Below are 115,343 nucleotides of genomic sequence, written 5' to 3' on the forward strand. Positions count from 1 at the left end.
GACGTTGTAGTTAACAAATCACCGACGAGTAAGCCAATGGTTTTGCCTTCTGCTTCGCCTTCAGAATCAGAAAAGGTTTGAGTAAACAAAGCGATCATCTCGCTGCTCATGCCTCTCTCATACTGAGAAAGTGTGTAGTTAGATTTTTGAGTATTTTGATTTGTTGTTTCGTCCATTTTTCTATCATTCTTTTTGTAAGATATACATCTGATACGCCACTTCATTTCCACAGCGTTTAACGATATCTAATTCAACTTGTATGTCTTTTAATGCTTGTGATGCTGGCATCTCAGCTTTCAAACTTTGCACACGCTCATCTAAAGGAACGTAGTAGTTATCCCATGCCTTTTGGCTAATTGGGAACGTCTCTAACACTCGGTAGCCTGCTGCTTTCGCCTGCGCAATACGCTTCTCGACACTGCCCACATCTGGGTATTCTTTTTGCCAGAACGCCACCGTATCTTCGCTTGGTGTATCCGTGTTCCAAACCAAATCGCTCACCACTAAGATACCGCCGTCTTTAAGCAATGGGCGCCATACTTTGAATGCGTTCTCCACACCCATGATGTAAGCACTGCCTTCTGCCCAAATGACATCGGCCGAGCCTTCTACAAATGGCAGTTCTGTCATGCTCGCACACACCGTGGTGATATTGTCACTTAAGCCAAGAGCCTCAGCTTTGCCTTGTAGGCGTTGCAAAGACGGCTCGTCGTTATCGACCGCAGTGACGTGTGCATGTTTTGCCAAAGTACGAGTCGCAATGCCCTGCCCGCACCCGATTTCCAATATTTCATCAGGTTGAGTTGGCAATAGGCTCAATGCTTTCAACGTATCTTGTTCTGAACCTGGGCCCCAAAACTCCAAGGCTTCATACACGCGGAAGAAGTCCGCCATGTAGTCGTCGTGAGTATTCATATCTTTTGATAACCAACGTAAGTGAAGGGCTTCTTTCTCGCTAAAACCTTGCGTCATCAGCCATTTCAAGTGCGCATCCGGCGCGACTTCATCCAACGATTCATGCCAATCGGTTAACGGTGTTTCACCAAGCAATGCAGCCAACAGCTGGCGCGATTTCTGCTTTTGCTCAATCTCTTCATCGAGCTGTTTGAGCCTTTCCAGCATCAACTGGCGATCGACTTTGGCTTCCAAGCAGGCTTTACACTCCTTGAGCGTCAGTCCGCCACTCTGCAATTGCTGGATCAAACGCAAGCGTTGTAGATCCGCATCGCTATACGCGCGGTAGCCGTTGCTTAACCGTTGCCCTTTGATGAGTTCAATCTTCTCGTAATAGAGCAATGTGGTGCGAGACAAACCCAGCATTTCTGCCAGTTCCGATATCCGATACATGTAATTTTCCTCAGCGCTGATGAAAGCATCTTAAACTGTAGAGTTATAGACAGGTCAACATGAATTGTAGAAAAAGATTCAAGAAGTAAAACGCCCACAATACATTCGCATTGTGGGCGTTTTTATTCTGGCCGAGATTTAGCGTTATTTTACTCGTCCTTGCTCAACCAAGCGCGGGAAGACCTCATGGCGGAAAATCGTGCTTATCGCGATGTCATCCACGTTTGAAGAATCTACCCATTGGTACTCTTCGATTTCGTTACTGGCAACCACCTCGCCCGAATAATCATTTACGAAGAACACATCCATGACCAAAGTAATGCCGTCTTTATCGTGTGCAGGCGCTTCAAAGCGACCAAACAGCGTCAAAGCATCTTCCGCCACGACAATGCTTACTTCTTCTTGCAGTTCGCGACATAACGCTTGCTCTGACGTTTCGCCACTATCCAGTTTTCCGCCCGGTGCATAGAAGGTGTCTTTCCCTTTTGAGCGCAGCACTAACAGTGCGCCGTTTTTAATGATGATACCTGCTGACTTGTGCATCTTGCTTTCCTTCTAAGCGCTAGAGAAACTTCTCGATCATGACTTCATTGATGTACTGGCCGTTAACCTTGGCGTGCTTCTTAGCGGTACCAACCACTTCAAAGCCATGTTTTAAATACGTAGCGAGCGCGTTGGGGTTGTCCTCTCGAACATAAGCAAACAACTTTTCATAACCCTTGGATTTAGCATCGGCAAAGGTGGCGGTAAACAGCGCTGAAGCGACACCTTGCCGGCGACATTTGGCATCAACGAACGTACCGATAATGCCGACATGCGCGAATGCCTTGGTATAACTGGCGAAAGGCTCTACGTTTTGAAAACCCAGCACGGCGCTCTCATCCTCATCCGCTTCTTTTACATTCAATGCCACATTGAACACACCCGTTTCAGGAAAGCTATCAATGAAACCTTCTTCCTCTTCTGGGGTGAAGGTGGTATCGAGGATTGTGTATAAGCCCTCTTCTATGATGGGATTGAGAACTTCAGTAATGCCTTGAGCGTGCTGTTTTTGTGCCTTTGTGACGACAACTTTCATAGTATTTTTCGTTCTTTTTATAGGGATGAAATAGGAGCTCGATTATCTTCTATCTTGATCGTAAAACCAATGACCTAACGATCGTTCGATCAGTAAATATCCACTGGAGCATCCCATAGCTAACGCCCTATAAATAAGCCACCGCTTCGATGTTGTTACCATCGGGATCATAAAAAAACGCCGCGTAGTAATTTGGCGCATACTGTTCACGCAAACCCGGCTCACCATGACAAGTAAACCCAGCCTCAATACCTGCTTTATGAAAGGCCTCGACGGACGCTTTGTCATTCGCTTTAAACGCAATGTGGCAAGGGGCACTTTGGTCACTCTTTTCTATCAGGAAACGCGTATTGGACTCACCAACTAATCCAAAGCCTGCCGCTGCTTCGTCCGACCATTTTAGTTCGATGCCCAAAGTGATAAGCACCTTGGAGTAAAAAGCGACACAGGCGTCAAAATCCACAACTTTAATTTCAAAATGATCAATCATATCTATCCCTACTTGATTGAATTTGTTCCATAAAAAAGACCACCTTAATCAAAGGTGGTCTCGATTGCGAAGTCTATCGTTTTATCGGTAACAAACTTGTTGGTTATGCCCTAGCTTAACTTAAAGGACGGCCTTCGTAATCGCCCGTCAGTGTTTTTAAGAACGCTTTGATGGCATCAACTTCTTCATCCGACATTTCCACTCCGACTTGGTACTTACCCATGTCGTAGATGGCTTTTTCTAGCGTATCAGCATGACCATCGTGGAAGTATGGTGGTGTCAGTTCAATGTTGCGCAAGGTTGGCACTTTGAACTTGTGCTTGTCTTCTTTGTTGCCTGTAAAGTTGTAGCGACCAAGGTCTGCGTCCGTCATGTCAGTTCCACGCTCAGCGAAGTAGTCCGCTTTCATGCCCATGGTTTCAAACGTTTCACCGCCCATCGCTTCACCTGCGTGACAAGTTTGACAATCGTACTTCTTGAACAGCATTAGACCGTATTTCTCGTGCGAGTCCAGCGCTTGAGTATCACCCATCATGTATTGGTCGAAGCGGCTGTTCGGTGTGGTTAGGGTTTTCTCAAACTCGGCAATCGCATCCGTAATGTTGTTACCATTAATCTCACCTGAGTAAACCTTTTTGAACATCGCAACCATTTCTGGGTCTTGGCTTAACTTGTCGACGATTTCATCCCAATCCACAGAACCCATTTCAATCGGGTTAAACGGAGGACCACCCGCTTGGTCTTGCAGATCCGCAGCACGGCCATCCCAGAATTGCAGTTTGTTGTACACAGCATTAAACACGGTTGGCGCGTTGATGCCACCCACTTGGCCATGAATACCAACAGATGTTACGAGTCGGTCCACGCCGCCTGTATCAAGGCTATGGCATGACGCACATGAGACACTATTGTCTCCTGATAGTCGCGTGTCGTGATAAAGCACCTTACCCAGCTCAGCCTTGTCTGCATCGGTTTCGAACGTGGTGTAAATTGGTTGTAGAACTTTGGTTTTACGCTCTTCAGATACCGGAGACTGAGCATGACGCTCTGCACGCTTCTCACGAATCCACTTCAACAAGGTGTGCTTTTCGTCTTTGGACATGCTCGCTGACCAATGCATCGTGAGGTAAATCGCTGGCGGCATTGAGTCGTCGTAGAGTACCTTCTCAAGGCGAGCAAGTGCCACTTCAGAAACAGGAGCATTCTGCTTCACGTCGCCGAACAGATTGGTCATATCAAAGTGACGCATGGCCACCTTCACATCCGCTTCCATGATCTGTTTCGCCACTGGCATTTCTGAGTAGAAAGGCATTTCGCTGTTTGGCGTATGACAATAACCACAGCCTTTGTCTGAGAGCACCTTCATTGCTTGATAATCTAGCGTCGATTTATCCAGAGAACTGAACTGCACTAACTGTTGTTGAGCCACTTTTTGATCGTCTTGCTTCACCATGTAGACAGTACCTAAGTAAGCCACTAAGCCTGCTCCAACGATCCCTAGCGTAATTTTCTTTTTATTCATAACTTTCCCCTAATCCGTTGCGGCGAAAGTTATTGAAATACCGATATTTTTAAAAATGGGAAAAAGGAATAGATATTAATCGAATATTTAGATGAGAAGCGGATTTAACATCTAATAGTTTTTAAAACAGACACTTGCCGACGAACGTAAAAAATACAACATAAAAACAACAACTTAAAACTAGAACTTTTATTGATATGAGTCAAAAATGACGGGAGCTCCAATATATTAACCAAACATATTAAATTCGATTAAAAATAATTCAGAACGAAATAAAGTAAGAATGGTGGAAGGGGTAAAGGAAAATAATATGGGCACAAAAAAAGGCAGCTCGTAAGCTACCTCTTTTGCAAGTCAGCAAATTAAATTATGCTTTCTTAACGTCTTTAGCTGGGTAAGTTAGCGTTGCTTCGCCAGCTTTAACGCGTACGTAAAAACCGCCGCTGCTTAGACCTGTAACAACCATTTCACCAAGATCGATACCTTTAGTAGCTACTACTACGTCACCGATTGAAAACATATTTAATACCCTGTTTATGTAGATTATGACCTTAAGTCGTTGGCGGTATTTAAGCTGAAATCGCCCCCTTAGCCTAATCAGGTTTTTTGTCGTTATGATTAACATTTATTATTGTTATAAGCCTTGTTTTTCAAGGCTTTGTTAAGGTTTGATAGAGATCGCTTTTACGCATTCAGCTTCGCATAAGTAAAGGGGAGATTTCCCCCTATTACGCTATGATGAGGTTAACCAAACCAAGTCATTCTCGCTAAAACTTAGTTTCTTGAGGCAACTTGGATATCGAATCCTATTGGGAGAAAGACAATGAAAAATGGACTCACAATTCGCGCTTTAGAACGTTCTGATTTGCGTTTTATTCACGATCTCAACAATAACCGCAACATCATGACGTATTGGTTTGAGGAACCGTATGAGTCGCATGATGAATTAGAAGAATTGTACAGAAAGCACATTCATGATGATGCAGAACGTCGCTTTGTAGTAGAGGATGCGCAAGGCGTACTTATTGGCCTAGTAGAGCTAATTGAAATTAACTATATTCACCGTAGTGCCGAGTTCCAAATTATTATCGCCCCTGATCATCAAGGTAGAGGTTACGCGGAAGAGGTCATTAATCGTGCACTTGATTATTCGTTTTCAATCTTAAACTTGCACAAAATTTATCTATTGGTGGCACTCGACAACGAAAAGGCGATTCATCTCTATGAGAAATGTGGCTTTATTGAGGAAGGTCATTTAGTGCAAGAGTTCTTCATTAATGGCAGCTATAGAGATGTGAAACGTATGTACATTTTGCAAAATCAATTTCGTACAAAATTTGAAATTGACCAATAAGCGCAAATCCCTTTCACACGGTTGGGTGAACGAGATTGGACATACCACTCGTGAAGTAGCGAGTGGTATGACACATGCTCGATTATTCAAACTGATATTGGTATGAGAAGATGACACGCTTGTCAGGGTCATCGAGATAAGTGTTGTTGTCCATGGCAAACGTCATCACATTAAAGGAGTGACGTTTCTGCACCAGATAGCTCATGCCTACTCCACCAAAAACGCCTTGGTAATTATCCCCTTCACTGTTTTCCGAACCGTAAGATCCACCAGCAAACCCCATCAACGTTAGTTGCTCTGTTAGGGGTTTCAATGTGAATGCTCCCAAATAACCGCTACTGCCTGAAGAGTTCATCATGTTGAACCCATTCTCTGGGCTAGGTGTGCCAGTAAAACCAGGGGCTGAACATGCACTGCCCTCTGCGCCATCACAAACTGGCACATCGCCATCGTTATAGGTGTAGCCTGCCATTGGGAAGATCTGGAAGCCTGCTGGCTCGATGCCAAAATAGCTCAAAGGTACAAAGGTTCCAACACTGTAATTGGTTTGGTCTGCGCCATTGGTGTATTCATTCTTACCAAAGTTGAAGTTCACAATACCAACGGGGAACAACCACGAACCGCCCACACGCCATTCACTGGCATCATCATTGATGCGAACGTTAATTTTACGCGCTTCATCTAATGCCAACGAGCCAGAGAATGAGATGTTCTGGTCATCAAAATCATAGTTGTTGGAATAAGATGCCCCAAACTTAGTGATAACCTTAGTAGGGTCATCGGCTAATTTGTTTTTGTTCTCTTTGGGAACGCGTTCGCTAGCCAGAGCCGACGAGCTTAAAACTAACGCTGCACATGCCAGCCAAAACGTGTTGTTCATTTCAAATTTCCTCGACGAATTCGTTTTCGTCTTTTTACTTTGTGCTTTTTGTTCAGTTTAATTGATACCGTCCCGCTACAAACAAAACGGCGGTAAGCCTAGGACGTGCTTACCGCTGCTTTTCGTCGTATCGCTAATCTAGTGATTGCGTTAACGCCGGATTATTGATTTTTCCAGCTGTAGCCGATGCTCAGGAAGTACAACGCTGGGTCATCAAAGCTTGCAATCGTGTTACCCGCTCGACCTTTCACTTCTGACGATTCAATCAAGGTCGCTTCAAAAGCAACTGACACCGTGCTTGCTTCATCAATCTTGTAATCAATGCCCGTACCTAGACGGTAAGCGTTGCCAGTTGGGATAGTCAGATCACCGTTGGATTGGTCTGTGTACATGCTTGAGTCAAATGCGAAACCTGCATTCCACATCACTTTGCTATTAACCTTGTACTGTGTACCCAAAGCAATCTGGTAGGTGTCTTGTGTTTCTACATCCATCAGTGTTTGGTAAGCACTCCAATCTTGCCAGTTCAAGTTACCCATCACCGCCAGTTTGTCATTGAGCTCATGGTAAGCACTGAATACCAACTGCTGAGGCGCAACGGCACTGGTCGAGAAGTCTTTATCATCGAATTCGAACTCAGTTTCATTCGAGTAAGACAGACCTAAGCGAGTACCTGAATTCAACTCATACAGCACACCAACGCGGCCATTGACTTGAGTGTCTGTATCTTCAATGCCACCAGCGAGAGTCGTACCATCAACTTTGACATCCATATCTAAGATGCCGTAATGGATGCCCAATGCAGCACCTACAGACCATTGATCGTTAATACGGTATGAAGCAGAAGGTTGAACCGTCACGGCCTGAGTAATTGCATTAGGAATATCAATACGGCTGAACAGCTTATCGTATTCCAGACCCAAGCCGTAGTTGCCGTACATACCAATACCAAGCGTCCACTTATCGTTCACTTGTTGGCTATAAAACGCAGAACCAAGTGGCACGTAACCAATGATGTTACCTGCGTCACCGCCACCAAATGTGTCCAGTGTTGTGTCGCCATACAAGCTGATCAAGTGACCCGAAAATGACTGACCCGCCACGTTAGACAGACCTGCCGGGTTCGCCGCCATGACCGAGGCATCCTGCGCTCTTGCCGCCATACCCGCAGACGCTAAACCAATGTCTGTGGTGGAAGTCTCATACAAATATAGACCTCCTGCTTGCGCTGCTGCACACGAGATGAGGGACCCCACAGCAACGATTTTGGTAAGATTTTTCATACTAAAACCTATAAGTATGTTAGGAGAAAACCCGTACTGCGGCGTTGGTTGTATATCAGTGAAAGGACTGACCATCACACACAGCACAGGCAATTTGTGGATTTAATGAGAAATAAAACCGACTAAGCGATTAGTCTTTCTTCTATTTTTGTTTTCATCTTGTCGCCTGAAATAAAACCAACGACGAACGCGCTTAAAATTTGATGCGCCTTGTTATTTCCACTTAATGTGTGACCAAACATCACACAGCAAAAATGCGTAAATTATTTTTATCTTATGAGTCGTATTAGAATTGGTAGTTGTATTCGATACGGTGGTCACCATCGCCAAAGTCGACTTGCTCATTCCAGTTAGCGAAGTAACGAATATTTGAACGCGGTGTTATTTGGTAAGAAATCGCAAATTCATGCGTTAAGATATTACCCTCACCCGCATAATACGTGTCTTTATAATCACTTGAGCCCGACAAGGTGTGCATATACATCGGGTTGTAGTTGATCCAAATTTTGTCGGTAATATCGATTTTCGAGTACATACCAACCACAGTAAATGTACCTGGAATCTCGTAGCCGTTGTCTTCACCACTGAAGTCATTGGCAATCGTCACACCTGCACCAGCTAATGGGTAAAGCTGGACAACACCAAGCTTCGGTAAGGCCTTGATGAAGCTGTACGACGCATCCAACTTGTCAGCATCCACGTCGTAGTTCACATCAAGCTGACGTCCCAATCCTTTCGCAACTTCAACTTGGAAATTACGCAGGCGGAAGGAATCAATACTGTCATCCACTTTACTGTACAACGGGTCATCTTCATCTCGAATGCCAAACAGTTCGCCACCAATACCTTTCACTTCGATAACGTTCATTGCCATCGTGCCCGGTTGAGACGCTTTATAGGTTTGGCCTATCTTAATGTTTGCCCCTTTGTCCGTAATGCCAAAGCCAGCTTGGGTATAAACCGCAAGAGGATCGGACATATCTTGTAGTTCTTTATCTGTATCTGTCTCAGCAAAAACGGGGGACGCAAACTGGATTGCTGCTGCCATCACGACAACAGACGGTTTCACGATATTCATAGGATTTTATCCATCTTTTATTCAATTAAACGCATGCGTCAACAAACCTGCATAAATCGCGGACGAACTGAATCGAGCCTCGGAAAGTTCGATTTCCAACGCGAATTTACGAATAACAGGTTGTTTAACGCTGCATTTAAATTAAATAGAGGATAACGGTAAGTTCAATCACCTATGGTTATATGAGTTATAACCTAAATTTTGGTTTAGATTTTAAATGAAATTTAGATTAACAATTATCTAAATAGTAGATATTACAACAAACAATGAATAATTAGTTAATATAGATTGAACATGTGAAATCAAATCAAAGAGAAAATAAACGACCAATTGGGAAATGAAACAACCTAGGCGTTTAGCTATATACTTTCACAGCAATTTCACCAATAAATAAATCATGTTGGATTAAACATATATTCTACAACTGTAAAGTATTTTCATTAATAAAATGTTATGTCACCTTGGCGTTCGATACTTCCACTTCTTGGTAATTCTTCAATATCATTTATGTGAACTACGTTGGCATCGCATATTTTTCTGTTCTACCTAAAACAAAAAACGCAGCCCGAAGACTGCGTTTTGATTCCAATGTAAATGAGCTTAAGTTCTTCGGTTAATCCGCCCTCTCGCTTACAACTTTTCAACGCCCATATTGAACAAAGTAAAGCTGTAAACATCGGCGGTTTTCTCAATAACCTTGCTGGTCGGTGTACCTGCACCGTGACCTGCGTTGGTTTCGATTCGAATCAAAGTTGGGTTTGTACCTGCTTGCTTAGACTGTAGCTCAGCCGCAAATTTGTAAGAGTGCGCTGGCACCACGCGGTCATCATGATCACCGGTTGTGACCATAGTTGCTGGATACTTAACGCCGGCTTTGACGTTGTGTACTGGCGAGTAATCTTTGAGGTAATTGAACATCTCTTTACTTTGTTCTGCTGTGCCGTAGTCATAAGCCCAGCCCGCCCCTGCCGTGAAGGTGTGGTAGCGAAGCATATCCAATACACCCACTGCTGGCAGTGCCACTTTGAACAGCTCTGGGCGCTGCGTCATCACTGCACCAACAAGCAAGCCGCCGTTCGAGCCACCGTGAATCGCGAGCTTGTCTGACGAGGTGTAGTCTTTATCGATAAGGAGCTCAGCCCCAGCAATAAAGTCATCAAACGAGTTTTGCTTCTCTAATTTGGTGCCAGCATTGTGCCACTCTTTGCCGTACTCACCACCGCCACGGATGTTCGCGACAGCATAGATACCGCCCATCTCCAACCATGCCGCTCGGCTTGGGCTAAAGTAAGGCGTCAGGCTGATATTGAAACCACCATAACCATACAAGATCGTTGGCGCACTGCCGTCCATCGGCGTGCCTTTTTTGTAGGTAATGATCATTGGAATCTTGGTGCCATCTTTCGACTTGTAGAACACCTGACGAGATTCAAATTGTGACGGATCGAATGGTGCGTTCGATTTGTGGTAAACCTCGCTGTCACCGTCTTTGATGTCTAAGCGATAGGTCGTGCTTGGCGTCTTGTAGTTGGTGAAAGAGTAGTAGACTTCAGCGTCTTCTTTCTTACCCCAAAAGCCGTAAGCACTGCCGATGTCTGGTAGCTTGACTTCACGAATGAACTTACCGTCCATGTCGTATTGTTTGACCATAGAAAGGGCATCAACAATGTAGCTGGCGAATAGGTAACCGCCCGCGGTTGATGGGCCAAGCACGTTGTCAGTTTCAGGTATTAAATCTTTCCAATTCTTCGGCTCAGGGGTGCTCGCATCCACCGTCACCACGCGTTTGTTTGGTGCATCTAAGTTAGTGACCAAATACAGCTTGGTGCCTTTGCTATCAATCACCCAAGTATCAGAATTGGTATCATCCAAAATGGTTTGCAGTGGACTGTCTGGCTTGGTCAAATCTTTGAAGAACAGCTTATTGCCAGACGTTGAAGTGCTTGCCGAAATAAACAGGTAACGTTGGTCGTCGGAAGTGTAACCACGAACGTATCGGTGCTTCTCTGCCTCTGTGCCACCGAAGATCAGCTTGTCTTCACTCTGCTTAGTGCCTAGCTCGTGATAGTAAAGCTTGTGTTGGTCGGTTTTTGCCGAAAGCTCGCTGCCTTCTGGCTTGTCGTAACTTGAGTAGTAGAAACCTTTGTTCCCCAGCCAATTCACGCCGCTGAACTTAATATCCACTAGCGTCTCACCGACAGGCTTTTTGGTTTCTGCATCAAGCACAATCACTTTGCGCCAATCGCTACCGCCTTCTGAAATGCTGTAAGCGACTAAAGAACCATCTTTAGTGAAGCTTACATTCGCCAACGAGGTCGTGCCATCTTCGCTAAAGGTATTTGGATCGAGGAAGACTTCAGGCTTGCCACCGTCAAGTTGGCGGTAAAGAACATCTTGGTTTTGCAAACCGTCGTTCTTATAGAAATAGGTGTATTTACCTTCTTTGAATGGTCGCCCTAACTTCTCGTAATCCATCAACTGAGTTAAGCGTTCTTCAATCTGGTGACGATAAGGAATTTGCGCCAAGTAATCGAACGTCACTTGGTTCTGCGCTTTGACCCAGTCAGCGGTTTCTTTACTGCGGTCGTCTTCTAACCAGCGGTATGGGTCACTGACTTTGGTACCAAAATACTCATCCACCACATCGACTTTCTTTGTCGTTGGGTACTTCACCGCCATTTTGTGTACGTGTTCAACCAATTCCTTTGCTGAGTCTTCGGCATAAGCTCCCGGTAATACGCCCGTCATCGCAAACGCGGTCACCAGTGCTAAGGTTTTCTTTTTCATAGACTTCCTTTTCTGTTTTTGTTTTGTGTAATGCATCAAGCATCTTACCCATATCGAAGTAAGGATTCTAATGGCTTTGAGAAAATTGCTTGGTAAAGGTTTTAAAGTCACCAAAGCCAAACTAGCTGCTTAGCTTCGGTGAGCTTCCTTAATGTGGAGTTATAGACAAGAGCTTGTTAGCTCAGTTCAATACTTCGAGACACACCCGATTCTGCGGCAAAATCTTGGTCGTGACTGATAAGAATAAAGCCGCCGCGGTAAGCATTTAATGCCTGAGCAAGCATGATTTTCGAATCCAAGTCGAGGTGATTATCTGGCTCATCCAAGAGCAACAAAGGCTGTGTTGGCTGATGGCTAACAATCAGCATCGCGAGCTTCATTTTCTCGCCGCCACTCAATACGCGACCCAAACGAAATACACTGTCTCGGCGAAAACCAATGCCTGCGAGTAATGTTCTGGCATCGCTCTCTTTCATCCCCTCACAATGTTGCATCAGGTTTTCCAACATGGAGAGTTCAGGCTGTATCGCACCAAAGTGTTGGTCGAGATAATAAAGCGGCGTATTGATTTGAAGCTCACCACTTTGCAGTGAGAACTCCCCCAAGAGTGTTTTCAGTAAAGTCGATTTACCGCACCCGTTTTTGCCCAGCAAATGCAATTTATCATCCGCATGAACTTGCGCAGTGATGGGCTGAGCCGACCCAAATGGCAACACACCTTCTAAGAGCGACACGACTTTTCGTGAGCGACTTTGACTGTCTGCCAAATACAACTTTTGCCCTTTGATTTGCTCTTTGCGCACTCGCAAGCTTTGCTCTTTCTCTTGCAGGTGCGCTTGACGAAGTTGCTCGTTTTTATTACGGCTGGCGGCTCGGGCTGTCGCTTTGTCTTTCATACCATCCAGTAAGATCTTCGGCTGGCTGCCATCCTTTCTCAGCTTGTTACCTTGAGCCGCTCTTTGTTCTGCTTTCTCTCGATTGCGCTGAGCTTGCTCTTCCAATTGCTTTTTTTGTTTATCGACAGCAGCTAATTGGCGTTCCACCGCTTGTAGTTCGGTGCGCTTTTGCTCGGCATACACGTCGTAATTACCGCCAAACACTTGCAAGCCTAGTCCGGACAGTTCCCAGACTTCCTCCATCTCGCGAAGTAACTCCCTGTCATGACTGATGAGCAGAATCGCGCCTGAGAAACTGCGCATCGAATGAATCAACCACTGCTTGGCATGTGTATCAAGATGGTTCGACGGTTCATCAAGGATCAGCAATTCCACTTCACTTTCGAACAGCTGCCACAGTTGCAAACGCGCTAACTGTCCGCCACTCAATTGCGAGCAAGGAAAGTCTGGCTGTGGCGGCAAACCCATGGTTTCTAACTGCTTAGCAAGTTGGATGGGCAAATCCCATTGTTCACCCACCACCTCAAACAGATACTCCGAGCAATCGCCCATCTCGATCTGTTTGAGCGCGCTTAACACGTTGTCCTTTGCTAAAAACTGGGCAATCGACAGCTCTCCCCCCAACAAGTGAGATGGTTGCTGGCGATACACCGCAAAGGACCTTGGTAAGGTTACTTTACCGCTGGTTGAGGTTTGCTCACCGCTGAGTATCGATGCAAACACCGATTTTCCGACACCGTTACGTCCGACTAACCCAACACGGCGTTTGGTCATTGAACATGAGATTTGCTGAAAAAGCGTTTCGCCGTTACCAAATTGATGACTGATATTGTAAGCCTGTAAAACTGGCATAATTTGCCTCCTGTATAACAGGGACAACAGCCGTAGCTTGAGATAAATCTAGAGATGAGATCGATGCAAATACACGCGTGCATAGAAGCGCTTCAAACAGAAAAATGGTAATTGCAAAGAAATATCGGAAAGTGAGCTACGCCTACTAACCCTGTAAATCCAAAAAAATAAAATGAGAGTTGGATGACAGGTTTAGTTGTTCATGTTGGCGTAATCTCCTAGAGAAGTGATGAGCAAAGTCTAAAGGTTTTGTTGTATAAAAAGCAAGCGACTTCTGTCACAAGCCGCTTTCAGACCGAGAGCTCGTTTGGGTGCCCTAGCTTACAAGGGCACAAACCTAGGACTATGCTTCAAAGTAAATTGCAGGTTTGATATCAACCAAAGGCGTGCCATCTAAGCAGTCCAACCCACGCACTTTAATCACTCCCTTGTCGATAGATTCAATCGGTATTACCGCCGCGCCAATAGGGTTTGGTCTGTGCGGAGAACGTAACGCAAATGTGCCCTTCTTCCCTTGCAGCATTTCAGGTTGGCGGTTCGCACCAGCAAGCCAATACAGAACCAGTATTTTCTGCCCGACTTCAAGCCCTACGAGCCCTTGGTAATACCGAGATTTAAGTTGAATTTCACACACAGGTCCATCTTGTGGCTGAATGTTATTTGGGCACTGAGAAACATCAGTATATGGCGTGCGAATTTGCCCAATAAACTCAAGTTGTGGGGTTTGAATTGTGTTCATATCAACCTCTATTTTTGTTCTGACTTCATCGCTGAAAAAGCGTAAATGGAAATGGTAACCAAGATGATTGAACCGCCAAGAATGCTTGCCATTGCAGGGATTTCATCAAAGAAGAGTAATGCCCAAAGTGGTGCTAGCACGGTTTCAATCATCAGAATCATGCCAACTTCAGGTGCAGTGATGTAACGAGTCGCAACTTGTGAAAGCACACGCCCAAACGGAGCAGTAAACAGCCCCATCAAGCCCATAATCAACCAAGTGTTCGCGCTGTAAGTTGAAGGCGTTGCCCAAAACAGCATTGCCAGCGCTAAGAACAGTCCACCAAAACCAACACTAGCCATGCGGCTTACGTGTTGATGCTTACGCAGTTGCACCTGGTTGAGCGACAAACACACCACGGCAAACACTGCTAAGCCATCGCCAATCCAGTTACCCGATTTAAAAGAACCAGAGACCACAATCGCAATACCCACCATCACAGCAACAATCGCAATCCACGTCGAACGCTGGGTCACTTCACCCAAAAACCACCAGCTAAACAATGCAGCCAAAGCTGGTGCTGCGCTCAGAATCACAAAGGTATTCGCAACCGTGGTGAGCTTAATGCTCATCACTAAACCAGCAGCACTGCCGAGCATCAATAAACCAGACAACAAGACATGCCAGCCGCTCTCTTTCATCGCTCGAACCAAACCGCGCTCATCGCGAAGTTGGATAAATATTGGCATCGAAATCGCGGTAAACAAGCCAAATAGAAATGCGGTATCCACACCACTCACGCCAGAAAAGCGAATAAAAATTGGGTCTAGGCTCATCAGCAATGCACCAACCAAGGTGATCATCACCCCGGCAAAACGTGCGCCTTTGGCGTTTAGGTTATTCATTAATGCCGTCGTCATCGTCTTTCTCCTCAAAAAATAAATCATACTCGAAAGTATGATTTTATAATTTCGGAGTTGTGTCAACAAAAGTCATACCGTATAGTATGATTATCAAATCAAGAGAATCTGAGCATGAGCAAGATCGAGCAAAACCGAGAGAAGAAACGCCGAGCTATTTTGGAAGCCGCGAAAGAGAACTTTTTGTCCGAGGGGTATGTGTTAGCAAACATGGATAAAATCTCCGCCCAAGCAGGCATGACAAAGCAAACCGTGTATCGCTACTTCCCATCTAAAGCAGCGCTATTTGAAGCAACATTGCGCCAGATAGGTGAAAATATGGATGGTGGCTTCATTACTCATCTACAAAAGGATGATCTGCGAGAAGCGTTGAACTCATTTGGTGAACACTTCGTTTCTTTCCACCTTTCTGATGAACACTTGGCGACCTTCCGCTTGTTGATTGCAGAAAGTGCCAAAGCGCCTGAGATCACGACGATCTTCCGCGAAGTCGGTCCGGACGATACCGATGCCAAGCTCACTCAGTTCTTCCAAGATCGTTTCGATATCAAGGAACCGGAAACACAGATTCGCCTTTGGACAGGCATGCTGCTGTCGATTCGCTCTGGCGTTTTAATGGGAATGGAAAAGCCAACGCAAGCCGAAATAAAGGAGCACGTGCAAGAAGTGACTGAGTTTTTGTTGGCAGCAATCGAGCATCAGAAGTGAACTAAAATCCATCGCTCGCCGTAATAGCCAAAGAGTGAAAACACCAATGGGAAACGGCTATGAATCTTTTGATTGAATCGGTCGAGGGTGGTATCTACCTCGCTTATAACGTAGAAAACCAAACAAGATCATTGATCTTGAACGAGCACAAAAGCCCGCTCAAATTTGCCAGCCTCTGCGAGGCAAGAGATCACTTTCAAGGAGAAGGATACTCCTCTGCAAAACTGGTTCACCTCAACGCATCCGATGAAATGTGTGGAGAAACAATACGCTGTGACATGCCACTAGAGATTGAATTGAGCTGGTATTAGTATCGGCTCTTTTTTCGCCCTCCCCTCAATTTCCTCTCGCTCGTAGGCTGGTGATAATTTGCCAAAACTTTGAGCGATTTCGGGATCTTATCAACACATTTTTTGTTAAAGGCGTACTATGCTATTGGTAGTGTATTCCACAAGAGGGCGTGGTTATGAAATACAAACATATCCTAGTCGCACTGGAACTGTCTGATGAGAGTACTGTGTTGATTGACCGAGCGGTATCTATGGCGAGTTATCTCGGTGCCGAGATTTCTTTTATTCATATCGATGGTACTCATGGCGAAATTTATCGTGAGCTTGTCGATATTAAAGCAACCCCAGACCAAAGACCGTTGAATGAACATTCAATGGAGTGCTTGAAGTCCTTTAGCGATTACATGGAGCAGCCATTGAAGCACTTCTTCGTTGGCACGGGTGACTTGGCGGACAAACTGGAAGTAACCATCAAAGAACAAGAGGTTGATCTGCTTATTTGTGGCCACCATCAAGACTTCTGGAGCAAGATCATTTCTTACTCAAGACATCTGATCAACAAGTCTCCGGTAGATATTCTGGTTGTGCCGATTCACGACTAGTTTGAATGAAGGATCTAAAAAGCCGCCAACGATGGGCGGCTTTTTTGTTGTTCTTGTTGGCTCAATTAAGGCTCTATTTCACCAATCGAATACAGCACCAACTCTTCTGGGTTGTTCCCTTCCCCTAACGAGTGAATGTCTTCCCCCTCTTGCTTCAGCTCATTAATCAGCTTGAGCGCTTTATCTTGCTTCACCCCAATAATGGTTGGCATTTCAGAGGCAGAGGCAGAGGCACCAAAACGTGTCGCAACAAGCAAGTTTCTTACTTTGGTTTTATCCGATTCAAACATGGCATGACCTCTTTATTTTCAATCATCTAAGCATAGCGAATCGCGATGAAAAAGCATCACGCAGGTCGAATCAATAACGGATTTTCCTACGAGTTAGACAAGTATGGCGAGCAAAAGATCAGTTACTGAAAACGCGGTCGAAATAATTGAGTAGCGCCACCTTAGTGTTGGCTCTTCGCTGCCATTTACTTTTGTTCGCCACCAGCCACTTTTGTTCGGAGTTGGCTAAAATTGCTTGGCTCACCTTGGCTTCTCGCAACTCATGCTCCATCGCAAACAACCGAGTATCAACTTCAGTGCGACTAAAATTGACCATCTCTGAATGAGGCTGCGCGATTTCGGTGATACCTGCACAGCCAATAATTCCGATGTCTGCGGAAAACTGGCCGTAAAACTGCTCTGCCGAACCATCCACCACATCGCGATCGTTCGTACGAATACGACCACCCGGAATCCAAGTTTCGATGTTCTCATAGTGAGAAAGAATATGCGCCGCTTCGAAGTTATTGGTCACCACACGTAACTCACTGTGATTGGCTAGACGTTCAGCAACCAAAGCAATCGTAGTACCAATACCTAGAAACAATGTCGTGCCGTTTGGGATAGCTTTGACCACCTCATCGGCGATGATCTGCTTTTCCTGTTGATTGGTGACTTGGCGAGAGGCATAACTGCGATTGCTCAAAGTGGCGGGCAGCCCGACACCACCATGATGGCGTCGGGTGAGTCCGAGTCGACAAAGTTCATTGATGTCGCGACGAATGGTTTGCGTTGTGACTTCAAAACGTTGGGCAAGTTCTTCTATCGAGCAATATTCTTGCTGATGAACCAGTTCAATGATGCTTTGTTGACGGACGTTTAAATTATTCATTCAGTGCGAGTTCTCGTATGGCTGAAGGCACTTTTACTTTATAACGTTGAGGCGTATCTGTAATCATCATATCCACGCCCCAACGCCAATGTGCTTCAAGTAATTGAGGAAAGTTTGGTGTATAGCAGAAGAGTTGATAACCATACTGCTTGATTTTATGAGCTTGCAATTCGGTCAGGAAGCGGTAATCACAATGCACACTGTATGCATCGATGTGTTGTAGCACGACAGCGGAATCATCTGGAATCTCTTGCCATAGCTGCCCTCTTCTTACTTCTGGCAGGTAGTTTTTCATCGCCATTAAAGCTTCTGTGTTAAAACTAGAGAACAGAATCGCGTCTGCTTCTACACCCAAGTGCTCGATCACCTGCGCAACCTTTTCGCACAACAGGTCGATTTCGTCACCGGAGTAGACCTTCAATTCAATATTGAGCTTCACACCCGCTCTTGAAGTCAGCTCAAGCGTCTCTTTTAAACTAGGGATAGGCTCGCCTGCGAAGTCATCACCGAACCATAAGCCTGCGTCGAGTGATCTCAGCTCCTGCCAAGTCAGGTCTTTGACTTTGCCTCGACCATTCGTGCAGCGGTTGACCGTTTTGTCATGGATCACGACAGGAATGTTGTCCGCACTAAGCTGTACGTCGATTTCAATCCATTCGCAACCAAACTCAATGGCGCGTTGTATTGCCGATAACGTGTTTTCTGGAGCCAAACTGGATAAGCCGCGGTGTGCTGTTATTTTCATTTTTTATTCCGTCTTTTTCATTTGTTTTCAAATGAACTATCTCAACCCTCAGTGACGCTTTGATTACAAAATGGTGACGAAAACAATGTTCAAATAAGTTCATTTTTTTGTAACTAGAACGTCATTTGGCTCATTTAATGTTCATTTGAATTTTTTGGAGCGGATTCATAATCAAAATGAACATTCGCAAGGAAACACCTGTTCAAATCATCCAATGAAAAGGAATCATTATGGCTATTAAACACCTCGCCGGACTTGCAGTTGCAGCGGCATTCATTAGCACGCAAGCACAAGCAAAAACAGAGGTTGAGTGGTGGCACGCGATGGGCGGCGCACTAGGTAACAAGGTTAATGAAATTGCGGCAGACTTTAACGCAAGCCAATCAGAATACGAGATCAAACCGGTTTACAAAGGCAGCTACGCAGAAACCATGACCAGTGCTATCGCGGCGTTCCGAGCAAAAGAACAGCCAGCGATTGTACAAGTATTCGAAGTGGGTACGGCGACCATGATGGGCGCAGACAAAGCGATTTATCCTGTTTATCAATTGATGGAAGACACCAAAGAGTCGTTCAACTCTGATGATTACCTTGCAGCCGTAACGGGTTACTACACCACAAACGAAGGCAACATGCTTTCCCTGCCATTTAATAGCTCTACGCCAGTGCTTTACTACAACAAAGACATGTTCGCAAAAGCAGGCGTAGCAAACCCACCAAAGACATGGAAAGAGATGGAAGAAGTTTCTCGTAAGCTGCTGGCATCTGGTGCGAAGTGTGGTTTCAGCACAACGTGGCAATCATGGACGCAAATCGAAAACTTTGGTGCGCGTAACAATGTTCCTGTTGCCAATAACAACAACGGCTTTGCTGGCTTAGACACTGAGTTTAAATTCAATGATTCAGCATTTGTTCGTCACATTGACCAAATGGGTAAATGGTCGAAAGAAGGCATCTTTAAGTACGGCGGTCGCCAATCTGATGGTATGCCACTGTTCTACACCCAAGAGTGTGCCATGACTATGGGTTCGTCAGCAGGTCTGGCTGGCATTAAAGAGAACATGAAAGACGTTGATATCGGCGTAGCGCAACTGCCTTATGATTCAGAGATCGTCGTGAAGCCACAAAACACCATCATCGGCGGTGCATCACTTTGGGTACTTCGTGGTCATTCAAGCGAGGAATACAAAGGCGTGGCGAAGTTCTTCTCTTACCTTTCTAGTGCAGAAGTCCAAGCAGATTGGCACCAGTTCACAGGTTACCTACCAATCACTAAAGCGGCTTACGAGCTAACGAAAGAACAAGGCTTCTACGCTAAGAACCCTGGCACTGATACAGCGGTTCTACAAATGACGTCAACCGAGCCGACAGAAAACTCGAAAGGCATTCGCTTTGGTAACTTCCTGCAAACACGCGACATCATCAATGAAGAGCTAGAAGCAGTGTGGGCAGGCAAAGCAACGGCACAAGCTGCGCTAAACAATGCAGTTCGTCGTGGTGACGAGCAGCTACGTCGCTTTGAGCGCACACAGAAGTAACGAACATTTATAACGAACAATGATGCGCTGAGTCTTATTCGAATAACCGCTCAGATACGCACTCTCCCCGCCCATCTTGGGTGGGGAATTCGTTCACACACCTTGCCTGTTTTACTTTGGTATTTGTATGTCCTCACCTGTTGTTTTTAAACACAAATGGCTTCCGGTTGCGCTGATCGCACCTCAGTTGGTGATCACCTTGGTGTTCTTCATCTGGCCGGCAGGACAAGCCATTTTCCAATCTTCTCAACTTGAAGATGCTTTCGGCATGAGCCGTGAGTTTGTGGGCTTGGAGAACTTTGAAAAGCTCATCCATGATCCCCTTTATCTAGATTCATTAATGACCACGCTGCAATTTAGCATCAGCGTTGCGGTGCTCGCGTTGGTCAGCGCACTTGTTCTTTCCGCTTTCGCCGAACAAATCATCCGTGGCGCGACCATGTATCGCACCTTCTTGATTTGGCCTTATGCGGTCGCTCCGGTTGTCGCAGGTTCGTTATGGCTATTTTTATTCGATCCAACCATCGGTGTGATGACCGAATTGTTGAACCTGTTTGGCGTAGACTGGAACCCAACGCTCAACGGGACCCATGCGATGTGGATGGTGATCATCACCTCGACGTGGAAGCAAATCAGCTACAACTTTCTGTTCTTCTTAGCGGCACTTCAATCCGTGCCGAAATCTTTGCACGAAGCCGCAGCCATTGATGGTAGCGGCCCGATCAAACGCTTTATCACCATTAGCTTCCCGCTGATTTCACCAACCAGCTTTTTCTTGTTGGTCGTGAACTTTGTTTATGCGTTCTTTGATACGTTCGCCATCATCCACGCGATGACACAAGGCGGTCCGAGTAACAGCACCTCGACCTTGGTTTACAAAGTCTACAACGATGGCTTTATCGGGCTAGATTTAGGCTCGTCAGCCGCGCAGTCGGTGATCCTGATGATCTTGGTTGCTTCCCTGACTGTGATTAAATTTAAGTATGTTGAGAAGAAGGTGGCGTACTGATGGTAGAAAGAAGACCGTTTTTTAATCTGTTTTGCCATGTCATTTTGATTCTTGGCATCATTTCGATTGCGCTTCCGGTTTGGATTGCGATCGTAGCAACCACACATGAGAACAGCGCATTCGCTACTGGTACTCCACTTTGGTTTGGAGATTTGGGTTTTAGTGTATTTACTGACTTGTTGAGTAACGACACTCAATACAACAACAATACTTTGCCGATTGGCAGTATGCTGCTTAACTCTTTCATTATGGCGATGTGCATTACTATCGGTAAGTTGAGCATTTCCATCATGTCAGCGTATGCCGTGGTGTTCTTCCGTTTTCCGGGACGAATGCTGGCGTTCTGGATGATCTTCTTCACGCTGATGTTACCCGTTGAAGTGCGTATCATGCCGACGTTTGAGGTGATTACGAACCTCAACATGCTCAACTCATTTTACGGCTTAACCATTCCACTGATTGCCAGTGCGACCGCCACTTTCTTGTTCCGTCAGTTCTTTTTAACGGTACCGAATGAGTTGGTGGAAGCAGCACGAATTGATGGTGCAGGACCAATCAAGTTCTTCTTCGATATCTTGTTGCCTCTGTCGCGTACCAACATCGCTGCACTGTTCGTCATCACTTTCATCTACGGCTGGAACCAATATCTATGGCCACTGCTGATCACCACTGATGTGCAGTACTACACCATCGTGATGGGCATTAAACAAATGCTTGGAGTAGTTGATGGTGTTGTGGAATGGAACAAAATTATGGCCACCACCATTATCGCCATGTTGCCACCCGTGATTGTGGTAATTGCAATGCAAAAAGCCTTTGTTAAAGGTCTGGTAGATTCGGAGAAATAAATGTCCACGTTAACTCTTTCAAATATCGCTAAATGTTATCCGAACGGCTATCAGGCGATCCAAAAACTCAATCTTGATATCTGCGACGGTGAAATGGTCGTGCTGGTTGGCCCAAGTGGCTGTGGTAAATCCACCCTACTTCGCATGATTGCGGGCCTAGAAGAGATCAGCTCTGGCGAGCTCAAGATCGACACCACAATCGTCAACGACCTCGAACCTGGCGAGCGCGACATTGCCATGGTATTCCAGAATTACGCCTTGTACCCACACATGGCGGTGTACAACAATATGGCTTATGGGCTGCGCAACCGTAAAACACCAAAAGCGGAAATCGAGCGATTGGTTCACGAAGCAGCAAAGATGCTGGAGTTGGATCATCTACTCGACCGAAAACCGGGGCAATTATCTGGCGGGCAACGTCAGCGTGTCGCGATGGGGCGTGCAATTGTACGTGAACCAAAGGTGTTCTTGTTTGATGAGCCTCTATCTAACTTAGACGCCAAATTGCGTGTTCAAATGCGTTTGGAAATTAAGAAGCTGCAACGTCGCCTCGGAACTACATCGGTCTACGTTACCCACGACCAAGTAGAAGCCATGACACTCGCGGACAAACTCGTGGTGCTCAACAAAGGCAATGTAGAACAAGTGGGGACACCGCTAGAGATATACGACAACCCTGCTTCTCTGTTTGTCGCGACCTTTATTGGTTCACCATCCATGAACATCTTGGATGCCAATGTTACCGTCGACGGCATTACTATTGGTGACGCACTGCTTCCTACATCCACAACAAACTTGGATTTGGGGGTAGTAAAACTAGGTCTTCGTCCGGAGCATTTACAAATCAACCAAGATAAACCATGGTTGCAAGTAGAAGTGGAATTGATTGAATCGCTCGGTGCTGATTTGTTGCTTTACTGCCGCACAGAAGGCGGTGATTCACAAAAGCTGGTTGTTCGAGTTGAGGGACATACGCCGATTCAAATCGGGGACAAACTCGGTTTAGATATCAAACCCAAGCACCTTCACTTATTTAATGCCAATACCGAAAAGCGCATTGATTGCTCACTCAAAGCGGCATTATCAACGCCAGTTAAAAGTACGATAGATGACAAACAGACACAACGAGGAGTGGTGAATGCCTAGTCCACTATCAGAGCTCAATACAGAGTATCTGAGAAACATTGAATGGTTGTTGACCGACGTAGACGACACATTAACTTGGCAAGGAAAGCTGCCGCCAGACACTTTAATTGCGCTCGCAGAGCTAGAGCGCGTGGGTGTAAAAGTGGTCGCTGTAACAGGCGCATGTGCTGGTTGGTGTGACCAAATGGCAAAGATGTGGCCGCTGCATGGGATCATAGGTGAAAACGGCGCTTTTTGGATGAGAAAAGACGCCGCAGGATTCAGAACTACCTTTGCGCGCCCAGCGGAAGTGATGCGAAAAGAACAACGCACATTGCAAGAAACTATAAAGGGCATTTTGACGGAGTATTCTGAAGTTGAGTTAAGCCAAGATCAGAGCTTTCGGTTCTGCGATGTAGCGGTCAACATTGCCCAAGATCGTTCCCCTGTCGCGGCTTCAATTACGATGGAGATCCTCAACCGTATTTTGCATCTTAACGTAGAATCTAACCCAGTCAACGCGACCCTAAGCTCCATTCATATCAATGCTTGGATAGGAAGCCACAGCAAACGAAGCAGCAGCGAAGCCTACATTAAGCAATTTAATCAGGGGACGTTACCCAATTTGAATCGAGTGACGTACGTAGGAGATTCATTAAATGATGAAGGGATGTTTGAATGGTTACCCGTGACTTTCGGCGTAAAGAATATTCGCCCGTTATTAGATAGCTTAACGCATCAGCCGAAATACCTTACTTCTGAATACGGTGGGTTTGGTTTTGCACAACTCGCGAGTCTGATTGTACAAGCAAAAAATGGCAGCAACACTAACGAATAAACCGCTTGTGGTGTCGTACTATGAATAAGAAGGCGTTGATGTCTCTTTGGTAAACAAACCATGGATAAATTGGCGCTCTTCTTCGCTAAGTTCTACCGCTCCTTCCTGTCTATTTGCATTTTTAATCAGCCTATCAATTTCATTTAATTGCGATAACGTTAAGTTATTTAGGTGGCGCTTCAAGGTTCTAAACTGCTGTTGTTCCATAACTCTTTTCTTATCGTTTTCCAAAAAAGACACTCAATCCGGATATCATCCATGGAGGGGGGAAATACCACGGATTGAGTGAAAGAAGGAGTAAAGACTGCGGCGGATTGCATGAGAAAATCAAAATTCCCAATCTTATATAACTACTCCAACGAGAAAAATAATATCGCTTTTTGATGTATTTATAATTAGCAGTTATGAACTTTATTCACCACAAGTGCTTAAAAAACTCCCACGAAGAAACGCATCTCAAGCCCTTGGTAGACTTAGCATTTATCCATATTAAATGCTCCGCGATGCTCAGAATGGAAAAGTCCGCAACAAAAATTGCTTGTGGTTCTCACTAATTATTTTTGTTTGTCGCATCCAAGAGCAGCCCATATTATCCGCAACACAAGGGATGACATTCCTTTCGCTCTTTAACAATCAGATGCTGCATACCGATTAATCCCAATCTTTATATGTGAAAGTACACCTTTAATTTCCCATTTTTTGCTTTTACAACCACTGAGCAGAACATCTCAAGCTGTGTTCTGCATAACAGTCTATTCATGTAGGAATTTATCGTGGATAAATATCAAGCTGCATACGCTAAGCGTCTAGAAAAACTAAAGGGCAATCGCTCACCAAAAGCTATTGCTCGCATTTCGGCGTGGGATGCATTTTTTAACAAAGAATATGAGATGCAAGATCTTGAATCTCAAATGGCAGACTCTGCGCGTCAACGCTACGAGCAATCTGATGTAAAAAATGAAATCAGCTTTAGTTCATTCAAACGCGCATTCTATAAAGAGTCGATCGTGATTTACGATTTGACCGATGGTGCATCAATTCAAAAAGTATTCACACCACTACTTGTGCTGGCAACAGCGTGGGTTCTGTTCGTGTGCTTTAACCAATAATTGAGCATCCAAGATCAATAAACGATAGAAACGCAATGGGCAGAGTGGTTGTCACTTTGCCTCCAACAGTTGAGAGTTTAGGGATGAAAGGAAGAAATATTGCAGCATTTGCCATTGTTATGGCAGCACTAGCATTCGGTTATGGTTTTAAAACTTATCAAGAAGCAAATGGGGTGATGTACCCTACCTTCAAAAAGGAGTTTAGCCTCTAATGCCTAAAATTACGCTTCTCTTACTCGCAACAACTGTTGGAATCGGTATTACCGGTTCTGCATTCTGTGTTGGCGTGACGTACGCATTTACACAACTGCCAATCGAACAAATTCTATCGAGCTTATAAAAAAGTAGAGCACTTCGGTGCTCTACTTTTTGTAATTTGGTGTTCAGGGTTTGTGTTAGGAAACGAAAAGCCTAATCAAAACTCTCTGTTCATTTTCTGCAAGCACGCAAACAGAATGGCTTGATGCTCGGGGTCGATATTACGCGTTAAGTCCTGAACCAAATCTAGATGCAGCTGATTGTGGTGGTGGTGAATTTCTTCGCCACTCGGTGTTAACTTCACGACAATAGCACGGCGGTCTTCTGGATGAGGACAACGTTCAATCAACTCCGCCTTCACTAGTTTTTCAATTTGAACCGTCAATGTACCGGTCGTAATCCCCAGCTTCTCCGCCAGTTCTTTCATACGCAGTGCACCATGCCCACCCAACACTTCAATCGTGTGGATTTGAGCCAGTGAATAACCAGTGCCTTTCACTACAGATTGCTCCCAAGAAGACATTTTGTCATAAAACTCGGTAAGCGTTTGATTCAGCTTTTCTAATTCGCGCATCACTCAGTCGTTTGAACTTCCAAAGTAAGATGATGAATCTTATCAAACTTAGCCAGTATTTGCTTAAATTCATCCAGTGTTTTATCACTCTTGTTCTTCAATGCAATCGCCGCAGAATAATGATGGCCACTGACTTTCCAGATATGTAAGTCGACAACCTCCGCATACGGATCTAAAGACTTTCTTATCTCTTTGCGATAGTTCTTATCGATACTCTCATCCAAAAGTACTGGCGCGGTTTGCTTCATCAAGCCCAACGTCCATTTACCAATCACAACAGCACCAACAATGCCCATCATGGCATCTAACCACACCCAGCCGTAAAACTTACCGACAATCAGCGCCACAATCGCCAACAAAGACGTCAATGTATCCGCTAGCACGTGGAAATACGCAGCGGTTAAGTTGTGGTCGTGATGATGTTCGTGATCGTGTCCGAGGTGATCGTGATGGTCATGCCCATGATGATGGTGATCTTGCAGAAGTAGCATGCTTGCGAGGTTAACCACTAAACCAATCACCGCGACCATGATCGCCTCGTTAAATTGGATACTCTCTGGATTAAAGAGACGATGAATCGATTCGACCATCATCATCAATGCCACAATCCCCAAAGCAATCGCACTGGTAAAACCGCCAAGTACACTGACTTTACCCGTACCAAATGAGAAGCGGTCATTGTGCGCATTTTGTTTCGCGTAGCGGTAAGCAAAGAGAGTAATACAAAATGCCGCTGCGTGTGTGCCCATGTGCCAACCATCTGCCAGCAATGCCATTGAACCAAACATGGTTCCGGCGGCAATCTCCACCACCATAGTGGTCACGGTTAGAATCAATACGTAGAGCGTGCGTTTTTCACCCTTTTGGTTGTGAGAAACGAAATCATGTGAATGTTGCGATACAGCCATTGCGACACTTACCTTCCAATTTTAGTTTGATTATCAAATTATTTGACTTAATTTAGTTTGACAGTCAAACAATGTCAATACGGAAAATAAATGATGTTGAAAGCACATTGCCCGATGAGCCACATGAATTGCAGAGAAAGGCATTTTTGAAAAGTCAGGATAGGTCGTCAGAAAAAGAGAAAAAGGAAGAAGAGAGGAAAAACAAAGAGGAGCGTTGAACCCTATCAGGTTTAACGCCCAAGTTATGTGATTCTATCGCGTTTCGCAGGCGAGAAGCTTGTCTTCAAATTGCTCATCTATCCTATCGGCAATCAATTCGATTCGGCTTTCTGCACAGTCATCCAGTTCTACTTCCGTTAAACCATCAGGAGTAAGGTTGTAACCAAAAATGCCGCTATTGGTGATGAAGACCGCTTTCATACGTTCTACTTGTAGATCAACCAATAATACGATGAGCTGCTGGCGATCAAACACTTTCTCAGGAGAGAATCGCCAACCAACGCTTTGAAAGCCTTCACCTTCATTCATCGCTTTCAGCAAGCCACTCTCTGGCATGGGCATCTCAGAAACCAATGGCTTTTCATTCGCATGATGATGGTGATGATGAGGAGGATTCTCATGAATAGTGGTATTCCCTTCGAACTCGGCAAATGGAATCACACCATGCTGCGCAAAAATCACCTTCGTGTTCGGACGACCAACATTTTCAACATACGCCTTTAGTTTTTCCGAATCGCCCTCTTGATACAGATCGAGTTTGTTACCCACCACGGTATCGGCAATGGCAATTTGTTGGTTAAAGGTCTCATGGTCGGTGTAACGAGCATCAGAAAGCTTACGCGCATCCACCAACGTAATGTTCTTTTGCAATGATAATATGGTTCGGTAATGCTGCGTCGACAGTACTTGCAATACTTCTTTTGGATGACCAAGCCCAGTTGGCTCAATCAGCAGGCGGTCTGGCTTCGCTTCATTAAGCAGTTGGTTTAGCGCGATTTGCATTGGCAAACCGGCAGCGCAGCACATGCAACCACCTGGGACTTCACGGATGAAAACTTGTTGCTGCCCACTGTGCTGGCCTTGAACCAAGCTGCCATCCACACCAATTTCACCAAACTCATTGACCAATACCGCCCAGCGTTCATTCGCTGGCTTATTCGCCATTAAATTCAGAATCGCCGAAGTTTTTCCCACTCCGAGAAAACCAGTAATAATGTTGGTTGGAACCCCTAAAATAGGTTGATTATCAGAGCTCATTGGCGATTCTCCTATAACCTTGAACCAACTCATGGTTGGCAGATACAACAGACTCCGAAAACGCCGAATATTCTGGTGGCACTTTCGAGATGCTATTCAAGTCAAAATCAGCGCCGATATTGGTCATCGGTGGTACATGGAAATGCTCTGGCAAGTCTAGACCATCCACCACACAGTTATGACGAATCACGCAACCTGCGCCAATCACGGCGTTAAAGACGACCGAGTTGAAGCCGATAAAAACATCGTCACTCACTTCACAAGGCCCATGAATAATGGAACGGTGCGCAATAGAAGAACGCTCGCCAATGGTCACGGCAGCGCCCGCTTTCGAGTGAATAACCACACCGTCTTGAATATTGGTATCACGCTTAATCACGATGGCTTCCATATCGCCTTGTTCATTGACTTCATCAGCCCTAATCACCGCATAAGGACCAATAAAAACGTTATCTTCAATGATCACTTTGCCACAGATAATAGCAGTCGGATCGATGAATGCATTTTCCGACACTTCCGGCATGTGACCTGTTGGATTTCTTCTTAACATATTGATTTCTCTTTATTCGGCGTCTTATTAAACACTCAAACTACAACGTCTAACTTCAAGCATTACAGCTTCTACAAATCAGGTTTAAAAAACAGGGAGTACAAATAAGCTTTCAAAAATGAAGGTCAAAAATAAGCCCAGAGATAAACCTAGCACCGAGGTTCAAATGACAGTCGCATGCCATATTCCTTTGGTTCAATCACTCGTTGGTTGGCATAAACCACACCGCCGTTTACCCACGTTGTTTTGATTTGTGATGAGAACGTATGCCCTGCAAACGGCGACCAACCGCAGTGGTACAAGCTGTTCTCGTTCGTCACCGGCGTTGGTACTGCTGCATCAACAAGAACCAAATCAGCAAAGTAGCCTTCGCGAATAAAACCGCGCTCTTGAACACCATAACGAATCGCAGGGTTGTGAGCGGTTTTCTCTACGACTTGCTCCATCGTCATGTGACCACGACTCACTTGATCAAACAGCGTCAGTAGTGCGTGCTGTACCAAAGGTAAGCCAGCAGGTGCTTGGTCGTAAGGGACTTGCTTTTCTTCCCAAGTGTGTGGAGCATGGTCCGTCGCGATAATATCAATCTGGCCTGTGCTTAATGCCTTTAGAAGCGCTTCACGATCGCTTGGGTATTTCACTGCTGGGTTACATTTAATTTGGTTCCCACGCTCCGCATAATCCTCATTGCTAAACCAGAGATGGTGAACACAAGCTTCTGCTGTGATGTTCTTATTTTGAATGGAGCCAGCCTCAAACAAGGCAAGTTCTTTTGCGGTGGTAATGTGTAAAACATGCAGTTGGCTATGGTGTTTTCTCGCTAACTCAACCGCGTAAGAAGAGGAGGCATAGCAAGCTTCGTCATCACGTAACACTGGGTGATCTTCTATTGTGAGTTCCGACTTTTTTTGCAGCAACCTTTGCTTGTTTTGAGCAATGTTAGGGCCGCTTTCACAATGGGTGACAATTAACACAGGCGAATCACGGAAAATCGCGTCCAAAGCTTGCGGCGCTTCAACTAATAAATCCCCTGTTGAAGCACCCATAAAGACTTTTACGCCACAATGCTTACTTGGGTCGAGCAACTTAATTTGGTCCAGATTGTCTTCTGTCGCACCGAGGTAAAACGAGTAATTTGCAAGTGAGTTGTTCTCGGCAATTGCAAACTTCCGTTCTAATGCATCAATTGTGGTTGTCGCTGGGTTTACGTTCGGCATTTCCATGTAACTGGTAATACCGCCCGCGACCGCTGCACGAGATTCTGTCGCTATCGAGCCTTTATGGGTTAAGCCTGGCTCACGAAAATGCACTTGGTCATCAAACATTCCTGGGATCAAATAACAGCCTTTCGCATCAATAACTGCATCATCTGGGCGAGCCATAATATCCTTTTCTATGGTTTCAATTCGCTGATCGACAATCCGCAAATCTGTTTCTGTAATTGTTCCTTCATTTACCACACGGGCATTCTTAATCAGCGTTGCAGGCATGACGTTTCGCCGGTTCCTTTTTGTTAGGGATGAAAAAATGAATGACGCACAAAGTGAGTTTTGTGCGCTCATGGTAGGTAGAGTGAGCTCACACCTCTATTTGACACAATCGTCGCAGACACAACTGATTTCCAATTGAGGGCTGATAACCGTAAAACCTTCTTGTCGCGCATTCGATTGAATGCCAGTAATCATGGCAGGATCGATGGTTTGCTCGCTGATTTTGTCGCATTTAGAGCAAATCAGAAATTGAGGGATACCATGTTCGTGGTCGCACAGGATATGAGAACAGACAATGTACTTATTAGAGACCTTTAGCTTGTGCGCCAAATGTTCACTTTCAAGGAAATCCAAAATACGATAAACCGACATGGCCTGAATATTTTGATCAAAATGCGTTTTGCAATAGTCCATCAACTCATACGCTGACAACGCTTTGTTAGAATGAACCAGTGCTTTTAAGACGAGCTTCCTTTTTGATGTCAGTTGCTTGCCTCGAGCTTTACAGATTTTCTCTACATGCTTAATAACCGCGTCGATATCGCCCATTACCCACCTCACAAAACATTTATGCCACCCAATATATTTTATAATAATTGTTATGTTATAACATAAATTAAAAGTTCATCAAGCTAACACAGAAGTATCCAAGATAAGGCAGAGGTCCACGAACCAACAACGCTTGGCCTAAGGGCGATTTGGGTATATGAATTAGATCCGTTACTCTAGAAGCCTGATATCCCAAATCATAACAATCAAAACGGATGGCAAGGATGGAACAAGTTGGCTCTCGCGCTCTCATCGTAGAAGGCGGCGCAATGCGCGGCGTATTTTCCTGCGGCATACTCGATCACTTCATGGCTAATAACTTCTCACCCTTTGATAGCTTTTGGGGGGTATCTGCGGGAGCAAGCAATCTAGCGGCTTACCTTGCAAATATGCCGGGGCGAAACCTTAAAATTTATCTCGATTACAGCCTACGTAATGAATTTATCTCTCCAACGCAGCTTGTGCGTGGCGGAGACATGATGGATTTAGATTGGATGTGGGACATCACGCTCAAAGAACTCGATATAGATAGAGCGGTACTGTCTGCTGATGCTCGCCCTTTCTTTTTAGGTGTCACTCGCCAAGACAACGGACAAGCAGAGTACTTAACCCCAACAATTGATATGCTCGCGGAAACAATGAAGGCAAGCAGCGCATTACCTATTTTGTATCGCAACGGTGTCGCGTTGAAAGGAATAAAATATGTCGATGGTGGGGTCGCCGACGCTATTCCTGTCGCAGAAGCCATCAAGCGCGGGGCAACCAAAATCATGGTCTTACGGAGCAGACCTGTAAGTTATCGAAAATCCAAACCAAAGTTTGAAAAACTCACCGCGCGTCTATTGAAAGATCACCCTGCGTTGGTCAAGCCAATGCTCACTCGCCACGTTCGTTATAACCAGTCTTTGGAATTAATAGAGAATCCACCAGCAGGTGTTGAGATCATCCAGATTTGCCCTCCGGAAGGTTTTCAACTTAAGCGCTTAAGTCGCTCTCCAGAGCCACTACGTAAAGCTTATGAGCTTGGCATTGAATTTGGTCAACACGCCATTGAACGCTGGAACAAAATTAGGAACTAGGTAGCACGAATCAAAAACTAAACAGATAAAAAAAGCCACACCGACTAGGCATGGCTGTTGCAAATTCGATGGCAGTGGATATCGTCTTTGCTTGCAGTTGAACTCAATAAGGGAGTTCCAAATCATTGTGCGCTTTTTCCATCTTGCTGAGCGGCCAAACAGCATGTTTTCCTTACGGTTTAATAAGTCTCAAATAAACCTGCGTTGTAATCTTGAATCGCTTGTTCGATTTCTTCGATGCTGTTCATTACAAAAGGACCATAGTGTACAACTGATTCATCAATCGGCTCACCGATGAAGATAAGCGCACCGCTAGCCTCATTCGCGTTTAACTCAGCCGTATCACCTTGAGACAGCAAGGCCATTTCCCCCTGCTTAACAACACGGTCACCAAGACTTACATTGCCTTTGTAGGCATACACCATCATGTTGTGATGCGAGGGTGTTATAAGATTTAAACAGTCCCCGGAGGCAGAACGCCAATCAGCAACCGTAACGGGCACACCCGTTTTATCCAGTGGACCTCGAATCACTTCACCATTTATATTCAGATCGCCGGACAACACTCTCACCAAACCTTGTGTTTCTTGGTGATACTCAGTGATCGTTTCAGGTTGAAAGTCATGGTATTGCGCTGGCGTCATTTTGTTGCGCGCTGGCTGGTTAATCCAAATCTGAAATCCATGCAAAGCGCCATCTTGCATGATTGGCATTTCACTATGAATAACGCCACGCCCTGCGGCCATCCATTGGGCTCCACCGGAACGAAGTTCACCAACATTGTCCATATGGTCGCGATGCTGGAAATGGCCCTTCATCATGTACGTTAGCGTTTCTATGCCACGGTGAGGATGTGGAGGAAAGCCACCAATATAATCCGCTTGCTGATCAGACTTCAGTTCATCCACCATCAAGAAAGGAGAAAAGCTGGCGTTGTTGAATCCGGCAACTCGACGAATCTTTACACCATCACCATCCGCGGTTGCGTGTGAACGGATAACCTGACGAATCTCTCTCAATGTACTCATAATCTTGCCTCCCTTATTGGTATGGTTCCATTGTAGAAAGGGCGGGAGAAAATCATGAGTGGATGAAGTTGTTCTACTCCATCGATTTTTTCGAACAAAAATAAATTCAAAATAATGGTAGCTATTTTTCAAACACGCTGTATAGTGATGGCTGGCTCTTAGAAGAGAGCTGTTAATGCTACATTTAGTTTAAGTTCCCTCTCAGTAAATTCTTGAATCCCTCAATTCAGACACCTGCGTAAAACTTCCTCTTGATTGCACATTCAATAGCTTAAAAAAGATCCACTAAAACTCGTATATTATTGTTTAAATTCAGAGGTTTTTATGTCTAAAGTAACTGGTTCAGTAAAATGGTTTAACGAAACTAAAGGTTTTGGTTTCCTATCTCAAGACAACGGCGGCCAAGATGTATTCGTACACTTCAACGCTATCGTTGCTGACGGTTTCAAAACTTTGACTGAAGGTCAGAAAGTAAGCTTCAATGTAGAAGATGGTAAAAAAGGTCCTCAAGCGACTGAAGTTACTCCTCTATAAGATAGCTTTTCTTGGTGCAGCATCTCCTTGCTGCACCAAACTCTCCTCCCCCTTCAAAAATTCCTCACACTTAACACTCAGCAATATTCAATAAAATTTGCTCGGTTTTCTGCTGCCTAAAATAAATGGGTTGCGGACATGATATCCATCACTAGCACACTGTATCTATCGTTAGAACACTATTGTAATCGTTGGTATATCACTTACTTAAAATTAGGAAAAATTATGTCTAGAAGAACTGGTCGTCAACGACACTGGTATCAATTATCAAATAAAGAAAAAATCACAAAGAAACAGGAGAATAGATGTTAGAAATTGAATTCCGTTTAAAACAACCCGACATTTCTTGGAACGCCAAAATACATCAACTTAACGGTGACATTTTAAGGCGCCATATACTGCCAAAGCTTCAATCAACTTGTTATCTCATTGATTTTAAATACTGTGAGAAGAGCTACTCAGGTGAAATACTGTGTGACTCAGGTTCAAAGTTAGGAAGTTTTAGTATCAAATAAGTCTATTTTGATGCATTAATTAGTAATGCGAATAACTAGGAAGGTATTCAAATGGCCAGAAAAAGTAAAAAACAAATAGAACAAGAAAAGAAAGAGTCTGAACAAAACGCCGCTGCAGTAAAACAACAAACACGCCGACGTATTGAGGACATTATGGAGCAAAGAGAATTTGATAAATTGTTTGATCTTTAATGTTTAAACGAATAAATGAAATCCCTCCATACTCTTTTCATTACTCTTACCTATTAAAAATATCGATGTGCAAGGTATCGCCACCCCTTCTCAGTTCACAATGAGCAACGCACAGAAACCCGATATTAAACACCAAATTTCTCGCAAGGTGTCATTCAGAATTAGCCTCTGAATACTCGATTCACAGCTCGGTGTGTGCTGGAACCGAAACACCCCGCGATGAAATAACCCCTACTACGCCCGAAAGACTAACCTTCTTCTCCATTTCACTATCACCCATCTGCTTTCTAACAACGCTAGCCAACCCCGATTTTTTGCGTATAATCGCAACCGTTTGCTTCGTATAACCCCAATGATATGGTTTGGGGGTCTCTACCAGCTCCCTTAAAGTGCTGATTACGAAGAGTTGAGATCACTGTGGATCTTACTCTTTGTAATAGCGTTCGATTTTTTCCAATCTATACCTATTCTTAGAGTAACTGCATCCACAACAACCATAAGAAAAAGTGGGAGTTTATTATGAACGCATTTATTCAAGGTCTTCCAAAGGTAGAGTTACATTTACATATAGAAGGTTCGCTAGAGCCAGAATTGTTGTTTGAGCTAGCAAAGCGCAACCAAATCGACATCCCATTCGAATCACCTCAAGCACTGCGTAAAGCCTACGAGTTCGAAGATTTACAATCTTTTCTCGATATCTATTACCAAGGGGCAAATGCGCTGCGTACAGAGCAAGACTTTTACGATTTGACTTGGGCATATCTAGAACGCTGCAAAGCCGACAATGTTATCCATACTGAGATCTTTTTCGACCCGCAAACGCACACCGACCGCGGTATTGCATTTGATATTGTCATTCATGGTATTTTTCGCGCCATGCAAGACGGACAAGAGAAGCTCGGTATCACCTCACAAATCATTGCTTGCTTCTTACGTCACTTATCTGAAGAAAGCGCGATCGAAACGCTGCAATCGATCTTAAAGCATAAAGATAAAATCATTGGTGTTGGCTTGGATTCTTCCGAACTTGGTCATCCGCCAGAGAAGTTTAAGCGTGCATTTCAACAGGCAAAAGAAGCGGGCTTGCTGACGGTTGCTCATGCTGGCGAAGAAGGTCCAGCGCAGAATATTGTTGACGCACTAGAGATGCTAAGTGTCAGTCGAGTAGACCATGGTGTTCGCTGCGTTGAAGATGCATCGTTGGTCGAAGCGCTTATCGAAAGCAAAATGCCTCTCACGGTGTGCCCGTTGTCGAACATCAAGCTCTGCGTGTTTGATGAAATGGAACAGCACAACATTGTCGACTTGTTGCGTAAAGGTGTCGCGGTAACCATTAACTCGGATGATCCGGCTTACTTTGGCGGTTACATGACGGATAACTTTTTGGCGGTCAGCAATGCACACCCGATGACGAAGCCAGAGCTAGCTCAGTTCACCATCAATGCGATTAATGCGAGCTTCATCAGCGAAGCGCTGAAAGCCAAATACCGTGCTCAAGTCGCTGATTATTTAGCGAATCACTGACTATAAATACAAACCAATCAGGGCTAGCTATCTAGCCCTGATTTTGTTGTTTGAAATACACCTTTACTAGGTACCTCACGATGTATCTCGTTCGGTTTTAATACAGTTTCTCCCCGCATTTTTTGCAACATAGAGCGCCTTGTCTGCTCTGGCGACCAGTTCATCAAAACTGTCTTCTAACCCTAATGTGGCAATGCCCGCACTGAACGTCACTTTCGAAACAGGGCTGAAATCTTCATCCTTAAGCGCCTCTAAACGGTTTTGTGCCCATTGCAGTGCCTTTTCTAAAGATACCTCGGAAGCGACGATGACAAACTCCTCCCCGCCCCATCGTGCCAACATACCTTCCTCTAAAGGGGTTTGGGCCAGAAAATCAGCAATATGCTTTAGTACGTCATCCCCAACATCATGCCCAAATGTGTCATTAACCTCTTTAAAGTGGTCAAGGTCGAGCAAAATCAATGAGACAGGCCAACTGTGCGCTCGTGCCTTTTGAAGCTGCTCGTTAACTTTGGTGATCAGTGCACGACGGTTAAATAAGTTGGTGAGCGGATCATGCATGGCCAACCAAGTGAGCTTGTGGTTGTTTGCATTGAGCAAATTGACCGAGTACGCCAACTCTTGGTTCGCAGTATTGAGCTCTTGTGTTCTGAGTGCGACCACTTCCTCTAGCTTTCTATTGTGCTGATGGATTTCATCAAAGGTGTTTTTAAACGCATTGGAAAGCTGACCTATTTCATCTTTCGAATCGTAGCCAGAAAACGCGGTGTAATGATTGTTCACTGCGTTTTCGACATCGTACGTTAGATCCAAAATCGGCCTTGTGATGGAATTGGTGAGATAAAACACGATAGGCATGAAAACAACAATCACCACCGATGAAGTAATCGCTACATCTTCCAGTAACTCATTGATATCGAGGAAAATATCAGACTCTTCCGTGGTCACAAAGAGCGTCCAGTTGGGCAAAGTATCGATTTTAGCGAAAGTCACGATCTTGGCTTCATTGACCTTTCTGTCGTAGTAGTGGCCGTGTCCAACATTCTCCCAATTGGTTTGCACCGCAATGTCAGCAAACCCTTCAAAACCAACTCGTTCACCTTCAAAAATATTGGCGTGCAAAATCAGAGAGCTGTCGGGATGAGAAACCACGGTCCCGGTGCTATCAGAGATCCAAGCATAGCTGCTGTTGCCTAACTTCACTTTCGACAAACGCTGCGCAAGGTAGTCTACGGAAATAGACACACCAACAATCCCTTTCCAGTTATCCGCTTCGTCATACACGGGTACACCAAGGGCAACAACGGGCGTTTCGACCAGTAAGCCAACGTGCGGCGCTGTGATGTGATAATCTCCGTGCTTCCATCGAGCATCTCCAACAAATTCCGGCCACTCGATTTTTATGGCTCTACCCTTGTAATCAATCAGATTCCAATACTCATCGACGAAAAGCGTATTGATCACTGACTTCTTAGACATGCTTTTGAGCCACTTGAGCTCTTCGACAATAAAGTCGATATCCCCTTCTTGAACACGTTGGTGACCACTAATGGTTTGCAATGACGCCACATGTCGTTGCAACTCTTGGCTGATGACGTCCGAATGGAGGTTAGAAAGTTGAATGGAGTTTTCTAAGGCGACACTAAAGATCCGTTGCCGCTCTTTAAAGTACAACACAGCGAAAAGAATCAGGACGAAACAAATCGTCATTACGGAATACGTCACGACAAACTTGGTTCTTACACTTCGGAAAGCAAACCCCGCGATATACACAAATGTCCTTATTAAATGTGAGGATATGCATATAGTCTAGTTTGTTAGTAAAGAGTCTGCTATGTGGTTTAGTATGAAAAACGGTCGAAATTTAATAGTTTATTGAAAACTTCTTCGCTGCCAATGCACATTGTTCTCTCAACCATTTATGACTTGGATCGTTGGTACGAGATGAATGCCAATACATAGCAACATCGATAGGCTCTTTTAGAAAGTCGATCTCTAACGCTTTCAATTGATACAACTCTTTGTACTGTTCTAACAATATTTGAGGCATAAGGGCGATATAATCGCAACGTTGTATCACCGGCAATATTTCTATAATACTGCTGCTCTGCCAAGCAACGTCACGCTGAGCTAATATCTTTTCGTCTTTAATCCCACGTCCAGTCAAATACCCTCCTTGTTGATCAAGTTGAGATAAAGTGACGTGCTTTTCTGCTAAATATTCATCCACGCTAATGGTATTGCCTAGTAAGCGTGGATGGTCAGCCCGGCACGTTACCGTCAACTTATCAGACATCAACACTTGAGAACGTAAATGAGGATGCAAGTTAGTGTGTGCCTCAATCACAAGATCACATTGCTGAGTTCGCAAAAGGTTGGTTAAGTCCATGCTATAGAGTGGCTCAATCCGTGTCATCGCTTTTGGCGCAGTATGACTAATCATTGCAGACAACTCTGGTAACAAGGTAAAACCGAACACACTCAAAGACGAGATCACAAAACGCTTATCACATTGGGCAGGGTCAAATCGAGAATGTTCAGGCAACATATACGCAATACTTTCAACTGCACTGGCGAGCGTTGGGTAAATATCCAGGGCATACGCCGTCGGTGACACACCGTGGCTTTCACGTATAAACAGTGCGTCATTAAACATCTCACGAAGCCTGACTACCGCTTGGCTGACCGCTGATTGGCTAATGCCCAATCGTTGCGCCGCCTTGGTGTAACTTTTCTCTTCGACAATCGCCACGAAGGTCGGCATAAGGCTGTAATCTGAGTGCTTCATAATTTATGTATTCTCGTCAATTTACCTAGTGATATAGCCATAACTTATATCACATATAACTCAACTTATGGCGTTTTTTCATACAATTGCGCGCACGTGATGAAACAAATAAAACAACCATCACTCGCTCAACGTTCTACCCTCCAAACATCGACAAAAGGTATAACTATGAACGTCATAAAAGCCATAGGTCGCGTGATATTTGCGATTTTTATGGTGCTATTAAAGTTCTCGATCTTCATGGCTCTGATGCTTTGCGGTGCTTATTTGCTTGCACCTATAGGTACGATCAATTCAAAAGACATTGATATGAGTTTATTTACCAACACGCCCAACGACACCATGATGGTGATCTTTAACTCTGAATACTTCAGCGGGTATCTGTTCTCTGTCACCATAGCCCTTGTCCTTTTTGTTATCTATTTGCTATGGCAGATCCATGAAGTTGCAGTGCACCGAGCGGAAGAAAAGAAAAGTTCTCACATTCAATTGGTTTTTGCTTTGTCTTTATGTGGTTTATTCATCCATAAAGCATGGTGGGTATTGGCACTTATCATTGCGTTCGCTAACTGGGAACACATTGGTCAATCACTTAGCAACATTATTCGCAATAGCCGACTGTCAACACAACCCCAAACGCCAGCAAAAGCAACGGAGGAATAACCGATGAAAGAGGTAATGATTCCGTACATTTTGATCATGTGGATTTTGGTCTCGACTGGCGCGATCAAATGGACACTTAAAAGCGCGTTTTGGATTATTTCTGGCGGCGCGTTCATTCTTGTGGTGCTGGGGATTCTATCCCGTTTGTGGGCTCCGGTTGATCTCACTTACTCATCCACAGTCAAAGCACCACACTCCGTGTTGTCTCCCCTATTTCGTGAGCAAATCGACCACATCAACGTGCAGCACAACCAACGAGTCAAGAAAGGCGATGTGATTTACACCTTAGTGGATACCACTTCGCAAGCCGACGTCGAGAAGATTAAGGCTGGGATTGTGCAGCAAGAAGAGACCATCGCTCAGCTGAAGCGTGACATCGTGCGTGGTGAAACTTCACCAGAAATCTTCAAAGGCCGCGATCTGGAATACTACGAATCACAATTACGCGTCGCCAAAGCGTCATTAAAATCACTCCATGCTGACCTTGAGAAGACTGTCTTTGAGCAAGAGCGTAAAACGGTACGAGCGCCTTATGATGGTCAAGTAGCCGTTGTTAATGTCGCTGACGGCAGCCGTGTGGGTAACATGCACATATACGACACCTCACGTAAGTTTTTAGAAATGCGCATCCCTGACCAAACTTATCGTTACGTTGAAGCGGGACAGTTTGCTGAGTTTTACGTCGACGCATACCCTGGTGAAGTGTTCCGTGCGCGCGTGCACAGTATTACTGCGGGTACCGGAGAATCTTCTGTCTCTCCTCTGCAAGGGCCGCAAAGTGTTCGTCAGCACGTGGGAGCAAACACCAGTAGCCATGGTCGTACTGTGATTTTGGAAATCTTCGAACCAGAAGGCAAATCCATCCCAATCGGTGCAACTGGCTCAGCGTGGATTGCCGCAAATAAACCACACAGCCTGTTTGGCTTCATTGATGTAATTGGCGCAGCAACGGTTCGCCTTCACTCTTATAAGTCTTACTTGAACGCGATGTAGAGAATAAACAAACCGCCCACAGAGGCGGTTTGTTTTTAGGAAGCCCATGATGCCCCTACAATTCGTCTGTGGTTAGCAAACACTTTTGGCGCTAGACTGAGTGAGCTATATAAAGCTACCCAAATAAGGAAGAAAATGATGATTCAACAAGGCCAAGTACTACCTGCCGCAACGCTTAGCGAACTGACTGCGGATGGCATGGTAAATCACGAAGTAACCGAACTGTTTGCCAACAAGAAAGTCGTGTTGTTTGCGGTACCAGGTGCATTTACGCCAACATGCTCTGAAGCTCACTTACCTGGCTACGTTGTATTAGCAGACCAACTGAAAGCGAAAGGTGTTGATCTTATTGCTTGTGTATCGGTAAACGATGCCTTTGTCATGCAAGCTTGGGGCGAAGCGCAAAATGCTTCTGAGCTACTCATGTTGGGTGACGGTGATGCAAGCTTCACTAAAGCAATTGGTCTAGAAATGGACACGGGCGGCTTTGGCGGTGTTCGTTCACAGCGTTACGCAATGATCATTGAAAATGGCGTAGTAACCGCGCTGAATATTGAAGAGCCAAAAACATTCGAAGCGAGCAAAGCAGAAACCATTCTCGCTGCACTTTAAGCTCAACGCAAAAATCACAAAACGGAAGCCTCTGCGCTTCCGTTTTTTCTATCTGAACTCACTGATTTTACTAGCTCAGCGCCACACATTTAATGAAGATGAAGTTCGGGAACGTCGCCAAACGTTGGTAATGCTCCTGAGAGATTTCACGAATCTTTTCATTCACCTTACCTTCTGAAATCGCCAGCATCGCCATGTTACTGCCCGTAATCGCATCGGTAATGTCTTGTAATGAACGGCGGTAGAATGCCACAGGAACCGGTTCTCCTACCGTATTCCACATATCTTCAACCAGCTCTTTATCGTAGTAATTACCAGAAGCCGAACATTCGAAATCCGCAAATGGATGATGGGTTGAGAAGACAAACTGACCACCGGCTTTTAATACTCGTTGAATATCGTTAAACAAGGGACGAAGATCTTCAATGTAATGAACCATCAGCGGGCAAATGACTAAATCGTACTGCCTGTCCGCCTCTTCAGGTAAACCGAGCGCCAAGTTTTGCGCGTAAGCGGTGACCGAGCTACCTAGCTTTTCTTTTACGATATCTATCATCTCTTGTGCAGCATCGATGCAGGTTACTGAGCTTGCGCCCAGCTCAAGAAGAAGCTGCGCGTAAATACCAGAACCACAACCTAAATCCAGCACCTTTTTGCCTGCCACATCACCGACTAGTTCAAGGGTGTTTGGACGCTCAAAATGCGCGTTGTACAGGTTATCTTGCGCGGCTAAATCGTATTGCTTTGCGTAGGTGGTGTACATTTCTTGCTTCATGGTGACTCCAACGAAAAAGTGGGATGCGAAGACTAGAAAATACTCGATCTGAAGTAAAGTGAAAAGCACGTCAGATCAGTGATCTTGCGCGTACATTGAAGAAGTGGCGTTCTGAAAAATAGAAAGAGCCTTACCGATGTATCGAAAGACTCTGAATTGTATGCAACCCCCTAATCGAATCAAAGCCTAGGTATTAACGCATTCGCACCACACTGGTCTCTTGCTTGCGTTGCATTTCACCAAACGTCAGCACAAACGGGGAAGATTGCTTAACGCGGCTTGGCAACGAAGACAGTGCGTTATAAGCGTCTTGCTTGGTTTTGAAATCCCCAACCGTCACGGTATACCATCGTGTACCACGGCTATTTTTCCAGTTCACCCAAACCGGATGTTTCGGATCGATATAGCGAATGTACTCTTTGACATCCTTTTCTTTTTTGAGTGCCAGTACCTGCATCGTGTAGTGATTTGGGTTGAGGTAACCATAAGCATCTTGCGATGACATAACACCAACACATTGCCCAGAATCGACTGGTTGATGCTGCGGCAGCACACAGCCAGTAAGGGAAAAAGCCAAGGCCAAAGATAAAATCTTGCGCACACGTAACTCCGTTTTTTTGTTCTGAATGTTTCTCTTAATGAGTGCTCAAAACAAAAAGGCGACCATTTCGGCCGCCTTAGTAAATCAATTTGCGTGTAATCGAGATTTAGAACCAGCTCACGACCAAGCGCTTAAACCAATCCATTAGACGTTTGAAGATACTGCCTTCATCAACGGGCTCTAACGCCACTAGCTCAGTTTCTTTCACGACGTCACCGTCGACCTTATACAAAACCTTGCCAACCACTTGATCTTTTTGAATCGGGGCAATTAAATCGCCGTTGTATTCAACTTCCGCTTGCAGCTTATTTACATCGCCTTTTGGTAGCGTTAGATAGATATCGCGATCGACGCCGACTTTCAATTCATCTTGATTGCCCATCCAAACGCGCGCTGTTGATACTTCTTTACCAGCTTCAGTTGGTACAACCGTATCAAAGAAACGGAAGCCGTAACTCAGCAGTTGTTTGCTTTCTGACTCACGTACACTTGGGCTTTTTGCGCCCATTACAACTGCGACCAAACGCATGTCACCATTAGTTGCCGACGTCGCAAGGCTGTAACCTGCGCCACTGGTGTAACCGGTTTTCATGCCATCCACACTCATGCTGCGATCGCGTAGCAAGCCATTCCGGTTGTATTGGGTAATGCCGTTGTAAGTAAACGAAGTCTCGCTGTACAACGGGTAGATATCTGGTAAATCACGAATGATGGCACGGCCGAGAGTCGCAATATCACGAGGTGTCGAATACAAACCATCACTGTCCAATCCGTGTGGGTTGGTAAATGCAGAGTTTGATAAACCAAGCTGATTCGCCCAACTGTTCATCAATCCAACAAACCCAGCTTCACTGCCTGCAACGTGTTCTGCGATAGCCACACTGGCATCGTTACCCGATTGAACAATCAAACCACGATATAGATCAGACAAAGAAACAGAGGTACCCACTTCAATGAACATTTTTGAAGAGTCTGGGAAGTTTTTTGCCCATGCATTTCGGCTGATCACCACGTCGTCATCCAGACTGATGTTGCCTGATTTAACCTCCTGACCAGCAACATAGGCGGTCATCAGTTTGGTCAAACTTGCGGGGTTAAGACGCTTATCTGCGTCTCTTTCTACCAATACAGTTCCGGTGTGGTAATCCATTAAAACGTAACCGCGTGAGCTAAGCTCCGGAGCATTAGGAACAACGGTAGGTGCAGCAAAACTAAAAGTAGATACTGCAGTCAGAGCAGTCGCTAACGTAGCATTGATTAAAGTGTTTTTTCTCATAGCAGCTTTCTGTGGCTTACAAACTAAGTGGAGTATATTGAAACGCTGTTCAGTTACAGCAGCTCTGTTACGATTCGTTACGTTTACTCGATGTTTGTCGAAAAGAATGCGATGTCCGTAGAATATTGCACACAAAACCAGCATATGAATACGCTAGTCAAGCATATGAGACAGCTAATATTTATCACCATTCAAAATACCAAAGCGCTAATAGCAAAGAGCTGAACTTTCCATCTTAGCCCCGTCCTTTTAGCCCTTACTCTCTGTGCTAAAGACCCAAAAAGATTACACATCAAAACATTACACCTCATAACTTTTCAACCCTAAACGCACGGTCAAAACTCGCATAAAAGGACAAAAAAAGCGTAAATTTGCATATTTTTACATAAAACATTATTATCTCGTCGCATTTTTTAATTTGAACTCAAAATAAATGGAGGGCGGTTTTGGTGTTTTTCTTGAAAAAGGACAGCACTTTTAAAAAGCGTACATGTTGTATTTATGGATAATGCACTAAAAAAATATAGTATCGACACCACCGACTATCAGGTTGGCCAAGACAACGTTCAAAAGTGGGGATTCGATATCCACAACCCAGTATTCGGAATTAGTGCTGGTCTTGTTCTTCTTTGTCTTGCTTCTCTTCTCATTGTTGACCCTGCGACTGCTCGTGATGCCCTAAACGGCCTAAAGAACGGCATCATTTCAGATTTCGACTCGTTCTTTATGTGGTCAGCAAACTTCTTCATCTTATTCGCTATCGCGATTCTTTTTTCTCCCCTCGGAAAAATTAGAATCGGCGGTAAAGACGCCATTGCAGAACACTCAACCATTTCTTGGTTATCTATGCTTTTTGCTGCCGGTATGGGTATTGGACTGTTGTTCTGGAGTGTTTCAGAACCAACCGCTTACTTTACCAATTGGTTCGGTACTCCTCTCAACGTAGAGCCTTATACCGAAGAAGCAAAATCACTTGCGATGGCCGCAACCATGTTCCACTGGGGCATCCACGGTTGGGCGATCTACGCCATTGTTGCACTCTCACTGGCCTTCTTCGCTTTTAATAAAGGTTTACCACTTTCTTTGCGCTCAGCGTTTTATCCAATCTTTGGGGACCGCGCTTGGGGTTGGTTAGGTCACGTTATCGATATTCTAGCGGTACTCTCCACTCTATTTGGTCTAGCGACGTCTCTCGGTTTAGGTGCACAACAAGCAACCAGTGGCATTAACCATGTATTTGGTTTAGAAGGTGGCATTGGTACGCAAATGATTGTTATCGCATTCGTTACTTTTATCGCAGTACTTTCTGTGATCCGAGGTATCGATGGAGGTGTCAAACTACTGAGTAACATCAACATGGCGGTGGCTTTTGCACTGCTGGCGTTCGTGATGTTCATTAGCTTCGATATCGCGACAACATCCATTTGGGATACCACTGTCGCTTACGCACAGAATATCTTTGCACTCAGCAACCCTGTAGGTCGTGAAGACACTGAATGGATGCACGGTTGGACTGTTTTCTATTGGGCGTGGTGGGTATCTTGGTCACCATTTGTGGGCATGTTTATCGCACGTGTATCGAAAGGACGTACCGTTCGGGAGTTTATCTTCGCGGTTATCGTGATTCCAACCACAGTAACCTTAGTTTGGATGGCCGTATTCGGTGGTATCGCACTCGACCAAGTCGTCAATAAAGTCGGTGAATTAGGTGCAAATGGCTTAACCGATATCTCACTGACGTTGTTCCATGTGTATGACGCCATGCCATTTAGTTCAGTCATTTCAATCCTGTCTATCGTTCTGATTTTGGTGTTCTTTATTACGTCATCAGACTCTGGCTCGCTGGTTATCGATAGCATCACCGCTGGCGGCAAAATTGATGCACCAGTACCACAGCGTATTTTCTGGGCATGTATTGAAGGCTCTATCGCTGCCGTCATGCTTTGGATTGGTGGTAAAGAGGCACTGCAAGCACTGCAATCTGGCGTTGTCGCAACGGGTTTACCATTCACCTTAGTCTTATTGGTCATGTGTGTGAGCTTGATTAAAGGCTTAAGATCAGAATTACCGGCGTATCAAAACGCAATGCAGAAACCTTCTGTTGCTTAGCAAAAGCTTTATATCATCAATATGAGAAACGAGCGTCCATTTGGCGCTCGTTTTTATGCTCGTCACCATATTGTATTGCGAATCAATAAGTTCCGTTCTTACACATAAAAAAGCCCCAAACGCAAAGGTGTTGGGGCGAATAAAGCAATGAGTTATTGGTCAAGGGATTCTAACTCACCACTGGAACGGACTTAGTCCTATGACATCCTTTGTTACGCAGCTTTATTTCAAGGCGATCACTTATTACTTTGCGTACGCCTCTCGACGAAACAAAAAAAGGAATGCCGAAGCATTCCTTTTTACTCATTCAGAAAGGGCAATTATTCAGGCTTTTTCGCCAGAGCCGCATCAATGTCTGATGCGCTGTGACGCTCTGCCACTTGCTCCCACTCTTCACCCCATGCGCGGTTAACAATGCGACCACGTTTAACACCTTCACGCTCATCAATCGCTTTCGCCCAACGCACAACGTTTTTGTAGCTTGCTACGTCTAGGAATTCAGCCGCATCGTAAGCACGACCCAATACAAGGTTGCCGTACCAAGGCCAAGTTGCGATATCAGCAATGCTGTACTCATCGCCACCTAGGAATTCATTGTTCGCAAGACGCTTATCCAGTACGTCTAGCTGACGTTTTGTTTCCATCGTGAAACGGTTAATTGGGTACTCGAACTTCTCTGGTGCGTATGCGTAAAAGTGACCAAAACCACCGCCCAGGTATGGCGCAGAACCTTGTAGCCAGAACAACCAGTTCATGACTTCAGCGCGCTTTGCACCTTCTTGTGGTAGGAAGTGACCAAACTTCTCCGCGAGATAGAACAAGATGTTACCAGATTCGAATACGTTCACTGGCTCATCACCGGAATGATCCGCTAGTGCAGGGATCTTCGAGTTTGGGTTCACCGACACAAAGCCAGAGCCAAACTGATCACCATCACCAATCTTGATCAAATACGCGTCGTATTCTGCTTCCGTTACACCTGCTGCTAACAGTTCTTCAAACATGATCGTGACTTTCTGACCATTTGGCGTACCCATTGAGTAAAGCTGGAATGGGTGCTCGCCAACTGGAAGCGCCTGCTCATGTCGTGCACCAGAATCTGGACGGTTAATACTTGCCCATTGGCCGCCGTTTTCGTTGTCGTTTGTCCAAACTTTTGGTGGAGTATATTCGTTAGTCATTGTTATCCCTTATTGTGTTTGAATGCATCTTCGAACTGACGTCCTAATCACGCCAGCAAGCATAATCAAATGTCCCCATCGCCAAATACGATAAAGCCTATTCAAGATATTAGGTCGAATTCGCCAAATAAAAGTCCTTCAATCTCTTTTAGTTAGAACCTTTGGTTATGGGAATTTCTTTCACGCTATAAGTAAAAAAGTACACGTTAATGTGAGCTAGGTTCGAGATACCAACAACGAGGAACAAATCAGCTTCAGCGGTCCATCCATCATCTCAGTCTTAATCAAGCTTGCATCGTGACAACAACTGATTGAGAACGCGAACCCATGTAGGTAATCCGCCAGCAAGTCCAAACTGTCTTTCTCCACTTGCGGGGATAAACCCAAAGGCTGAACAATGATTCGATAACGCTCGGTAAACACTTGAGCTGGGCCATGGGATGTCATGCTCAACATGGTTTGCAACAACCCGTTGTACTCACGCAGCAGTGCAATGTAGCTAACAGACAAGCTTTTGAGTTCACCTTGCCAATCTTCATTCATTTGAGGTTGATAAATTTCCTCCACCAGCGATGTGGTTAACGCTTCAAGCAAGGCATTCTTATTTTTGAAGTAGTGATAGATCGCCATAGGATCGACATTTAATTGCGTCGCTAACGAGCGAATGCTTGGTACCTTTCCATCCTTTTTCATCAATAGCTTGGCCGATTCTAAGATGCCTTCTGCGCTTAGCTGCGACTGCTTGGCGGCCGGTCTTCCGCGTTTCTTTTCGTTGACAGACATTTGATCTTCCCGATAAACTCAGCATTATTCTACACTGTAGAATTAATTTTAACCTAACCTTTAACTTGGCTCAAGCACCAACATTTTAATGAGGTACTCATGGCAAATATCGTATTTATTGCAACCAGTCTAGACGGTTACATCGCAGATAAACAGGGCAAACTCGACTGGCTACATTCAGTACCAAACCCAGATAATATTGATACTGGCTTCTTCTCACTGATGGAACGCATTGATGGCTTGGTAATGGGACGCAATACCTTGGATGCAGTGCTGAGCTTTGATTGCGATTGGCCATACAGCAAACCGGTGTTCGTACTCAGCAACACCATGACAGAAGTGCCACAAGGCTACGAAGACAAAGTCTTTTTAGTAAAAGGCGAGCTAAAAGATGTGCTTGCTGACCTAAATGCAAAAGGTTTTAACGAGCTTTACATCGACGGCGGTGTGACGATTCAGAACTTCCTAAAAGAAGATCTTATTGATGAAATGGTGATCACGCGCTTCCCTATCCTACTTGGCGGCGGCGCACCTTTGTTTGGTGATTTGGAACGACCACTCAACTTCAAAGTGACGAAAAGCGAGGTTATTTTAGATACGTTAGTGAAAACGACTTACGTGCGTCAAAGGTAGTTTGGGGGTGAGTGAATCAAGCTCTTGACGATAACGTTAAGGGCGATTTTTGTCTTCAATAGCGATGTTCGACGGAACTCATTTTAGGACATTTTTGAGTTAGAACTGCTACAAATTAGAGCAAGTATAGTAAGTACTCGACCACAAAAATGTCCTCTGTAAACCTACCAGTCTGGATTTTATTTTTGAGCATTTTCCTAATAGAAACACGGCTCAAATCAATTCAGTGGCATTGGTAAGTCATAAAGGTGTTTTTTTGTTTTTTTGATAATCACTGTATTTTTTTGCGATCCATTGATGCAAATGCAACCCGCTATTACGCTTTAGCTGCACATCGATCACAGCCAAAATCAGTAACCCAATTATCGTTCCCATAATCATCTCCAAGCTTATCTATTCTAATCAGTACTAGTTTAAGACTTTTCATTAATCCATTGATTTCATTAGCTTATCCATATTTAGACCACCAAGCTCCTCTAAGTTATCCTTAATCTCTTCATCTATTGATAGATAGCGCTCAACTTTCTTTATTTCCTTCTCAAGAAACTTTTCAACTTCTTGAGATACGTTGAACATCAACCCCTGTTCACGTGCTGCTTTTCTCGCTCGTTTAAGACGATAATCTAAGTCTGATGAAATTTTAATGTTTAGCGATACTTTGGATTTTTTTTTCTGTAATTGCATGATGATACTCAATTTCAACTTAACAATACTATAAACTTTTCTACCTTTTTAGCAAGAAAAGTTAGTATTGCCGATGACGGAACTGGAGTCAGAGCTGAATAAGATAGTTGTGTACGAATAAGATGTGTAAAACACCGAATGGATAACCTCTGAGCTTAGAAACGCCACAAGCACAAGATAGCTCATAGAAAGACGATGCTTTTCAACAGATAAGCTTTGGGGATAACAACCACGACATGTCTGGGACACACGTAATATTATGGCAAATGGAACGTTAAGTTGCTTAAACAGAGGGAAGCGATGAAACATACTCGTCGTGCGCAGGCTTGTGGGGCGAGGTAATAACCATTGTGTGATGGGTATTTTCCGTCCATACTCCTTGATAATCAGTTGTTTGCCTAGTCAGCTTTTGGCAAGAAACCAAGTCAGTTCGAACGTTTAAGCGTGAAACAATGCTATATTGAAAGCGTCACATCACCACGTCCCCACAAAAGGAATAGTACCATGCCGACCTATCAGGTCACTTACTTCAACGCGAAACACGCCGTGATGGATAGCGAAGCTATCTTCATGAAAAGTCTAACGAACGCCAAGCGCTCAGCTGAGCATCATGCGCCAGAGGGCGCAATGCGAATTGAGATTAAAGATTTAATGGATCAGATGCTAAGTCGAATGACGCTTGATGATGGCTGGGTAGATAGCAGTGAAGACTGACGTTTGCTAGCAATCATGATTCGTTTGGAACGTCATGAATAAATACACAGGTTTGATTCGTTTTTCGTAGTAGCCTTTGACACAGTTTAACTTGTTTGTCTGACAAAGCTTGCTCACGATTAAGTTGATCTCGTAAACCTGTAAGCATGTCTCGGTCCAAGTTACTCAGCTTTTCGGAGTGTAAGAGGAGTGTCGTATTGATAAGTTCAGAGAGGTTTCTTGAGCTCATAGTCCCCACTCCTTATCCCATTCTTTTTGTTCCTCAATCTCTTCTATGCGTTTGCGAACACCCATTGTTTTCAACTCTTCCGGTATCCGCTTAACCCCTTTCCCTTTCGGATTAATACTAAATTGCTTCTGCTTTTGTGTCGGTTTAGGTAGCTTGCTCATATATCATCCTATTTTTAGTGGTTTACTGAATTTCGCACCGCGTTCATATTGGCTATGAAAACAACAATGATACTACACAAGTCAGAACATAAGTGGGCAACAGTAATTCAATGATTTTTCTAAATGAGATCAACACAGATTGAACCAACGATTGCAGAAAACTGAGGCTCAGGCTTTTAAAAATGTAGTGATTCTAAGCAAAGTAATTTTAGTTAATTTTATTCAGGTTAGAATAAAGCCATTTCAATTCATTATTTTTTATTGATGTATCGTTCAGCGTTTGCAAAAAGTTTATCGCATGCTTTTTTCTGTGCTAAATATTCTGATGAACCTTCAGTCATAGAATCGAGAATTTCTTTCGCTTCTTGGTATTCTTTTACCATCGCAGCGAATCGTTCTTCGAAGTTGTTTTTCTGTGTTTTCTTGCTTGATTTTCTTACTGGTTTTCTCATGTTACTTCTTACCTTATCGATCCCAACGTTTATTTTTATTCGTATTTCGAACCTTCGGGATCTTTATTAAACGTAAAGTAAAAAAGTCTCCTCGACAGAAGAGACTTTTTAGAAATGTCTTACACTAACGTAACGTTACCCGCTTGAGGGCCTTTGTTACCTTGCTCAACAACAAAAGAAACCTTTTGGCCTTCAGATAATGTTTTGAAGCCTTCACTAACAATTGATTTGAAGTGAACAAACAGGTCAGAACCGCCGTTATCAGGAGTGATAAATCCAAAACCTTTAGATTCGTCAAACCATTTTACTGAGCCAGTTGTTTTATTTGACATAATATATCTCGATACATTGATTAAGTTAAAAAGAAAGCTACTAAATAAGGAATAAAGAATAAGGTATCGCAGGATAGATATGACGAACTTAATCGAAAAAACTGAGAAGATCTTGAACTAAATATATTATCAATAACTCACCGTTTGAGCTGCCGACACTATACACCAAGTAAAAATAATAGATATGCATTTCTTCATTAAATTTTATTCCCTATAAATTCAATAACTTGAAAGGTAAAATTTAATCTCTTGCTCTAAATGTGCGAGAATCATTCGCACAATCGTAACAACGCTAATATTCGATATCGGAAAAGTGAATGTTTCTAGCTTCTGATGGAGAAATCGCATACCCACAACCCAATATTGTTGTCCCACAAAAATGTATGGTCCGCCCCTTTATTACAACTACAATTAAGTCATAACGGAGTTGGTTTGCGCTAATGTATTCGGAGTCCTTGTTGGGAGTACTAGCTTCCCAGCTCCACGATGATATCTGCGCCAGATTATCCTGAAAAAGCCTAAAGCGTTTAACACTGTTTTTTGTGTCAGGTTCTTAATCTGGTCGATTGACCGTTTTTGTCATCACGTTCATTGGCGTTGCAAACTTGGTTATAGCTGTACAGCCTTAAAAGCTTGGCGGTGGTACAGCACCGCCCAAGCTATTTTTGCTAGCTTGTTGGCGAAGGTAGTTTGCCGCGATAACTAGAACAAAAGAAAGGCGCCCTTCCTGATATATCAATGAAGGGCTTTTGATCTTTGAATCCACGTTTGATAGCCGCTAATTGACCAACTGCCGCATTACTTTAAGAACAGGAAGTTGTTCCAACTCTTTTAAGTGAATCAGATAGGACTTGGACATAGTCTCAAGATCAGAGATTTGCACCATAGTAATGTTTGGGTGCGGTTGAAACTCATGCAAACCGACATAGCTAATACCGAGCCCGTAAATACTCGCCTCTCGAACACCTTCGCGACTGTCAATTTCAAGCTCGCTATGGGTGAGAATGCTTTTTCGCACCAATTCATCTTCAATGATTTTTCGGGTGGTAGAGCCGGATTCTCGATGGATAAGTTTTACCCCCTCTAGCTCTGCCAAAGTTATCGATTTACGTTCAGCCAGCTTGTGAGTATTTGGCACCGCTAGCACCACGGGTTGCTCCGCTATTTTGGTTGAAACCAATTTAGGATTGGGATCACGATACGCTAGCATACCGATTTCGAGTTCTCCGCTTAACACACCGTTCCGAATTTGATCAGATCCTCCAGTACGAATCTTCACATCAATATTTGGGTAGTACCGTTTAAATCGTTCAATCAATGTTAACACCGCGGCAGGGCTGACGGCTCCCATCGTTAATTTTCCGACTTTTAACGAACCGCTTCCCTCAAGCAGCTTCTTGGCGCGCTCTTGTAATGAAAAAATCAGCCGAGTCTGCTCATACAATTCTTTGCCGGTGTTGGTAAGGCGATTGTTATTGCGTTGCCTATGCAGCAACACCACATTGTATTGCTCTTCCAGTTCACGAACCTGAGCGGTAATCGTGGGTTGAGAAATATTCAGTGCTTCTGCGGCTTTGGCAAAACTACCTAGCTTCGCCACAGTGTGAAATGAGCGTAATTGCGTTTGTTTCATCGTCTTCCCTAACCGGCATTACTCTTAATAATTCCGTTTTTAGCCTGCTGTAGCTCAGTCTTATAACCACAAAAACGAGCTTCGATTTTTTCTATGTTAAGAGTGATTAAATAGTATTTTCATTAAACATTAGTGTCATTTTCATAAATTAAAGTTTGCACATCGAAACGGACAAGACACGAGAAACACAACGATGTGGCAATTTCACAACCCAGTCAGTATTAGCTTTGGAAAAGATGCGCTACCTGTTTTAGAAACGGCGCTAAATGGGCGTAAGTACGCAATCGTCACTTACGACCATCCTTATTTCGATGCGCTAGCAGACGAAATTCTAAGCTCTATCGGTGGCGGCCAAGCTACCCTCAATCAGGTCTCTGAAAACCCAGATATCGCCGATTTACCTATCATATGTGACGCATTTTCACCGCACCAAGCAGACGTCGAAGTGCTAGTTGCAATTGGCGGTGGCTCAGTAATTGATACAACTAAAGCATTGGCTGCCGCTAGGTCTAAAGCAAGTGTCATTCATCGCGTTCTAACAGAGGGAGAATCTGTCAAAGACCCACTACCGATGATTGTATTACCAACGACCACAGGAACGGGCAGTGAAGTGACTTGCTGGGCAACCATTTGGGATAAGGCATCAAATAAAAAGTTCTCACTGAGTGACCCAAGTTTGTACCCAGAAATGGCGATTTGCGATCCCAAGTTAACCCTAGAGTTGCCTATCTCGCTGACGGTCCAAACTGGATTGGATGCACTTTCTCATGCGATGGAGAGTATCTGGAATCATAACGTGAGTCCTGTGTCATTGATGTTTGCTCAGCAAGCGATCACCACGATTCGTTCAACACTACCAGCGCTAGTTGACGCCCCCCAAAACCTGCAGCTTCGCAACTTAATGATGCAAGGCTCACTCAATGCGGGTTTAGCATTTTCGAACACCAAAACATCCATTTCTCACAACCTTTCTTATGCGGTCACGCTGCGCAAAGGCTTACCTCACGGTATTGCTTGCTCATTTACTTTGCCTGCAGTCCTCGCTTCGTTTGCACATTCGGATTGTAAAACATCGGTGCACTTACGCACGATCTTTGGCACCGATCTACAAGTGGCTGCACAAGAGCTAGAAGCATGGATTCACGCATTAAACGTAAAAACTCAACCAGAAGATTATGGCTTTACACGCTCTGAATGGAAGCAAGTGGTGGAAGATGCCCTGCAAGGTGAGCGTGGCAAAAACTTTTCTGGCTGTTCCAACCAACTGATGAATATTTTCTTTTAAAGGTAACGGATTATGAACATGAAAAAATCGCTGCTGAAATGGTCGATTGCGGGCAGTACTGCACTTCTGTCTATGTCGGTAAATGCGTTAGATGATCTCAAAATGGCGCTCATCCCTTCGGAAGATTCACGTGCCATGATCAAACAAAGTAAAGCCCTGATAAATGGTTTGAGTGAGCAACTGGGCGTTAAAGTAGAGGGCTTTGTCGCAACAGACTACAACGGGGTGATTGAGGCACTGCGAGCTGGTCACATCGACATCGCTTATCTTGGTCCATTCTCCTACGTGAAAGCGGCAGAAGTGGCTGATGTAGAAGCGTTTGTCGTGGCAGAAACAGCGAAAGCGGGCGATGTGTCGTATCACAGCCAAATCATCGCGCCAGCGAATGCCGACGACATCAATCAGCTGTCTGATCTAAAAGGCAAAAACTTCGCCTTTGTCTCGCCAACGTCAACATCTGGCTACGTATTCCCTTACGTTGGCCTGAGAAATGAAGGGATTAAGCCTCGCGAATTCTTTGCCAACGTGGTGTACACCGGTGCTCACGATGCCAACATTCTAGCCGTAAAACATGGCCGAGTGGATGCAGCCACAGTTGCAGATCGCATTCTTAACTCAGCAGTCGAGAAAGGCATTATTGGCAAAGACGAGTACAAAGTGATTTGGCGTTCCGAATCTATTCCTGAGTCACCAATGGTGTGGCGCAACGATATTCCAGACGCTGATAAAGCACGTATTAAGCAGGCGTTTTTATCGATGAAAGCGGTGCAGTTTGGAGACCAAGGCATTGTTAATCGCTATATCGAAACCAATGATGCAGCGTACAACCCCGTGCGTGAAGCAGCCAAATTCAAACAGCTGAAACGCTAAGGAACCATCATGTTAAAGATAAACAACTTACACAAATCCTACGGCGATAATCAGGTACTAAGAGGCATTGACCTTGCGATCAACGAAGGGGAATTTGTGGTGATTCTGGGACCATCAGGCGCTGGCAAATCGACACTCTTGCGTTGCATCAACCGTCTAACTGAAGCGACAGATGGAGAGATAGAACTGAACGGCCGCAATATCGCCCACGTGAAAGGCAAAGAGCTGCTCAAAATCCGCCAATCAGTAGGAATGATATTCCAGCACCATAACCTCACAAAGCGCCTGTCGGTACTAAAAAATGTCTTAGTTGGCCGCATGTCTAACCTACCATTTTGGAGCTGTGCAATGCAGCTGTTTCCGACACAAGACATCGATATTGCCAAAGAGTGCTTAGACCAAGTCGGCCTTGATGACAAACAAAATGCCCGTGCCGACAGCTTAAGTGGTGGTCAGCAGCAGCGTGTTGGCATTGCAAGAGCGCTGGCGCAAAACCCAGAGCTGATGCTCGCCGACGAACCCGTGGCAAGCCTAGACCCGAAATCGTCACGCAAGGTACTGACTTACATCCAAAACAGTTGTAAACAGCGCAACATAGCCGTGCTGTGTAACTTGCACCAAATCGATTATGCGATGGAGTTTGGCGAGCGCATTGTTGGCTTATCAGAAGGAAAAGTCATTTTTGATGGCCTGCCAGAAGACCTGACCCCAGATATCGTTAGCCAAATATATTCCGGTTTAGAAGACGACAGCATTAGCCAACTTGTACTTCGCATGGCTGAAAAGCGCCGTCAGCAACGTATCCAAGCAGAAAAGGTGGCTTGAAATGAAATCTAGCAACTTACAGTTTATTGCCTCGCCGCCAAAGAAAGGTTGGTGGATTCTGATCCCTATCGTTGCGGCCACTTACGCGCTGCTGCATTGGTCGGCCATTGGTGCCCGCATGGATGTATCTTCATTGATGCAGGGGTTACCGTGGATTTGGGACTTCCTATCTCGCATGTTACCGCCAAACTTAAGCTACATCAGCGACAGTCTAATTGATCCAGCGATTCAAACTGTGCAAATCGCATTATGGGGAACCGTGCTCGCGGTAGCACTGGCGCTGCCCGCTAGCTTTCTTGCGGCCAAAAACGTCACACCTAACCTAGCGGTATACCATTTCTCGCGCCAAGTACTGAATGTATTACGTGGCATTAACGAGTTGATTCTTGCACTTATCTTTGTGGCAGCGGTAGGTCTGGGGCCTTTTGCCGGAGTACTGGCGCTTTCACTACACGGCGCAGGTATGGTGGGTAAGTTTTTTGCCGAAGCGATTGAAGAGATGGACCAAGGCCCAATCGAAGCGATGAAAGCATCGGGCTGTTCTAAGCTGCAAATCATCTTATTCGCTGTGTTGCCACAAGTCTTTCCGAACTGGATCAGTGTCATCTTGTATCGCCTCGAAGCCAATATTCGTATCTCAGCGGTACTGGGCATGATTGGCGCAGGCGGCATTGGCTTCGAGTTGATGACCTCAATGAAGATGTTCGAATACGGCGATACAGCGGCCTGTGTACTTGTGATTCTTGGCTTAGTGTTCTCGACTGACATTATGTCAGTAAAACTGCGTCAAATGATTCGATAAGCCCCCAACAACTAATACAAAGAAGACATTAAGAGAAAAGACAATGAACAAACAGATTGAAGCGGTTATCTTTGATTGGGCAGGAACCGTGGTGGACTTTGGTTCGTTCGCGCCAACGCAAATCTTCGTGGATGCATTCCAACTGGCCTACGATTTTAACATCTCGCTGGCAGAGGCTCGCGGCCCTATGGGGATGGGGAAAATCGACCATATTCGCACGCTCCTAAACGATGAAACAATCAGCGATCGTTGGTTAGCTCAGTTTGGTGAACGCCCAACCGAACAGCATGCACAAGAGATTTACCATACCTTTATGCCATTACAGATCAAGCAAGTAGTGAAATTTGCTGAGCCGATTGACGGTGCACTTGAATCAGTGGCGTTCTTACGTGAAAAGTCGATCAAAATCGGCTCATGTTCTGGCTACCCAAAACCGGTGATGGATGCGTTAGTTCCAGCAGCTCGCGAGCAAGGCTACGCGCCAGATTGTGTGGTTGCGAGCGATGAAATTGCAGCAGGCTCTCGCCCAGGCCCATGGATGGCACTAAAGAACGTTATTGATTTGGGCGTAACACGCGTCAGCAATTGCGTGAAGGTTGATGATGCCGTCGCTGGTATTCACGAAGGACTAAACGCAGGCATGTGGACAGTTGGTCTATCTGTATCAGGTAACGAGTTCGGAGCGACGCCAGAAGAGTTCCAAGCAATGACAGCAACAGAAATCGAACAACGAAAACAAGCCGCAGAAAAAGTGCTTTACGCCGCTGGTGCGCACTACGTTATTGAGACCATTGCAGAATTGCCAAAAGTGATAAATCAAATAGAGGCGAGAATGAAAAACGGAGAGTATCCAACTTATATCAATTGATTCACTAGCCCTTCAAAAAAGCCAACAGCTATGACTGTTGGCTTTTAAGCTGTGTGTACCATCCCCTGCCCGTTCTTCCGTCTTGAATTAGCGTTCAAACATTCCCCCGCAGGCGTATTATCAACGAAAAGAGCTGGATGCTTTACGGTCGCGCTACTCACTAGCCATAGAGAAGATGAATTGAAAGATGCAGACCTTATCGTGCTAGGCTTTGAGCACCTAACGGTGATCAAAAACCACAATGGTTCTTATTGTCTAGCGGCTTCATAAAACGATTCCGATAGCTGATACACAGACAGATTCAACAGTTAATAACGCCACAAATTCCTTATTTACCAATTTATAAACTATGAAATATCAAGCTAGCACTCAATGGGTTTTATAAAATTTAATCAAATTGAGATCTTGTGCTGCACACTGAAACAAAAAGTCCAAGCGAAATTTTCCACACATTCATGAAATTGATAGGTTGATCCTTGTAGGGTAAATACTCTATTAGTGATAAAAATTAAAATAAGGACTTTTTATGAGACCATCATTCTCGATCAGTATGGCACTTGCTACCACGGTGGTTGGCTTCCATTCCTATGCAAACAGCATCAACACAACTACCTCGTCATTAACCTCAACCAACGTTGCTGAGCAAAAACAATCGTTAGCTTTGCAGATCAGTGCCAGCTACGCCGATCTTGAGTCTTCTTTGAAAGCTCAGATCACCGAAAAAAGTTTATCGATTCCGATAGACAAGCTGAATTCAGCTCAGCCCTACTCGACCTTCTCAAGCGAGATGCAAAAAGCCGATCTTAGCTATCGCAAGATGAAAGGTATCAATAACTTCAGTAATTCCGTTCTTGAAATCCGCATGGCTGATGAAACCATGATTGACGCTTGGAAGGATGGTAAGAGCCCGCTGTTCGCATTCGAACCATCTGGTGACGATGCCGATTGGCAATACATTGAAGCGTATGACGTGTACGGGCAAGTTCATGAGTTAGACGTCTACCAAATGCCGGATGTCCCTGTCTTCGTGATTGACAGTGATGGCGCAAAAGAGCTCAAAGCTGGCCTGATGGCAATGCAAGCAGAGCTGAACCAGCTTGGCATGACTACCCAAATTAATGCCGACGGTAAAGACAATGCCGGAAACCCTCAAAAACAGCCTCTAATCGGCAAGGCTCGTCACTCTATATCCGAATCAGAACCGGAAGAACTGAACACGACTCAGCTTACGAAGATTCGTTTAGCGGTGGATAGAGAACCTTGGATCTCAGGTAAAGCCGAAATCTACGCGATCGTAACGGGCGTTGATGCCAGCCGTTTAGAACCGCAGATTGATCTGGTTGAAATGCCTTATCTGGATTACGACAAGCAAACCTATTACCCAAATCAAACCATCATTTTTTGGCCTCGTTACCGCTGGGGCGCAGCAGACATTATTCTGATGGAGCACGATGACGGCACTAACTATAAAGATCTTGCAAAACTGCTGGTCAAAGCCGCAGAAGAAGTACTGAAGATGATCCCTGATCCAGAGGTACAGGGTTATGTGATCATCCCTCAGATCACCAGCAAAATCATTGAGTTGATTCCAAACAATATCTTGGTTAACGATGATGACTTTGTAGACGTGTATTACACGCTACTGCAGAAAACACCTTATGTTGACCGCCCTGGCGCAGGTGGTAATGCGGTGGCATCTTTCACCCCAGTCACCATACTGCCTACTGAGTAACTTTAGGTTCATCACTTTGGCCAGTCCTGTGTTTAATGGCAGCCTAGGTAGATAGGTAGAACGAAAGAAAAAAGCCCTTTCTAGAAGTAGGAAGGGCTTTTTATCATCGATTTCAGTGTTTGGTGATCACAACAGGTATAAATTCAGTCTATGAAGGTTTTGGACAATTCCGTGTTACTAATGGCGTCAGTCGTGACCCTGCTCGCATAACCAAAAGTATGGAAAAACTCTATATACGTAGCCAGTTTGAGTGAATCACTACAAGATGTCTAGAATAGCTTGACCAGAATAGAGGCCCCTCACTGGCTTAAGGTTTTAGCTTGGTGGGGTCATAGGGGGCGGTGTGTGTCTTGATTCTAAAAGCCGACCAGATTTCAACGTGGTTTGATAGGTATCTACTGAAGAAAGACAAGGAGTAGACGTGATTGTGAAGCTCTAATATCGGTCTTTAACATGATAAAAGCGAGTAACCAAATGAAATAGTTCTCGCTTTTTTAATCAATTACCACGTTCGATTCGAGATAAAAATTACCCAGTAAACTCTTCAGAATCGGGACGATTGGTAAACTGCACACCATTTAAGAAGTCGCACAGCAGTTGGTCTTCACACTGTTTGTAGTTTTTGTTGTTTGGCTTGCGGAAATACGCACCAATTTCGTATTTACTTAAACTAATACCAACCACTTCTAATACGTCCAACACATCTTCTGCTTTCATGTCTAGCGCAATGCGCAGTTTCATGAGAATCATGTTGTTGGTCAACGCGACTTCTGGCTTAAGTTGCTCGCCGTCTTTTTTGCCTCGCTTGAGGTTAATAAAGCCATTTAAGAATACCGCTAACTCTTGATCCTTCATCTTAACGCTAGATTTGTCGCTTTCATCTTTTAACCAGTTTGCCACTTTATCGTGAGCCACAGTAACTTCGGCCTGCCCGAAAGCTTTCATTATCTGTGCGTTTTTAAGGTTTAACGCGTGTTGGATACGACGTAAAATTTCGTTGTTAGTCACTAGGGATTCCTAAAATGAGTTCTAAGGGTGAATAAAAATCCATCAATTACATGCGATCTGTGGGTGTCTTTATTCAATAGCGTAGTTGACGGTGACTCTAACAGAGAACACGTTTCTTCGGTAGGTTAAAAAATGGAGATAAGACGGCCTATTCGAATTAGTTGGCGAAGTTGGTAAGACCCCACTCTCATAGACACTATGCTGATTAGAAGGAGTAGTTCAAACCATCTCACTGTGATTTGTGAGGTTGAACGTTACTAACAAGGAATGGGGCAACTGTTAGCCAGCAACTCAATTGACTCCCCGCAACAAAAACGCCCTTCACATAAGTAAAGGGCGTTTGTTATTTGAGACTGAGTGTTGAAGGTTAAAGCACTAACCCACCATCAATCTTGAGTACTTGGCCTGTGATGTAGGTGCTCTTGTCGGAGGTTAAGAAGGAGACGCCATTGGCGATGTCTTGCACTGAGCCCATTCGACCTAACGGGGTTTTGCCCTCCATCATTTGAATCACTTTTTCTGGCAGGTTCTTGGTCATATCGGTGGCGATAAAGCCCGGTGCAACGCAATTGACGCGGATTTGCGCGCCCTTTCTTGATAGCTCTTTCGCCCAGCCTTTACTCATCGAGATGACACCGCCTTTACTTGCGCCGTAATTACTCTGGCCGATGTTGCCATCCGTACCCACAATAGAAGAGATGCTGACAATACTGCCTGTGCCCTGCTCTAGCATGACAGGGGCAACGCGCTGGGTGAGTAAGAACACCGCTTTTAGGTTTACGTCGATAACGCTGTCCCAATCTTGCTCTAGCATGTCTGGCAACAAGGCATCACGCGTGATACCGGCGTTGTTAACCAGCGCATCGATTCTTCCATGCTGCTTTACGATACTGTCTACTACTTCGCTGACGGCTTCTGCATCGCACAAGTTGACTTGATAATTGCTTAGCTGCGCCGACTGGCTCCATTCCACAGGCGATATGTCTAGCCCGACGACGTGGAATCCATCCTCCAATAATTGCTCACAAATCGCTTGGCCAATACCACGAGCCGCACCAGTAACAACTGCTACTTTTTCCGCTTTCATCTTGGTCTTCCTTAAATGTTGAGATTACAAATTCGCTTTTTCCCTAGCGTTTTTTGTTTTTATGCCTAGCCGCGTTACAGCTGCGCTTCTCATACGCAGGGTCTTTCATATTTACTTCAAACTATAGGAGCAGTCTGGGAGCCGGATGTGAACTAATCAAGACAACTTGATGATGGTTTGCAAAATAACGGGTTTCCGTCACCGTTCTGTCGATATGGCGGTGTAACAAGTGCGCTGTTTGTTGAATAACTCGCCTTTCATTTAGAGCTCATGAAACTAATTCTTAGATTATGCAGCAAAGTCACAATAAACCTGTGGGTATTACATTCTTGTTATCAAAATTCTCGATTACGATTTAAAGATACGGCGTGCTTTTAAATATGGACGTAGCAAAGGACGCCTTACCTGAGAAAGATAATAAAACCTACGGGAGATAAAATGAATCAGGCTTACATAGATGCAGCAAGAACGCTGCAACAGTGCACGTTCGGGCCATCCCAACGTGACATTAATGATCTTGCTCAATCGGGAAGCATTGAAAACTGGGTCGCTCAACAAACACTTATTACACCGTCTTCTTGGCTGAAGCATTTTGAGCAAGATGAGCTCAACGTACCGGACTTAGGGCAAGGCTTGTATTACGCCAGCAGCTGGACACGCATGACAGTCGAAGGCGATGATATCTTGCGTCAGCGTATTGCTTATACCCTGTCTCAACTGTTCGTAGTTAGTGTGAAAGATCCGGCATTTAAAGCGGCTTCTAAGCGTCGCTACATGTGTAATTACTTCGACGGATTGCTCGATAATGCCTTCGGAAACTTCCGCGATGTGATTCGCTTTGTGTCGAAATCGCCAATCATGGGTGAGTACCTGACTTTTGTGAATAACGTTTCTAACGAGCTCACTGCCCCAGATGAAAACTACGCACGTGAACTGTTGCAACTGTTCACGCTTGGCCCAGTTAAACTGCGTAACAACGGTGAAGTGCGTTTGGATGCCGAAGGTAACGAAGTGCCATCTTATACACAAGAGGACATCGAAGAACTGGCGCGTGTCTTTACCGGTTGGAAGTTCATCGATATTCGCGGTGACGATAAGTACAGCCAGCCAATGTTACCGCGCGGCGAGCATGATATGGGTGAAAAACGCATATTAGGTAAGAAGTTTGCCGCAGGCCTGTCCGCAGAAGAAGAACTAGAAGCGGTGATTGAGCTCTTGATGAGCCAAAACACGCTCTATACATTTGTCACGAAATTCTTCATCAATAAGCTTGTGACCAGCAATCCAAGAGCAGGTTATATTCGCCGTGTGCGCCGTGCGTTCAAACGTTCTGATGGCGACATGCAAGCCTTAATAATCGCGATTCTGACGGATAAAGACGCGCTTCGCTCTGGCAGCACGGTGGGTAAATTGCGTGACCCGCTTTCTGTGTTTACCCATGCGATGCGCGCGCTACAAGTGAAGCGACGTGACGGCGTATTGATATGGCCAAAACAGTTCAATTGGTATAACCGAACGTTGCCACTGTCGGCACCTTCTGTGTTTTATTATTACCAACCTGATGATGCGCCAAACCACCCTGATTTTAATGGTCTAGTGGCACCAGAATTCAATGTGTACCAATGGCATGACATCTACCAATATGGGATTCAGTTCCGTGAGCTTGTCGCTCGTTTCGAGGAAGAGGCCAAAGATTGGTACATGGATGAAGTGCTGTTCACCCGATACCTTGCTTTTGATGACGAAGGCGTAGTGGATTACCTCAACGAGTATTTGTTTGCTTATCAAATGAGTGAGCAAGCTCGTCAATGCTATCTCGATTACCTCGCCCAGTGCCCAAGTCGCCAATCTAAATGGCGCAAAGAGATTAAGAATCTCGTTATGAACGCATTGCTTTCACCAGAATTCATCACACAGGGGTAATCATCATGAACTTAACACGACGTCGTTTTTTACAAGCAGGTTCCGCTGGTGTTGGGGTTTCTGCACTTAACCTTGCTGCTTTTCCTGCCTTTGCAGACTCTTTCAATCAGTGCAAAAACGGTTATCGCGCCGTAGTGGGTATCGACCTTGCGGGCGGTAACGATGGCTACAATATGCTGATCCCTACTGCCGCACCGGCGAACAGCCAATATCGAGCATTGCGTGGCAACTTGGCTTTGGATGAGACGAGCTGTATTCATTTAGATGCGGTCAATGATGACGCCAAGCTAGCATTAAACCCTGCCATGGCTGCGCTCAAGACCTATTGGGATAATGCTAACCTTGTACCTGTTGTGAACCTGGGTCCACTGACACAGCGCGTAAACAATGTGATTTATGGTGAGAGTACTCGCCCTGCTCATTTGTTCAGCCACTCTCATCAATCCACTATGGTTCAGTCTCATGCGACCAAGTCTCTGTCGAAAGAGGGCTTTGGTGCTAAGACTTCCACCGAGCTCGGCACTATGCTGCGCAGTCTAAATGAGCTGTCGCCAATGTTTGATATTGGCGGCACGCAAGTGTGGACCAACTGTATCGAGGCGCAATCTAACTCGGTCGGCTCTCAACCACCGAGCGATATTTTTAATGACCAACGTTCGCGAGATCTGTTTGATCAATTGCAAAACACGGGCAGTTACGGCAACGTTTTTCAGTCTCACTATGCTGGTGTTGCGGTGGACTCGACCAGAATGTATCAGGAGTTCAGCGCCATTTTGAATGCCGAGATTACTGAGGTATTCCCAGAAACACGCATCGGTAATCAACTAAAAGCGGTATTTAAACTGCTGCTGCATAAAGATCAGTTCCAACATCCTGCGCAGTACTTTAGTTGTAAGTTAGGCGGGTTCGATACTCACTCAGCTCAAATTAGCCGCCAAACGGGTTTGCTGCAAGAGTTGGCAGAAGCGATGGCCGCGTTCCAATTAGCTTTGGAAAACAATGGCTTATTTGATCAGGTAACAACCTTCACCCATTCGGAATTTGGCCGAACTTTGATTCCAAACGGTACGGATGGTACGGACCACGGCTGGGCAAGCCACGCATTGGTGATGGGCGGCGGTGTAGCAGGAAAAGCGATCGTGGGTGAATATCCAGACTTATCTGAGACAAGCCCTTACTTACTCTCGCGTGGGCGTGTGATTCCAACCATCTCTTCCGATCAGCTTCATGCGAGCTTAATGGCGTGGTTAGGACTGTCTGAAACGGGAATTAATCAATTATTCCCTGCGCTGGATAACACTTTGACAGATTCAATCCAACCTCAGACTCTCCCTCTGTTCAAATCTTGCTAATATAGTAGGAGATAAGTAACTAAGTAATCAGTTAATAACTAGCAAGGTTACTAATAAGAAAAAGCAGTGCTAAACAAAAGGCTCCGTTCACGCGGAGCCTTTTTATCATTAAGCCAAAGTACTAGGTCAACGTTCAAGCAGGTTCCTCAGCCTGTTTTCATGCTGTTTCTTCATGAACGGATTGCGCTTTTTGCAGCCAAGGCTGAAGCAAAAGATTGAACAACATGCCTGCAATGAACAAGGTGATCACGATACTCGCCCCACTTGGTAAGTCATAATACGCTGACGCCGCGATGCCCGACAATATCCCCACGATGCCAATGCTGATGCTCGCAACGAAGAATCTTGTACCTTTCAGTGCTGCCGCACACAAGGCCGGAATCACCAACAAGGCAAATTCTAAATAGATGCCCGTTAACTTGACCGTAATCGGCATTAATATCGCGAAGATGAGATAGAAGCCACTGCCCTGCATGAATTCTGGCTTGAGCCACACCAATAACAACATCGCTGCGGTGATTAATGCCAAAGGCCAAACATCATCCCATGTCGACCACAACAACTGCCCGTTGAGAATCCCTTGGATAAAATCGGCACCGTGCGGGTCTTTACTCACCAGTAATATCGCTAGAGAGGCGGATACCACAAACAAGCTGCCAATCATCGGTTCTAGATGTTGCTGATATTGTTTTTCCATTAAGGCGATCAAACCGCAAAGTAATAATGACATCACCCAAGGGCCAACAATCTCACCAAAGAAAGAACCAGAGAAGAGATCGTATTGGTTCAACCAATAGTGACTCAATGCAGCCCCCAAGGCAGCAACTTGTGCCACCGCCAAATCAATGAAGATAATCTGACGCTTTAGCACTTGCTGTCCGAGTACCACGTTACCTATCAGAGCGATCAAGCCACACAGCACCGCGGGTAATAGCCATGCATAATCTGCCATGGCTTAGATCTTCACCGGAACAGGTTGCACTAATACATCCAACAAATCATCGATAACTTGGTCGTACATTTCATCTAAGCTTTCGCCATCAGAAACCGTTAAAGGCAGCTGAATCAGCGGCTTATTGGTTTGTTTCTGTAGCCAGTTTGCTGGACGCTGGTCTTGATGCGACGAGTAAACGATCGCATCAAAAGAGTTCGCGTCCAGTTTAGTCAAAGACTGCAGATGTGATGTGGTTGGTGAGATGCCCGGTTTAGGCTCTAAGTCAGCAATTTGCTCCATGCCAAGCCAATCGTACAAGTAGCGATAGGTTGCGTGATACCCCACAACTTGCTTGCCTTTCAATGGTGCAGCTTTCTCATTCCACTCATTGAGCTTTTTACGCCAATGGGCACGGAACTTCATGCCGTTAAATTGATAGGTTTGCGCGTTGTCTGGGTCAAGCACTTGTAACCGTTTCGTCACCGCATGTGACAAGGGAATAATGTCATTAGCCGCAAACTGCACATGTGGGTTTCCGTGCGCATGAATGTCCCCCATGCTGCGGTCGACATGATCATGAGTGTCTAACATACGCACGAAATCGGTCGCGTAGATCATACTTTGTGAACCGTTTTGTACCGCACCATTGCTACTGCGAACTTGCAGCATAGATAACCACCCTACTTCTAACTCCGCGCCAGAACACATGGCCATGTCGGCTTGGCGCATCTTTGCAATCAAAGAAGGGCGAGCTTGTACGTAATGAGGATCTTGCTTGGCGGTGGTCGCAGAATAGATGGTCGCGTCTGGGGCGTGACTTTCGAGAAGAGCTTTCCATTCTGGCTCACAAACAAAGATGTTAAGAGCCAAAGCAGGTGAAGAGATGATGGCAGCCCCCGCCGCCATCATCGCTAAACTGCATTTATTTAATGTCAGCTTAGAACGCATGTGCACCGTGCGCTCCAAATGTCATCACGTATTGCAGAGTGAATACGTTGTCTGTCTCGCTGTCTTGGTTATCAATGCGAGTGTATTGCGCACGGATAGTTCCGAAGTGAGAAGAATCCCATGCGATCATCGCATCCATTTCTTTATCATTCAGTGCTGTGAAGTGCATGTGGTCGCCGTGCGCATGGCCATCGTAGCTTTCAGCTTCACCGTAACGAAGTCCCGCTGACCAGCTTGGGTTAAAGCGGTAAACACCCGATACGTAGTATGCGCTTAGATTGTCTGGCGATTCAGCATCGTTCTTGTATTTGCTGTCTACCACACCGTCTAGCAACATGTATTCCGCAGATAGCGTGAAGTTGCTGTACTTGTAGTTACCATCTGGCGCCCACTTCCATACAAAGTCTGCACCGTATAAGTTTTCACCCGTTACCGCAGCTGCGTGGCTGTGGTCATGATCGTGCTCGCCTGCATGGCCGTGATCATGATCTTCGAACTCTGTTACCTTACCGTTTTCGTTACGTAGGTAGCTCAGGCCAAACTGCCAGCTTGAAGACTCTGAGAAATCGCTGCCAAGCTTAAGTGTTGTGGTGTAAACGCCAACTTCAGAACCATCTTCAACAGAAGACATCTTGCTGCCGCTTAATGCTTCTACACCTAACTTCACATATAGGTCAGTTGGAAGAACAATGTTTGCACGCACACCGTCATCGTAGTAATGCGAGCCAAGGAAAGTACGGTAAGCAATTGGACGCTCAACAAAGCTGTCTGTGTGCATGTGTTGGTTGTTCAGGTAACCAAAGTCAGATAGGAAGCGACCTGCACGTACATTTAAGCCGTATGGTAGTGCTAGTGTCTCAATAAACGCCTCTTCAAGCATCAGCTCGGTTTCATCACCGTGGCTTTCTAGAACCGCCGTTAGTGCACCGTGGAATTTATCATCAATGTTTGCAGACATGTTCAGCTCAGTATGACCCAGGCCAAAACCTTCTTCACGCTCTGAGTTATGACGCTGGCCATCTTGATAGTAACCGTCTAGTACCACGCCAATCTGAGGGTTCGAAAGCGTATCGGCGAAAACTGGGGAAACAAACAAACTACCAACCGCTAAAGAGACCAATTTTTTATTCACAACGTTTTTCCTTATTTTGTTATGTTATAACACTATCAAATATTTCGCGGATGTTATAACATAACAAGAATTAAAAAAAGCGAAGCATGTAACAATTTGTAAAATCATTTTGTGTGAACATTATCAATAATAATCATAAGGTTAATGATTATTGACCATCACACATCCAGTTTGCTCATCACATCTCTCCGCCTTACCTCATGTTTGTTCAGCGAGCTAAAACGATAAAAATCAGAGCCGCCAAACAGACAAGACACGTGTAGTTTGAAACTGTGTATACCCAAGTAACCTCAAAGTGCTAGGTTCAGCGAGAATGACTTGGTTTGAAGGCGAGGCAACAATTTGAAGATCTAGTGGCTCTAAATAAAAAATTGTTAACGAAGCATACAAGCCAAGGCAACTCGCCCTTTGGGAGCGTGTCACTGACGCAATTTCATCGTCAAACAACTTGGAAAGAGCTTGCTATTACGCTGCGTTGTTTTCCTTGAACTTGAATCAGTGACAACGCTCTGAATCCTGCATCTTGAAGTCACTTGGGTATATATTTATTCCAAACATGACTGACACCGGTAACAAGCAATGTTAAACATGGATTTTTCACAACGGCTGGTGATTAACACCGCACAACAAGATTGGATTGCCAGCCCAGCATTAGGCGTTTGGCGAAAGCCACTAGAACGAGAAGCCAAAGAATCTGGGCACACCACCAGCGTGGTGCGTTATGAGCCAAATTCACAGTTTTCGACCCACCCTCACCCATATGGAGAAGAGATACTGGTGCTCGAAGGGGTGTTTTCTGACGAACATGGCGATTACCCAGCGGGAGCTTACCTACGAAACCCTCCGGGAAGCCAACATGCCCCATTCAGCAAAGATGGTTGCGTGATCTTAGTGAAACTTAATCAATTTGATCCTAACGATCTGGAAACGGTACGCATCAATACCAACCAAACCGAATGGTTACCGGGTATTGGTGGATTGGAGGTAATGCCATTGCACAACTTCGAACACGAGCATGTTGCATTGGTCAAATGGCCTAAAGGTGAAAAGTTTCAACCTCATCGCCATTTTGGAGGGGAAGAGATCTTTGTTCTGTCTGGTGAGTTTAATGATGAATTAGGTCACTACCCCCAGCATACGTGGTTACGCAACCCACACATGAGCGAGCATTTTCCTTTTGTTGATCAAGAGACGATCATCTGGGTAAAGACAGGGCACTTACCTGTCGAGTAGCGTTTAGAACCAGTATAAAAACGGCATAAAAAACGGCTCGAAATTCGAGCCGCCATCCATGGAGTCACAGTCTTAATTATGCGCTCATAATTTTTGTGTAAAGCCAGTCTTTTAGCTCCGCACGATTATGTTTAAGTGTGTTCATTTCATGGTCGTCGAGTGGGTTTCCTCGCAATTCTAGTTCGCGGATTTCTTTATCGAGAGAGTTGTAGCTTTTAGCGTTTTCAGCAAACGAGGCGTCACTTGCTGTCAGCTGATTGATGGTATCCAAATGTTCTGGGAATTCATGAGTTAATGAGTGATTTTCGCCTAACATAAAGACCTCTTGGGCTGAGTGTATTTTAGTTAATCAAGCTGCTCAAATCTTAAGCAACGCTTGAAATAACCATAGCATTTCGTGGGCGGTTAATTCGTCGTATCGCCCACAAAAAGATAACAAATTGATTTTCAATTTTGCGTATAAAGTGTTTCCCTCTTTACCTCGATAGTTTAATCACTCTGTTCACTCTATGATTGTTGCATAACGACTTCATGAGGAATCTCAATTATGCAAAAAATCATCCTGATTACTGGCGCTACAGACGGCATTGGTTTAGAAACAGCAAAGATGTTAGTGGCAGATGGTCACCACGTGATTGTTCATGGCCGCAACGAGGCTAAACTACAAAACGTAGAGCAAGGCTTAATTGAGATGAATGCTGGCAAAGTGGAAAGCATCGTTGCTGATCTGTCTTCAGTCAAAGCCGTTAAACAGATGGTTGCAGAAGTGGCAGAGCGCTTTGGAAAACTGGATGTGATCATCAATAACGCAGGCGTATTCGCGACACCTAACTCAAGAACTCAAGAAGGTCTTGATGTGCGCTTTGCCGTTAACACCATTGCGCCGTACATGCTGACAAAAGAGTTGCTCCCACTACTTGGCAACACAGGTCGTGTCGTAAACCTATCTTCTGCGGCACAAGCACCAGTGAGCATCGAAGCCTTGATGGGCGAAAAACCACTGTCAGACGGTGAAGCTTATGCTCAAAGTAAATTGGCACTGACAATGTGGTCACGCGTTATGGGATTGCAGTTGAAAAATGTCGGCCCGATGGTGGTTTCCGTCAATCCAAAATCATTCCTTGCCAGCAAAATGGTGAAAGACGCTTACGGTATCGCGGGTAATGACATCAGTTTGGGCGCAGACATTCTAATTCGTGCCGCACTATCGGATGAATTTGCTCAAGCGCACGGTTCGTACTTCGACAACGATATCGAAGCTTTTGCCGCTCCTCATCGTGATGCGTTGAATGACATCAAATCACAACAAGTGGTAGACGCGATTGAAGCAATGATTGCTAAACTCGCTTAATTCAACACAGTTGTTTCCTGTTAAACACCTAGCTTCGGCTGGGTGTTGTCATTTTTACGTACTGGTTCCTGTTTACTGATTTCTGGCGTTTCTGTTTCTCACGTTTTGATCTCGCGCTTATAAAACTGCCATCATTGTTCATTTTCAATAAAATCTAAAAACTCATTTGATATAAAGGCCAATTATCAACAAAGCCTTCTCTTGTTAATCTTCAGCCATCGGGAAAAACGCCAGACTCAAACGCGTTCGTTCCCATTATCTTTCGCGAGTGATGCCATCGAATCATCCCGCTTTTAACTGGAGATCCAACTATGAACTATGAGGGCAAAGTTTACCGACCATGGCCGGAATACCGCAGCATCTTAATCCAAACCACATTGGGTTGTAGCATCAACACCTGCACGTTTTGCAGCATGTTTGATGACAAACGCTTTAAGGTACGCCCTATTGAAGACGTGTTTAAAGACATTGAAGAAGCGCGTCTTATCTACCCACATGTAGAGTCGATCTTTTTGATTGATGGTAACGTTATGGCGGCACGTACGGATTACTTACTTAAGATCTTCGACAAACTGCGTTCAACCTTTCCTGAATGCAAAAAGATTTCTCTTTATAGTGGATTGAACGATTTCCGCCGTAAAACCATTGCTGAATTGAAAGAGCTGAAAGATTCGGGTTTAGATATGGCCTATTCTGGCCTTGAATCTGGCGATCGTGTTGTTCTTGAGCGCATTAAAAAACGCATGTCACCAGAGCAAGCGATCGAAGGCATGGCAATGGCAAAAGAAGCTGGCATTGAAGTGTTGCTGTCTTTCATCTTTGGCCTAGGTGGACGCGAACGTTCAAAAGAACACATTATTGCGACAACAGACATCTTGAACCAAATCAATCCTGAGCAAATTGCGCCTATGGCACTTGCGATTCAACCAGGAACGGTGATGGAACAAGAAGTGAAGAATGGTGAGTTCATTATGCCAACTCAACTTCAAGTGCTTGAGGAAGAGAAATACCTACTCGAAAACTTGAACATTGATACCTTCTACTGGGGCGACCATGGTAACAACATCGTTCCACAGAAAGGTTGGTTGTTGGATTCACGCGAGGATTTTCTGAGAAACATCAATCACGCGATTGCATCTAACCCAATGGCAAAAGACAACGTCATCCAGACCTTCTCTTGGTAGTCGTTCTCTTTCCCGCTAGATAAACACAATAAAAAACGCTTTCCGATTGGAAAGCGTTTTTGTTTATTTCTGATGGGTAGCCAGTTCGGTTTCCCAGTAAGGTGGCTGCCCGTAATGCTCGGCAAAGTAATCAATAAAGGCACGAACCTTAGGTGCGATCAAACGTGAGCTAGGGTAAACAGCCCAAATACTGGCGTTCATCACCAATGGGTAGTCTTCCAAGATTTCGACCAACTCACCGGCTTGAAGCTGTTTGTAGACACTCCAAATCGAGTTGATCGACACACCAAGTCCATCGATACAAGCATCACGCATCGCATCGCCGTTATCGGTTCTAAAGCTGCCCGAAGCGCGCATCGCATAATGACCATCTGGGGTTTCAAACACCCAATTGTCTAGCCCCATTAGCGTCACGCATTCGTGCTCAGCAAGTTCTTGCGGTGTTTTCGGCGTACCGTGCTTTTCTAAATACTCTGGTGAAGCAACAATGATACGGCGATCTGGTGCTAATTTGCGTGCCACCAGCGTTGAGTCTTTCAACTCTGCAAGACGAATCGCGACATCGAACCCGCCTTCAACCATATCAATGATGGAATCGGAGAAACGAAAATCCACCGTAAGCTCGGGGTAAGCCGCCATAAAGCCTTTGAGTGCAGGCACAAGATGCAAACGCCCAAACGACGCTGGCGCTGTAACTCTAAGCGTGCCGGTTGGTGCACTATGACCTACTCCGACCGCACCTCGCGCCGCTTCTACCGTTGCAAGCACTTCTTCTGCGTGTGGCAAAAATGCCTGACCTTCTTCCGTTAATGAGACCTTACGTGTGGTTCGGTGCACAAGGCGAACGCCTAGCCCTTCTTCCAACTTATTGATGTGGGCGCTGGCAACGGCTGGCGATAATCCAAGCTCTTGTCCTGCCATGCTGATGTTGTGCGTTGATGCCAAACGAACGAAAAGCTTGAGATGTTCTATATTCATTTCATTTTCAACTTATTCTATAAAGTCCGACGTCAATGCCGGGCATTTTCATCTAACACAATAGTAAAGCATTGAACGTGAAGCAAAGCTTTTTAAAAGAAATTGTTAGAAGAAACTGATAGGCAAGTAGAAATCTAATTCAAACGCTTCTTCATGATTTAAAAAGTGGTTTTGATGATAATGCACATACGCAGGAGTCGAGCGTTGCTTGAACCCCGAGTTTGGTAACCATTTCTCCAACACCATACTGATTTGAGGCAGCAGCTCACCATACACACCAGTCAACCTGAACACCGCATGTAAGCCACCCGGAATGGTCATCTGGTTCACCACTCCGCGATACTTAAGCGGTTTATCAATGGCCATGCACGCCACGTAACGACATTTGTCCAACTCAACCCAAGCCGGGTTGGAATGATGCAAACCATATTGCGTAGAGAAGTCTCGGTTCTCAGAGTTGGCCCACGCTTTTAACACCAGCCAAGCATTGCGAATCGAACGGTTATAACCCTCGTGACGAACATAAGCCGCAAAGCGTTGGGGCACTTCGACAACTTTAGGATCTGGTAAAGCACGCTTGGCGACGCGATGATAACCCGCCGCCACTTCTGGATCTTTGAGATACGGCTTTTCCGCGACATGCAAATCATGCTTGCGCCAAGCACCGGGCGACATATCAAACGTGGATTTAAAGGCACGGCTGAATGACGATACCGAACTGAAACCGCACTTATTGGCAATCTCTAATACCGACGATTTGGTATCGAACATCAACTGGTTTGCAGCGTATTCCATTCGCGTACGACGAATGTATTGATGAATCGATTCGCCAACCACCTCTTTAAAAATCCGATGGAAGTGCTGCTCAGAATACGCCGCTACGTCAGCCAACTCTTTAGCGGATAATTCTCTGCTAATGTCTTGGTGAATGTAGAACAGTACGTCATTGATTCTGGAAACTTGTTGTTGGCTCATATTCTGTCTTTTGGCTTAAATAGCATAAATGGACATGTTTAACAGCATAAATGGACACACTAAAGTAAGCAATTCCCATGTACTATTTCTCGCATAACAATGAGAAATACGAGAAACACAACACATGGAAATCGCACAGTCACTACAACAAGTAAAGTCATCGTACATTCGAGAGATCCTCGCTGCTGCCAGCGATAAAAACGTCATCTCGCTTGCTGGCGGTTTGCCAGACGAGAAGACCTTCCCAATCGATTTAATGAAACCAACACTGGAAAATCTCGCAAACATGCCTGAGGTTTTCCAATACGGTTCGACGGCCGGTTACACACCTCTGCTTAATTTCTTGACGGATTACTTCCAGTTGCCAGACACGCACAGCGCAATGGTAACGACTGGCTCTCAGCAAGGTTTGGATTTGATTGCACGCGCTTATGTGAACCCAGGTGACAAAGTCGTAATGGAAGCCCCAAGCTACCTTGGTGCGATGCAGGTGTTTGGCTTGGTTCAAGCAAACATCGTGACTGTTTCTCAAACAGAGTTCGGTCCAAACCTTGAAGAGCTAGAACAGTGCTTCGCTGAACAAAAGCCGAAGATGTTCTATGCGGTGCCAGATTTCCATAACCCAACAGGCGTATGCTGGGCACTAGAAACACGTCAAAAAGTTGCAGAGCTTTGTATTCAATACAATGTGGCATTTATCGAAGATGCACCGTACCGCGAGCTGCGTTTCTCTGGTGAAGCTTTGCCTTTGGTTTCTGATTTCTGTCCACAGAACTCTATCGTACTGCGTTCATTCTCTAAGATTGCATCGCCAGGCCTTCGTATTGGTGTGGTTACGGGTAAAACTAGCTACCTAGAACCGCTGATTAAAATCAAACAAGGTGCCGATCTGCACTCAAGCGTACCGATGCAAGCCCTACTGCACGGCTTGCTTCAACATGACAACTTTGCCACCCACATCACCACCATCTGTGAATTGTACAAGTCTCGCTACGATGTGATGTATGCAGAGCTAGAAAAACAGCTTCCATCAAGCTGCGTCCTCAAGCCTGTTGATGGTGGTATGTTCGTATGGGTAGAGATCCCAGAATGCGATACCTTTGAGCTGGCAAAATCACTGCTTACTAACGGTGTGGCGGTTGTACCAAGCCCAGTCTTCTACCCAGAGGGCTCAGCAGTAAAAGCAGCGCTGCGCTTAAACTTTACAAACGCTACACCAGAAGAATTGACAGTTGCCGTGACCCGTTTGGCGGACGTATTAAACGCACTGTAGTCAAAATTACGCCTTGATTTCCAAACACCTGCCTTTGAGATGCGAATTAAGTCTCAAAGGTAGCGTTTCAAAAAGTTCCAAAAAAAATTTATTTTTTTCTCTCAAAATCAACTCTCTACGTTAAGTGTCTGTTTTCTCTTGATCCTCGCACCATCGCAAAAAATAGATCTCGATCACGGATTTGAAGCTTGGAAAAGTTACGTCTATCTTTCAGAAAAAAGACATCGACCTTGTAGCATCATCGACGAATTCAAACACTTTTGATCGTGACGGCTTATCGCGATTTAGAGTTGGGCAGAAAAGCCAACTAAACAGTCTTGTGAAGATGAACGTGGCGAGGACGCAACTACAACCATTCTGAATGTCGCTATCCCAACTAAGTTGGGCAACAAACGTTAGCTGAGCGCATCATATTCCAGAGGGGTTATCAGGATGAACAATCGACCATCGAAAGGACTCGTCATCACTGGCTTGTCCGCCATGCTATCACTCGTTGCTGCAACATCTGCAAATGCAAGCAACTCACCGAACTGTAGCGACGTTCTCGCCGGTAATAAGACCGCTGCATCGCAAAAAATGACGGTGTTACTTGGGGAAGATATTACTCAAGCTAACCTTGTAACTACCGTCGTTCCAGAGAAAAACAATCCATTCGTGACCGAAGCATTAGTCTCTGTGGCTAACGACGTATCACCAAACGGCCCATTACCTAAGCAGTCGCTGGCAGAAATCAAACAAGTGCGTGCCAACATAGAGAAGGCCGGCGTTGAAGTAAGCAAGTTACAAGGTACATATGAAGTCGCATTCGTGAGCTTAATTGATGGTCACTGTCAGTTCTCGACCAATAACATGACCACTCACGCGAAGATCGACTTCGATCACTTAGAGGGCTTGTCTGCTTACTCTATCCCTGCCCTACTGGCGATGGTAGATAAGTCTTACGCGATGGCAGAAACACGTATTGCAGAGGAAGAAGCGCGTATCGCTGAAGTTGAACGCGAGAAACAAAGACAGAAAGAGCTGGCAACCGCTGCGGCAGCCGCTCGTTACCAAGACGCGAATGTCTTAGTCAAAGTCGAAAAATTTGACGGCTCGAATGTCACTTTCTCTGTGACCAACTTAGCAACAGAAGGCGATTTACAGCCAAGCTTTAACACCTTCAGAGCGTACCAAACCGATAAAGGCGAGTTGATTTACAAATCCGAATCACTGTTGAGTTTGGTGGATGGTGAAGGTAATGGCCTAGCAACCATTGGTATTGCTGAACTTGGTCCAGAGGGAAACAGCGACCTGACGATTTCTCCTGGAGAAACTCGGAAGTTCATTACCAGTGTAGAATCTGAAGTGGCGCCTCAAACTCAGCTAAGCTTGGAATTTCCTGCCAAAGTGCTCAATACCGATGACGCATTCAGTGTATCGTTTACCGATTCCGTTGCCATGGCGACCGCAAGCTTGAACTAAAATTCAAGAACGGCCTGTCCTGTCGTTCCTTGCAGCCCCCTTTAAAATTGGGGGGGCATAAAGCAAAAAAGCAGACTGTCGACAGTCTGCTTTTTATTCGTTTGTTCCAAGCTTAGTTTTGGCATTGATACGCGTTAGCGAACATAGTGACCGAGCTTGAGAAACCCAGAGGTTGATACAAGTAAAGCGTGTCTGCACCCAATTCCACTGCTTTTATGCGCATTTGGTTTAATGTGCCCCAAACCATGTCTTTGTCTGCATGGAGCCAGTAATCGTAGAAGTGACCTTCTGAGCCCATTACTGTACCAAGGTGTTGGCAGTTTTCGATTGCATTTACATCATCCCAAATCACTTTTACTTGCTCTGATTCTTGTGTTGGGAACGTCACACAACCAGTTAATAACGTTGCTAATGCTGCACCAGTCATTAACTTTTTCATAATTTCATCGCCTTAGAATTAAATAGACTGCGGATTCTATTTATCGTTTAAGCAATGAACAACAAAAATTTTTTATGCTTTACACAAGCATTGATTTTCTTGATGCCTTTAATGCGCGAGCATCACGAACATTCAGCGTCATCAAGGTAAGATTGATGAAGCCAGCAAGCAACTCAATCCCCTGAATAATGTAGAACATGTAATCAAACTGACCCATTCCCGCTAAGTACTTTAAGTAAATTGCAGCAGGAACCAAAATCAGCAGACCATTCAAGGCAACAAAAGGCATGCGTTTTTTCTTCGCAGCTAAAGGCCCTTTTTTCACATTCGGTGCCATCTTAGCACCAGTAATTCCAGTGATTGCCATTAATGGTACGACTGCCCAAATCGCATAAGAAATATAGGTTTTGACGAACAAGATAGCTTGGTGATCACCAAATAATTCAACCAACACGGTGCTAATAAAAAAGCTCATGATGAGCAGATAGGCACTGATAGAGCTGAGTCGATGAGCTAGGCTGAGTGACTTTTTCATGGCGATATTCTCTTTTTTGATTTGATGTGAGTAGCGGTACAAAATAAAGATTACACAACAATCATTGCATACGCAACATTTGCATTAAAACAAATTATAAACCTGACTCGATATTTGCACATGAAGGTTTTAACTTAATGTTTTTAATGAACATTTACTTTCAAATAAAAACAGAGTTGTGATTGGATTTTGTGAAGGAATTGGAGTAAAACTGAAGGGTAGATGAAAAGAGGGACTGAATTTGGCTTCCAAAAATAAACTGATCCGCTATCAATGCACTGAAGTCGCAGATGTTTTCAGTAAAGAAGATGAGCTAATCAAACTCGTGCAGACAGATCAACTCTCTCAAGTCCTACTGTTATGGCAAGTGAAGAGCCCAACACTGGTTCTTCCGGCAGGAAAAAAGTGGCTAATTTCGGATGAGCTTGAACAAGGCCTTGAAGACACAAACTGGAAGCTATTCTCGAGAAAAACGGGGGGCGCACCAGTCCCACAAGTCCCAGGAATCATTAATCTCTCACATATTTATCATTGGCCAGAAGGTCAGCCATACGACATCAAAAAAGCGTATCTCGACTTATGTTCTGTCCTAGAGGTTTTCTTTGAACAACTCGGTGTGAAGGTTGATGTGCACGCAACACCAAACTCATATTGTGATGGGGACTACAACCTAAACATCAATGGACAAAAAGTGGTCGGAACCGCACAACGAGTCTTACTGAAGAAGGGAGGCGGGCAAGTGGTGCTCTCTCAGGCCTGCATTCTTATTGATGCGGACGTAGAAAAGATCGTTGAACCGGTAAAACTGTGCAATCAATTGTGCGGCCATACCGATCATATTCGCGGTGATGTTCACACCCCCCTATTTAACCATATTGAACAAAGACCGAGTGTGGATGCCTTGTTCCAGCTCATCACTCAAACTTTTTTAGATCGCGCCAAGCAAGACTAGACTCTCATAATAAGCTCTCATCTCTTTTGAGAGCTAATCACAGAGCGTGGGAAAGTCTCTCCGACACTGCATCTCAAATAGTGCTTTTGCTTATGTCGACCATAAGGGTTGAGCCTTATTTACCACCAGCACTATATTATATACCCAAGTGACTTCAAGATGCAGGATTCAGAGCGCTGTCATTGATTCGAGATCAAGGAAAACAACGCAGCGTAATAGCCAGCTCTTTCCAAGTTGTTTGACACAGAAGTCGGGTCAATGACACGCTCCCGAAGGGCGAGTTGTCTTGGTTTGTATACTTTGTTGCCGATTCTTGATTTAGGTCCACTAGACCTTTAAATCGCCGCCGCGTCTACAAACCAAGCCACTCTCGCTGAACCTAGCATCTTGAGGTTACTTGGGTATAAGTATTTAATGTTATAACCGAGATTAAATTCAATTATGTCTCAATCACTACACCTTAATTATTAAAGCCTACATTAACATCCTCTTCATTAAAGCTTGATAATACTTATATTGAATAATATTCACCTTATTTTTATGCAACTAATAACTACACATTATTTATATGGTTAATTTATTTAAATTTTTTAGCCACAATATAATACCAGCTTAATTAGTAACCGCTAATAGCTTATGTGACCGTTGTTCAACTTATTTATATATAAACTATCTAATTATAGAAATATTTTTACAAGCTATGCTTTCTGTGTATTTTATTCAACTGACAAATATACCAACCGCTAGTTATTTGTCTCACATATAAGAATATTTTACTCAAACCAAAACACAACAGGTAAAGAAATGAATACATTTGTAAAAGTTACTGCGCTATCTGCTATCACCTTTTCATCAATGAATGCTTTTGCCGTTAGCGATACTTTCGACGCAACGTTAGAAGTAAAACAAGCGATCACTATGACCAGAACGTCTAATCTTGATTTCGGTATTATCACATCAGACCGTACAACAGACGTTGTCATTGCCCAAGGTGATGCGGGCGCTGCAACATTCACTATCGACGGCGGCGCTGGCGAAGTGGTTGATGTTGCTATCTCTGGTACTAACCTTGTAAATGGTGCAAACAACGTTGCAGCAACCTTCGACTTCTCTCCTGCGTTGACACTAACAGGTGGAACTGCTGAGCTTAAAATTGGTGGCACAGCACAAGTATCAACAGCAACGCTTGTCGCAGGTACGTACTCTGCTAGCGTTCCAGTTGATGTTACTTACCAGTAATCAATAGTATTATTTAATGAAATGGCGGAAATGTTTTAATGCCGCCATTATCAAAATAAGAATATCATGCCATTAAAAGTCGCTTTTTATTTAGGGTTATTTTTATTAACTCATCAAAGTTGCTTGGCATTGACGATCGTCCCAGAAAATATGGATATCACTTTCCCAGGAATATATTTATCTGGACGAGGTCAAAATGCAGTTTCCAACCCAACCCACAGTCAACTTTACGTTGTCCGTTTTTATGTAGACGGTGAGCCGGGACGAAAAATTACCGTCACCGTACCTAACAACCAATACCTTAATCATGACAAATCATCTCGAAAAATTAAGGTTCGTCGAATTTTTTATGGGTGTGGTTTATCTAAACGCGGGCGCTCAAAAATAAACAGCAACGGAAGAAGCAAATTGTTGTGTATCGGCGCAAAAATTCGGATAGGCGCAAAATTTCCAGCAGGCAGCTACTCTGGCACCATTCCTTTTGAGGTTAATTATCGATGAAGCACCTAGTTCTATTACTCACGACAATATTTGTCTCATTCCCCAGCTATGCGCAATTGCTGATTGCTCCCACCCGTTTGGTGCTGAATGCGGATCAATCAGTGACAGAGAAGATCATCGTAGAAAACAACTCAGACAAACCCATTAGGCTTGAAATTAAGCCAGTTTATCGCCCTATCACTTCGAGAGGTGTCACCCGCACCGACAAAGACATCGCGCAAACAGAAGATATTGCAAAGTGGATCAAAGTATCTCCGCCGATCATTCGAGAGTTAAAGCCAAACCAACGACGTACGATTCGCTTGAGGTTTAGCGCTTTACCAGCAGATAAAGACAACGGCGAATATAGAGCTTACTTGTGGTTCTCTCCTATCACTTTGGTTCAAAGCCAAACCGCAGACGCTCAAAGCTCTGGGCCCTCTTTTGCTCTCGACTTCCGAGTAAACAGCTACATCCCAGTTTACGCACAACGCGGCGAGGTTCAACAAGACGTATCCATCCAATGTAAACAAGGTGAGTTACGCATCCAAAACAAAGGCAGATATCAATTTAATGCGATGCTCAACACCGATAATCATCAAGAGAGGCTGGTATTGCTTCGACAATCTGAGCTCGTGAAACGACTTCCGGCCAAGAGTAAGATTCTTATCATACAAGACGAACAATCACTACACGAATGCACCTTGTAACCTCCCTTACATCGATTCACGTGCTAAGCCCAATCTAACGAGAATGAGACTACGTTACATTGGGCTGTGCTTGTCAATGATCTTCGCCCTATCTTTTCCGTTATTCGCCAACGAACCATCGCAGTTAGCCTTGTATCCTGCTCACATCGAGGTTCGTTTGGGTAATGTGGGGGACAGTTTTTATCGTGTTATGATGGATGACGAGGAACAGCCCTACCTGCCTATCGAGAGCAGTATTGCTTACTTATTGGAAATGCACGGAAACTGCGTTCATAAGCGTTGTGAAATACACCTACCTCAAGACGTGGCACGAGAAACCCCCGCTTTCATTATCGACCTAAGCCGTCACGTATGTTACCGATCAAATTCAACGCAACAGCCTATCCAGATCCTTTTTTATGAAGAGGAATGGCTTATCCATTGGCGTAGCCTTAATGACTGCTTACCCGTTAAAGCTCGTTGGTATATCGAAGACTACCAACTCATCATCGACAAGGGCTATAAATCCCCCTCGGAATTAGAGGAGGAAATTCAAAAACTCAAACGTGATTCTCGAGATAGAGCCAAACGACTCGAACAGTTGACGCGACAACCCTCAGTCAGACCGCTATCAACGTTGGGCTTTTCCACTCGCCTTTCCGCAACCGCGTCATATGAGAGCGATAACAAGGAGGGAGGACACCTGCTCTCCGATTCTCTATTGAGTACAGAAAATTGGATTGGCCAAATGTCTGTAGATTCACGAGAAGATCATCCAGTGGCATACTACAACATCACAATCGCTCAACCAGACAACCACAACCGAGTTGAACTTGGACATGTGTTATTGGATGGTGGTCTCTACTCGAATCCTGTGATTCTCGAAAATGGCTTTCACTACTCCAACCACAAAACGGTGCCAAAATTTGGCAACCTTCAATTGGAAAGGACAACCCAGCCAAACATCAACATCGATCTTTTAGTCAACGGGGTTTATCAAAGCTCATACCGCTCTGATGATTTTGGTCGCTTTGTGATAGAAGAAAGTAACATTGCACCGGGCGATACTCTCACTTTCCGTTATTACTTGGCCAAAGGTGTTTGGCAGCAAGAGGAAGTAATTATCGCAGGTTTGGATGGTGGCTTCCTTCCAAAAGGGCAATGGGGGATAGATCTCATCGCCGACTTTGAAAAGGCAAAAGTTGGCGCAGGTATTTTGGAATATGGCATTGATGATTACCTCACTTTTGGCAGCACCGCGTTAATTGCAGAACACGACACGCTCTTGGCTTTCCAAACACGCTATCTCCCACGCCACTGGCTTGCAATGCATGTGGGCTGGATTCCTGAATTACAACGTTTTCCTATTGAGTTGGATATGCAGTTTGGTCGCACACAATCGTTAAGCTTAGAGCTCAACAAGACGGTGAATTTCACGCGGAATTCCGAGTTGTATGACGCTTTAAAATACAGCTTTTCAGGCCCTTACTATAACGCCTACCTTGATTTAAGACGTGAAGATGATAAGTACCAAATCTCACCTCAACTCAGTGCAAAAGTTGCACGTAACCTTTTTCTCCGCGTTGAATCCAATTACACACGCGACCAGATAGAAAATATCGACGACTTTTTACATACTATTGAGCTCGCCAAGAATGGCTTTTCTGATACCTCATGGCGTGTAAAAGGGGCATGGGATAAATCCGGTTCTCTTGAACAAACTGAAGCTTCGTTGCGAAATATTTGTACCGATTGCTGGATTAACTATGGGCAGTATTTTGAAGAAGTGATGTCGAACCTGTCTGCCAGTTATACCAATAACAATGTTGAATTATCCGCAACGTTAGAAGCACGCGTAAACTCAAACTTCAAAATAAAACTGTTCGGCAACCACGAACATTATGGTATTGAGCTTACTACGGAGGCCGGGATTCGCAGCCATTTCGACGACAACATTGCCGAAATATTAGATTGGAGCAAATACAGTTATGCCAAGCTTGTCGGCACCGTCGTCGATCAACAAGGCAACGTGATCCCAAATGTCAATTTGCGTGTGCTTGACCAATTCGCGATGAGTGATGAAAACGGCGAGTTTGTTTTCCATCAAGTTCCTGCCCACGATAACCTTTCTATCCATGTTGATGAGAGCGCCCTCGACCTCAACTTAACAACGCAACACAATCCCATTCTAGTCAATACTCGCCAAGCGGGGGTTACACAAATATCCGTGGTCTTGATCGCCTCTTTTGGTATTGATGGAGTAATCGAAGGCCCACTTGAAGACCACAGCTATCTCCATTTCAAACACATTGCCAACGATATGGAATTCTCAAGCAAAATAGAGAAGGATGGCTTTTATATGGTCGAAGGACTCACGTCCGGACTCTATCTTATTACTCTAGAAAACGGACAACAAAAAAGAATGATGCAAGCCCACCTAGACAATGAATTTTGGATAAGTGAGCTGAACTACCAAGTCTCTGACTTTCACTGAGACATTGAAAAACAACCAAAGCTTATGATTCAAAAGAAAAATATAGTAACAGCACCAATAAAGTCCCTCCTCCACCTATTTTAAAAACACAGAGAGGTCATCCCCAGCCGCTGTCACCGATTCGGAAGTGAGATCTGGATCAACTATTCATCGGTAACAGAAATAGTTGAAGCCGACGCCTAAAAGCCTCAGAATGGCGCACTTTTCGCGTCGCACATAAATTCGACGCCTTGTTATCTAACTCAACAATTGAGAATCATACATATGGGTTTTACCTCGTTAGGTCTATCTGCTCCAATCCTTAAAGCTATTCAGGAAAAAGGCTACGACACCCCTTCGCCAATTCAGGCTCAAGCAATTCCTGCAATTCTGGAAGGGAAAGACGTCATGGCAGCAGCGCAGACTGGTACGGGTAAAACAGCGGGCTTTACGCTGCCAATCCTAGAACGCTTGTCAAACGGCCCTCGCGTTCGTAGTAATCATGTTCGTGCACTTATTCTTACACCCACGCGTGAACTTGCAGCTCAAGTACAAGAAAACGTGTTCATGTACAGCCGTCACCTATCGCTAAACAGTGCTGTTGTGTTCGGTGGTGTTAAGATCAACCCACAAATGCAGCGTCTACGTAAAGGTGCTGACGTATTGGTTGCAACCCCAGGCCGCTTGATGGATCTTTACAGCCAAAACGCGGTGAAGTTCGACCAACTAGAAGTACTCGTATTGGACGAAGCGGACCGCATGCTGGATATGGGCTTCATCCGCGACATTCGTAAGATTCTTGATTTGCTGCCTAAGCAACGTCAAAACCTACTGTTCTCTGCGACATTCTCGAATGAGATTCGTGACCTTGCGAAAGGCCTTGTGAACAACCCGATTGAGATTTCAGTGAACCCTGCAAACTCGACAGCACGCACTGTAGAGCAAAGCATTTACCCATCAGACGTGAAGAAGAAAGCACCGATGCTGGTAAAACTGATCAAAGATGGTGATTGGAAACAAGTACTGGTCTTCACTCGCACTAAACACGGTGCAAACCGCCTGGCGAAATTCTTAGTGGACGAAAAGCTACCAGCGGCAGCGATCCACGGTAACAAGAGCCAAGGTGCTCGTACTAAAGCGTTGGCTGATTTTAAATCTGGCGAGATTCGTGTGCTGGTAGCAACAGACATCGCTGCACGCGGTATCGATATTCCTCAGCTTCCTCAAGTGGTTAACTTCGAGCTACCAAAAGTGGCAGAAGATTACGTTCACCGTATCGGTCGTACAGGCCGTGCTGGTGAAGTGGGTAAAGCGATTTCTCTAGTGTGCGCACTTGAAGCATCAGAGCTTTTTGCCATCGAACGTTTGATTCAACAACTGCTTCCACGTAAAGAGCTAGCGGGCTTTGCACCAACCAATGTGGTTCCAGAATCTAAATTGGATACTCGCCCAATCAAGCCTAAGAAACCGAAAAAGCCTAAGAAGCCAAAAGCAGAAGGTGAAAACAGTCAAACCGCTGAGAAGAAAAATAGCGGCGGTAACAACAAACCAAAGCGTCGCTTCAACAGCGACAACAAAAACGGCAAAGGTGAAGCAGGTAAAGGCGGCGCTGGTAAACCAAAAGGCAATCGTGACGGTCAAGCTCGTTCAAACGGCAAGCCAAGCGGTAACAAGCCGAATAGCAACCAGTCTGGAGCGAACAAACCGGGCGCAAATAAAAACGGTAACGGTGGCAAACCATCAGGTAACCGCAAGCCTAACAGCGGCAAGCCAGCTGGCGCAAAGCCTTCAAACGGTAAACCGTCAGGCAACAAGCCATCAGGACAACGTCGTAAGCCACGTCCGCAAACTGCTAAGTAATTAGATACCGAGTTAAAACGACAAAGCCGCTGATAATACCAGCGGCTTTGTTTTATCCAGCGCGTTTGGAATCTACTCGCCCAAAAGCAGGAACGCAGTCGTTATAACTAGTTATACAGTCGCTTTGAAACTGTTCTCTCCTTTTATTTTTGCGTAAAATATGCCCATAAAGTAAAAGGAATACCAAATGAAAAACAGATGGTTAGGTATGGCTTGTGCGCTTCCTTTATTAGTTGCGTGCAATAGCGAGAGTTCTGCAATTGCGCTGTCTAGCGAGACCGTTTCACAAAAGCAAATCGATACGATAACGTCGAATATCAATGAGCTTTACCCAGAAGCAACTCCAGAGCAGAAGCAGAAAGCGGCAGAAGTGGTGGTACGAGCGATCGAGAACATGGTGTTCGTCGAAGGTGGCAGCTTTGATATGGGAGATTTCAAGATGGATTGTGATTTCCCAACGAAAACTGAAAACCGTTTAGATTGGTCTCCAGATGCGCAGTGTTTAAGTCATTTTGCGAGTAGTATGTTTGGTGCTCAGTACTTGCACAAAGTGACACTCGACTCCTATTTGATCTCAAAATATGAAACAAGCTTTATGGATATGGAGTGGATGCGCCAGATTAGTAACTTACCCGTCGCGTTAACCAACTTCGTTAGTGTTATTCCTTTAAAATCTAAACCTATGAAGCGCACTGATGAAAAATATAAAAAAGCTATTGAATACAACTTAAAACACAACGAGCCTGCATATACAAAATCTTGGCAAGAGGCAAAGGATTACTGTCAGTGGTTAGGCAAAGTTTCCACTTTAGAATTTGATATTCCGACTGAAGCGCAGTGGGAGTATGCAGCAAGGAGTCGCGGACAGCATTACTATTATGCAACCAATGATGGTTATCGTTCTCTAACTGAAGGACAATATTTTGATCCAGATATGGGTAAATATATAGATATACTCCCTTCAGAAGTAAATAGTAGTACGAGTAGTGAAGAATATATTGCTCAATGGCCAGCTAATCCACTAGGCATTTATGGAATGAGTAATGGTATTTCTGAGTGGGTTAATGATTGGTACGAAAAAGACTACTATCTACGCTCCGCGGAAAGGAATCCCGTAGGACCAAGTACAGGAACGCAAAAAGTCCTACGTGATAATAGGAGTAACAAGATGACCTTTGGTCGCTACGGAGAGAATACTCTTCTTGAAGCTTACTCCCCAACCCACAGCTTCCGTTGTACGATTCACGATTCAAAACCGATTTCCAAATAATATTGGCCCGAAAGGGCCAATATTTAAACGTATTGGTTAGGAGTAGAGCCACCGTAGATTGATGCATATTGCTGATTTACATGAGCTAGCTTGCGTGCAAAGGCTTTACCTTTGTAAGGATCAAATGGGATATTTGCTACCTCTTTAATTAAGTTCTTTTCAGCTAATGATGCCACCCACCTATTAAACTCATTTTGCTGAGAGCCATCAAGAATGGCATTTAGACGTTGGATGTTATTAAAAAGAGTATCCTCCCCACGTTCTTTTTCTCCCTTTTCATTCATTCTCGCTAAGATCTCTTCAAACTTGTGCCAGCTGTAAGTACTTTGTGACAGCAGAGTGCAAATAGCGTCTTCTTGCTTTTCTTCCCAATTTAAAAGAAACGTTCGAGTAAGAGTATCTAGCATTCGGCCTATTGCTTCCGGCGGAAGCTGATCAAACGGTACACCGCTGCGTGTCGATGTGTTTAAAATCCTATCGGAAAGAGTGGCGGCTTCTTTTTCAAGAGCTAGGGACTTTTTCCTCTCAGTCTTTATAAAATCAATACTAGCTTTCCCAGCAGTAACTGCCATTTTAAGGGCATCATCTGGAGATTTGATAAAATCAGCGGCAGTAAATGCAAAATAAGCAGCATCAGCCAAGTATTCATATGCTTGGCTATTGATGTTCTTCAGCATCCGGTAATCTACATACTGAAGTCCTTGCCAGATTACTTTTGTGAGGTCCCAGATTTCTTGTGCGTTGATAGCGACCGAAAAACCGCCACCTCCACCAGCTCCCCAAACCAGTTTGGCTGAGATCTTAAGGAAAAACTGTGCTCCATCTAGATAGATCTCAAAATCTGCGTTATAACCACCACCAACGGAAACATTACCTTCGGTCTGAATTTCAGCCAAAGAGTTAAAGTTTGTGATTTGATCTATTTCTGGCGCTTTCCATTGAACGCCACCTGCAAACTCACCACTTAACTGGCCACCACCAAAAACACTGGCCTTGATGCCAATCCGACCACCTCCTGCATTGCCCATACTGACATGGGGATCAAACAATATCCCAACATCATCACCTGTTTCCGGTTCTCTGTTACTGGCATCGCCTTTTACTTGCGCAACTACGCCCACAAAGCAACCCACTTTCATTTTGGCATTAAAGCGGAAACTACCAAAGGAGTGCACGGCTGATTGACCATTCGCATCGGTGTAGTTTAGGCATGGCGTATAACCCGCATCGCTAGGTAAGAAGACTTCTGCCGTAATGGCTGCTTCAAAGGCTGAAAAACCCGCAGAAGCACCTACACCTAAATCTACGTTTCCTTTCGCATTGCCGTGCTCGTCTTTCTCAAACGGGTTTAACTCAGCGTCGATAGCCGCTTGCATTCCCCAGCGACCAAGTTGCGCCTCAGAACTCACCGCAAACATTGTATTGCCTTCATCGTCGCGTAAGAGTGTATCCGTCGATTTCCATTCAGCAATTTTTCCACCGGGCGCCTGCCACTTCGCAAGATTGGCTTTAATATCAGGAGCAAACTTTTTCTGCTCAAGGTCGCTGGTGATATCGTCAGCGATAGCTTTACCAAATTCTTTGATTTTTCCCGTACGTAATGCTCGGTTTGCGTTGTTAGTATTCGAGGTATTTCGCCAACTGTTACGAACGGTCGTTTCCTCTTGAAAGAATGCTTCTCGAACATAGGTGTAAACGCCGCGATTAATCGAGTACAACTCTCTGACCCCAGTATTTGTTACAATGCCATCCAATGCTCTCTCTTTTACCGCCATTTTTTTAGCATCAACAGGCTTGCCAGAAGAGCTCTCTTTGGTTGGTGGAACTTTGGCCATTTTTTCCCACTTCGCAAGCTCTTTCTTAAGGTTTGGTACGACTGTCGCAGTCAAACGCTCTTTTAGCTCAATGGCAGAGCCTTCAGTGCCAAACCAGTTTGAGTATTCCTCAATGTAGCGGATTCGCCTTTTTAGCTCGGTTACTTTAGCGTTAGCCATTCGCTGGTTTTCTAAAGCTTTTTCTCTCTCAACCTTTTCTTTTTGAGACTGTTCTGCTTTGACACTTGCTGGATTTTTACGGCTGGGATCTGGCAATATGCCTGCGTATATCAGGTCGGCGCATAAGGCTTCTCGCTTTTGAGTATGCTTTTCCAACTCAGCCCATGTTTCTTTACCCGTTGGAGCTTGATTGACTAGGTCACTGTAGCATTGAAATAACTTCGTCGTTTCTTCGATTTCCTTATCAAGCTTTTCCACCGATTCTTTCGTTAGGCAATAGAATCGGTTCGCTGATTCACCCGTGGCAAAAATGATATCTTCAATTTCCTTTGGTTCACACAAAGGCGGCGCCACAATTGTCCCTTTCTCTTTTGGACACATTTTGGCGATTGGCTCTACCGGAAACTCGACAGGGGTAGGATCTTCCTCTTCCTGACCAGGAAGGATTAAGGTATCGCCAACTTGGATTAAATCAGGATTTGGTTGGTACTTGGGGTTTAGCTCTAACAAGATGTTGAAGTTAACACTTTGTTCGATACCGATGCCAATAAGGGTGTCACCGGGTTTAATTACGTAGGTTTTGTTACTCATGAAACGCGTCCATTACCATTGCTGCGCAATGTTTTGCATTGTGCTCAGTTGTTCTTGCGAGAGTGTCCAAGGTTGAATTGACGTAGTAGCCTCACTAGCGTGGGATAAGTTAATACTTAGCCATTGTTTGCTATGCCAATGTAGAGATGAGAGTAAAGGAAACATTTGTCGTCGCTCCTCATCACTTAATGCTGCCATTAAAGGTACTAGAGTTCTGGGCTCATAAAATCGAAACAATGCTTCTCCTTGATTGCGCGACACAAAGAGACGCTGACGCAATGAGGCTGCGACCTCCGAAGAAGAGTGAGATGGCGAACTCCAAACCAAACAACCACAAGGTGTCTGGCTCATCTTAGCTACGCATGCCTGAAGTGCCTCTTCTGATGACCCGATAGAAACTAAGACAGGCCCCTCATTGAGGTGTGATAGACGAGTACCAGCCATCAACGGGATAACCTCGAATGACTCAAGATGCACCTCCAATTTCTTTTTCCATTCAGGCCAAAGAAGAGGTTCGATAATCGCGTACGCTTGTTGATTCGTAATTAGGTTCGGTTGGGTATTACCTTGAATTCGCCAGTTTGGATTTAGCTGTGTATTTGACATGTTTTACCGCTCCCACAATCACACAGTTCTTGCATTAAGCCACCGTCTTCAACAAACCCTTTATAAGCGGCCGGAGACATAACAGGTGGTGTTTTCTTCGCTATAGATAATCCTTTAGGACGCCTTGTAGAAACGCTGCTGTTGCCGTTTGCCGCGCCGCCCGGGTTGATGTCTACTTTTCCACCCGTTGCGGTGACACTACTCGCACCATCAATGGTAATGGAGGTGCCGTTTAAATGGATGTTGCCGCTGCTCTTTAGCACTAAGCTGGATGCACCAACGAGGAACTTGATTTCATCCGCTGAGACCACCGCCGTTTCGCCATCAGAGCGGATAGAGGTGTTACCGTTCACTTCGACACTGAGGTTATTGCCGATGCTATGTGTGTCGTCAGCCCCCACATCAATAGAGCGCGATGCCATGATTACCGTGTTTTGGTCTTGCCCTACCTCCAGTGAATCGTCTTTACCAATCAAAGTTTGACGATTTTCGTCGATGTACAAGTCTCGGTTGTTGGCTATTTTCTCGGATTCATTCGCGTTGTAAGTGACGTGAACATCTTCCTCAACCTGCTCCATAAAGGTTTGCTTAGTGATGGAGGTTTTATGCCCATCAATCACTTCTTTACGGTCGCCTAAGATATTATTTTCTTGGTTGTTGCCGACTTTTAACTCTTCATCATTTCCGATGTCTCGATAACGGTTATTGAGCACTTTGGTCTTCATGTCTTTTTGAGCGCGGAAGTGAACCTCTTCTTGGTCACTCTCATCCTCAAAGTACATTTCGTTGTAACCTTCAGCCTTATGGCTTTGGGTTCTAAACACTGTGCGCGTTTTGTTTTCTGGTAATGGGTATGGCGGCGTGTGTAAACCGTTGTAAACCGCGCCCGTCACTAGTGGGCGGTCAGGGTCACCTTCTAGGAAGGTCACAATCACTTCATGACCAATACGAGGTAGATAGACTGCTCCCCAGTTGGGTGCTGCCATTGATTGACTGACACGTAGCCAACATGAACTATGCTCATCGCTTTGTGCGTAACGGTCCCAATGGAACTGAACTTTGATGCGTCCATATTCATCGGTGTAGATTTCTTCACCCGCAGGACCAACTACAACGGCAGTTTGAGGACCATCAACGACAGGTGACGCCATTTTAGGTGCACGGAATGTCACATCTCGTGGTAAGCAGACAAACTGATTGTGATAAGTTGTAGGCTCATCGCTCGACTCTTCCTCATGCACACGAGGGTTAAAGCCAGTGTGCATCACCGTCAACATGAGGTAATCACGGTTGATGCCTAAACGAGGATGCTGGCTGATATCGAAGCTGTAGCCTGCGGTGAGACGCATGATATCGCTCGCAGCTTCAATCTGATGGCTGTCCACTGTGTATTCGGACATCCACTCCGTTACACGCTGCTGCCCTAAGTCTGGTGAAGTATAACGGCCAAGATAGTCGTAGCGCTGCAAATCAAAGTTCGGGCCTTCATCCGCACTTTTTCCTTGTGGGATTTTCGGAGTGAGATAGTTGTAATCGCCATAACTAACGATGCCAGTGCGAGTACGATGCGTTTGTTCGAGGTCGAAGATATGTTCTCGATCTGGCGTACCACCACCTTGGGCATGATAAATCACAGGTCCTAGGTAAGAAGCATTAGTGGGTGAACTGATGAGCTCAGGTATCGCATCGTTGCTATCGACAATGACCATGGTATGCCCAGCTTCGCTATGCTCGAAATAATACCAAAGGCCATGCTCTGCCATTAATCGCTGCACAAAATGCTGGTCGTTTTCACGGTATTGGAGAACGTACTCTTTCGCTTCGTATTGCGCTGACAACTCAAAGCGGTAATCGCTCATGCCAGCGTCATCAAAGACCTGACGAATGATGTCGGGCGCAGCTTGCATCTGAAAGATGCGACAGTCTTGGCGCTGAGTGAGAAACCAGAGGTGTGGAACCAAGGTAATATGATAGCGCGAGAAGCGGCGACCAGAGCCTAAGTAACGAAGTTCAGAGATACTGCCGTTAAACTGGCGAGCCGTTCCTACACCTTGACCAAACAGGCTCAGGACGCCCATTTTTCGGCTTAAGGCTTCAAACGTGATGGCATCGTTGTCGGACAACACCGTCAGGTTCATTTCAAAGGGAGAAGAGACTGTTTCCGTAATCCGGAAGCTTTCGACTTTAAATGGACCGGAGAACCCAGAAACATAAAAGGTGAAATCCACATCATTTACCATACTGTTCGACTCTTATGACAATGAAGAAGTGTGTTAACACCCCTACAGACACTAAATTGGCCAAACTGTATCAAGTTATATGACGTCCATCACCGTGATGAATTAACAGATAATTTGCGCGTTAGACTAGGTATTTATTGGGGACAAATACACCAATCATCTGTGACACCAAAAATATGACTTTTTGTATGGTTATTTAATCGGTCATGTACCGATTTTGAATGTGTCAGTATGTGACGTAACTCGGCAAGAATTGTTCTGAAGCTTTGAACACGCCTTTAATTACTTACCACTCATCAGCAATCACATCGTAAACCACGTCGACGACTGGCAACGCCATTACGACAACAGCCCCTCACAATGAGGGGCTGTTTTTGGGTAGTATGCCGAATAGTAGGCTTAGATTAATGCCACTCCATTTCACCACTTAGCACTTTCGCACCCAATTCTAGATCGCCTTCTGTGGCAGCAAACTGAGGGTACTTAGCCTTCATCGCTGCCGAAATCTCGCTTGAAGATGGCTTGCTTAATTTTTCTAACGTCTGCTCAATATCTTCGATGTAGTTTATGGTGAATTGAACACCTTCCACACCTTTCGGCATATCACCTAGGTAGTGTCCCGGAATGACGTTTTTTGGTTTCAGTGCTTTCATGCGCTCCAGCGATTGGGACCATTGAGCACGCTCTTGTTTCGACTGAGTGTCCGCCATCCAAACATGAACGCCACTGTAAACCGATACTCCACCAAATACCGTCTTCTCCGAAGGTACCCAAAGGTAAGCATCATGAGTATTGATTTCTTTTACTTCAATGCGCTTACCTTCAAGCGTCAGAGTGCTGTCATTGAGTACAGTAGGCACAACAATTTTTGATGGTGCCCCCTCTTCCAAAATAGGTCCCCAGTACGCCAGTTTCGCATCTTTTGTTCGTTCGATATGTTTAACAACCGCTTCGCTCGCAACCACTTTTACATCAGGGAATGCCGCAACAATAGGCTCTAAGCCAAAATAATAGTCTGGGTCACCGCTGCTGATGTAAATCATCGACAGCTCTTTGCCACTCTTTTTAATCTGTTCCACCAACTTTTTTCCATCTTTGATGCTAAATTGTGCGTCAAACAACATCAGCTCTTTTTCACCAGAAACAAGCACAGAGCTTGCAGGAAAGATCGCATTTTCACCGGGGTTGTAGTGGGTAATCGTTAAGTCCGCAGCCGACACATAGTTCGATGCCGCTAGTGCTGTGATCAGTAGAGTAATTGAACGCTTATTCATCATCTTATTCCGTATTAGAGAACCAACTCATGTGGCTCGTTTAGTGTTGAGGTCATCTTATTTGATTGGTTTTAGATGAAATAGACAGCAAATTAACTTTCACTGTTGCGAAATCCGGACATATACTACGACAGTGATTTTCTTAAAGTGAAGCAGCAGAATGGACAGACTTGAGGCAATGAACGTCTTTGTCACGATAGTAGAGCGAGGAAGCTTAAGTGCTGCCGCTGAGCATCTCGATCTTTCGCGAACTAAAGTGACACGTTATTTAGGTGAGCTCGAAAAGTGGATGGATACTCGTCTGCTCCACCGCACAACTCGAAGCCTCAGTTTAACCAGTGCAGGGAAAGAGACGCTTGAGATTGCACGAGAGTTACTTGCACTTGAAGAATCCCTAAGCGGAATCCGAAACCAAAATCGAGTGAATCTAAAAGGTCAATTGCGTATTACCGCTAGCTATTCCATTGTGAGTAGCTTCCTAATTGACGCAATCACAAGCTTTGTTGAAAAGTGGCCTGATGTGGCGATTGATATTGTGTCGACAGATGAAACCATAAACCTCGTGGAATCACGCATTGATCTTGCCATACGCATCACCAATGAGTTGCCTGCTAATGTCGTAGCAAAGCAATTAGGTGAATGCCGCTCGGTGATATGTGCGTCCCCCAAATATATCGAACAAAAAGGCGCACCATTAAACGCCCAAGACCTAGGACACCACAATTGTCTTTCCTTTAGCTATTTTGGTCGTTCTGAGTGGATATTCTATGGACCAAACGGTGATGAGTCAGTCTCCATCAAAGGCAATATCAGCGCGAATACCCCAGAAGTACTGCTTGCTGCCGCTTTAAATGGTAACGGAATCAGCTTACAGCCCTACCCAACTGTGAAGGATATGCTCACTGAGGGTAAGTTGATTCAGCTGTTACCGGAATGGCACCCAAAAACGTTAGGCGTTCATGCCATCTATGGCACACGTAAACAAGTCACACCGTTATTAAGAGCCTTTATCGACCATCTCTCCATTAGCATGTCGGAATCCAAGCGTTGGTAAGCACTTTTCTGAGCATTCACGTCACAACGAACATCCAGTGGTTACTTAAATAGAAAGCCGCTGGATAAACCAGCGGCTTTTTCTCAGAACTTCAATTCACGTTATTGAAGCGGTGTGATGCGGATATCAGCAATCTGCGCTTCATTCATCTCGCCATCTACGCCACCTGAGTAAATGTAGGTTTCATTAGATTTCAAGTAACTCATATTGAAATGATCTTTGAGAACCAGTCGGTATGATTTGCCTTGCTCTAGAGAGACTTCAATCGGTGTTGAGTAACGCATACCTTTGTTCTCACCAATATGGCCCATTTGAATGTAACCTTTACCAACTGACTGACCAGAGTCGTCGAGAACTTCGAGCTCTTTCACTGCGTTAGTAATACCGGTGTTTAGTTGGCCTAGGTTATTGTTATACCACGCCGCCAACTGGTATCGCCCGTTGGTAGGGACGGTGAAAGCACTCAGACCATTTACATCACCGCTATCTTTGCTGACAATGACTACCGATACATCGTCTTTTAGCGGTTGGTAATCACCCTCGAGTTTGACGCGAATATCTTCGCCAACACAAACAGGTTCACTTGGGTTAGAACGGAAGCCTTGTTCATTAATACTCTCTGCCAAATAACACGCATAACCGCTTAAGGTATCGCTGTACTCTTTTCCGTTAACATTGCTTTGGATCAGTTGACCATTGCGGTACAAGTTAATGTTGTAGTCACTCGTTACACCAATCGTCACATTATTGTTAGCGCGAGCGACATCGAGCTTGGGTTCTTTTGGAGAAAAGACTTTTTCACTTTCCGTTGCGTAAGGTTTGACTCCATCAACCACTTTTATACTGCTGTCGTCAGCAACAAGACTACCCAAGGTGACTTGGTAGTGACCATTATCATCAACCGTCACCTCTTCCACTGGATAGTAACCGTTTGACTCATCTTGTACTTCTGGCAGGTGAACCGTCACAGAGTAGCTTTTACCCTTGAAGCTAAAGTTCTCCAATGTAATCTGATCTGATTGAGCAAAAAGTTGATTGCGAACCCATCCTGTAATGAACGGTTTCACTTCCAATTGCCCTGTTTCAGTGTGTATACCAAAGATAGTTTCGACCACCATATTGAGATAACCACCTACCGACCATAGCTGGCGCTGGGAGTTAATTACTGGGCCATCAAGAGAAGCATCTGCACCATGGTCGCTATGAATAATGAACGATTTGCCAGACAACCACTCCAAGTTTTCCATATTCGATAAGTTGGTTGCCGTACCACGAACTAAAGATTGAATCGCATTGTTCGCCGCTTCTACGTTTTGAGTTTGATGTGCAGCGCGCAAGCTATATGCGGTGACAAATGGCCAAATCGCACGGTTGTGATAAACCGGAACACCTGGCTGTTGAGGGAAGTAAACTGGCACACCAAACTCACTATGAGGGTAGTTTTCCATAATTTGCTTCGCTTGAGCATCACTTGCAATGCCACTTATAATTGCAAGCGCTTCACCTAGCATGTCATATTTATCGACCGCAATATCCTGCCCATTGTCAAACAGGTAGCTGACGTACATACCACGCTGTTCATTCCAAAACTCAGTATTGATTGCCGTTTTTAACTGCTCAGCCCAATCTGCGTATTTCACCGCGTTTTTTGAGTCAAATTGTTCTGCCAACTTCGCCGCTAATCGCATTGCTCGATAGTGAACCACGTTAGTAGACAACGCTTTGCTACTACCAATCGCATTAACATCATCAGGCGTCCAAGTAGAATATGTCTGTTCACGCCAATCCAAGAAAGACTGTTCTCCCGTGTAAAGGCCTGAATCTTGATCAAACGCCGCTAAACGGTCGGCTTCTAGCGTGTTGCTAACTGCGTTGTAAGCACGCTCTGCAAATTGGTTGTAAGCTTCGCCATCCAGTGCCGACAGTAAACGTTCTGCCCCTAAGGCCCATGTTGTTCGATCGGTACTGATCGGCCAACTGCCACCAGTGCCTGTATCTTGGACGATTTGCTCACCATCGTATTGTTGATCTGTTGAGTCACGGAACGCAGATAGTTTGAATTCCAAACCGTTTTCAACACGCGTAGGATTCATCAACGCAAGGGAAAGGTCGGCCGCATATGCCAAATCACGAGTCCAAACGTAATGCCACTTGGCACCTGTCTCAAACACTTCTGCCTTTATTGGTTTGTTGTAGTTGTAATTGCCGTCTTTGATCTCAGACACCGCAAGTTGATCGAGCTCTTTCATCGTCAAAGCGAACAGTGCATCAAACGCGAGATCGCCAGATACGACGCGAGGTCCTTCTTTCTCCGTAATCACCATGCCTTGATCCAGAGCGTCTCGCAGTTCCGTCGTGGTAGAGATGCCAAATTCACGCAGATCTGCTTTAGGGTCCTTGACTGAAAATGTCACTGTTTCATTGCTGTCATCATAGTTTCGGAACAGTTTTAGTTCTTTATTTTGATGCCCCTCATGCACCATTTCAGGATCCAAAATAGCATCTGAGTAATACTTCTCTGCCTCTTCCTGCGTGGCTTTTGTTACGGTCATCGTCGCGCTGCTTTCATCCGCAAAACTCACAGAGAACTTATAGTAACCTTTATCTTCAAACGTGATTTCCGAATTGCAGTCGTCATTCATACACGCTTCATTCGTTTCTGGTTTTGGTAAGTAGTCCTGAGCCTTATCAAACATCGCAGGCTGTTCAAAATGAGTGTATTGGATTTGCCAGCCAGGATCGGCAATCTTGAATTGGTTACTGCCTCGCGCTACACGCAACACGGTTTCATATTCATTGTTCCCTAAATAGTTCAGCTTCGCGTGTTCTGCAGTCCCCCAATCGCCATTCAATCCGCGCAAGTAAAGATCTTCCGAAATAATTGGTTTATCGACGATCTCCGTGGTATCAGAATCTGAACCACATCCAACTAATCCCATCGTTGCAGCAACAGCAAGCGCAATAAAACTTGGTTTCATGTTCATCCCTTAGATTGTTATTTTGGCGACAGTCTAAGGAACACGCTCTTCAGAGAAAAATAGGTAACAGCGCCAGCTTTATAGACAATATCTATATGTTGCTCACCAATAGTGATTTAGATCTATGAAACACTAATAAATTCAATTATGTCAGATAGCAGATTTGTGATTTATAAAAGAAATTGTGCACAATACCTTCAAGAAACCTTGTTTTAAAAAGGGGAATAACAATGGACAAATCTCTACAGCAATTTTTACTGATTGCTCGCTGTCAAAGCATAAGTGCCGCCGCAAGGATGGCCGGACTAAGCCAACCGACAATGACGAGTAATTTAAAAAAGCTGGAAGAGTCTCTTGGCGTCACACTCTTTGAACGCCACCAAAGCGGTATGGTTCTAACCGAATTTGGTCGTATTCTCTATCGTCATAGCGATGCGATGCAGCACGAATACAATCAAATGATGCAAGGCATTGAAGAGAGGAAGCAGTATCAAGTCGGCAAAATAAAAATAGGAACTGGAGACGCGTGGTGGCCTTTGTTCGTAAAGCAAGCCTTAGATAAACATTTGTCTCATCAACCATCCGCATCTACACACGTCGAATTTGGCAATCATTTAGGCTTAATGGATTCTTTGATTAATGAGCAAATTGAATTCTTCATTGGTCATGAAATTGTAGGGTTGTCGTCAAAGTGTGATGTTACTTTTATTCCTTTATTTCAAACTGTTGACGCCTACTTTGTCTCTCCCAATCATCCACTTTTAGGTAAAGTAGTGACGAAACAAATGCTCCATGAATACCCCGCCCTATCCGTCACCTATGATGCAAAAAAGTTTAACCATGTTTTAGACAACCCAATTCCCAAGCAAAACGAAAGGGAACGTCAGCAACTTGATAACCGCCCAACTTACGAAGTCGATTCGTTACTTGCGAGTATTGATGTACTAAAAAGTGGCATAGCGGTGATGTCTTATACCAGCCACCTGAGCGACTACTTACAATCGTTCGGGTTGAAAATCTTAACCGTGGATTCACAGCCTAAGCCGGGTACTGTCGGCATCTATCGCCATAGAATGGAAACCTCGGAATCTCACTTGGCTTTGATTGCACACATCACTAAGTTAGCGCAAAATTTAAGCTAATCACTATTGAGGTAACCCAATGACATACGATGAATTTAATCAATTCTGCGGCTCATTCGCTGCCACTTCCCACGTTGTTCAGTGGGGCGACGCGCATGTTTGGAAAGTCGGTGGAAAGGTGTTTGCTATTGGTGGTTGGAGTAAAGACAAGCAGCCTGCATTTACGTTTAAGACTTCCCCTTTAAACTTCGACTTTTTAAGTGATTATGAGGGCTATATTCCTGCCCCTTATTTCGCAAACCGTGGAATGAAGTGGATTCAGCAAACGGAAACCTCCGGACGCCTAGACGAAGAGCTAAAGTACTATTTGTCAGAATCTTATCGATTGGTTGCACTTGGCTTGAGTAAACGAAAACGCGATGAACTCGGCATTGAACTGCCACCAGCGAAGTAATGCCGATGCTTGAAGATAAACTTGCTCAGTTTTTAGCAGAAGATCCACTTCGCATTCAAGCATTGGAGTGTGTTCGATCACTGGCTTTGCCAGATTGCTACATTGCTGCGGGCTTTGTGCGAAACTTAGTTTGGGATCACCTTCACCAGAAGAAAAATCCAACACCATTAAACGATCTTGATGTGGTTTATTTCGATCTGAATGAGTTGGACGAACAAGCCTACCTCAAATACGAAGCTCAACTAAACGCCTTAATGCCAGAGCTTAACTGGCAAGTGCGCAATCAAGCAAACATGCACCTAAGGAATGGTGATAAGCCATACCAAAGCACCTTAGATGCGATGAGTCACTGGCCAGAAAAAGAGACGGCGGTCGCTGCCAGATTGAACGAAAAGAATCAGATAGAGTGCATTTCAGCGTTCGGATTTGATTCTTTGTTTGAAGGCCAGATTACTTACAATCCCAAGCGAACATTAGCGCTGTTTCAATCTCGGGTAGAATCCAAAAACTGGCTAATCACATGGCCTCAATTACAGGTTGCCGTCTAAGCCTTGCTTATTCCGGAAACTGGCTATGGAAGCGCTCAATCAAGAAGTCCAAAAACAAACGAAGTCGCTTGGGTTGATACTGGCGGCTCAGGTAAATCACGTTCAAATCTGCGCCTGCAGAAGAGGTCGATGCGTTGAAGTTCTTCATATAGCCATTTAACACCGTCACTAAACGCTGCTGTTTGATGTCTTCTTGCACATCGAGAATCGATTTCAACGCAATCCCCGCCCCATCTAACGCCCATTGACGAATCACTTCGCCATCATCAGAAAAACGCTTCGGTACGACAGTAACAACATTGTGCTGCTCTTCATCTTGAAAGTGCCACGTTTTCAACTCTTCATTGCTGCGAACCATGGCTAAACAATCGTGCTGTGCTAAATCTTGTGGCGTGATCGGCGTGCCTTTCTTTGCCAAATACTGAGGAGAAGCGCAAAGCATTCGGCGACTGGACGCCAGTTTGCGAGAGATAAGGTTGCTGTCGGCTAGCTCTCCATATCGGATAACAATATCCAAACCGGACTCCGCCAAGTTGGATAAGTTATCGTTCAAATACAGATAAGGGATCACATCAGGATAGAGCTGACTAAATTCCGACAGTATTGGCGAAATGTATTGCTTACCAATATCACGAGGAGCCGAGATTTTAAGTGTGCCGCGCACTTCTTTGGTGCCAGTTTGGAGCAAGTTCTCCGTCTCTTTAACGCTGTCGATGATTTCCAAGCATGCCTGATGGTACATAGCGCCAGAGTCCGTCAGTGAGATATGCCTTGTACTGCGATTAAGTAATTTCACCCCATAGCGATCTTCCAGCGACTGCAATCTTGCCGTTACTGTTGCTGGCGATAAGCCGAGCTCTCTACCAGCCGCCGCCAGCCCTTGGTTCTTCACTATGCTGACAAACAGCGTCATATCCGAAAACTTGTCCACATTCCCTCCTAAAACCTCATTATTCGACTGAACTGAATAATCAATTCAAATATTACCCAATTATCAAATTTCTTCCAATCAATATACTGGCTCCAACGAAACGAGATTGGAGAAACAAATCATGAAAACAGAAAAAACTGTCTACGTCGTACTCGGTGGCACATCAGGTATTGGTGCTGAACTTAGCCAACAACTTGCAAACGACAATGCGGTTGTCCACGTAGCAAGCCGCAAAACAGGGCTAGACATCAGCGATGAACAGTCGGTTTACCACTACTTCGAAACCATTGGTGCTTTTGACCACCTGATCGTCACAGCAGGTTCTTATGCTCCGGCAGGCAAAGTGATGGACGTGGAAGTTTCCCAAGCAAAATACGCTTTTGATACCAAGTTTTGGGGCGCCATCAACGCGGCGAAACATGGCGCACGCTACATCAAGAAAGGCGGATCAATCACGCTAACTTCCGGCATGTTATCGCGCAAAGTTGTTGCTAACACCTACGTCAAAACTGCCATCAACGCGGCCATTGAAGCGACCACAAAAGTGCTAGCGAAAGAGTTGGCTCCTATCCGAGTGAATGCAGTCAGCCCAGGTTTGACTAGAACTGAGGCGTATCAAGGCATGAGCGAAGACGATAGAAATGCCATGTACCAACGCACACAAAATAGCTTGCCCGTAGGCAAAGTTGGCGAAGCCAGTGACGTTGCAAAAGCTTACTTACTTCTGATTGAAAACAGCTACATGACTGGCGCCGTGATTGATGTTGATGGTGGCGCACTGCTTGGCTAACAGCACACGCTTAGCTAACCGCAAATAAAAACAAGGTGCCAGAGCAAGAAAAAAGCATGGCACCAATGGGTTCAAACGAAATAAAAAAGAGACTCCCCCATGAATAAAGAAAAAATGCCGCTGCAGGTATGGATTTTAACGCTTGCAGCTTTTGCTATCGGTACCGCGGAATTTGTTATTGCAGGAATCCTACCTCAAGTCGCCAACTCTTTGTCCATCACGGAAGGGCAAGCGGGTTACCTAATCAGTGCCTACGCACTTGCCATTGTGTTCGGCGGTCCGCTGCTTACGATTTACTTAGCACGCTTTAACAAGAAAGCCGTACTGGCTGGGCTAATGGTGCTGTTTATTCTCGGCAACGTATTGTCCGCTTTTGCACCTAACTACTTTGTGTTGATGGTCAGCCGAGTGATCACGGGCTTGGTTCAAGGCCCTTTCTACGGTATCGGAGCCGTGGTCGCGACCAATTTGGTTTCAGAAAAAATGGCAGGCCGTGCAGTCGGACAGATGTTCGCGGGCCTAACACTGGCTAACGTTTTAGGTGTGCCTGGCGGTACTTGGATTGGCTTGCAATTCGGCTGGCACACCACTTTCTTGACCGTTGCCGCTTTTGGTTTAGTGGCTCTGTTCTTCATCACTTCAGTGATCAAATCGACTGGTCATGGCGAAGCAAAAGATGTCAAAGCGCAATTGGCTGCGTTCAAAAACCCAATGCTACTTATCAGCCTTGCGATCACCGTATTCGCTTGGTCGGGGTTTATGACTTTGTATGGTTACATCGCCCCTATCGCCATGCACATCACTGGCTTTGGTGAAAGTGCCGTGACTTGGATTTTGGTTATCGTTGGCGTCGGTCTGATTGTCGGCAACACCATGGGTGGTCGCTCATCAGATAAAAACCTACAAAAAGCGTCCATGTTCTGGGCTATCGCGATGATTGTGTCACTGGTACTGGTCGGCCTAGCTGTCGACAGCAAAGTTCTGTTTATTGCCACCGCCTTTGTATTTGGTATTGCGTCATTCGCTAACGTGCCAGCAATGCAGCTTCGAGTAATGAACCACGGTGGTGAAGGTCAAGAGCTAGCGGCGACAGCAAACATCTCTGCGTTCAACTTAGCCAATGCCTTTGGCGGTTTCTTAGGCGGCATGGTGCTCGATAGCCAAATGGGCGCAGGCATGATCCCTTACGCAGCCATCATTGTTCCACTGATTGGTTTGCTATTCATCGCCAAGGCGAACCGCAAAGAACACAAACAAACCGACTTAGCGCCAAGCTTCAACAACTAATTTCATCCCTACTGGTAGCCCTGACTTAACGTCTCCCGAACAAGCGGGGCTGCCCAATACAAATCATCAGGAAAACACTATGAAACTTTACATTTACGAACATTGCCCATTTAGTGCTCGCGTTCGCTACGTTGCTGGCATGCTGAATATCCAACTCGACGTCATCAATATTGCTTTTGACGACGACAAAACCACAACAGACCTGATTGGAACCAAGCAAGTGCCACTTCTTATCAAAGACAACGGTGAAGCGATGGCAGAAAGTCTAGATATCATCGCTTACTTCCTTGAACTGGCAACATCAAGTGAAACAAGCCAACCATCTCAACAAGCGTTGGATTGGCAAAAAATCGCGTTTCTTCCACTGCAGAAGGTGGGTTACCCACGTTGGTCAAACATGGATTTACCAGAGTTTGCCACTCAGTCTGCACAGCTCGCTTGGCGCGCGAAAAAGGAAACTGAAGCACTCAATTTTGATGCACTTTTACAAGACACACCAAACATTGCCAAAGAGGTAGAAGCGCTCATCGAACGTGCGAAAAGTGTGTTGAATCTCGATTCCTACCAGCATGTGACTTTGGTAGACGAAGCGATCCTATTTTCTATTTTGCGCGGGTTCTTCAGTGCCACAGAAATCCAATGGGACAACGCCGTGAAAGATTGGATGGAATCGGTAAGCAACAAAACCCAAGTACCACTACTTAAGTAAGGAATCGATCATGAGCAAACTATTTGAACCAACACAGCTGAAACAACTAACTCTGCAAAACCGCGTAGCCATGGCTCCAATGACCCGAGCGCGCACTAGCCAACCGGGAAACATTCCAAACCAAATGATGGCGACTTACTACAAGCAGCGCGCTACCGCAGGGTTAATCATCTCTGAAGCCACCCAGATTTCAGACGATTCGCAGGGTTACTCATTCACACCAGGCGTCTACACTGATGAACAAGTGGCAGGCTGGAAAACCGTCACTCAAGCAGCAAAAGAGCAAGGCGCAGCGATGTTTTGTCAGTTATGGCATGTTGGCCGTGTATCACACCCAACATTCCAAAAAGGCGAACAGCCTATTGCCCCATCAGCACTAAAACCCGTAGAAACCCAAGTGTGGATTGCCGACGAACAAGGCAATGGCAACATGGTCGATTGTGTAGAGCCACGAGCGATGACTCAAGCCGATATTGACCGTGTGGTAAGTGATTTTGCCCATGCAGCGAAACGTGCGATTGAAGCAGGCTTCGATGGCGTCGAAATCCACGGCGGTAATGGTTACCTAATTGACCAGTTCCTACGTACCAATTCAAACCACAGAACCGACAACTACGGCGGTACTCGCGAAAACCGACTTCGCTTTTTATTAGAAGTGGTCGATGCGGTGAGCGAAGCCATTGGTGCCAACAAAGTGGGAGTACGACTCGCACCTTTCATCACTTTCAAGGACATGAACTGCCCAGACATTGTGCCAACCATTCTTGATGCATCGAAACAACTTCAAGCTCGTGATATTGCGTACTTGCACCTGTCTGAGGCGGATTGGGATGACGCACCAGTGATTCCAGAAAGCTTCCGCATCGAGCTGCGCGAATACTTCACCAATACGATTATCGTGGCTGGCAGTTACACCCAAGAGCGTGCCGACGAGGTGCTTGAGAAAGGTTATGCGGATTTAGTCGCGTTTGGACGCCCATTTGTGTCTAACCCAGATTTGGTGGCGCGCTTACAGCACCAACAACCTCTGGCAGAACTGGATAGCTCTACGCTTTTTGGTGGCAATGAACACGGTTATACGGATTATCCGGCGGTTGGTTGAACGGCTTTACCCGCCTCTGATAGCGATTCATAGCGTGCCGTATTTCTCAAATTAATCAGTTGTTATCCCATAAAGGGAAAAGCGCAACGCAGCTCAACGTTTTCTTCAGTTTGAGTGTAATAAACTGGCTGCATATTCAGAATGCAAATTTAGGAGAACGCTCGTGTCTGATGAAACTACAAAACAAGAAGTGACGGTTGTTGATATTAAAATGCCATTTATGTCGATGGTGATCTTTATGGTCAAGTTCGCTATAGCTTCCATTCCTGCGATGATCATTCTAGGGATCATCTTCAGCATTTTAGGGATGATATTTGGCGGAATGTTCGGTGGCATGTTCCACGGTTCTGGTCACATGTAAGCGCAATCACCGCTGATGTGGTTCTGTAAACTCGGCATGAAACCACGCTGTCTCTTTTACCAAAAAATCACTCCCTATTTTCTATTACTCGTTAAAAGTAGATAAAAAATGAGTAAGGGAGTGATTTTTAGATGATTCACCTTACAAGGTTTGCTGAAGCGCTTGTTTAAGTTCCGCCTCTGCTCGCTCAATCACTTGCTGAGCCTGCTCGCGTTGCGCTCTGCCTTCCTTCACTCGAGATAGTGTATTGTTCAACGTTTCTATCGTCAGTTGATTCACGGTCTCTAGAGAATCGAGATCGAGAATGCCACGCTGGTAGTTTTCTGCAATTTGTTCTTCTAACGCCTTCAGTTTCTCCGCGTTTTGCACATATTGCTTATTGGTGTAATCCTTCACCGCGCGCGTTACCTTCAACGCTTTCTCTTTTTCGTAATTAGAGATCGCAATCAAGAATTGGCGCTTCCACAATGGGAAGGTGTTGTGAACGATATCTTGAATGTCTTCCATCAGCATTTTATTGCCTTCTTGAGACAATCGAATCTGGGGCGCAGTTTGGATAGCAGCAAGGCGAGTAAGCTCAAGGTTATGCACGCGCTTTTCTAAACGCGCAACGGCTTGGGTCGCATCCCGATATTTCTGGGCATCCAACGCGTCGCCACTTTGCTCAGATTGTGCCAGTAAGCTTGGTAACACATTCTGAGTAAGCTGATTTAACTTATACCTACCAGCGGCGATGTACTGCTCTAATCCGCCAAGCAGATCTAAGTTATGATCATAGAGCGTATCGAGCTGGGTAATATCATGAGCCAACTTCATCTCTTGTGCTTCTAAACGCCCTGAAAGCTGTTCCAATTGGCTTTTCACTGAATCAAAACTTGCCGAGAATTTTTTGAATGAATCAAAAAGCTCACCGACTAGAGGAAGTCTCGATAACAAGCTGGTTTTGCCTAGATTTGAGAATTCAGCGCTGTCCATGGACGATACCATTGCATGCAAAATATCGCCCGCCTCACCGCTGTCGCGAACACGGACTTGCTCTAAGACTTCGTCAGAGAAAGCGGTGATTTTTTCTAGTGCTTCTTTACCAAAAGTGATCGTCGCTACACTGTCAAACGCATCAAATTGCTCTGCTAGCGCGACGATTTGAGGAGTAGCGTCCACCTCAAGTACCTGATGTTCAGAATTCATCAATTCGGTCATGGGATCTCCCTATATTTATGACGGCTTATGACAAGGGAACTTTTGCCATAACGTTTCAAATTGTCTTGAGAACGCAGAAACAAACCTGCGATCGTCGGTAAGCGTAATATCTTCCTGATTGTATTTAGAAGCACTGCGTGTCCAGTTAAAGCTGCCATTGACCAACCGCTGTTGGTCGAATATCGCGAACTTATGGTGCATATGATATCGAGTGGTATCAATTTTAACCGCCACACCTTGTGCTGCAAGATATTCAACATCACTGCCTTTATCGTACATTTTGTCGTTGTCGGTCACGATTCGGACCGCCACGCCTCTTTTATGCGCCGCAAGGATCTGATCGGTTAAGTCATTATCTGCAATCGTGAAAACGCAGATATCCACTGAATGACGAGCCAGTTTCAGCTGTTCAATAATGCCGGATGCGCACGCTCTACCCGGTGAAAACCAACTCGACGCGGTATCTGCCGAATTCGCACTCATTACATTGTCTAAGACTTTGACCACTCGCTCTAACCAGCGAACCAAAGCGGCTGCATCACCTTGGTTTTGTATTTCTTGTTGTACAAGCTTAAAGCTCAAATTCCGCAGGTACGAACGGTCTTCATGACTTAATACCGAATTCTGCAGCTCCGATTGGAGCTCTCTTCGCTCACTATCATCTAGGCGGTAATCTTGTATCGAGGCCTCCAACCATGCAGACAATTTCTGTCGATTCATTTAGTTGCCCTCCTGTTCATGGTTACCAAAGCGAGCAACGTGCTGATTCAGCATGGCAAGTTGCTGCACCACCTGTCCGGCTCTGTCTTCGGAATCACCCATCATTTGCTGACGCTGATACCCTTCTTTGATTTCAGACCAACGGGCTCGCTGTTCATCCGTCATGTCACCACGTAGCTCTGCAAGCTTAAGTAGGTTCTCTTCAGTGCCCGAAGCCAGCGTTTGCGCTTCACCCTGATAGTGATCTTGAAGCAGCGTGTTCATCTCTTGGTCGGTCATCACTGACGAGATTTTCTCCGCCAGTTTATTCATGTTTCGATACGAGCCTTGCAGCTTGAATGGCGGTTCGACACGATACTGATCCGCTGTTGCGGCTGACTTGATGTACTGCTGATTCACCTTCAGCACAATTTGCTGAGCCATGATCAGTTTTTGTAGGGTTGTCACGATCTCGCCAGATTCGATTGCTGAGTACGAATGGCTCATCTCACTCAGCGCGATGCTTTCTCCCTCTGCCATTCTGACAAAGCGGTACAAATCATTCAGATCTCGCGTTGCTAAAGGCGCAAGAACATTGTTGGAGGTGAGCGAGTTTTCGATAAAGCTTAAGTCGAAGATCGATTTTTGGTCAGACAGCATGTCACCGAGGTTGTAGATGTCCGCACGGTTAGCCAACATATCTGGGATTCGGAACGCTTCACCACTCTCAGTGTACGGGTTACCCGCCATGACGACAGCAAACTTTTTGCCACGCATGTCGTATGTTTTCGTTTTCCCTTTCCATGTACCTTCTATGCGGCGAGTACCGTCACAGAGTGAGATGAATTTCTGTAAAAATTCAGGATGGGTATGTTGAATATCATCCAAGTACAGCAACACATTGTTGCCCATCTCGAACGCGAGGTTAATTTTTTCAATTTCACGCGCCGCATTTTGATCAGGGGCGTCGGCTGGATCGAGGGATGTCGCTTGATGACCGATGGATGGGCCATTGATCTTCATGAACACCAAACCTAATTTGTGTGCAACATACTCAATTAACGTCGTTTTACCGTAACCAGGCGGAGAGATAAGAAGTAGCATCCCCATCAAGTCAGTACGCTTTTTATCGCCTAACGTGCCCATTTGCTTAGCAAAGTTGTCGCCAATAAGAGGTAAGTAACTCTCACTGATCAGCTTATTGCGCACAAATGACGTTAATGGGCGAGGTTTAAACTCGCTAAGACGGAAATCTTCTTTGGCAGAACTCAACAACTGGGTACGCTGGGATAGATAGGCTTCGAAGTTCGGAACTACCGAGCTTCGATGATGTTCGTTTCTTTGAATAAAATCATCCAACACGAGCTCTACACTGCCCTTGTTTATTCGAGTGTGTTCTCCCAATAACCCCTCGACATGACACACCAATGAAAAGTCGACACTACCTAGCCTTTGCTCAGACATGGTATTCACGACAGCAACCGTCGCCGCTTCGCATGCGAATGCCTGACCGTATTGCTTTTTCGCAGTGTACGCGCTTAACCACTGATGATGATCGTTAAATGATTCGGTAAAGCTGAGCGGTTGAGGTTGCCAGCCCAAACTGCGTCTGAATTGCAAATAATCTTCACAGAGAGAAAGAGAATCCTGGCTCACTTCAATTTGCCAATCTTGCTCACTCAATAGCTGCGCAAGGTAGTCAGCGGCTTCATGTTGATCATCATTTAGGGAATCAACCAGTTGTTTTTGCAGCTCTTGATACGCTTGCGATGCATTTAAATGCTCTCGCAATAACTTCGCGTTTTGCGCCTGTTGTTGATAGTGAACTATTTGGTCAGCATCTTGCTCTAATAGCCACAAGATGGCCTTCGATCGCGCGATTTGGCTGTAACGCAGTAACCCCGCTTGCTGATAAACAGGCAGCACTTTACGTAAAATGTTGACCGCATCATGATCGTGGATACCTTTGACATACCCTTCTCGATAACGTGGCGCCGCAAAGCGTTGAACGAGTTCATTCAACTTATCTTCTTTCAAAGCTTCATAAAGCGTTTCTAGGCTCTGCCCATCTTGATTGATAGAAGCTTGATGCAAGATCAAATACGCCAGATATTCCGCTCGATAGACATCTTCACTTTCTGAGGCTACGTCTAAACGAGAAACGGTTTGCAAGTCGAGGAATGCTTTATCTTCAACTGCTTGGTAAAAATCCGTACCGGAAATGTGTAACGCCAATTCACCACTTTGATCGACCAAACTAAGGTCAAGTGGTTGCTGGTTCACACTGAACCTATGCTTGCCCAAACGCAGAACGGTTCCACCTTTCTCGAAGATGTCTTGGTTATCACGTAGCGCACGCAAAGATTGGTCTTGAAGCGATTTCAATTTTGCGTCAACACTGTCAGCTTTCACAGTGTCGCCAAGCTCACGAATAGTCTGAGACAACTGTTGTAGCTTAAGTACCATTGCATCAGTAGCAAAGTAGCTATTTAGCCCTGCGACATCATCAAATCGTTCAACGCGCTTTTCTACGCTGCTCATAGTGACATTCGCCGCTTGGAGCAAGTTTTGAACTCGACGTTGTTGACCCGCTATGAGCTGTTGCTTGTGGTTATCCAGTGTCGATTGGATCTCATCACGCTTTGAATATATTTCGGTCAAAAACTGGTCGAAATCTGCAAAACGCGACTCTAACTTATCCAGTTGCCCAACGAGCTTGGCAAGCTGGGTATCACAATCATCTGGCGTTAACGCTTGCTCCATTGCACTACTCACCGACTGGCTGAGTAGCTTAAATTGAGCACTAAATTCCGCTTGAGCTTCTTCGCTTTGTAAGCCTTGAGATTTTGCTCTTAGCTTGGCTGAAACAGTGTTAAGCAGCGACGTTACTTCTGTCGTGAGGTCTAAGATCCGAGTTGCTTGTGTCGGGTCTTCGGTTTCGATGTCTGTAACTTCTTCCGTCACTATTTGAAGCTCATGACGAAGTGTTTCAACTTCTTCGCTTAGCTTCTGAATCTCCGCAGTTTTGCTCACTTCTTCGAGTTGTAACTCGATTTTCTGAATTTGCTTCTTGAACGGGACGTACGCTTTTTCATCCTGAAGAAGAGTGAGCAAGTGTAGGTTAAGTGATTCACGCTGCGCCTGTAATTCTTCAAGCAAACGGTCGACTTGAACCTCATCAATATAATGCTGCTGACGGAGCGACATAGTCACGCCAACTTGCCCTTTTACCTCACTAAGTAAACTCAGTAGCGTGTTCGCTTGCTCTTTGGGTGCCAGTTTGATTTTCCCGATAAGCTCGGAAACCGCAGATTTTTGCTTATCAAGACTGTTTGCTGCATGTTTTTGTAGCTGTTGAACTTTGGCAAACTCATCGATGATCTTATCGGTAGTCCCCATGAGTTCATTGATCGCACTGCCTATTCCACAAGCGTAATCATGATTGAGCCAGGTGTAGTGATCGAGCGTTGAACGACACTGCTTTATCAGTACCTCATAGGCCGCTTGAGTCACCTCTTCACTCTGTGCTAATTGGCAAATCGAAAGTACAGAAGACAGTGCTCGCACTAGCTCCGTATTACCAAGATTGAACAGTGGACTACTGCCTTGAGTTTGCGCATTGACCTTCGCATAGTGCTCTGGTGTAGAAAATGGCGTATCCCAAATTCTCATTGGGTGGATGGTAGACGCTTCTTCATTTTCTGACAGTTGAAAGACTAACCAGCGGCCATCTGGGTATAAGCTGTAACCGTGGCTTTCCATTGGCGCTTCAAATTTCTTTTCAATCAAGTTGTAGGTGTAGGCGATGTAATAACCTTCAACGGCGTTGAAAAAGATATAAAGAATGTCTTCACCATTCGGTGACGTGATCTGTTGGAAAAACTTGAGCTGGTCAGCTTCAAAGGCGAACTGTTTGTCTTCGCCATTAGATAAAACATAACCATTAGCGTAAAGCACACCATGATCTTCAGGTAACGTTTTTGCACTTGCCCTTAATGCATCAGCACTTACGACGGACTGATTCACTGAATTGTAGAGGAAGTATCGAGCGTGTTTTTCTCGGTTTGGCTTTACTCGAAGCGCGATTAAGTCTCCGACAAACGCGTAGTCGATCTGTGCATCAGCAACGCTTTGGTGAGGATCTTCAACGTCCTCTCTGTAGATACCTTTGCCATCTTTGGTGTTGTCTTCCACCTTGATGGTTAAGTCCCCACCCACACATTCAACAAACAGCTTATCTTGAATAGATACATGCGGATGATCGCCAAGCACATGATCATCTCGCGTTGTTGGGATCCAATCAAAATCATGTTGAGGAACACTGGTTAGCGCATTTTGCCCCAAAGAATCAATGTACTCGATAGAGTGGGCGTTGATCTGAAAACGAAATACTTTCCTGTCTTCCGGGCGCATTCCGATTTGGAAGGCGAGGTAAAGCGTGCTTTCTTGACGAGAGATTTGAGAAAGCCTCGCGTCTCGGTAGTAAGTAAACAGTTCCGTCAATTCATGGGTAAAACGAGAATCCGATAAAAAACTGGATTCAAGTGGAAGGCGTTCTACACGGAACGTGCCTTCATTTTCGTGAAGCTGATAAAGCCCGAAGACATCATCTAACGAAGGGGTCGCTTTCATCCCGACTTGGACATGATAACCGAACAGTAAATGCTGGTTTACCTGAGCCATGTCGATCGGAATACACTTGGCATCGGTTTGAACATTGACCTTGCCGATCAACTTGAAATCTTGACCGCCAAACGTTTCTTGACGTTGCTGATTGAAGGATTGGGAGAGAGACTTTAGCTGGCTGCCTTGCTGCAACAAACGCGTCTTTAAAACATCGTATGCACCAGCATCACTCACCGCTTTTTGAGTCATATCTGACATGCTAATACCTATAAATCCCGCTTACGATGAAGCGGGATTTTTTAGAGAGAATGAAAGGTTAAGATTTATCGCTGGTTGTTGTGTCTAATGAGCTTTGAATTTTCTTCATCAGCTCCGCGGCGCCACCTTGTGAATTCAGCAAACCCGCTAAAGCAACGTTACTCAAATCACTACTTTTCAGTTCCGTACTCTCTAACACGTCTTTGATGTCTTGCGGCAAGCTACGGTTGCCATTTACGTAATCTGAGACCAGTGGGTTAAGAACCTCTGATTCGTTAAACTTCGCATCAACGACAGCAGCATCCATGATAGTGCGGCGGATTTGCTCCATCCCTTCACCACCAAACAAACGGATATCTGCCTTCGATAGCGCCTCGCCCAAGGCTTGAGCATTCGCTCCGACCACAGTCTTCTGAGCATCAATACGCGCCAATTCAAGGTCTTTCTCTTGCTGTAACTGCATCACCCACTTGTCGTGTTCACGTGTGTGATCATCATATTGCTGAGCCGCCTCGAAGCGAGCTGTCTGAGCTTCTGCTTCTGCCAGGCCTTTAGCACGTAGGGCTTGAGCTTCGGCTTCACCGGCACTTTGCAAGGTGTAAGCTTCTGCTTCACCCGTCTCTTTTATCGCAAGCGCACGCTCACGCTCTACTTCCACTTCAGCAAGACCTGTTGCACTAATCAACTCTTTCTCTGCTTGTGCCATGCGCTCTTTCGCTGCGGCTTCACGATCTTTCGCCACAAATTCTGCTTCCGCACGTTTGGTTGTGACCACCTGCTCCGCTTCAGCTTGGCGAGTCTTCACTGCCAATTCATTTTCCGCGTCACGAGTCTTCACTTTCATCTCAGCTTCGTTTTCGATCAAGATACGTTCAGAACGTTCACGAGCTGCGTCTTTCTCTGCACGAGCTGCAACCAATAGTTCGATCTGAGCAGATTCCGCAACCGCTTCTGCTTCCGTCAGCTTGATGCGTTTTTCACGGTTTACACGCTCATTCACGCGCAAGTTTTCCGTTTCTTCCTCTTCGCGCGCAATCTTACGTTCGATTTCAACGCGCTGAGAACGAGTCTCTGCGACAGACTTCATCGCTTCTTCGACCGTCGTCTCTTTCTGCATTTCTTTTTCAGCGACTTCCGCTGAAGTGCGAACTCGTTCAGTCTCGACGGAACGATTGAGCTCTTCTTGTTGAATTGCCACTTGACGCTGGCTTGCAATACGTGTCATTTCGACTTCCATCTCGACACTTTCGCGTTTCTTAGCAACTTCTTCCTCGGTTTCAAGTTCAGCTAGCTTAGTAATTCGCTCATATTCTTCACGTTTTTCAGCGGCCAACGCCTCTTCTTGCGCTTTGATAATATCGATTTCACGCTGAGTACGAGCTATGCTCTCTTTCTCTTGTTTATCAAGCTGGAGACGATTCGCTTCAGCCTCAACGTTTTTCTTCTTGATGGTCGTTTGCTCATCCTGACGAATCGCGTTAGTTTCCGTGTTCTTTTGCGCGGTAATAGCAGAGATTTTACGAATGCCTTCTACGTCGAGAATGTTGCCTGGGCTGTGCGCATCTAAAGCCGTTTGGTCGACTTTATCGATCACAACATCATAGATTTTAAAACCATCCATTTCGCTACCGATTACATCAACAACGGCATCACGAAACGCACGACGATTAGTTAACAGCTCTTCGAATTCAAACTGTTTTACCGCCGTTTTAAGAGCTTCAGAAAACTTAGGTTGGAAGTGCTCTTTTAGGCGGTCTAGGTTAGAGGCATCATGAGCAGTAAAGAGTTTAGCAACACGAACAATGTCTTCTTCTTCATGATTCACACCGATATAGAAATCGACTTTAAGGTCCGCACGAATATTATCTCGGCAATGCAGGCCCTCATATTCTTCGCCTTCTTGGTCTTTACGACCACTTCTAACGACAGAGATTTTTTTACGAGTAATATCCATGAACTCAAATTTATTGATCACTGGCCATACAAAAGTACCAGTTAAAGAAGCGCGAGTAGCATGCAGTCCGTTTACAATAAGCGCGTCGCCTTCACCTCGAACTTTTTTATATCGGGTGGTAAGAAACACAAGAACAATCAAAAAAATCCCGATACCAATTCCAAGGAATATCAGACTTGGAGAAATCTGCATAGCTGCTCCTTAATTTTCTAGCTACTGATTAATAATGTAATATTTTTTTTGTTTATTTAGAGAAACGATTACGACATCGTTACCATATTCAATGGGTGCATCCGACTCTAATATTCGGGCATCCAGTAAGAATTCACTGCCATTATGATGGACAATAATTTCACCGCGTTGAGCATTCACTTCACCACTGTGCACTTTTGCTTTCATCCCTACAAAATCGACCTTTGCAAACGCCTTACTCTTATCAAAGAGTGGCGCTAATGGGCTTAATAGCTTGGCACTAATATACAAAGACAAATAGAAGTTAACAGGGATAGAAACGACTTTCGCAATCATCGCTGTAGTAGTGCTAATGTATTGATCTATAAAAGAAGAAAAATAGAAAGACAGAATAGTGGCAAAGAAGAAACTCACGCACAGGCCCACCGCTAGTGGGACTTTAGATAATATAGGGGGCAATAAGAGCCCACCACTAAATAGATTTCCCGATTCAAATAAATCGATATCTGCGACCGCCACATCTACAACATTAAAGATGAGATCAATGCACATAATCAAAAGAAGAAAAACAAACGGCACAAAGAACACATTGGTCGGGAAGGACAGCAATATATCGATCATTACAAATAATAGATTTCAACGGTGAGGGTTATCGAGTTATGGTAAAGGATCATAAATTGAGTTTTTTTCCTCTGACTTTTTTTTGTGACTGACATCGACAAAATTAAAACCAATAAAATAAAAATCAACTACATCAATGATTACTAATATTATCAGCCTCACAATAAGTCGAAGAATAAATAACAATAAGCACACTAAAGTAAAGGCCGTTGGAATTATCTAATAATTACTCAATTATATTACAGAATGATAGTCTCTTTATTTCGACTATTTTTTATCGAATCAAGTTCTATATTTTAACCATTACTCATTTCCATTGTTCTCCTTACCTTAGCGAACTCAATATCAATGAGAAGGACTTCCCCCTCTTCCTTTGCGTCTTCTGACTGGTTAAAATGCACAAAATTGCGCACTAACCGGATAGAACATGGCAAAACTTACCCTTCAAGAGCAGATGCTAAAAGCAGGCTTGGTTAACGAGAAAAAACTGAAGAAAGCTAAGAAAGGCTCTAAAAAATCACGCGTTCAAGCCCGCGAAGTTAAAGCGGCGGTTGAAGAGAACAAACGTCAGCAGTTAGAACGTGACAAGCAACTTAGCGAGCAGCAAAACAACGAGCGTTTGAGCAAAGAAGTTAAAGCGCAAATCATTCAGCTAATCGAAATGAACAAGCTTGATTTGAAAGATGGTGACATCAAATACAATTTCACTCACGGCACGCTAGTGAAATCTCTCTATGTCGATTCACTTGTCCGTGATCAGTTGATCAAAGGCATCTTGGCAATCGCCATCGTTGGTGAAAGCTATGTGGTCATTCCTCGTCCTGTTGCGAACAAGATTGCTCAACGTGACGAGTCTGTGATCATCGAACAGAAAGAGCCTGAGTCAGATATCCCAGCAGAAGATGACCCGTACGCAGATTTCGTCGTACCAGACGATCTGATGTGGTAAAGCGAGTTCGCAACAAAACTCGATAAGTAAGGTCAAGCTCCTGTCTGGTTTTACTCTTTGTAAGCAGCAAAACCAGGATCAAGGTTGCTTGACCTTCAAACTGTATAATTCTCTCATCATTGCTCAGTTAGTTTCGAATGTTTGGCATTGGTTTGGATCACCCGATTGAAAGCCTTTTTGAAACCACTCGACCCGCTGCTCTGAAGATCCATGAGTAAAACTATCGGGCTGTACACTTTGCCCTGCCATAGATTGTAATCGGTCATCGCCCACAGCACTTGCCGCAGCAATCCCCTCTTCCATATCTCCAGGCTCAAGCAGTTTCATCTCATTATTAACGTAGAATCCCCATACGCCAGCGTAGCAGTCAGCTTGCAGTTCAAGTTTGACACTCAATTCATTCGCTTCAACTCTAGAGGATTGCTGTTGCAATTGGCGAACTTGATTGCTGGTGCCAAGCAGTGTTTGTACGTGGTGGCCAACTTCATGAGCAATTACGTAAGCGAAAGCAAAGTCTCCCGGGGCTCCGAGTCTTTTAAGCTCATCCATAAAGCTCAAATCTAGATATATTTTCCGATCTGCTGGGCAATAAAACGGCCCAGTCACCGCCCTACCCACGCCGCACCCTGTCATTGTAGAACCACTGTACAACACTAAAGTCGGCTCCGAATAACCATTAGGCAGCAGTTCACCCCAAACCGTTTCGGTCGTCCCTAGTATGGCCGCAACAAATTGGGCACTCTCATCAGTTAACGCTTGGCTATCTGCTGAGTTGTTTGACTGTTGCGTCACTGCTGGCGTGCCTGCAATTTGTCCCATCAGGTCACCATCTCCCATAAGAGCTTGATACCCAAAGAACAGAACACCACTAAGTAACACCACTCGCCCTACCTTGCTTTTTAAAAGGAAAGGCAGAAAACGGAACAATTGCGCAACGAGTAAGCCTGTTGAAGCAGAGCTTCTTGCCCCTGGTTGTCCTCGACGGTCTTCTACATTTGAGCTTCTTTTACTATTGCGCCATCGCATGTTTTCCTCCTGTCGCGATGCTGATTACACTTTACATTGTGGTTCAATTTTAAGGATCTTACTCAAATCACAGGCTTCTAGAATCAACACTTGCCTAGAATCAAACGACTGAGCCTAGGCACTCGTGATCATTATGCGTTAGAGCTATTTTGTAATATCTACACCAAAATGCTCAGTACAAGTAACTTGGCTAGGCTGGCCGCCCGAATCATAGCCACAAAAGTCTTCCTCAAGAATGGCGTATTCGGCACGCGCATCTGCCAACTGCTGCATAAATTCTTCTTTGGTGACTTTGTTTTCTCGGTAGAAACTTGCATAAGTTGGCTGATCCATAAAAAAGCCTTGAGCTGTGCGCACTCTCGTATCGTTGGGAGGGAGGGTCGTTAACTGATTTTGCATGATAC

At 44.9% G+C, this 115,343-nt stretch carries 113 protein-coding genes, 1 pseudogene and 1 riboswitch (2 of these 115 running past the window's edge); of the genes and pseudogenes, 54 read left to right on the forward strand and 60 right to left on the reverse strand.

Annotation, left to right across the window (positions count from 1 at the left end):
* The 7 genes from L1076_RS14485 to L1076_RS14515 all read right to left on the reverse strand — a co-directional run.
* Positions 1-176, reverse strand: partial view of an N-acetyltransferase gene (locus L1076_RS14485; RefSeq protein WP_237303853.1) — the 5' portion only. The gene continues 397 nt to the left of window position 1, outside the view; 176 of the gene's 573 nt are visible here — the first part of the coding sequence; the start codon lies at positions 174-176; the stop codon falls past the left edge of the window.
* A gap of 7 nt (positions 177-183) precedes the next feature.
* Positions 184-1,347 (reverse strand): MerR family transcriptional regulator, encoded by a 1,164-nt coding sequence (locus tag L1076_RS14490; protein ID WP_237303854.1) that lies wholly within the window; start codon positions 1,345-1,347, stop codon positions 184-186.
* 144 nt (positions 1,348-1,491) lie between these two features.
* Positions 1,492-1,890, reverse strand: coding sequence for an NUDIX domain-containing protein (locus L1076_RS14495; protein ID WP_237303855.1), 399 nt, complete (start codon positions 1,888-1,890; stop codon positions 1,492-1,494).
* 19 nt (positions 1,891-1,909) lie between these two features.
* Entirely contained in the window at positions 1,910-2,425 is a 516-nt protein-coding gene (locus tag L1076_RS14500; protein ID WP_237303856.1) for a GNAT family N-acetyltransferase, read from the reverse strand.
* 127 nt (positions 2,426-2,552) lie between these two features.
* Positions 2,553-2,915 carry a VOC family protein gene (locus L1076_RS14505; RefSeq protein WP_237303857.1) on the reverse strand — a complete coding sequence of 121 codons (363 nt, stop codon included), beginning with the start codon at positions 2,913-2,915 and terminating at the stop codon, positions 2,553-2,555.
* Between the two features lie 115 nt (positions 2,916-3,030).
* Positions 3,031-4,437 carry a cytochrome-c peroxidase gene (locus L1076_RS14510; RefSeq protein WP_237303858.1) on the reverse strand — a complete coding sequence of 469 codons (1,407 nt, stop codon included), beginning with the start codon at positions 4,435-4,437 and terminating at the stop codon, positions 3,031-3,033.
* Positions 4,438-4,804: 367 nt separating this feature from the next.
* Positions 4,805-4,957, reverse strand: coding sequence for a hypothetical protein (locus L1076_RS14515; protein ID WP_095760490.1), 153 nt, complete (start codon positions 4,955-4,957; stop codon positions 4,805-4,807).
* Positions 4,958-5,260: 303 nt separating this feature from the next.
* Between L1076_RS14515 and speG the strand changes: the two genes are divergently transcribed.
* A complete protein-coding gene (speG, locus tag L1076_RS14520; protein WP_237303859.1) occupies positions 5,261-5,791 on the forward strand; it encodes a spermidine N1-acetyltransferase in 531 nt (176 codons plus the stop codon).
* Positions 5,792-5,873: 82 nt separating this feature from the next.
* Here speG and L1076_RS14525 read toward each other — a convergent pair whose 3' ends face one another.
* The 7 genes from L1076_RS14525 to L1076_RS14555 all read right to left on the reverse strand — a co-directional run bounded on the left by L1076_RS14525 (position 5,874) and on the right by L1076_RS14555 (position 15,205).
* Positions 5,874-6,671, reverse strand: a complete 798-nt coding sequence (locus L1076_RS14525) for a hypothetical protein (RefSeq protein ID WP_237303860.1) — start codon at positions 6,669-6,671, stop codon at positions 5,874-5,876.
* Positions 6,672-6,832: 161 nt separating this feature from the next.
* On the reverse strand, positions 6,833-7,954 hold the full coding sequence (locus tag L1076_RS14530) for an outer membrane protein transport protein (protein ID WP_020194734.1): 1,122 nt from the start codon (positions 7,952-7,954) through the stop codon (positions 6,833-6,835).
* Positions 7,955-8,240: 286 nt separating this feature from the next.
* Positions 8,241-9,032, reverse strand: coding sequence for a hypothetical protein (locus tag L1076_RS14535; protein ID WP_104048245.1), 792 nt, complete (start codon positions 9,030-9,032; stop codon positions 8,241-8,243).
* 630 nt (positions 9,033-9,662) lie between these two features.
* A complete protein-coding gene (locus tag L1076_RS14540) occupies positions 9,663-11,819 on the reverse strand; it encodes a prolyl oligopeptidase family serine peptidase (protein ID WP_237303861.1) in 2,157 nt (718 codons plus the stop codon).
* 176 nt (positions 11,820-11,995) lie between these two features.
* Complete coding sequence (locus L1076_RS14545; RefSeq protein WP_237303862.1) at positions 11,996-13,567, reverse strand: ATP-binding cassette domain-containing protein; 1,572 nt, start codon at positions 13,565-13,567, stop codon at positions 11,996-11,998.
* 343 nt (positions 13,568-13,910) lie between these two features.
* Positions 13,911-14,306 carry a tRNA (N6-threonylcarbamoyladenosine(37)-N6)-methyltransferase TrmO gene (gene tsaA, locus L1076_RS14550; protein ID WP_237303863.1) on the reverse strand — a complete coding sequence of 132 codons (396 nt, stop codon included), beginning with the start codon at positions 14,304-14,306 and terminating at the stop codon, positions 13,911-13,913.
* Between the two features lie 8 nt (positions 14,307-14,314).
* A complete protein-coding gene (locus L1076_RS14555; RefSeq protein ID WP_237303864.1) occupies positions 14,315-15,205 on the reverse strand; it encodes a DMT family transporter in 891 nt (296 codons plus the stop codon).
* A gap of 114 nt (positions 15,206-15,319) precedes the next feature.
* Between L1076_RS14555 and L1076_RS14560 the strand changes: the two genes are divergently transcribed.
* The 3 genes from L1076_RS14560 to L1076_RS14570 all read left to right on the forward strand — a co-directional run bounded on the left by L1076_RS14560 (position 15,320) and on the right by L1076_RS14570 (position 16,805).
* Positions 15,320-15,913: a TetR/AcrR family transcriptional regulator gene (locus L1076_RS14560; RefSeq protein ID WP_042602563.1), complete on the forward strand. Its 594-nt coding sequence runs from the start codon at positions 15,320-15,322 to the stop codon at positions 15,911-15,913.
* A 59-nt stretch (positions 15,914-15,972) separates the two neighbouring features.
* On the forward strand, positions 15,973-16,224 hold the full coding sequence (locus L1076_RS14565; RefSeq protein ID WP_237303865.1) for a DUF6482 family protein: 252 nt from the start codon (positions 15,973-15,975) through the stop codon (positions 16,222-16,224).
* Positions 16,225-16,379: 155 nt separating this feature from the next.
* A complete protein-coding gene (locus tag L1076_RS14570; RefSeq protein WP_042602565.1) occupies positions 16,380-16,805 on the forward strand; it encodes a universal stress protein in 426 nt (141 codons plus the stop codon).
* A gap of 65 nt (positions 16,806-16,870) precedes the next feature.
* Here L1076_RS14570 and L1076_RS14575 read toward each other — a convergent pair whose 3' ends face one another.
* The 3 genes from L1076_RS14575 to L1076_RS14585 all read right to left on the reverse strand — a co-directional run bounded on the left by L1076_RS14575 (position 16,871) and on the right by L1076_RS14585 (position 18,711).
* Positions 16,871-17,095 carry a hypothetical protein gene (locus tag L1076_RS14575; RefSeq protein ID WP_237303866.1) on the reverse strand — a complete coding sequence of 75 codons (225 nt, stop codon included), beginning with the start codon at positions 17,093-17,095 and terminating at the stop codon, positions 16,871-16,873.
* 118 nt (positions 17,096-17,213) lie between these two features.
* Entirely contained in the window at positions 17,214-17,966 is a 753-nt protein-coding gene (locus L1076_RS14580; protein ID WP_042606269.1) for a DeoR/GlpR family DNA-binding transcription regulator, read from the reverse strand.
* Entirely contained in the window at positions 17,959-18,711 is a 753-nt protein-coding gene (locus L1076_RS14585) for a glycerophosphoryl diester phosphodiesterase (protein WP_237303867.1), read from the reverse strand. Before L1076_RS14585 ends, L1076_RS14580 begins: the two co-directional genes overlap by 8 nt.
* Positions 18,712-18,941: 230 nt before the next feature.
* Here L1076_RS14585 and ugpB point away from each other — a divergent pair, with 230 nt between their 5' ends.
* From ugpB to L1076_RS14610, 5 genes are all read left to right on the forward strand, one after another.
* Positions 18,942-20,249, forward strand: coding sequence for a sn-glycerol-3-phosphate ABC transporter substrate-binding protein UgpB (gene ugpB / locus L1076_RS14590; protein WP_237303868.1), 1,308 nt, complete (start codon positions 18,942-18,944; stop codon positions 20,247-20,249).
* Positions 20,250-20,376: 127 nt separating this feature from the next.
* Positions 20,377-21,258, forward strand: a complete 882-nt coding sequence (gene ugpA, locus L1076_RS14595; protein ID WP_237303869.1) for a sn-glycerol-3-phosphate ABC transporter permease UgpA — start codon at positions 20,377-20,379, stop codon at positions 21,256-21,258.
* Positions 21,258-22,106 (forward strand): sn-glycerol-3-phosphate ABC transporter permease UgpE, encoded by an 849-nt coding sequence (gene ugpE / locus L1076_RS14600; RefSeq protein ID WP_005439065.1) that lies wholly within the window; start codon positions 21,258-21,260, stop codon positions 22,104-22,106. Before ugpA ends, ugpE begins: the two co-directional genes overlap by 1 nt.
* Positions 22,107-23,252: a sn-glycerol-3-phosphate import ATP-binding protein UgpC gene (locus tag L1076_RS14605; RefSeq protein ID WP_237303870.1), complete on the forward strand. Its 1,146-nt coding sequence runs from the start codon at positions 22,107-22,109 to the stop codon at positions 23,250-23,252. It begins immediately after the preceding gene.
* Complete coding sequence (locus L1076_RS14610) at positions 23,245-24,069, forward strand: HAD-IIB family hydrolase (RefSeq protein WP_038876750.1); 825 nt, start codon at positions 23,245-23,247, stop codon at positions 24,067-24,069. The genes L1076_RS14605 and L1076_RS14610 overlap by 8 nt, the downstream gene beginning before the upstream one ends.
* Positions 24,070-24,087: 18 nt before the next feature.
* Here L1076_RS14610 and L1076_RS14615 read toward each other — a convergent pair whose 3' ends face one another.
* Positions 24,088-24,276 (reverse strand): hypothetical protein, encoded by a 189-nt coding sequence (locus L1076_RS14615; RefSeq protein WP_038876753.1) that lies wholly within the window; start codon positions 24,274-24,276, stop codon positions 24,088-24,090.
* Between the two features lie 566 nt (positions 24,277-24,842).
* Between L1076_RS14615 and L1076_RS14620 the strand changes: the two genes are divergently transcribed.
* From L1076_RS14620 to L1076_RS27000, 3 genes are read left to right on the forward strand one after another with little or no spacing between them, the layout of a single operon-like run.
* Positions 24,843-25,178 (forward strand): hypothetical protein, encoded by a 336-nt coding sequence (locus L1076_RS14620; RefSeq protein WP_038865166.1) that lies wholly within the window; start codon positions 24,843-24,845, stop codon positions 25,176-25,178.
* 35 nt (positions 25,179-25,213) lie between these two features.
* Entirely contained in the window at positions 25,214-25,390 is a 177-nt protein-coding gene (locus L1076_RS14625; protein WP_155396650.1) for a hypothetical protein, read from the forward strand.
* Positions 25,390-25,518 carry a hypothetical protein gene (locus L1076_RS27000; protein WP_038865164.1) on the forward strand — a complete coding sequence of 43 codons (129 nt, stop codon included), beginning with the start codon at positions 25,390-25,392 and terminating at the stop codon, positions 25,516-25,518. The genes L1076_RS14625 and L1076_RS27000 overlap by 1 nt, the downstream gene beginning before the upstream one ends.
* Positions 25,519-25,593: 75 nt before the next feature.
* On the opposite strand, the gene L1076_RS14630 is transcribed toward L1076_RS27000, so the two are convergent.
* The 6 genes from L1076_RS14630 to L1076_RS14655 form a co-directional block, all read right to left on the reverse strand.
* Positions 25,594-26,010, reverse strand: a complete 417-nt coding sequence (locus L1076_RS14630; protein ID WP_038865162.1) for a MarR family transcriptional regulator — start codon at positions 26,008-26,010, stop codon at positions 25,594-25,596.
* A complete protein-coding gene (dmeF, locus tag L1076_RS14635) occupies positions 26,010-26,918 on the reverse strand; it encodes a CDF family Co(II)/Ni(II) efflux transporter DmeF (protein WP_104036576.1) in 909 nt (302 codons plus the stop codon). The genes L1076_RS14630 and dmeF overlap by 1 nt, the downstream gene beginning before the upstream one ends.
* A 252-nt stretch (positions 26,919-27,170) precedes the next feature.
* Positions 27,171-28,175 (reverse strand): GTP-binding protein, encoded by a 1,005-nt coding sequence (locus L1076_RS14640; protein ID WP_042602575.1) that lies wholly within the window; start codon positions 28,173-28,175, stop codon positions 27,171-27,173.
* Positions 28,165-28,725, reverse strand: a complete 561-nt coding sequence (locus L1076_RS14645; RefSeq protein WP_042606275.1) for a carbonate dehydratase — start codon at positions 28,723-28,725, stop codon at positions 28,165-28,167. Before L1076_RS14645 ends, L1076_RS14640 begins: the two co-directional genes overlap by 11 nt.
* A gap of 149 nt (positions 28,726-28,874) precedes the next feature.
* Positions 28,875-30,215 carry a dihydroorotase gene (locus tag L1076_RS14650; RefSeq protein ID WP_237303871.1) on the reverse strand — a complete coding sequence of 447 codons (1,341 nt, stop codon included), beginning with the start codon at positions 30,213-30,215 and terminating at the stop codon, positions 28,875-28,877.
* Positions 30,216-30,311: 96 nt separating this feature from the next.
* Positions 30,312-30,764, reverse strand: coding sequence for a transcriptional repressor (locus L1076_RS14655; protein ID WP_237303872.1), 453 nt, complete (start codon positions 30,762-30,764; stop codon positions 30,312-30,314).
* Between the two features lie 224 nt (positions 30,765-30,988).
* Between L1076_RS14655 and L1076_RS14660 the strand changes: the two genes are divergently transcribed.
* Positions 30,989-31,843, forward strand: coding sequence for a patatin family protein (locus L1076_RS14660; protein WP_237303873.1), 855 nt, complete (start codon positions 30,989-30,991; stop codon positions 31,841-31,843).
* 179 nt (positions 31,844-32,022) lie between these two features.
* Here L1076_RS14660 and L1076_RS14665 read toward each other — a convergent pair whose 3' ends face one another.
* Positions 32,023-32,871 (reverse strand): pirin family protein, encoded by an 849-nt coding sequence (locus L1076_RS14665; RefSeq protein ID WP_045421998.1) that lies wholly within the window; start codon positions 32,869-32,871, stop codon positions 32,023-32,025.
* Between the two features lie 324 nt (positions 32,872-33,195).
* Between L1076_RS14665 and L1076_RS14670 the strand changes: the two genes are divergently transcribed.
* The 4 genes from L1076_RS14670 to L1076_RS14685 all read left to right on the forward strand — a co-directional run bounded on the left by L1076_RS14670 (position 33,196) and on the right by L1076_RS14685 (position 35,636).
* A complete protein-coding gene (locus L1076_RS14670; RefSeq protein WP_038865154.1) occupies positions 33,196-33,405 on the forward strand; it encodes a cold-shock protein in 210 nt (69 codons plus the stop codon).
* A 305-nt stretch (positions 33,406-33,710) separates the two neighbouring features.
* Positions 33,711-33,920: a hypothetical protein gene (locus L1076_RS14675; RefSeq protein ID WP_038865152.1), complete on the forward strand. Its 210-nt coding sequence runs from the start codon at positions 33,711-33,713 to the stop codon at positions 33,918-33,920.
* A 51-nt stretch (positions 33,921-33,971) separates the two neighbouring features.
* On the forward strand, positions 33,972-34,112 hold the full coding sequence (locus tag L1076_RS14680) for a hypothetical protein (RefSeq protein ID WP_038865151.1): 141 nt from the start codon (positions 33,972-33,974) through the stop codon (positions 34,110-34,112).
* Positions 34,113-34,431: 319 nt separating this feature from the next.
* Positions 34,432-34,531: riboswitch (purine riboswitch) on the forward strand.
* A 100-nt stretch (positions 34,532-34,631) separates the two neighbouring features.
* Complete coding sequence (locus L1076_RS14685) at positions 34,632-35,636, forward strand: adenosine deaminase (protein ID WP_237303874.1); 1,005 nt, start codon at positions 34,632-34,634, stop codon at positions 35,634-35,636.
* A gap of 75 nt (positions 35,637-35,711) precedes the next feature.
* Here the strand turns inward: L1076_RS14685 and L1076_RS14690 are convergent, their stop codons facing one another.
* On the reverse strand, positions 35,712-37,346 hold the full coding sequence (locus tag L1076_RS14690; RefSeq protein ID WP_237303875.1) for a diguanylate cyclase: 1,635 nt from the start codon (positions 37,344-37,346) through the stop codon (positions 35,712-35,714).
* Between the two features lie 154 nt (positions 37,347-37,500).
* Positions 37,501-38,424: a LysR family transcriptional regulator gene (locus tag L1076_RS14695; RefSeq protein WP_038876780.1), complete on the reverse strand. Its 924-nt coding sequence runs from the start codon at positions 38,422-38,424 to the stop codon at positions 37,501-37,503.
* A gap of 168 nt (positions 38,425-38,592) precedes the next feature.
* Here L1076_RS14695 and L1076_RS14700 point away from each other — a divergent pair, with 168 nt between their 5' ends.
* From L1076_RS14700 to L1076_RS14710, 3 genes are all read left to right on the forward strand, one after another.
* On the forward strand, positions 38,593-39,087 hold the full coding sequence (locus L1076_RS14700) for a hypothetical protein (protein WP_038876783.1): 495 nt from the start codon (positions 38,593-38,595) through the stop codon (positions 39,085-39,087).
* 3 nt (positions 39,088-39,090) lie between these two features.
* On the forward strand, positions 39,091-40,080 hold the full coding sequence (locus L1076_RS14705; RefSeq protein ID WP_038865143.1) for an efflux RND transporter periplasmic adaptor subunit: 990 nt from the start codon (positions 39,091-39,093) through the stop codon (positions 40,078-40,080).
* A gap of 138 nt (positions 40,081-40,218) precedes the next feature.
* On the forward strand, positions 40,219-40,692 hold the full coding sequence (locus L1076_RS14710) for a peroxiredoxin (RefSeq protein ID WP_237304061.1): 474 nt from the start codon (positions 40,219-40,221) through the stop codon (positions 40,690-40,692).
* Between the two features lie 70 nt (positions 40,693-40,762).
* On the opposite strand, the gene L1076_RS14715 is transcribed toward L1076_RS14710, so the two are convergent.
* From L1076_RS14715 to L1076_RS14725, 3 genes are all read right to left on the reverse strand, one after another.
* Positions 40,763-41,467: a class I SAM-dependent methyltransferase gene (locus L1076_RS14715; protein WP_237303876.1), complete on the reverse strand. Its 705-nt coding sequence runs from the start codon at positions 41,465-41,467 to the stop codon at positions 40,763-40,765.
* A 193-nt stretch (positions 41,468-41,660) separates the two neighbouring features.
* On the reverse strand, positions 41,661-42,068 hold the full coding sequence (locus L1076_RS14720; RefSeq protein WP_038865140.1) for an SPOR domain-containing protein: 408 nt from the start codon (positions 42,066-42,068) through the stop codon (positions 41,661-41,663).
* Between the two features lie 106 nt (positions 42,069-42,174).
* Entirely contained in the window at positions 42,175-43,344 is a 1,170-nt protein-coding gene (locus tag L1076_RS14725) for a D-alanyl-D-alanine carboxypeptidase family protein (protein WP_237303877.1), read from the reverse strand.
* 501 nt (positions 43,345-43,845) lie between these two features.
* Between L1076_RS14725 and L1076_RS14730 the strand changes: the two genes are divergently transcribed.
* Complete coding sequence (locus L1076_RS14730) at positions 43,846-45,453, forward strand: BCCT family transporter (RefSeq protein WP_038865139.1); 1,608 nt, start codon at positions 43,846-43,848, stop codon at positions 45,451-45,453.
* A gap of 320 nt (positions 45,454-45,773) precedes the next feature.
* Here the strand turns inward: L1076_RS14730 and yghU are convergent, their stop codons facing one another.
* Entirely contained in the window at positions 45,774-46,634 is an 861-nt protein-coding gene (yghU, locus tag L1076_RS14735; protein WP_063344760.1) for a glutathione-dependent disulfide-bond oxidoreductase, read from the reverse strand.
* Between the two features lie 216 nt (positions 46,635-46,850).
* Positions 46,851-47,417, reverse strand: coding sequence for a TetR/AcrR family transcriptional regulator (locus L1076_RS14740; protein WP_237303878.1), 567 nt, complete (start codon positions 47,415-47,417; stop codon positions 46,851-46,853).
* A 99-nt stretch (positions 47,418-47,516) separates the two neighbouring features.
* Between L1076_RS14740 and L1076_RS14745 the strand changes: the two genes are divergently transcribed.
* Positions 47,517-48,050, forward strand: a complete 534-nt coding sequence (locus L1076_RS14745) for a dihydrofolate reductase family protein (RefSeq protein ID WP_237303879.1) — start codon at positions 47,517-47,519, stop codon at positions 48,048-48,050.
* A 426-nt stretch (positions 48,051-48,476) separates the two neighbouring features.
* On the opposite strand, the gene L1076_RS14750 is transcribed toward L1076_RS14745, so the two are convergent.
* Positions 48,477-48,734 (reverse strand): hypothetical protein, encoded by a 258-nt coding sequence (locus L1076_RS14750; RefSeq protein WP_237303880.1) that lies wholly within the window; start codon positions 48,732-48,734, stop codon positions 48,477-48,479.
* A gap of 504 nt (positions 48,735-49,238) precedes the next feature.
* Between L1076_RS14750 and L1076_RS14755 the strand changes: the two genes are divergently transcribed.
* Positions 49,239-49,448 carry a hypothetical protein gene (locus tag L1076_RS14755; RefSeq protein ID WP_038882392.1) on the forward strand — a complete coding sequence of 70 codons (210 nt, stop codon included), beginning with the start codon at positions 49,239-49,241 and terminating at the stop codon, positions 49,446-49,448.
* Between the two features lie 225 nt (positions 49,449-49,673).
* On the opposite strand, the gene L1076_RS14760 is transcribed toward L1076_RS14755, so the two are convergent.
* The 4 genes from L1076_RS14760 to L1076_RS14775 form a co-directional block, all read right to left on the reverse strand.
* Positions 49,674-49,838 (reverse strand): hypothetical protein, encoded by a 165-nt coding sequence (locus L1076_RS14760; RefSeq protein ID WP_164492023.1) that lies wholly within the window; start codon positions 49,836-49,838, stop codon positions 49,674-49,676.
* Positions 49,839-50,089: 251 nt separating this feature from the next.
* On the reverse strand, positions 50,090-50,290 hold the full coding sequence (locus L1076_RS14765) for a hypothetical protein (RefSeq protein WP_042602588.1): 201 nt from the start codon (positions 50,288-50,290) through the stop codon (positions 50,090-50,092).
* Positions 50,291-50,409: 119 nt separating this feature from the next.
* The gene (locus L1076_RS14770) at positions 50,410-50,622 is read right to left on the reverse strand and encodes a cold-shock protein (RefSeq protein ID WP_237303881.1); all 213 of its coding nucleotides are present in this window, start codon (positions 50,620-50,622) and stop codon (positions 50,410-50,412) included.
* Positions 50,623-51,400: 778 nt separating this feature from the next.
* Positions 51,401-52,255 (reverse strand): LysR substrate-binding domain-containing protein, encoded by an 855-nt coding sequence (locus tag L1076_RS14775; protein ID WP_237303882.1) that lies wholly within the window; start codon positions 52,253-52,255, stop codon positions 51,401-51,403.
* Positions 52,256-52,448: 193 nt separating this feature from the next.
* Between L1076_RS14775 and L1076_RS14780 the strand changes: the two genes are divergently transcribed.
* From L1076_RS14780 to L1076_RS14805, 7 genes and pseudogenes are all read left to right on the forward strand, one after another.
* Positions 52,449-53,540: a phosphonoacetaldehyde reductase gene (locus L1076_RS14780; RefSeq protein ID WP_237303883.1), complete on the forward strand. Its 1,092-nt coding sequence runs from the start codon at positions 52,449-52,451 to the stop codon at positions 53,538-53,540.
* Between the two features lie 12 nt (positions 53,541-53,552).
* Positions 53,553-54,410 carry a phosphate/phosphite/phosphonate ABC transporter substrate-binding protein gene (locus tag L1076_RS14785; RefSeq protein ID WP_237303884.1) on the forward strand — a complete coding sequence of 286 codons (858 nt, stop codon included), beginning with the start codon at positions 53,553-53,555 and terminating at the stop codon, positions 54,408-54,410.
* 9 nt (positions 54,411-54,419) lie between these two features.
* Positions 54,420-55,235, forward strand: coding sequence for a phosphonate ABC transporter ATP-binding protein (phnC, locus tag L1076_RS14790; protein ID WP_237303885.1), 816 nt, complete (start codon positions 54,420-54,422; stop codon positions 55,233-55,235).
* 1 nt (position 55,236) lies between these two features.
* Positions 55,237-56,037, forward strand: a complete 801-nt coding sequence (gene phnE / locus L1076_RS14795) for a phosphonate ABC transporter, permease protein PhnE (protein ID WP_237303886.1) — start codon at positions 55,237-55,239, stop codon at positions 56,035-56,037.
* Between the two features lie 43 nt (positions 56,038-56,080).
* Positions 56,081-56,905 (forward strand): phosphonoacetaldehyde hydrolase, encoded by an 825-nt coding sequence (gene phnX, locus L1076_RS14800; RefSeq protein WP_237303887.1) that lies wholly within the window; start codon positions 56,081-56,083, stop codon positions 56,903-56,905.
* A gap of 87 nt (positions 56,906-56,992) precedes the next feature.
* Positions 56,993-57,175 (forward strand): annotated as a pseudogene (locus L1076_RS27060) (haloacid dehalogenase); the annotation flags it as partial.
* Positions 57,176-57,431: 256 nt separating this feature from the next.
* Positions 57,432-58,637 carry a DUF3103 domain-containing protein gene (locus tag L1076_RS14805; protein WP_237303888.1) on the forward strand — a complete coding sequence of 402 codons (1,206 nt, stop codon included), beginning with the start codon at positions 57,432-57,434 and terminating at the stop codon, positions 58,635-58,637.
* Positions 58,638-59,165: 528 nt separating this feature from the next.
* On the opposite strand, the gene L1076_RS14810 is transcribed toward L1076_RS14805, so the two are convergent.
* A complete protein-coding gene (locus L1076_RS14810; protein WP_038882396.1) occupies positions 59,166-59,645 on the reverse strand; it encodes a DUF1456 family protein in 480 nt (159 codons plus the stop codon).
* 367 nt (positions 59,646-60,012) lie between these two features.
* Positions 60,013-60,732: a beta-ketoacyl-ACP reductase gene (locus L1076_RS14815; protein WP_237303889.1), complete on the reverse strand. Its 720-nt coding sequence runs from the start codon at positions 60,730-60,732 to the stop codon at positions 60,013-60,015.
* Positions 60,733-61,170: 438 nt separating this feature from the next.
* Between L1076_RS14815 and L1076_RS14820 the strand changes: the two genes are divergently transcribed.
* Together L1076_RS14820 and L1076_RS14825 are read left to right on the forward strand one after the other, a co-directional pair.
* Positions 61,171-62,655, forward strand: a complete 1,485-nt coding sequence (locus L1076_RS14820) for a DUF1800 family protein (protein ID WP_237303890.1) — start codon at positions 61,171-61,173, stop codon at positions 62,653-62,655.
* Between the two features lie 5 nt (positions 62,656-62,660).
* Positions 62,661-64,007: a DUF1501 domain-containing protein gene (locus L1076_RS14825; protein WP_045407949.1), complete on the forward strand. Its 1,347-nt coding sequence runs from the start codon at positions 62,661-62,663 to the stop codon at positions 64,005-64,007.
* Positions 64,008-64,164: 157 nt separating this feature from the next.
* Here the strand turns inward: L1076_RS14825 and L1076_RS14830 are convergent, their stop codons facing one another.
* From L1076_RS14830 to L1076_RS14840, 3 genes are read right to left on the reverse strand one after another with little or no spacing between them, the layout of a single operon-like run.
* Positions 64,165-64,959, reverse strand: a complete 795-nt coding sequence (locus L1076_RS14830) for a metal ABC transporter permease (protein ID WP_237303891.1) — start codon at positions 64,957-64,959, stop codon at positions 64,165-64,167.
* A gap of 3 nt (positions 64,960-64,962) precedes the next feature.
* Positions 64,963-65,889 carry a zinc ABC transporter substrate-binding protein gene (locus L1076_RS14835; protein ID WP_237303892.1) on the reverse strand — a complete coding sequence of 309 codons (927 nt, stop codon included), beginning with the start codon at positions 65,887-65,889 and terminating at the stop codon, positions 64,963-64,965.
* The gene (locus L1076_RS14840) at positions 65,879-67,021 is read right to left on the reverse strand and encodes a hypothetical protein (RefSeq protein WP_038882403.1); all 1,143 of its coding nucleotides are present in this window, start codon (positions 67,019-67,021) and stop codon (positions 65,879-65,881) included. The genes L1076_RS14835 and L1076_RS14840 overlap by 11 nt, the downstream gene beginning before the upstream one ends.
* 579 nt (positions 67,022-67,600) lie before the next feature.
* Here L1076_RS14840 and L1076_RS14845 point away from each other — a divergent pair.
* On the forward strand, positions 67,601-68,254 hold the full coding sequence (locus L1076_RS14845) for a cupin domain-containing protein (protein WP_237303893.1): 654 nt from the start codon (positions 67,601-67,603) through the stop codon (positions 68,252-68,254).
* A 76-nt stretch (positions 68,255-68,330) separates the two neighbouring features.
* Here L1076_RS14845 and L1076_RS14850 read toward each other — a convergent pair whose 3' ends face one another.
* A complete protein-coding gene (locus L1076_RS14850) occupies positions 68,331-68,570 on the reverse strand; it encodes a YdcH family protein (protein WP_038865100.1) in 240 nt (79 codons plus the stop codon).
* 231 nt (positions 68,571-68,801) lie between these two features.
* Between L1076_RS14850 and L1076_RS14855 the strand changes: the two genes are divergently transcribed.
* Together L1076_RS14855 and L1076_RS14860 are read left to right on the forward strand one after the other, a co-directional pair.
* Entirely contained in the window at positions 68,802-69,605 is an 804-nt protein-coding gene (locus L1076_RS14855) for an SDR family NAD(P)-dependent oxidoreductase (RefSeq protein WP_237303894.1), read from the forward strand.
* A gap of 311 nt (positions 69,606-69,916) precedes the next feature.
* The gene (locus L1076_RS14860) at positions 69,917-70,789 is read left to right on the forward strand and encodes a radical SAM protein (RefSeq protein WP_038865097.1); all 873 of its coding nucleotides are present in this window, start codon (positions 69,917-69,919) and stop codon (positions 70,787-70,789) included.
* Between the two features lie 63 nt (positions 70,790-70,852).
* Here L1076_RS14860 and L1076_RS14865 read toward each other — a convergent pair whose 3' ends face one another.
* Both L1076_RS14865 and L1076_RS14870 read right to left on the reverse strand, forming a co-directional pair.
* Positions 70,853-71,767 (reverse strand): LysR family transcriptional regulator, encoded by a 915-nt coding sequence (locus L1076_RS14865; RefSeq protein ID WP_042602152.1) that lies wholly within the window; start codon positions 71,765-71,767, stop codon positions 70,853-70,855.
* A 105-nt stretch (positions 71,768-71,872) separates the two neighbouring features.
* The gene (locus L1076_RS14870; RefSeq protein WP_038882412.1) at positions 71,873-72,742 is read right to left on the reverse strand and encodes a helix-turn-helix domain-containing protein; all 870 of its coding nucleotides are present in this window, start codon (positions 72,740-72,742) and stop codon (positions 71,873-71,875) included.
* Positions 72,743-72,866: 124 nt separating this feature from the next.
* Here L1076_RS14870 and L1076_RS14875 point away from each other — a divergent pair, with 124 nt between their 5' ends.
* Together L1076_RS14875 and L1076_RS14880 are read left to right on the forward strand one after the other, a co-directional pair.
* On the forward strand, positions 72,867-74,015 hold the full coding sequence (locus L1076_RS14875) for a PLP-dependent aminotransferase family protein (protein WP_045407963.1): 1,149 nt from the start codon (positions 72,867-72,869) through the stop codon (positions 74,013-74,015).
* A gap of 432 nt (positions 74,016-74,447) precedes the next feature.
* On the forward strand, positions 74,448-75,476 hold the full coding sequence (locus tag L1076_RS14880) for a hypothetical protein (RefSeq protein ID WP_042602148.1): 1,029 nt from the start codon (positions 74,448-74,450) through the stop codon (positions 75,474-75,476).
* Positions 75,477-75,588: 112 nt separating this feature from the next.
* Here the strand turns inward: L1076_RS14880 and L1076_RS14885 are convergent, their stop codons facing one another.
* Complete coding sequence (locus L1076_RS14885; protein WP_038865090.1) at positions 75,589-75,915, reverse strand: DUF4156 domain-containing protein; 327 nt, start codon at positions 75,913-75,915, stop codon at positions 75,589-75,591.
* Between the two features lie 79 nt (positions 75,916-75,994).
* Entirely contained in the window at positions 75,995-76,450 is a 456-nt protein-coding gene (locus L1076_RS14890) for a hypothetical protein (RefSeq protein WP_237303895.1), read from the reverse strand.
* A gap of 241 nt (positions 76,451-76,691) precedes the next feature.
* On the opposite strand from L1076_RS14890, the gene L1076_RS14895 reads away from it, so the two are divergent.
* From L1076_RS14895 to L1076_RS14925, 7 genes are all read left to right on the forward strand, one after another.
* The gene (locus tag L1076_RS14895) at positions 76,692-77,402 is read left to right on the forward strand and encodes a lipoate--protein ligase (RefSeq protein WP_237303896.1); all 711 of its coding nucleotides are present in this window, start codon (positions 76,692-76,694) and stop codon (positions 77,400-77,402) included.
* A gap of 804 nt (positions 77,403-78,206) precedes the next feature.
* Positions 78,207-78,641, forward strand: coding sequence for a DUF4402 domain-containing protein (locus L1076_RS14900; RefSeq protein ID WP_038865086.1), 435 nt, complete (start codon positions 78,207-78,209; stop codon positions 78,639-78,641).
* 66 nt (positions 78,642-78,707) lie between these two features.
* On the forward strand, positions 78,708-79,142 hold the full coding sequence (locus L1076_RS14905) for a DUF4402 domain-containing protein (protein ID WP_102387886.1): 435 nt from the start codon (positions 78,708-78,710) through the stop codon (positions 79,140-79,142).
* Positions 79,139-79,831, forward strand: a complete 693-nt coding sequence (locus L1076_RS14910; RefSeq protein ID WP_237303897.1) for a DUF916 domain-containing protein — start codon at positions 79,139-79,141, stop codon at positions 79,829-79,831. Before L1076_RS14905 ends, L1076_RS14910 begins: the two co-directional genes overlap by 4 nt.
* Before the next feature lie 76 nt (positions 79,832-79,907).
* Complete coding sequence (locus L1076_RS14915; protein WP_237303898.1) at positions 79,908-82,304, forward strand: carboxypeptidase-like regulatory domain-containing protein; 2,397 nt, start codon at positions 79,908-79,910, stop codon at positions 82,302-82,304.
* A gap of 264 nt (positions 82,305-82,568) precedes the next feature.
* Positions 82,569-84,143, forward strand: coding sequence for a DEAD/DEAH box helicase (locus L1076_RS14920; protein WP_038882423.1), 1,575 nt, complete (start codon positions 82,569-82,571; stop codon positions 84,141-84,143).
* Between the two features lie 187 nt (positions 84,144-84,330).
* Entirely contained in the window at positions 84,331-85,413 is a 1,083-nt protein-coding gene (locus L1076_RS14925) for an SUMF1/EgtB/PvdO family nonheme iron enzyme (protein WP_237303899.1), read from the forward strand.
* 23 nt (positions 85,414-85,436) lie between these two features.
* On the opposite strand, the gene L1076_RS14930 is transcribed toward L1076_RS14925, so the two are convergent.
* The 4 genes from L1076_RS14930 to L1076_RS14945 form a co-directional block, all read right to left on the reverse strand.
* A complete protein-coding gene (locus tag L1076_RS14930; RefSeq protein WP_104037689.1) occupies positions 85,437-87,998 on the reverse strand; it encodes a LysM domain-containing protein in 2,562 nt (853 codons plus the stop codon).
* A 12-nt stretch (positions 87,999-88,010) separates the two neighbouring features.
* Complete coding sequence (locus L1076_RS14935) at positions 88,011-88,604, reverse strand: DUF4123 domain-containing protein (protein ID WP_237303900.1); 594 nt, start codon at positions 88,602-88,604, stop codon at positions 88,011-88,013.
* Positions 88,586-90,844 (reverse strand): type VI secretion system tip protein VgrG, encoded by a 2,259-nt coding sequence (gene tssI / locus L1076_RS14940; protein ID WP_237303901.1) that lies wholly within the window; start codon positions 90,842-90,844, stop codon positions 88,586-88,588. Before tssI ends, L1076_RS14935 begins: the two co-directional genes overlap by 19 nt.
* A 404-nt stretch (positions 90,845-91,248) precedes the next feature.
* Positions 91,249-92,118, reverse strand: a complete 870-nt coding sequence (locus L1076_RS14945) for a Vmh family MBL fold metallo-hydrolase (RefSeq protein WP_237304062.1) — start codon at positions 92,116-92,118, stop codon at positions 91,249-91,251.
* A gap of 160 nt (positions 92,119-92,278) precedes the next feature.
* On the opposite strand from L1076_RS14945, the gene L1076_RS14950 reads away from it, so the two are divergent.
* On the forward strand, positions 92,279-93,172 hold the full coding sequence (locus tag L1076_RS14950; RefSeq protein ID WP_237303902.1) for a LysR family transcriptional regulator: 894 nt from the start codon (positions 92,279-92,281) through the stop codon (positions 93,170-93,172).
* Positions 93,173-93,273: 101 nt separating this feature from the next.
* Here the strand turns inward: L1076_RS14950 and L1076_RS14955 are convergent, their stop codons facing one another.
* Positions 93,274-96,150: an amylo-alpha-1,6-glucosidase gene (locus L1076_RS14955; RefSeq protein WP_237303903.1), complete on the reverse strand. Its 2,877-nt coding sequence runs from the start codon at positions 96,148-96,150 to the stop codon at positions 93,274-93,276.
* Positions 96,151-96,380: 230 nt separating this feature from the next.
* Here L1076_RS14955 and L1076_RS14960 point away from each other — a divergent pair, with 230 nt between their 5' ends.
* From L1076_RS14960 to L1076_RS14970, 3 genes are read left to right on the forward strand one after another with little or no spacing between them, the layout of a single operon-like run.
* Positions 96,381-97,292: a LysR family transcriptional regulator gene (locus L1076_RS14960; protein WP_237303904.1), complete on the forward strand. Its 912-nt coding sequence runs from the start codon at positions 96,381-96,383 to the stop codon at positions 97,290-97,292.
* Between the two features lie 19 nt (positions 97,293-97,311).
* Entirely contained in the window at positions 97,312-97,686 is a 375-nt protein-coding gene (locus tag L1076_RS14965; RefSeq protein WP_039977147.1) for an MmcQ/YjbR family DNA-binding protein, read from the forward strand.
* 5 nt (positions 97,687-97,691) lie between these two features.
* On the forward strand, positions 97,692-98,234 hold the full coding sequence (locus L1076_RS14970; RefSeq protein ID WP_237303905.1) for a nucleotidyltransferase family protein: 543 nt from the start codon (positions 97,692-97,694) through the stop codon (positions 98,232-98,234).
* 7 nt (positions 98,235-98,241) lie between these two features.
* Here L1076_RS14970 and L1076_RS14975 read toward each other — a convergent pair whose 3' ends face one another.
* Positions 98,242-99,165 carry a LysR substrate-binding domain-containing protein gene (locus L1076_RS14975; RefSeq protein WP_237303906.1) on the reverse strand — a complete coding sequence of 308 codons (924 nt, stop codon included), beginning with the start codon at positions 99,163-99,165 and terminating at the stop codon, positions 98,242-98,244.
* Positions 99,166-99,286: 121 nt separating this feature from the next.
* On the opposite strand from L1076_RS14975, the gene L1076_RS14980 reads away from it, so the two are divergent.
* From L1076_RS14980 to L1076_RS15000, 5 genes are all read left to right on the forward strand, one after another.
* Positions 99,287-99,955 carry an SDR family oxidoreductase gene (locus tag L1076_RS14980; protein WP_237303907.1) on the forward strand — a complete coding sequence of 223 codons (669 nt, stop codon included), beginning with the start codon at positions 99,287-99,289 and terminating at the stop codon, positions 99,953-99,955.
* A gap of 99 nt (positions 99,956-100,054) precedes the next feature.
* On the forward strand, positions 100,055-101,242 hold the full coding sequence (locus L1076_RS14985; RefSeq protein WP_237303908.1) for an MFS transporter: 1,188 nt from the start codon (positions 100,055-100,057) through the stop codon (positions 101,240-101,242).
* Between the two features lie 79 nt (positions 101,243-101,321).
* Positions 101,322-101,951 carry a GrxB family glutaredoxin gene (locus L1076_RS14990; protein ID WP_237303909.1) on the forward strand — a complete coding sequence of 210 codons (630 nt, stop codon included), beginning with the start codon at positions 101,322-101,324 and terminating at the stop codon, positions 101,949-101,951.
* 10 nt (positions 101,952-101,961) lie between these two features.
* On the forward strand, positions 101,962-103,053 hold the full coding sequence (locus L1076_RS14995) for an alkene reductase (RefSeq protein ID WP_237303910.1): 1,092 nt from the start codon (positions 101,962-101,964) through the stop codon (positions 103,051-103,053).
* Positions 103,054-103,216: 163 nt separating this feature from the next.
* The gene (locus tag L1076_RS15000) at positions 103,217-103,414 is read left to right on the forward strand and encodes a hypothetical protein (protein ID WP_038876674.1); all 198 of its coding nucleotides are present in this window, start codon (positions 103,217-103,219) and stop codon (positions 103,412-103,414) included.
* A 141-nt stretch (positions 103,415-103,555) separates the two neighbouring features.
* Here L1076_RS15000 and L1076_RS15005 read toward each other — a convergent pair whose 3' ends face one another.
* The 5 genes from L1076_RS15005 to L1076_RS15025 are packed head-to-tail and all read right to left on the reverse strand — an operon-like array spanning position 103,556 to position 112,964.
* A complete protein-coding gene (locus tag L1076_RS15005) occupies positions 103,556-104,614 on the reverse strand; it encodes a toxic anion resistance protein (RefSeq protein WP_038865067.1) in 1,059 nt (352 codons plus the stop codon).
* A 15-nt stretch (positions 104,615-104,629) separates the two neighbouring features.
* Positions 104,630-105,334, reverse strand: coding sequence for a phospholipase D-like domain-containing protein (locus L1076_RS15010; RefSeq protein WP_237303911.1), 705 nt, complete (start codon positions 105,332-105,334; stop codon positions 104,630-104,632).
* Positions 105,335-110,197, reverse strand: coding sequence for a DNA repair ATPase (locus L1076_RS15015; RefSeq protein ID WP_237303912.1), 4,863 nt, complete (start codon positions 110,195-110,197; stop codon positions 105,335-105,337).
* A 58-nt stretch (positions 110,198-110,255) separates the two neighbouring features.
* Positions 110,256-112,343, reverse strand: a complete 2,088-nt coding sequence (locus L1076_RS15020; protein ID WP_237303913.1) for a peptidase — start codon at positions 112,341-112,343, stop codon at positions 110,256-110,258.
* Positions 112,344-112,364: 21 nt separating this feature from the next.
* Positions 112,365-112,964 (reverse strand): DUF1449 family protein, encoded by a 600-nt coding sequence (locus tag L1076_RS15025; protein ID WP_038876667.1) that lies wholly within the window; start codon positions 112,962-112,964, stop codon positions 112,365-112,367.
* A gap of 427 nt (positions 112,965-113,391) precedes the next feature.
* Here L1076_RS15025 and L1076_RS15030 point away from each other — a divergent pair, with 427 nt between their 5' ends.
* Positions 113,392-113,913 carry a DUF2058 domain-containing protein gene (locus tag L1076_RS15030; protein ID WP_054755527.1) on the forward strand — a complete coding sequence of 174 codons (522 nt, stop codon included), beginning with the start codon at positions 113,392-113,394 and terminating at the stop codon, positions 113,911-113,913.
* A 123-nt stretch (positions 113,914-114,036) separates the two neighbouring features.
* Here L1076_RS15030 and L1076_RS15035 read toward each other — a convergent pair whose 3' ends face one another.
* Both L1076_RS15035 and L1076_RS15040 read right to left on the reverse strand, forming a co-directional pair.
* Complete coding sequence (locus tag L1076_RS15035; RefSeq protein WP_104035243.1) at positions 114,037-114,939, reverse strand: neutral zinc metallopeptidase; 903 nt, start codon at positions 114,937-114,939, stop codon at positions 114,037-114,039.
* Positions 114,940-115,083: 144 nt separating this feature from the next.
* Positions 115,084-115,343: the final stretch of a hypothetical protein gene (locus tag L1076_RS15040; protein WP_104035242.1), read on the reverse strand. Its footprint extends 526 nt past the window's final position; 260 of the gene's 786 nt are visible here — the last part of the coding sequence; its start codon lies off the right edge, out of view — the gene reads right to left on this strand; its stop codon occupies positions 115,084-115,086.

The sequence above is a fragment of the Vibrio sp. MMG023 genome, from assembly GCF_021654215.1.
Taxonomy (GTDB): Bacteria; Pseudomonadota; Gammaproteobacteria; order Enterobacterales; family Vibrionaceae; genus Vibrio; species Vibrio jasicida.

Coding starts and splice junctions, on each gene's coding strand:
- speG (WP_237303859.1), top strand. CDS start 5,261: ATGAAAAATGGACTCACAATTCGCGCTTTAGAACGTTCTGATTTGCGT.
- L1076_RS14555 (WP_237303864.1), bottom strand. CDS start 15,205: ATGACGACGGCATTAATGAATAACCTAAACGCCAAAGGCGCACGTTTT.
- L1076_RS14655 (WP_237303872.1), bottom strand. CDS start 30,764: ATGGGCGATATCGACGCGGTTATTAAGCATGTAGAGAAAATCTGTAAA.
- L1076_RS14525 (WP_237303860.1), bottom strand. CDS start 6,671: ATGAACAACACGTTTTGGCTGGCATGTGCAGCGTTAGTTTTAAGCTCG.
- L1076_RS14775 (WP_237303882.1), bottom strand. CDS start 52,255: ATGAAACAAACGCAATTACGCTCATTTCACACTGTGGCGAAGCTAGGT.
- L1076_RS14905 (WP_102387886.1), top strand. CDS start 78,708: ATGCCATTAAAAGTCGCTTTTTATTTAGGGTTATTTTTATTAACTCAT.
- L1076_RS14885 (WP_038865090.1), bottom strand. CDS start 75,915: ATGAAAAAGTTAATGACTGGTGCAGCATTAGCAACGTTATTAACTGGT.
- phnE (WP_237303886.1), top strand. CDS start 55,237: ATGAAATCTAGCAACTTACAGTTTATTGCCTCGCCGCCAAAGAAAGGT.
- L1076_RS14750 (WP_237303880.1), bottom strand. CDS start 48,734: ATGCAATTACAGAAAAAAAAATCCAAAGTATCGCTAAACATTAAAATT.
- L1076_RS14855 (WP_237303894.1), top strand. CDS start 68,802: ATGCAAAAAATCATCCTGATTACTGGCGCTACAGACGGCATTGGTTTA.
- L1076_RS14705 (WP_038865143.1), top strand. CDS start 39,091: ATGAAAGAGGTAATGATTCCGTACATTTTGATCATGTGGATTTTGGTC.
- L1076_RS14565 (WP_237303865.1), top strand. CDS start 15,973: ATGAATCTTTTGATTGAATCGGTCGAGGGTGGTATCTACCTCGCTTAT.
- L1076_RS14560 (WP_042602563.1), top strand. CDS start 15,320: ATGAGCAAGATCGAGCAAAACCGAGAGAAGAAACGCCGAGCTATTTTG.
- L1076_RS14690 (WP_237303875.1), bottom strand. CDS start 37,346: ATGACGATTTGTTTCGTCCTGATTCTTTTCGCTGTGTTGTACTTTAAA.
- L1076_RS14610 (WP_038876750.1), top strand. CDS start 23,245: ATGCCTAGTCCACTATCAGAGCTCAATACAGAGTATCTGAGAAACATT.
- L1076_RS14970 (WP_237303905.1), top strand. CDS start 97,692: ATGCTTGAAGATAAACTTGCTCAGTTTTTAGCAGAAGATCCACTTCGC.
- L1076_RS14830 (WP_237303891.1), bottom strand. CDS start 64,959: ATGGCAGATTATGCATGGCTATTACCCGCGGTGCTGTGTGGCTTGATC.
- dmeF (WP_104036576.1), bottom strand. CDS start 26,918: ATGGCTGTATCGCAACATTCACATGATTTCGTTTCTCACAACCAAAAG.
- L1076_RS14815 (WP_237303889.1), bottom strand. CDS start 60,732: ATGAAAGCGGAAAAAGTAGCAGTTGTTACTGGTGCGGCTCGTGGTATT.
- L1076_RS14605 (WP_237303870.1), top strand. CDS start 22,107: ATGTCCACGTTAACTCTTTCAAATATCGCTAAATGTTATCCGAACGGC.
- phnC (WP_237303885.1), top strand. CDS start 54,420: ATGTTAAAGATAAACAACTTACACAAATCCTACGGCGATAATCAGGTA.
- L1076_RS14900 (WP_038865086.1), top strand. CDS start 78,207: ATGAATACATTTGTAAAAGTTACTGCGCTATCTGCTATCACCTTTTCA.
- yghU (WP_063344760.1), bottom strand. CDS start 46,634: ATGACTAACGAATATACTCCACCAAAAGTTTGGACAAACGACAACGAA.
- tsaA (WP_237303863.1), bottom strand. CDS start 14,306: ATGAACACAATTCAAACCCCACAACTTGAGTTTATTGGGCAAATTCGC.
- L1076_RS14875 (WP_045407963.1), top strand. CDS start 72,867: ATGGAAATCGCACAGTCACTACAACAAGTAAAGTCATCGTACATTCGA.
- L1076_RS14725 (WP_237303877.1), bottom strand. CDS start 43,344: ATGAGAAAAAACACTTTAATCAATGCTACGTTAGCGACTGCTCTGACT.
- L1076_RS14910 (WP_237303897.1), top strand. CDS start 79,139: ATGAAGCACCTAGTTCTATTACTCACGACAATATTTGTCTCATTCCCC.
- L1076_RS14835 (WP_237303892.1), bottom strand. CDS start 65,889: ATGCGTTCTAAGCTGACATTAAATAAATGCAGTTTAGCGATGATGGCG.
- L1076_RS14675 (WP_038865152.1), top strand. CDS start 33,711: ATGTTAGAAATTGAATTCCGTTTAAAACAACCCGACATTTCTTGGAAC.
- L1076_RS14865 (WP_042602152.1), bottom strand. CDS start 71,767: ATGAATATAGAACATCTCAAGCTTTTCGTTCGTTTGGCATCAACGCAC.
- L1076_RS14510 (WP_237303858.1), bottom strand. CDS start 4,437: ATGAATAAAAAGAAAATTACGCTAGGGATCGTTGGAGCAGGCTTAGTG.
- L1076_RS14685 (WP_237303874.1), top strand. CDS start 34,632: ATGAACGCATTTATTCAAGGTCTTCCAAAGGTAGAGTTACATTTACAT.
- L1076_RS14880 (WP_042602148.1), top strand. CDS start 74,448: ATGAACAATCGACCATCGAAAGGACTCGTCATCACTGGCTTGTCCGCC.
- L1076_RS14890 (WP_237303895.1), bottom strand. CDS start 76,450: ATGAAAAAGTCACTCAGCCTAGCTCATCGACTCAGCTCTATCAGTGCC.
- L1076_RS14505 (WP_237303857.1), bottom strand. CDS start 2,915: ATGATTGATCATTTTGAAATTAAAGTTGTGGATTTTGACGCCTGTGTC.
- L1076_RS15035 (WP_104035243.1), bottom strand. CDS start 114,939: ATGCGATGGCGCAATAGTAAAAGAAGCTCAAATGTAGAAGACCGTCGA.
- phnX (WP_237303887.1), top strand. CDS start 56,081: ATGAACAAACAGATTGAAGCGGTTATCTTTGATTGGGCAGGAACCGTG.
- L1076_RS14650 (WP_237303871.1), bottom strand. CDS start 30,215: ATGCCTGCAACGCTGATTAAGAATGCCCGTGTGGTAAATGAAGGAACA.
- L1076_RS14980 (WP_237303907.1), top strand. CDS start 99,287: ATGAAAACAGAAAAAACTGTCTACGTCGTACTCGGTGGCACATCAGGT.
- L1076_RS14580 (WP_042606269.1), bottom strand. CDS start 17,966: ATGAATAATTTAAACGTCCGTCAACAAAGCATCATTGAACTGGTTCAT.
- L1076_RS14930 (WP_104037689.1), bottom strand. CDS start 87,998: ATGAGTAACAAAACCTACGTAATTAAACCCGGTGACACCCTTATTGGC.
- L1076_RS15015 (WP_237303912.1), bottom strand. CDS start 110,197: ATGTCAGATATGACTCAAAAAGCGGTGAGTGATGCTGGTGCATACGAT.
- L1076_RS14490 (WP_237303854.1), bottom strand. CDS start 1,347: ATGTATCGGATATCGGAACTGGCAGAAATGCTGGGTTTGTCTCGCACC.
- L1076_RS14740 (WP_237303878.1), bottom strand. CDS start 47,417: ATGTCTGTCAACGAAAAGAAACGCGGAAGACCGGCCGCCAAGCAGTCG.
- L1076_RS14630 (WP_038865162.1), bottom strand. CDS start 26,010: ATGCGCGAATTAGAAAAGCTGAATCAAACGCTTACCGAGTTTTATGAC.
- L1076_RS14670 (WP_038865154.1), top strand. CDS start 33,196: ATGTCTAAAGTAACTGGTTCAGTAAAATGGTTTAACGAAACTAAAGGT.
- L1076_RS14615 (WP_038876753.1), bottom strand. CDS start 24,276: ATGGAACAACAGCAGTTTAGAACCTTGAAGCGCCACCTAAATAACTTA.
- L1076_RS14860 (WP_038865097.1), top strand. CDS start 69,917: ATGAACTATGAGGGCAAAGTTTACCGACCATGGCCGGAATACCGCAGC.
- L1076_RS14935 (WP_237303900.1), bottom strand. CDS start 88,604: ATGTCAAATACACAGCTAAATCCAAACTGGCGAATTCAAGGTAATACC.
- L1076_RS14530 (WP_020194734.1), bottom strand. CDS start 7,954: ATGAAAAATCTTACCAAAATCGTTGCTGTGGGGTCCCTCATCTCGTGT.
- L1076_RS14915 (WP_237303898.1), top strand. CDS start 79,908: ATGATCTTCGCCCTATCTTTTCCGTTATTCGCCAACGAACCATCGCAG.
- L1076_RS14535 (WP_104048245.1), bottom strand. CDS start 9,032: ATGAATATCGTGAAACCGTCTGTTGTCGTGATGGCAGCAGCAATCCAG.
- L1076_RS14700 (WP_038876783.1), top strand. CDS start 38,593: ATGAACGTCATAAAAGCCATAGGTCGCGTGATATTTGCGATTTTTATG.
- L1076_RS14695 (WP_038876780.1), bottom strand. CDS start 38,424: ATGAAGCACTCAGATTACAGCCTTATGCCGACCTTCGTGGCGATTGTC.
- L1076_RS14500 (WP_237303856.1), bottom strand. CDS start 2,425: ATGAAAGTTGTCGTCACAAAGGCACAAAAACAGCACGCTCAAGGCATT.
- ugpB (WP_237303868.1), top strand. CDS start 18,942: ATGGCTATTAAACACCTCGCCGGACTTGCAGTTGCAGCGGCATTCATT.
- L1076_RS14770 (WP_237303881.1), bottom strand. CDS start 50,622: ATGTCAAATAAAACAACTGGCTCAGTAAAATGGTTTGACGAATCTAAA.
- L1076_RS14545 (WP_237303862.1), bottom strand. CDS start 13,567: ATGCCAGTTTTACAGGCTTACAATATCAGTCATCAATTTGGTAACGGC.
- L1076_RS15010 (WP_237303911.1), bottom strand. CDS start 105,334: ATGAATCGACAGAAATTGTCTGCATGGTTGGAGGCCTCGATACAAGAT.
- L1076_RS15030 (WP_054755527.1), top strand. CDS start 113,392: ATGGCAAAACTTACCCTTCAAGAGCAGATGCTAAAAGCAGGCTTGGTT.
- L1076_RS14680 (WP_038865151.1), top strand. CDS start 33,972: ATGGCCAGAAAAAGTAAAAAACAAATAGAACAAGAAAAGAAAGAGTCT.
- L1076_RS15020 (WP_237303913.1), bottom strand. CDS start 112,343: ATGCAGATTTCTCCAAGTCTGATATTCCTTGGAATTGGTATCGGGATT.
- L1076_RS14785 (WP_237303884.1), top strand. CDS start 53,553: ATGAACATGAAAAAATCGCTGCTGAAATGGTCGATTGCGGGCAGTACT.
- tssI (WP_237303901.1), bottom strand. CDS start 90,844: ATGGTAAATGATGTGGATTTCACCTTTTATGTTTCTGGGTTCTCCGGT.
- L1076_RS14515 (WP_095760490.1), bottom strand. CDS start 4,957: ATGTTTTCAATCGGTGACGTAGTAGTAGCTACTAAAGGTATCGATCTT.
- L1076_RS14945 (WP_237304062.1), bottom strand. CDS start 92,118: ATGAATAAGCGTTCAATTACTCTACTGATCACAGCACTAGCGGCATCG.
- L1076_RS14665 (WP_045421998.1), bottom strand. CDS start 32,871: ATGAGTACATTGAGAGAGATTCGTCAGGTTATCCGTTCACACGCAACC.
- L1076_RS14540 (WP_237303861.1), bottom strand. CDS start 11,819: ATGAAAAAGAAAACCTTAGCACTGGTGACCGCGTTTGCGATGACGGGC.
- L1076_RS14745 (WP_237303879.1), top strand. CDS start 47,517: ATGGCAAATATCGTATTTATTGCAACCAGTCTAGACGGTTACATCGCA.
- L1076_RS14960 (WP_237303904.1), top strand. CDS start 96,381: ATGGACAAATCTCTACAGCAATTTTTACTGATTGCTCGCTGTCAAAGC.
- L1076_RS14730 (WP_038865139.1), top strand. CDS start 43,846: ATGGATAATGCACTAAAAAAATATAGTATCGACACCACCGACTATCAG.
- L1076_RS14990 (WP_237303909.1), top strand. CDS start 101,322: ATGAAACTTTACATTTACGAACATTGCCCATTTAGTGCTCGCGTTCGC.
- ugpE (WP_005439065.1), top strand. CDS start 21,258: ATGGTAGAAAGAAGACCGTTTTTTAATCTGTTTTGCCATGTCATTTTG.
- L1076_RS14955 (WP_237303903.1), bottom strand. CDS start 96,150: ATGAAACCAAGTTTTATTGCGCTTGCTGTTGCTGCAACGATGGGATTA.
- L1076_RS15005 (WP_038865067.1), bottom strand. CDS start 104,614: ATGACCGAATTGATGAATTCTGAACATCAGGTACTTGAGGTGGACGCT.
- L1076_RS14965 (WP_039977147.1), top strand. CDS start 97,312: ATGACATACGATGAATTTAATCAATTCTGCGGCTCATTCGCTGCCACT.
- L1076_RS14985 (WP_237303908.1), top strand. CDS start 100,055: ATGAATAAAGAAAAAATGCCGCTGCAGGTATGGATTTTAACGCTTGCA.
- L1076_RS14625 (WP_155396650.1), top strand. CDS start 25,214: ATGGGCAGAGTGGTTGTCACTTTGCCTCCAACAGTTGAGAGTTTAGGG.
- L1076_RS14995 (WP_237303910.1), top strand. CDS start 101,962: ATGAGCAAACTATTTGAACCAACACAGCTGAAACAACTAACTCTGCAA.
- L1076_RS14760 (WP_164492023.1), bottom strand. CDS start 49,838: ATGAGCAAGCTACCTAAACCGACACAAAAGCAGAAGCAATTTAGTATT.
- L1076_RS14925 (WP_237303899.1), top strand. CDS start 84,331: ATGAAAAACAGATGGTTAGGTATGGCTTGTGCGCTTCCTTTATTAGTT.
- L1076_RS14755 (WP_038882392.1), top strand. CDS start 49,239: ATGCCGACCTATCAGGTCACTTACTTCAACGCGAAACACGCCGTGATG.
- ugpA (WP_237303869.1), top strand. CDS start 20,377: ATGTCCTCACCTGTTGTTTTTAAACACAAATGGCTTCCGGTTGCGCTG.
- L1076_RS14645 (WP_042606275.1), bottom strand. CDS start 28,725: ATGTTAAGAAGAAATCCAACAGGTCACATGCCGGAAGTGTCGGAAAAT.
- L1076_RS14710 (WP_237304061.1), top strand. CDS start 40,219: ATGATTCAACAAGGCCAAGTACTACCTGCCGCAACGCTTAGCGAACTG.
- L1076_RS14780 (WP_237303883.1), top strand. CDS start 52,449: ATGTGGCAATTTCACAACCCAGTCAGTATTAGCTTTGGAAAAGATGCG.
- L1076_RS14950 (WP_237303902.1), top strand. CDS start 92,279: ATGGACAGACTTGAGGCAATGAACGTCTTTGTCACGATAGTAGAGCGA.
- L1076_RS14850 (WP_038865100.1), bottom strand. CDS start 68,570: ATGTTAGGCGAAAATCACTCATTAACTCATGAATTCCCAGAACATTTG.
- L1076_RS14765 (WP_042602588.1), bottom strand. CDS start 50,290: ATGAGAAAACCAGTAAGAAAATCAAGCAAGAAAACACAGAAAAACAAC.
- L1076_RS15025 (WP_038876667.1), bottom strand. CDS start 112,964: ATGATCGATATATTGCTGTCCTTCCCGACCAATGTGTTCTTTGTGCCG.
- L1076_RS14495 (WP_237303855.1), bottom strand. CDS start 1,890: ATGCACAAGTCAGCAGGTATCATCATTAAAAACGGCGCACTGTTAGTG.
- L1076_RS14640 (WP_042602575.1), bottom strand. CDS start 28,175: ATGAGCTCTGATAATCAACCTATTTTAGGGGTTCCAACCAACATTATT.
- L1076_RS27000 (WP_038865164.1), top strand. CDS start 25,390: ATGCCTAAAATTACGCTTCTCTTACTCGCAACAACTGTTGGAATCGGT.
- L1076_RS14845 (WP_237303893.1), top strand. CDS start 67,601: ATGTTAAACATGGATTTTTCACAACGGCTGGTGATTAACACCGCACAA.
- L1076_RS14585 (WP_237303867.1), bottom strand. CDS start 18,711: ATGAAAATAACAGCACACCGCGGCTTATCCAGTTTGGCTCCAGAAAAC.
- L1076_RS14825 (WP_045407949.1), top strand. CDS start 62,661: ATGAACTTAACACGACGTCGTTTTTTACAAGCAGGTTCCGCTGGTGTT.
- L1076_RS14805 (WP_237303888.1), top strand. CDS start 57,432: ATGAGACCATCATTCTCGATCAGTATGGCACTTGCTACCACGGTGGTT.
- L1076_RS14920 (WP_038882423.1), top strand. CDS start 82,569: ATGGGTTTTACCTCGTTAGGTCTATCTGCTCCAATCCTTAAAGCTATT.
- L1076_RS14575 (WP_237303866.1), bottom strand. CDS start 17,095: ATGTTTGAATCGGATAAAACCAAAGTAAGAAACTTGCTTGTTGCGACA.
- L1076_RS14715 (WP_237303876.1), bottom strand. CDS start 41,467: ATGAAGCAAGAAATGTACACCACCTACGCAAAGCAATACGATTTAGCC.
- L1076_RS14570 (WP_042602565.1), top strand. CDS start 16,380: ATGAAATACAAACATATCCTAGTCGCACTGGAACTGTCTGATGAGAGT.
- L1076_RS14660 (WP_237303873.1), top strand. CDS start 30,989: ATGGAACAAGTTGGCTCTCGCGCTCTCATCGTAGAAGGCGGCGCAATG.
- L1076_RS14870 (WP_038882412.1), bottom strand. CDS start 72,742: ATGAGCCAACAACAAGTTTCCAGAATCAATGACGTACTGTTCTACATT.
- L1076_RS14820 (WP_237303890.1), top strand. CDS start 61,171: ATGAATCAGGCTTACATAGATGCAGCAAGAACGCTGCAACAGTGCACG.